Annotated in this window: 106 protein-coding genes, 1 tRNA gene and 1 riboswitch (2 of these 108 only partly in view); of the genes, 66 read left to right on the top strand and 41 right to left on the bottom strand. The window is 46.3% G+C overall.

The features are described from left to right. From L21SP3_RS05940 to L21SP3_RS05910, 7 genes are all read left to right on the top strand, one after another. Window positions 1-88 carry the 3' portion of a type II secretion system protein GspK gene (locus tag L21SP3_RS05940; protein WP_077539977.1) on the top strand. Its footprint begins 1,283 nt before the window's first position, so the window shows 88 of its 1,371 coding nt (coding positions 1,284-1,371); the start codon falls outside the window, past its left edge; the stop codon is at window positions 86-88. Between the two features lie 30 nt (window positions 89-118). After that, the gene (locus tag L21SP3_RS05935; RefSeq protein ID WP_077539976.1) at window positions 119-1,519 is read left to right on the top strand and encodes a hypothetical protein; all 1,401 of its coding nucleotides are present in this window, start codon (window positions 119-121) and stop codon (window positions 1,517-1,519) included. Window positions 1,520-1,528: 9 nt separating this feature from the next. Beyond that, a complete protein-coding gene (locus tag L21SP3_RS05930; RefSeq protein WP_077539975.1) occupies window positions 1,529-2,029 on the top strand; it encodes a hypothetical protein in 501 nt (166 codons plus the stop codon). A 26-nt stretch (window positions 2,030-2,055) separates the two neighbouring features. Then, window positions 2,056-4,041, top strand: a complete 1,986-nt coding sequence (gene uvrB / locus L21SP3_RS05925) for an excinuclease ABC subunit UvrB (RefSeq protein WP_077539974.1) — start codon at window positions 2,056-2,058, stop codon at window positions 4,039-4,041. Window positions 4,042-4,152: 111 nt separating this feature from the next. Beyond that, the gene (locus L21SP3_RS05920) at window positions 4,153-4,956 is read left to right on the top strand and encodes a hypothetical protein (protein ID WP_077539973.1); all 804 of its coding nucleotides are present in this window, start codon (window positions 4,153-4,155) and stop codon (window positions 4,954-4,956) included. Window positions 4,957-4,961: 5 nt separating this feature from the next. Continuing rightward, window positions 4,962-5,837, top strand: a complete 876-nt coding sequence (locus tag L21SP3_RS05915; RefSeq protein ID WP_077539972.1) for a decaprenyl-phosphate phosphoribosyltransferase — start codon at window positions 4,962-4,964, stop codon at window positions 5,835-5,837. A gap of 60 nt (window positions 5,838-5,897) precedes the next feature. Beyond that, entirely contained in the window at window positions 5,898-7,313 is a 1,416-nt protein-coding gene (locus L21SP3_RS05910) for a sulfatase-like hydrolase/transferase (protein WP_077539971.1), read from the top strand. Between the two features lie 219 nt (window positions 7,314-7,532). On the opposite strand, the gene L21SP3_RS05905 is transcribed toward L21SP3_RS05910, so the two are convergent. Then, window positions 7,533-9,293 carry an IS1634 family transposase gene (locus L21SP3_RS05905; protein WP_077539587.1) on the bottom strand — a complete coding sequence of 587 codons (1,761 nt, stop codon included), beginning with the start codon at window positions 9,291-9,293 and terminating at the stop codon, window positions 7,533-7,535. A 242-nt stretch (window positions 9,294-9,535) separates the two neighbouring features. Between L21SP3_RS05905 and L21SP3_RS05900 the strand changes: the two genes are divergently transcribed. Then, window positions 9,536-9,772 (top strand): hypothetical protein, encoded by a 237-nt coding sequence (locus L21SP3_RS05900; RefSeq protein ID WP_077539970.1) that lies wholly within the window; start codon window positions 9,536-9,538, stop codon window positions 9,770-9,772. 96 nt (window positions 9,773-9,868) lie between these two features. Here L21SP3_RS05900 and L21SP3_RS05895 read toward each other — a convergent pair whose 3' ends face one another. Both L21SP3_RS05895 and iorA read right to left on the bottom strand, forming a co-directional pair. After that, a complete protein-coding gene (locus L21SP3_RS05895) occupies window positions 9,869-10,447 on the bottom strand; it encodes an indolepyruvate oxidoreductase subunit beta (RefSeq protein ID WP_077539969.1) in 579 nt (192 codons plus the stop codon). Next, window positions 10,440-12,191: an indolepyruvate ferredoxin oxidoreductase subunit alpha gene (gene iorA, locus L21SP3_RS05890; protein ID WP_077539968.1), complete on the bottom strand. Its 1,752-nt coding sequence runs from the start codon at window positions 12,189-12,191 to the stop codon at window positions 10,440-10,442. Before iorA ends, L21SP3_RS05895 begins: the two co-directional genes overlap by 8 nt. Window positions 12,192-12,364: 173 nt before the next feature. Here iorA and aroA point away from each other — a divergent pair, with 173 nt between their 5' ends. After that, window positions 12,365-13,660 (top strand): 3-phosphoshikimate 1-carboxyvinyltransferase, encoded by a 1,296-nt coding sequence (gene aroA, locus L21SP3_RS05885; RefSeq protein ID WP_077539967.1) that lies wholly within the window; start codon window positions 12,365-12,367, stop codon window positions 13,658-13,660. On the opposite strand, the gene L21SP3_RS05880 is transcribed toward aroA, so the two are convergent. Next, window positions 13,657-13,998, bottom strand: coding sequence for a hypothetical protein (locus L21SP3_RS05880; RefSeq protein ID WP_123785148.1), 342 nt, complete (start codon window positions 13,996-13,998; stop codon window positions 13,657-13,659). The genes aroA and L21SP3_RS05880 overlap by 4 nt on opposite strands. A gap of 22 nt (window positions 13,999-14,020) precedes the next feature. On the opposite strand from L21SP3_RS05880, the gene L21SP3_RS05875 reads away from it, so the two are divergent. The 5 genes from L21SP3_RS05875 (at window position 14,021) to L21SP3_RS05855 (ending at window position 24,751) form a co-directional block, all read left to right on the top strand. After that, complete coding sequence (locus L21SP3_RS05875; protein WP_123785147.1) at window positions 14,021-14,233, top strand: hypothetical protein; 213 nt, start codon at window positions 14,021-14,023, stop codon at window positions 14,231-14,233. A 291-nt stretch (window positions 14,234-14,524) separates the two neighbouring features. Then, a complete protein-coding gene (locus L21SP3_RS05870) occupies window positions 14,525-15,157 on the top strand; it encodes an InlB B-repeat-containing protein (RefSeq protein ID WP_118084523.1) in 633 nt (210 codons plus the stop codon). A 37-nt stretch (window positions 15,158-15,194) separates the two neighbouring features. Continuing rightward, entirely contained in the window at window positions 15,195-22,652 is a 7,458-nt protein-coding gene (locus tag L21SP3_RS05865) for an InlB B-repeat-containing protein (RefSeq protein WP_161488118.1), read from the top strand. Between the two features lie 115 nt (window positions 22,653-22,767). Further along, window positions 22,768-23,673: a hypothetical protein gene (locus L21SP3_RS05860; protein WP_077539962.1), complete on the top strand. Its 906-nt coding sequence runs from the start codon at window positions 22,768-22,770 to the stop codon at window positions 23,671-23,673. A gap of 133 nt (window positions 23,674-23,806) precedes the next feature. Continuing rightward, window positions 23,807-24,751, top strand: coding sequence for an aldo/keto reductase (locus tag L21SP3_RS05855; protein WP_077539961.1), 945 nt, complete (start codon window positions 23,807-23,809; stop codon window positions 24,749-24,751). On the opposite strand, the gene L21SP3_RS05850 is transcribed toward L21SP3_RS05855, so the two are convergent. Next, complete coding sequence (locus L21SP3_RS05850; protein WP_077539960.1) at window positions 24,738-25,538, bottom strand: histidinol-phosphatase; 801 nt, start codon at window positions 25,536-25,538, stop codon at window positions 24,738-24,740. The two genes, L21SP3_RS05855 and L21SP3_RS05850, sit on opposite strands and share 14 nt — an antisense overlap. Before the next feature lie 187 nt (window positions 25,539-25,725). On the opposite strand from L21SP3_RS05850, the gene L21SP3_RS05845 reads away from it, so the two are divergent. After that, window positions 25,726-26,733 carry an aspartate-semialdehyde dehydrogenase gene (locus tag L21SP3_RS05845; RefSeq protein WP_077539959.1) on the top strand — a complete coding sequence of 336 codons (1,008 nt, stop codon included), beginning with the start codon at window positions 25,726-25,728 and terminating at the stop codon, window positions 26,731-26,733. A 63-nt stretch (window positions 26,734-26,796) separates the two neighbouring features. Then, window positions 26,797-27,663, top strand: a complete 867-nt coding sequence (locus tag L21SP3_RS05840; RefSeq protein WP_077539958.1) for a phosphatidate cytidylyltransferase — start codon at window positions 26,797-26,799, stop codon at window positions 27,661-27,663. Window positions 27,664-27,703: 40 nt separating this feature from the next. On the opposite strand, the gene L21SP3_RS05835 is transcribed toward L21SP3_RS05840, so the two are convergent. Then, complete coding sequence (locus L21SP3_RS05835) at window positions 27,704-28,936, bottom strand: multidrug effflux MFS transporter (protein ID WP_077539957.1); 1,233 nt, start codon at window positions 28,934-28,936, stop codon at window positions 27,704-27,706. A 229-nt stretch (window positions 28,937-29,165) separates the two neighbouring features. Between L21SP3_RS05835 and rpmI the strand changes: the two genes are divergently transcribed. The 5 genes from rpmI to rny all read left to right on the top strand — a co-directional run bounded on the left by rpmI (window position 29,166) and on the right by rny (window position 33,146). Then, the gene (gene rpmI / locus L21SP3_RS05830) at window positions 29,166-29,372 is read left to right on the top strand and encodes a 50S ribosomal protein L35 (RefSeq protein ID WP_077539956.1); all 207 of its coding nucleotides are present in this window, start codon (window positions 29,166-29,168) and stop codon (window positions 29,370-29,372) included. Between the two features lie 93 nt (window positions 29,373-29,465). Continuing rightward, entirely contained in the window at window positions 29,466-29,819 is a 354-nt protein-coding gene (rplT, locus tag L21SP3_RS05825) for a 50S ribosomal protein L20 (RefSeq protein ID WP_077541867.1), read from the top strand. A gap of 20 nt (window positions 29,820-29,839) precedes the next feature. Continuing rightward, on the top strand, window positions 29,840-30,835 hold the full coding sequence (pheS, locus tag L21SP3_RS05820; protein ID WP_077539955.1) for a phenylalanine--tRNA ligase subunit alpha: 996 nt from the start codon (window positions 29,840-29,842) through the stop codon (window positions 30,833-30,835). Window positions 30,836-30,975: 140 nt separating this feature from the next. Further along, a complete protein-coding gene (gene csrA, locus L21SP3_RS05815; RefSeq protein WP_077539954.1) occupies window positions 30,976-31,155 on the top strand; it encodes a carbon storage regulator CsrA in 180 nt (59 codons plus the stop codon). Between the two features lie 416 nt (window positions 31,156-31,571). Next, complete coding sequence (rny, locus tag L21SP3_RS05810; protein ID WP_077539953.1) at window positions 31,572-33,146, top strand: ribonuclease Y; 1,575 nt, start codon at window positions 31,572-31,574, stop codon at window positions 33,144-33,146. A gap of 135 nt (window positions 33,147-33,281) precedes the next feature. On the opposite strand, the gene L21SP3_RS05805 is transcribed toward rny, so the two are convergent. The 6 genes from L21SP3_RS05805 to coaD form a co-directional block, all read right to left on the bottom strand. Next, complete coding sequence (locus tag L21SP3_RS05805) at window positions 33,282-34,208, bottom strand: MauE/DoxX family redox-associated membrane protein (RefSeq protein ID WP_077539952.1); 927 nt, start codon at window positions 34,206-34,208, stop codon at window positions 33,282-33,284. Next, window positions 34,205-35,398, bottom strand: coding sequence for a nickel pincer cofactor biosynthesis protein LarC (gene larC, locus L21SP3_RS05800; protein WP_077539951.1), 1,194 nt, complete (start codon window positions 35,396-35,398; stop codon window positions 34,205-34,207). Before larC ends, L21SP3_RS05805 begins: the two co-directional genes overlap by 4 nt. A gap of 14 nt (window positions 35,399-35,412) precedes the next feature. Next, the gene (locus L21SP3_RS05795) at window positions 35,413-36,450 is read right to left on the bottom strand and encodes a hypothetical protein (protein WP_077539950.1); all 1,038 of its coding nucleotides are present in this window, start codon (window positions 36,448-36,450) and stop codon (window positions 35,413-35,415) included. Continuing rightward, the gene (locus L21SP3_RS05790) at window positions 36,450-36,914 is read right to left on the bottom strand and encodes a UvrB/UvrC motif-containing protein (RefSeq protein ID WP_161488117.1); all 465 of its coding nucleotides are present in this window, start codon (window positions 36,912-36,914) and stop codon (window positions 36,450-36,452) included. The genes L21SP3_RS05795 and L21SP3_RS05790 overlap by 1 nt, the downstream gene beginning before the upstream one ends. Window positions 36,915-36,978: 64 nt before the next feature. Beyond that, a complete protein-coding gene (locus tag L21SP3_RS05785; RefSeq protein WP_161488116.1) occupies window positions 36,979-37,338 on the bottom strand; it encodes a 6-pyruvoyl trahydropterin synthase family protein in 360 nt (119 codons plus the stop codon). Between the two features lies 1 nt (window position 37,339). Then, a complete protein-coding gene (gene coaD / locus L21SP3_RS05780) occupies window positions 37,340-37,834 on the bottom strand; it encodes a pantetheine-phosphate adenylyltransferase (RefSeq protein ID WP_227806824.1) in 495 nt (164 codons plus the stop codon). A 181-nt stretch (window positions 37,835-38,015) separates the two neighbouring features. On the opposite strand from coaD, the gene L21SP3_RS05775 reads away from it, so the two are divergent. Then, window positions 38,016-38,291, top strand: a complete 276-nt coding sequence (locus L21SP3_RS05775; protein WP_123785146.1) for a hypothetical protein — start codon at window positions 38,016-38,018, stop codon at window positions 38,289-38,291. Here the strand turns inward: L21SP3_RS05775 and L21SP3_RS05770 are convergent. After that, a complete protein-coding gene (locus tag L21SP3_RS05770) occupies window positions 38,286-38,906 on the bottom strand; it encodes a DUF3226 domain-containing protein (protein WP_077539946.1) in 621 nt (206 codons plus the stop codon). The genes L21SP3_RS05775 and L21SP3_RS05770 overlap by 6 nt on opposite strands. Window positions 38,907-38,912: 6 nt before the next feature. Continuing rightward, window positions 38,913-39,998, bottom strand: a complete 1,086-nt coding sequence (locus L21SP3_RS05765; protein WP_077539945.1) for an AAA family ATPase — start codon at window positions 39,996-39,998, stop codon at window positions 38,913-38,915. A 94-nt stretch (window positions 39,999-40,092) separates the two neighbouring features. Between L21SP3_RS05765 and L21SP3_RS05760 the strand changes: the two genes are divergently transcribed. The 10 genes from L21SP3_RS05760 (at window position 40,093) to L21SP3_RS05715 (ending at window position 50,209) form a co-directional block, all read left to right on the top strand. Next, a complete protein-coding gene (locus tag L21SP3_RS05760) occupies window positions 40,093-40,377 on the top strand; it encodes a hypothetical protein (RefSeq protein ID WP_123785145.1) in 285 nt (94 codons plus the stop codon). 26 nt (window positions 40,378-40,403) lie between these two features. Next, window positions 40,404-41,249 carry a Fe-S cluster assembly protein NifU gene (gene nifU / locus L21SP3_RS05755; RefSeq protein ID WP_077539943.1) on the top strand — a complete coding sequence of 282 codons (846 nt, stop codon included), beginning with the start codon at window positions 40,404-40,406 and terminating at the stop codon, window positions 41,247-41,249. 56 nt (window positions 41,250-41,305) lie between these two features. After that, window positions 41,306-42,469 carry a cysteine desulfurase NifS gene (gene nifS, locus L21SP3_RS05750; protein ID WP_077539942.1) on the top strand — a complete coding sequence of 388 codons (1,164 nt, stop codon included), beginning with the start codon at window positions 41,306-41,308 and terminating at the stop codon, window positions 42,467-42,469. Window positions 42,470-42,629: 160 nt separating this feature from the next. Continuing rightward, a complete protein-coding gene (gene pflB / locus L21SP3_RS05745) occupies window positions 42,630-44,861 on the top strand; it encodes a formate C-acetyltransferase (protein WP_077539941.1) in 2,232 nt (743 codons plus the stop codon). Window positions 44,862-45,001: 140 nt separating this feature from the next. Further along, window positions 45,002-45,241, top strand: a complete 240-nt coding sequence (locus L21SP3_RS05740; protein ID WP_077539939.1) for a FeoA family protein — start codon at window positions 45,002-45,004, stop codon at window positions 45,239-45,241. 15 nt (window positions 45,242-45,256) lie between these two features. After that, the gene (amrA, locus tag L21SP3_RS05735; protein WP_077539937.1) at window positions 45,257-45,811 is read left to right on the top strand and encodes an AmmeMemoRadiSam system protein A; all 555 of its coding nucleotides are present in this window, start codon (window positions 45,257-45,259) and stop codon (window positions 45,809-45,811) included. A 163-nt stretch (window positions 45,812-45,974) separates the two neighbouring features. Beyond that, the gene (locus tag L21SP3_RS05730) at window positions 45,975-47,279 is read left to right on the top strand and encodes a hypothetical protein (protein WP_077539935.1); all 1,305 of its coding nucleotides are present in this window, start codon (window positions 45,975-45,977) and stop codon (window positions 47,277-47,279) included. An 89-nt stretch (window positions 47,280-47,368) separates the two neighbouring features. Further along, a complete protein-coding gene (locus tag L21SP3_RS05725) occupies window positions 47,369-48,235 on the top strand; it encodes an MBL fold metallo-hydrolase (RefSeq protein WP_077539933.1) in 867 nt (288 codons plus the stop codon). A gap of 14 nt (window positions 48,236-48,249) precedes the next feature. Then, window positions 48,250-49,299, top strand: a complete 1,050-nt coding sequence (locus L21SP3_RS05720; RefSeq protein WP_077539931.1) for an aldose epimerase family protein — start codon at window positions 48,250-48,252, stop codon at window positions 49,297-49,299. A 43-nt stretch (window positions 49,300-49,342) separates the two neighbouring features. After that, a complete protein-coding gene (locus tag L21SP3_RS05715; RefSeq protein ID WP_161488115.1) occupies window positions 49,343-50,209 on the top strand; it encodes a DMT family transporter in 867 nt (288 codons plus the stop codon). A gap of 7 nt (window positions 50,210-50,216) precedes the next feature. Here the strand turns inward: L21SP3_RS05715 and L21SP3_RS05710 are convergent, their stop codons facing one another. The 4 genes from L21SP3_RS05710 to L21SP3_RS05695 form a co-directional block, all read right to left on the bottom strand. Further along, window positions 50,217-51,644: a 2-oxoacid:acceptor oxidoreductase family protein gene (locus L21SP3_RS05710; protein WP_077541863.1), complete on the bottom strand. Its 1,428-nt coding sequence runs from the start codon at window positions 51,642-51,644 to the stop codon at window positions 50,217-50,219. 10 nt (window positions 51,645-51,654) lie between these two features. Beyond that, window positions 51,655-52,704, bottom strand: coding sequence for a 3-methyl-2-oxobutanoate dehydrogenase subunit VorB (locus L21SP3_RS05705; protein WP_077539927.1), 1,050 nt, complete (start codon window positions 52,702-52,704; stop codon window positions 51,655-51,657). A gap of 19 nt (window positions 52,705-52,723) precedes the next feature. After that, a complete protein-coding gene (locus L21SP3_RS05700) occupies window positions 52,724-52,990 on the bottom strand; it encodes a 4Fe-4S dicluster domain-containing protein (protein ID WP_077539925.1) in 267 nt (88 codons plus the stop codon). A gap of 193 nt (window positions 52,991-53,183) precedes the next feature. Further along, on the bottom strand, window positions 53,184-54,563 hold the full coding sequence (locus tag L21SP3_RS05695; RefSeq protein WP_077539923.1) for a hypothetical protein: 1,380 nt from the start codon (window positions 54,561-54,563) through the stop codon (window positions 53,184-53,186). 463 nt (window positions 54,564-55,026) lie between these two features. Between L21SP3_RS05695 and L21SP3_RS05690 the strand changes: the two genes are divergently transcribed. Beyond that, entirely contained in the window at window positions 55,027-56,082 is a 1,056-nt protein-coding gene (locus tag L21SP3_RS05690; RefSeq protein WP_077539921.1) for a glycosyltransferase family 9 protein, read from the top strand. 9 nt (window positions 56,083-56,091) lie between these two features. On the opposite strand, the gene L21SP3_RS05685 is transcribed toward L21SP3_RS05690, so the two are convergent. From L21SP3_RS05685 to L21SP3_RS05625, 13 genes are all read right to left on the bottom strand, one after another. Continuing rightward, window positions 56,092-56,439 carry a translation initiation factor Sui1 gene (locus tag L21SP3_RS05685; RefSeq protein WP_077539920.1) on the bottom strand — a complete coding sequence of 116 codons (348 nt, stop codon included), beginning with the start codon at window positions 56,437-56,439 and terminating at the stop codon, window positions 56,092-56,094. Between the two features lie 19 nt (window positions 56,440-56,458). Beyond that, window positions 56,459-57,337, bottom strand: a complete 879-nt coding sequence (locus tag L21SP3_RS05680) for a DNA adenine methylase (protein ID WP_161488114.1) — start codon at window positions 57,335-57,337, stop codon at window positions 56,459-56,461. A gap of 157 nt (window positions 57,338-57,494) precedes the next feature. Next, window positions 57,495-57,908: a VanZ family protein gene (locus L21SP3_RS05675; RefSeq protein ID WP_077539916.1), complete on the bottom strand. Its 414-nt coding sequence runs from the start codon at window positions 57,906-57,908 to the stop codon at window positions 57,495-57,497. A 50-nt stretch (window positions 57,909-57,958) separates the two neighbouring features. Beyond that, window positions 57,959-58,261 carry a hypothetical protein gene (locus tag L21SP3_RS05670; RefSeq protein ID WP_077539914.1) on the bottom strand — a complete coding sequence of 101 codons (303 nt, stop codon included), beginning with the start codon at window positions 58,259-58,261 and terminating at the stop codon, window positions 57,959-57,961. Between the two features lie 141 nt (window positions 58,262-58,402). After that, window positions 58,403-58,666, bottom strand: a complete 264-nt coding sequence (locus L21SP3_RS05665; RefSeq protein ID WP_077539912.1) for a MazG nucleotide pyrophosphohydrolase domain-containing protein — start codon at window positions 58,664-58,666, stop codon at window positions 58,403-58,405. Between the two features lie 12 nt (window positions 58,667-58,678). Continuing rightward, window positions 58,679-59,080: an RrF2 family transcriptional regulator gene (locus L21SP3_RS05660; protein WP_077539910.1), complete on the bottom strand. Its 402-nt coding sequence runs from the start codon at window positions 59,078-59,080 to the stop codon at window positions 58,679-58,681. A 176-nt stretch (window positions 59,081-59,256) separates the two neighbouring features. Continuing rightward, window positions 59,257-60,393, bottom strand: a complete 1,137-nt coding sequence (gene thiH, locus L21SP3_RS05655; RefSeq protein ID WP_077539908.1) for a 2-iminoacetate synthase ThiH — start codon at window positions 60,391-60,393, stop codon at window positions 59,257-59,259. Between the two features lie 12 nt (window positions 60,394-60,405). Beyond that, window positions 60,406-61,179 carry a thiazole synthase gene (locus tag L21SP3_RS05650; protein WP_077539906.1) on the bottom strand — a complete coding sequence of 258 codons (774 nt, stop codon included), beginning with the start codon at window positions 61,177-61,179 and terminating at the stop codon, window positions 60,406-60,408. Next, window positions 61,179-61,388: a sulfur carrier protein ThiS gene (thiS, locus tag L21SP3_RS05645; protein ID WP_227806823.1), complete on the bottom strand. Its 210-nt coding sequence runs from the start codon at window positions 61,386-61,388 to the stop codon at window positions 61,179-61,181. The genes L21SP3_RS05650 and thiS overlap by 1 nt, the downstream gene beginning before the upstream one ends. Then, window positions 61,379-62,002 carry a sulfur carrier protein ThiS adenylyltransferase ThiF gene (gene thiF, locus L21SP3_RS05640; protein ID WP_161488113.1) on the bottom strand — a complete coding sequence of 208 codons (624 nt, stop codon included), beginning with the start codon at window positions 62,000-62,002 and terminating at the stop codon, window positions 61,379-61,381. The genes thiS and thiF overlap by 10 nt, the downstream gene beginning before the upstream one ends. A gap of 38 nt (window positions 62,003-62,040) precedes the next feature. Next, window positions 62,041-62,145, bottom strand: a riboswitch (TPP riboswitch). A 236-nt stretch (window positions 62,146-62,381) separates the two neighbouring features. After that, window positions 62,382-63,605: an IS4 family transposase gene (locus L21SP3_RS05635; RefSeq protein WP_077539794.1), complete on the bottom strand. Its 1,224-nt coding sequence runs from the start codon at window positions 63,603-63,605 to the stop codon at window positions 62,382-62,384. A gap of 325 nt (window positions 63,606-63,930) precedes the next feature. Then, window positions 63,931-65,634 carry an NPCBM/NEW2 domain-containing protein gene (locus L21SP3_RS05630; protein ID WP_077539903.1) on the bottom strand — a complete coding sequence of 568 codons (1,704 nt, stop codon included), beginning with the start codon at window positions 65,632-65,634 and terminating at the stop codon, window positions 63,931-63,933. Continuing rightward, complete coding sequence (locus L21SP3_RS05625) at window positions 65,624-66,163, bottom strand: sigma-70 family RNA polymerase sigma factor (RefSeq protein ID WP_077539901.1); 540 nt, start codon at window positions 66,161-66,163, stop codon at window positions 65,624-65,626. The genes L21SP3_RS05630 and L21SP3_RS05625 overlap by 11 nt, the downstream gene beginning before the upstream one ends. A 193-nt stretch (window positions 66,164-66,356) precedes the next feature. Between L21SP3_RS05625 and L21SP3_RS05620 the strand changes: the two genes are divergently transcribed. The 4 genes from L21SP3_RS05620 to L21SP3_RS05605 all read left to right on the top strand — a co-directional run bounded on the left by L21SP3_RS05620 (window position 66,357) and on the right by L21SP3_RS05605 (window position 69,447). Further along, complete coding sequence (locus tag L21SP3_RS05620; RefSeq protein ID WP_077539899.1) at window positions 66,357-67,661, top strand: phenylacetate--CoA ligase family protein; 1,305 nt, start codon at window positions 66,357-66,359, stop codon at window positions 67,659-67,661. 23 nt (window positions 67,662-67,684) lie between these two features. Further along, window positions 67,685-68,110, top strand: coding sequence for an ACT domain-containing protein (locus tag L21SP3_RS05615; RefSeq protein ID WP_077539897.1), 426 nt, complete (start codon window positions 67,685-67,687; stop codon window positions 68,108-68,110). 106 nt (window positions 68,111-68,216) lie between these two features. Further along, on the top strand, window positions 68,217-68,978 hold the full coding sequence (locus L21SP3_RS05610; protein ID WP_077539895.1) for a LolA family protein: 762 nt from the start codon (window positions 68,217-68,219) through the stop codon (window positions 68,976-68,978). Continuing rightward, window positions 68,971-69,447 carry a flavodoxin family protein gene (locus L21SP3_RS05605; RefSeq protein WP_077539893.1) on the top strand — a complete coding sequence of 159 codons (477 nt, stop codon included), beginning with the start codon at window positions 68,971-68,973 and terminating at the stop codon, window positions 69,445-69,447. The genes L21SP3_RS05610 and L21SP3_RS05605 overlap by 8 nt, the downstream gene beginning before the upstream one ends. Window positions 69,448-69,616: 169 nt before the next feature. Here L21SP3_RS05605 and L21SP3_RS05600 read toward each other — a convergent pair whose 3' ends face one another. After that, window positions 69,617-70,669, bottom strand: coding sequence for a class I fructose-bisphosphate aldolase (locus L21SP3_RS05600; RefSeq protein ID WP_077539892.1), 1,053 nt, complete (start codon window positions 70,667-70,669; stop codon window positions 69,617-69,619). Window positions 70,670-71,021: 352 nt separating this feature from the next. Between L21SP3_RS05600 and ilvB the strand changes: the two genes are divergently transcribed. The 16 genes from ilvB to L21SP3_RS05520 all read left to right on the top strand — a co-directional run bounded on the left by ilvB (window position 71,022) and on the right by L21SP3_RS05520 (window position 86,907). Then, a complete protein-coding gene (gene ilvB, locus L21SP3_RS05595) occupies window positions 71,022-72,728 on the top strand; it encodes a biosynthetic-type acetolactate synthase large subunit (protein ID WP_077539890.1) in 1,707 nt (568 codons plus the stop codon). Window positions 72,729-72,744: 16 nt separating this feature from the next. Continuing rightward, window positions 72,745-73,236: an acetolactate synthase small subunit gene (ilvN, locus tag L21SP3_RS05590; protein ID WP_077541858.1), complete on the top strand. Its 492-nt coding sequence runs from the start codon at window positions 72,745-72,747 to the stop codon at window positions 73,234-73,236. Window positions 73,237-73,267: 31 nt separating this feature from the next. Further along, complete coding sequence (gene ilvC / locus L21SP3_RS05585; protein ID WP_193791088.1) at window positions 73,268-74,272, top strand: ketol-acid reductoisomerase; 1,005 nt, start codon at window positions 73,268-73,270, stop codon at window positions 74,270-74,272. Window positions 74,273-74,350: 78 nt separating this feature from the next. Continuing rightward, on the top strand, window positions 74,351-75,478 hold the full coding sequence (locus tag L21SP3_RS05580; RefSeq protein WP_123785144.1) for a hypothetical protein: 1,128 nt from the start codon (window positions 74,351-74,353) through the stop codon (window positions 75,476-75,478). Between the two features lie 122 nt (window positions 75,479-75,600). After that, window positions 75,601-76,068, top strand: coding sequence for an SsrA-binding protein SmpB (gene smpB / locus L21SP3_RS05575; protein WP_077539884.1), 468 nt, complete (start codon window positions 75,601-75,603; stop codon window positions 76,066-76,068). Between the two features lie 23 nt (window positions 76,069-76,091). Next, window positions 76,092-76,286, top strand: coding sequence for a DUF6485 family protein (locus tag L21SP3_RS05570; RefSeq protein WP_077539882.1), 195 nt, complete (start codon window positions 76,092-76,094; stop codon window positions 76,284-76,286). Between the two features lie 30 nt (window positions 76,287-76,316). Beyond that, window positions 76,317-77,093 carry a S49 family peptidase gene (locus tag L21SP3_RS05565; RefSeq protein WP_077539880.1) on the top strand — a complete coding sequence of 259 codons (777 nt, stop codon included), beginning with the start codon at window positions 76,317-76,319 and terminating at the stop codon, window positions 77,091-77,093. Between the two features lie 130 nt (window positions 77,094-77,223). After that, window positions 77,224-78,567 carry an IS5 family transposase gene (locus L21SP3_RS05560; protein ID WP_227806803.1) on the top strand — a complete coding sequence of 448 codons (1,344 nt, stop codon included), beginning with the start codon at window positions 77,224-77,226 and terminating at the stop codon, window positions 78,565-78,567. A gap of 51 nt (window positions 78,568-78,618) precedes the next feature. After that, window positions 78,619-79,107 carry a S49 family peptidase gene (locus tag L21SP3_RS05555; RefSeq protein WP_077539878.1) on the top strand — a complete coding sequence of 163 codons (489 nt, stop codon included), beginning with the start codon at window positions 78,619-78,621 and terminating at the stop codon, window positions 79,105-79,107. Between the two features lie 119 nt (window positions 79,108-79,226). After that, on the top strand, window positions 79,227-80,909 hold the full coding sequence (locus L21SP3_RS05550; protein ID WP_077539873.1) for a bifunctional chorismate-binding protein/class IV aminotransferase: 1,683 nt from the start codon (window positions 79,227-79,229) through the stop codon (window positions 80,907-80,909). Window positions 80,910-81,191: 282 nt separating this feature from the next. Continuing rightward, entirely contained in the window at window positions 81,192-82,298 is a 1,107-nt protein-coding gene (locus tag L21SP3_RS05545) for a glycoside hydrolase family 53 protein (protein WP_077539872.1), read from the top strand. Window positions 82,299-82,481: 183 nt separating this feature from the next. Continuing rightward, complete coding sequence (locus L21SP3_RS05540) at window positions 82,482-83,537, top strand: right-handed parallel beta-helix repeat-containing protein (protein WP_077539871.1); 1,056 nt, start codon at window positions 82,482-82,484, stop codon at window positions 83,535-83,537. Window positions 83,538-83,570: 33 nt separating this feature from the next. Continuing rightward, on the top strand, window positions 83,571-84,164 hold the full coding sequence (locus tag L21SP3_RS05535) for a hypothetical protein (protein ID WP_077539870.1): 594 nt from the start codon (window positions 83,571-83,573) through the stop codon (window positions 84,162-84,164). A gap of 267 nt (window positions 84,165-84,431) precedes the next feature. Then, window positions 84,432-85,295, top strand: a complete 864-nt coding sequence (locus L21SP3_RS05530; protein ID WP_077539869.1) for a DNA methyltransferase — start codon at window positions 84,432-84,434, stop codon at window positions 85,293-85,295. 74 nt (window positions 85,296-85,369) lie between these two features. Beyond that, the gene (locus L21SP3_RS05525; RefSeq protein WP_077539868.1) at window positions 85,370-86,179 is read left to right on the top strand and encodes an FkbM family methyltransferase; all 810 of its coding nucleotides are present in this window, start codon (window positions 85,370-85,372) and stop codon (window positions 86,177-86,179) included. Beyond that, window positions 86,176-86,907 carry a hypothetical protein gene (locus L21SP3_RS05520; protein ID WP_077539866.1) on the top strand — a complete coding sequence of 244 codons (732 nt, stop codon included), beginning with the start codon at window positions 86,176-86,178 and terminating at the stop codon, window positions 86,905-86,907. The genes L21SP3_RS05525 and L21SP3_RS05520 overlap by 4 nt, the downstream gene beginning before the upstream one ends. Here the strand turns inward: L21SP3_RS05520 and L21SP3_RS05515 are convergent. From L21SP3_RS05515 to L21SP3_RS05505, 3 genes are read right to left on the bottom strand one after another with little or no spacing between them, the layout of a single operon-like run. After that, a complete protein-coding gene (locus L21SP3_RS05515) occupies window positions 86,880-87,776 on the bottom strand; it encodes a GT-D fold domain-containing glycosyltransferase (protein ID WP_077539864.1) in 897 nt (298 codons plus the stop codon). The genes L21SP3_RS05520 and L21SP3_RS05515 overlap by 28 nt on opposite strands. Before the next feature lie 2 nt (window positions 87,777-87,778). Then, window positions 87,779-88,804 carry a glycosyltransferase family protein gene (locus tag L21SP3_RS05510; RefSeq protein ID WP_077539862.1) on the bottom strand — a complete coding sequence of 342 codons (1,026 nt, stop codon included), beginning with the start codon at window positions 88,802-88,804 and terminating at the stop codon, window positions 87,779-87,781. A gap of 3 nt (window positions 88,805-88,807) precedes the next feature. Then, on the bottom strand, window positions 88,808-89,851 hold the full coding sequence (locus tag L21SP3_RS05505) for a glycosyltransferase (RefSeq protein WP_077539861.1): 1,044 nt from the start codon (window positions 89,849-89,851) through the stop codon (window positions 88,808-88,810). Between the two features lie 306 nt (window positions 89,852-90,157). Here L21SP3_RS05505 and L21SP3_RS05500 point away from each other — a divergent pair, with 306 nt between their 5' ends. Both L21SP3_RS05500 and L21SP3_RS05495 read left to right on the top strand, forming a co-directional pair. After that, window positions 90,158-91,501, top strand: a complete 1,344-nt coding sequence (locus L21SP3_RS05500; protein ID WP_227806803.1) for an IS5 family transposase — start codon at window positions 90,158-90,160, stop codon at window positions 91,499-91,501. A gap of 51 nt (window positions 91,502-91,552) precedes the next feature. Next, window positions 91,553-92,590, top strand: coding sequence for a glycosyltransferase family 4 protein (locus L21SP3_RS05495; protein ID WP_077539859.1), 1,038 nt, complete (start codon window positions 91,553-91,555; stop codon window positions 92,588-92,590). On the opposite strand, the gene L21SP3_RS05490 is transcribed toward L21SP3_RS05495, so the two are convergent. The 3 genes from L21SP3_RS05490 to L21SP3_RS12125 are packed head-to-tail and all read right to left on the bottom strand — an operon-like array spanning window position 92,577 to window position 95,289. Continuing rightward, window positions 92,577-93,683, bottom strand: a complete 1,107-nt coding sequence (locus tag L21SP3_RS05490; RefSeq protein ID WP_077539857.1) for a glycosyltransferase family 4 protein — start codon at window positions 93,681-93,683, stop codon at window positions 92,577-92,579. The genes L21SP3_RS05495 and L21SP3_RS05490 overlap by 14 nt on opposite strands. 32 nt (window positions 93,684-93,715) lie before the next feature. Further along, window positions 93,716-94,327 carry a sugar transferase gene (locus L21SP3_RS05485; protein WP_227806822.1) on the bottom strand — a complete coding sequence of 204 codons (612 nt, stop codon included), beginning with the start codon at window positions 94,325-94,327 and terminating at the stop codon, window positions 93,716-93,718. Beyond that, window positions 94,324-95,289, bottom strand: a complete 966-nt coding sequence (locus tag L21SP3_RS12125; RefSeq protein ID WP_077539854.1) for a lysophospholipid acyltransferase family protein — start codon at window positions 95,287-95,289, stop codon at window positions 94,324-94,326. The genes L21SP3_RS05485 and L21SP3_RS12125 overlap by 4 nt, the downstream gene beginning before the upstream one ends. 572 nt (window positions 95,290-95,861) lie before the next feature. Between L21SP3_RS12125 and L21SP3_RS05475 the strand changes: the two genes are divergently transcribed. The 10 genes from L21SP3_RS05475 (at window position 95,862) to L21SP3_RS05430 (ending at window position 110,721) form a co-directional block, all read left to right on the top strand. Next, window positions 95,862-96,749: a type II secretion system protein gene (locus L21SP3_RS05475; protein ID WP_077539852.1), complete on the top strand. Its 888-nt coding sequence runs from the start codon at window positions 95,862-95,864 to the stop codon at window positions 96,747-96,749. A gap of 105 nt (window positions 96,750-96,854) precedes the next feature. Beyond that, window positions 96,855-97,769: a LamG-like jellyroll fold domain-containing protein gene (locus L21SP3_RS05470; RefSeq protein WP_161488112.1), complete on the top strand. Its 915-nt coding sequence runs from the start codon at window positions 96,855-96,857 to the stop codon at window positions 97,767-97,769. Window positions 97,770-97,854: 85 nt separating this feature from the next. Further along, entirely contained in the window at window positions 97,855-100,044 is a 2,190-nt protein-coding gene (locus L21SP3_RS05465; RefSeq protein WP_077539849.1) for a LamG-like jellyroll fold domain-containing protein, read from the top strand. Window positions 100,045-100,270: 226 nt separating this feature from the next. After that, window positions 100,271-101,488, top strand: coding sequence for a LamG-like jellyroll fold domain-containing protein (locus L21SP3_RS05460; protein ID WP_123785143.1), 1,218 nt, complete (start codon window positions 100,271-100,273; stop codon window positions 101,486-101,488). A 19-nt stretch (window positions 101,489-101,507) separates the two neighbouring features. Further along, a complete protein-coding gene (locus tag L21SP3_RS05455) occupies window positions 101,508-104,801 on the top strand; it encodes a LamG-like jellyroll fold domain-containing protein (RefSeq protein ID WP_077539845.1) in 3,294 nt (1,097 codons plus the stop codon). 570 nt (window positions 104,802-105,371) lie between these two features. Beyond that, a complete protein-coding gene (locus L21SP3_RS05450) occupies window positions 105,372-106,568 on the top strand; it encodes a quaternary amine ABC transporter ATP-binding protein (RefSeq protein WP_077539843.1) in 1,197 nt (398 codons plus the stop codon). Then, window positions 106,558-107,394, top strand: a complete 837-nt coding sequence (locus L21SP3_RS05445; RefSeq protein ID WP_118084521.1) for an ABC transporter permease — start codon at window positions 106,558-106,560, stop codon at window positions 107,392-107,394. The genes L21SP3_RS05450 and L21SP3_RS05445 overlap by 11 nt, the downstream gene beginning before the upstream one ends. A 27-nt stretch (window positions 107,395-107,421) precedes the next feature. Beyond that, window positions 107,422-108,348 (top strand): glycine betaine ABC transporter substrate-binding protein, encoded by a 927-nt coding sequence (locus L21SP3_RS05440; protein WP_077539841.1) that lies wholly within the window; start codon window positions 107,422-107,424, stop codon window positions 108,346-108,348. Window positions 108,349-108,394: 46 nt separating this feature from the next. After that, window positions 108,395-109,654, top strand: coding sequence for a porin (locus tag L21SP3_RS05435; protein WP_123785142.1), 1,260 nt, complete (start codon window positions 108,395-108,397; stop codon window positions 109,652-109,654). Between the two features lie 155 nt (window positions 109,655-109,809). Next, complete coding sequence (locus L21SP3_RS05430) at window positions 109,810-110,721, top strand: glycine betaine ABC transporter substrate-binding protein (protein WP_077539837.1); 912 nt, start codon at window positions 109,810-109,812, stop codon at window positions 110,719-110,721. A 166-nt stretch (window positions 110,722-110,887) separates the two neighbouring features. Here the strand turns inward: L21SP3_RS05430 and L21SP3_RS05425 are convergent, their stop codons facing one another. Continuing rightward, entirely contained in the window at window positions 110,888-111,517 is a 630-nt protein-coding gene (locus L21SP3_RS05425) for a dockerin type I domain-containing protein (RefSeq protein WP_077539835.1), read from the bottom strand. 378 nt (window positions 111,518-111,895) lie between these two features. Next, window positions 111,896-112,789, bottom strand: coding sequence for a hypothetical protein (locus L21SP3_RS05420; protein ID WP_077539833.1), 894 nt, complete (start codon window positions 112,787-112,789; stop codon window positions 111,896-111,898). A 905-nt stretch (window positions 112,790-113,694) separates the two neighbouring features. Here L21SP3_RS05420 and L21SP3_RS05410 point away from each other — a divergent pair. Continuing rightward, window positions 113,695-113,778 (top strand) — tRNA-Leu (locus L21SP3_RS05410). Window positions 113,779-114,016: 238 nt separating this feature from the next. On the opposite strand, the gene L21SP3_RS05405 is transcribed toward L21SP3_RS05410, so the two are convergent. Beyond that, a protein-coding gene (locus L21SP3_RS05405; protein WP_161488111.1) for a PAS domain-containing hybrid sensor histidine kinase/response regulator crosses the window boundary here: on the bottom strand, window positions 114,017-115,343 show its 3' end. 3,194 nt of this gene lie beyond the right edge of the window; the window shows 1,327 of its 4,521 coding nt (coding positions 3,195-4,521); the start codon falls outside the window, past its right edge; its stop codon occupies window positions 114,017-114,019.

Below are 115,343 nucleotides of genomic sequence, written 5' to 3'. Positions count from 1 at the left end.
CGTTTCGGGCAATGCCTCAGCCAGCTCTACAACAGCCTTTATGAGAGATAAAAAAAAATATGTTAAGATTGCCACAGTTTATGAATAATAAGCTGCTATATTAAATTGGAGCTGAAAATTGGAACACGGAAAACACTTAGGAATATTCATATCCGGCGACACCGCTTACGCCGGACTGTTCTCTGCCAAGGCTGGCCAGAAACAGCTCTTGCAGAGCTTCAGCGTTTCTTTGTCTGCCCAAGAGGAAGATTCCTCCAAAAGCCTCGGCAGGCTTCTTGCAGAAAAGATATCAGAGCTTCAAATAAGCTATGATTACGTTGGGCTTGCGATTGGAAGCGGCAAATTTGTTCAGCATTACGTTACAAGCGGTTTTACAGACCGCCGAAGGATTGCAAGAACAATCAAATTTGATGTAGAAGACGAGGTAGGCGTGGATGTTTCCACTCTCGCTGCTTCGTTTATAAATCACGGCGAATCACCGAGCGGGGGAACTAACTGCACAGTTTTCACCTCCGGCAAGGCCGAGCTGATATCCCTGCTGAAAGATTTTCAAAAAAATAAAATCGACCCGGAGGTTATTCAGCCCGATTCGGTTTGTTTTCTCAGGGCAGCAGCAGGCCAGATTGAAACTCCGAAGCAGGCCTCAGTTCTGCTGGCAGGGAGAAGCGAGAGTTACGGGTATATCGGTATTATAAGCCCTTCAAGAGGCATTGAATACATACGTTCTTTCAAAACGGGCTCATCACGCTCCGATTCGGATATCGCAAGAAGGATTATGGCCACAATCGCTGCCTGCAGCCCCGCAGAGCCTGTGGAGAAGATATACATAGCAGGCAGCAATATCAACCCTTATTCCATTCAGTCTATTTCGGGAGTAGAGGCCGAAAAGATTGAGGCTCCAGAGGAGCATCGAAGCGGTTTTGAGTATGTTCTCTTAGGTGCATCTATGATGTCTAAAGATGATGCCCAGAGCGATTTGAGAATCGATTTTATGACTTATCAGGGCAGGAAAAGGATTATCAGAACATCGCTCAGCGCATTGTATCTTGCAGCGGCGGTGATTGTTGCTGTTTTCGCTTGGAAAGCCACTCTTCACGCAAATCACCTGTCTCAATGGCAGGATCAGATTTATGAGAAGGTCGCTGAGGAGTATTCAGTTGCCATGAAAGGCAGGGATATGGACAATCTGGGCAAGGCCGAGCTGAGCATGGAAAGCGAGATAAACCGGCTCAAACGCATAAAGGCCGGCGAGACGGCAGATGTGGAGTCTGTGCCTACGAGGCTTCAGTTTGCCCTTGAGATTCTCAATTCAATGCCCAACAAGAAATCTGTGAAGCTCGATTCTGTAAGCATTACAAGCAGGGCTCTCCGCCTCGACGGAAGCACTTCATCAAGAAGAGATACGCAGAATTTCCTGAAAAAAATTGACAGTCATGAAAACCTTGAGCGTTCGCAGGAATCATTGAAGCAGGTTGGCTCTGAAGACAGCTTTACTGTCAGCCTGAATACAAGAAAGTGATGGGGCGGTATGGAAAATAAGAAAATTAAAATACATTTTATTTCTTTCGGTATCCTCGCAGCGGCTGCTGTGTGGTATGCTGCGGCGCAGTTTTTCTTAGTGCCCAAAAATGAAATGTCCCTTAACAGCAGCATTAAAACAGGGAAAAAGGTGCTGGCAAACTGTGAAAAGATATACGAGCTTGATCCTGCCCGGCTGAAATTTTCAGAGGCACGCAAAGAGGTCGGCAAATTCCGGTACACAACGGTTGTCGATAAGCTTGCAAGGGCTCATGGAATAGGCCCTTCAGATTACGATATTCGAACTGAGGCAGTTATAAAACGCAGCAGCCGGCAGACTCAGGGGGCAACTATGATAATAAAAACCGTTGATATGATGAGCCTAACTTCATTTCTCAATGAGTTTCTCGAAACATGGCCCGGACTCGAAATTGACACTCTCGACCTGCGTTCTAATGACGCAGAGGACGACTGGAAGGCTACCCTTCGCTTTACATACACTGTGAAATAGCTGATTCGTGAGCATGCAGAGATAATATGGACAACTTCAACTTAAAAAGTCAATACAACCCTTCAGGCGACCAGCCCGAGGCAATCCGAAAGCTTGTGGAAGGGATAAGCTCAGGCAGCCGCCATCAGGTTCTCCTCGGCGCTACGGGTACGGGCAAAACCTTCACAATGGCAAATGTGATTGAAACGGTGAGGAAGCCTGCGCTTATTATCTCGCACAACAAAACTCTTGCAGCACAGCTTTATGAGGAAATGAAGGAGCTGTTTCCGGAAAATGCGGTTGAGTATTTCGTCAGCTACTACGATTATTACCAGCCTGAGGCCTATATACCTCAGCGGGATATATACATAGAGAAGGATGCAAGCAGAAACGACGATCTCGACCGTCTCCGCCTTGCAGCAACAACAAGCCTTCTCACCCGAGACGATGTGATTGTGGTATCCAGCGTTTCATGCATCTACGGCTTAGGCTCGCCGGAGGAGTACAAAAAGAACGTTGTGCCTGTGGTGAAAGGCGATATTATCGAACGCGACGATCTTCTCGGACGCTTTGCAGATGTCCTCTATGAACGAAATGATATAGATTTCACTCGAGGGACATACAGGGTTCGGGGCGATGTGGTGGAGGTTTGGCCTTCTTACGAGTCTTACGCTGTCCGAGTGGAATTCTTCGGCGATGAGATTGAGAGCATAAAGTATATAAATCCCGTATCCGGCGAGGCTCTCGCAGAAGAGCAGCAGGTTTTCATCTACCCCGCTGCGCACTACATTATGGCTCAGGACAGGGTTCAAACTGCTCTTGAATCTATACAGCAGGAGCTCGACCAAAGGCTCGCAGAGTTTAGAGAGCAGGGAAAGCTCCTTGAAGCCCAGAGGCTCGAGGCTCGCACAAAATACGATATGGAGATGATAGCCGAGGTTGGTTTCTGCAGCGGAATCGAGAACTATGCAAGGCATCTTGCCGGCTTGCGCCCGGGGGCTAAGCCCTACACCCTGCTCGATTATTTCCCGAAGGATTTCATTATGTTTATTGATGAATCCCACGTTACCCTCCCGCAGGTTAGAGCGATGTATGCAGGAGATAGAAACAGAAAGCAGGTGCTCGTTGACCACGGCTTCCGTCTGCCAAGCGCAATGGACAACAGGCCCCTGCGTTTTGATGAATTCGAGCAGCGTCCGGGCAGAACGGTTTACGTTTCCGCAACCCCCGGCGATTATGAGCTCGGCCTTACCGGCGGGGAAATCGTTGAGCAGATTATCCGCCCGACAGGCCTTCTCGACCCGAAAGTTGAGGTGCGTCCTGCGAGCAGTCAGGTAAGCGATGTGAAATCTGAGATTTATGAAAGAGTTGAAGCTGGGCAGAGGGTTCTGGTTACAGTTCTTACAAAAAGACTCGCTGAAGACCTTACAGACTTCTTCCAGAAGGAGAAAATCAAATGCCGCTATCTGCACAGTGAAATCGATGCTATAGAACGTGTGGATATCCTCAGAGACCTGAGGAAAGGCGAGTTTGATGTGCTCATAGGGATCAACCTGCTTCGAGAAGGGCTCGACCTTCCGGAGGTGGCAATGGTGGCAATTATGGATGCGGACAAGGAGGGTTTCCTTAGAAGCGAAACTTCCCTTATCCAGACAATCGGCAGAGCAGCAAGAAACGTGGATTCAAGGGTTATCCTCTATGGTGATAAGGTTACACCATCTATGAAACGTGCTATGGATGAAACCGAGAGAAGACGCAAGATTCAGATGGAGTATAACAAAAAGCATAATATCACACCTGAAACGATCAGGAAATCCATCAGAACAGCCCTCTCGGACTCACTGAAAGCGAGAAAAACGGCAAGACAGGCTGTTTCTATGGACGAAAAAGAGTATGATAAGACCGAGATGGTCGCTATGCTTGAGAAGGAAATGATGAAAGCGGCAGAAGAGCTCAATTTCGAAAAGGCCGCCAAGCTGCGCGACAAGATAAAGGAATTTGAATCAATGCCGAAGATAGAAAAGAAGAAATAGAAGGCTGTTTCAGACCTTTATTTTATCCGAAACAAAATATTGACTTCACTGTCTAATATCATTGTAATATATAGAGAAAATTGAAACTGGTAATATAGCCGGGAAAAAATTATGTTAAGATTATTTCAAATATTTTCTTTTCTCGTTTTGATAGGCTCAGCGGTTATGGCGGTTATGCTTATCAAAAAGCCCGCTCCTGAGAGCGAGAAAGTGCAGGAATTTCTTGCAAATGCCTCTGTGGCTGAAGACTTCAAGGCAAAAGCCGATTCTTCCAATTCAGACCAAAACTCCGAGTCTGCTCTGGTTAAGGCGGCAAGGCAGTACACAAAAGAGCCTGAAAAGCCTGATCCAAAAAGAACTGCGAGCCGCTCAAATATACAGCCCAGAACAAAAAACACGAGTCCTGACCCTCAGCCAAAAAAACAGCAGGAGCCTAAGCCGCCCTCGCCGATTAAGGTGCGTTTTACGCTTGAGGGAACTTGTGTTAATCAAGACCGACCAGAGCTTTCAATGGCCTTTGTGGACCTCCCGGGTGAGGGGAAGAAATGGGTTTATCAGGGGCAGAAAGTTGGCCATTTGAGGATTCGCAAGATCAACGATGATTCGATATATCTTGATAATAACGGCTCAGTTTCAGAGCTCGAAATAAAGGAACACAAATCTTCAATCAAGAATATCCTTAAATCCGAGATCCCCGCTGAAAAACAGGCTTCTTCTTCGTCGAAGGCTCTGCCCGAAACTTCTCAGACAAAGCCACAGCAGAACACTCAGCAGTTTGTCCCGGAAGCTGAAGACCCTCTAACTGAGATGGGCAGTCTCCCGCCTGGAGCTAGTGATAAGCAGCTGGAAGATCTGCGGGAGAAAATCCGCAAAATGAATCAGGACGCTGCAGAAAAAGGTATTAGGGGTAAGTAAGTTTAATGAAGCTCCCTGCACTAATCCGTCTGCTAAGACCTGCTCACTGGGTGAAAAACGGTGCAGTTGTCCTGCCGATCATATTTGCAGGACGGATTTTCGATGCAGGAGCGATTTTATCTGCCGCAGAGGGATTCGTTATTTTCTGTTTGCTTTCTTCTGCTGTTTATGCGATAAACGACTGCTTCGATGCCGAAGAAGACCGCCATCACCCCAGAAAGCGTTTCAGGCCTATAGCAAGCGGTCAGATTTCCCAAAAAGCAGGCCTGCTTACCGGCGGGCTGCTCGCTGTTTTGGGGTTAGGTTTAAGCTTTCTGCTTGGAACTGCATTTCTGGTCTTCTCAGCATGTTATTTCTTTATGCAGCTTCTATACAGCGCAAAGCTCAAGAGCTTTGTTCTGCTGGATGTAATTATCATAGCGCTGGGTTTCGTACTTCGCGCAAGTGCAGGCGCAGAGGCTATCAGCGTGGCTATTAGTCCGTGGCTTTTTGTATGTATGTTCACCCTCTGTCTGTTTATGGGCTTCTGCAAACGCTACAGCGAGATGGTGGCCATTGAGGACAGCGAAAAGAGAAACAGCCACCGAAGCACGATGCAGCATTACACCCCAAACCTTCTCACCCATCTGATCACTCTCAGCGCCTCGCTCGCTCTTATGGCGTTTCTCGCTTGGTCCACCAGCCCTGAAACGATTGCGAGAATAGGCTCTGAAAGGCTGGTTTACACCTTTCCCTTAATTGTGTACGGAACATTCAGATTTGCCCTTGTATCAATGCGCGGCAAATACGAAGGGCCTGTTGATATTGTGCTCAAAGATATCCCGTTTACAGTTTCTGTAGCCATTTGGTGCTTACTGGCGATTTTTCTTTGCAATTTCTGAAAAATACTGCCATTTTAAAACATAAAACCTTAAAAGAATATTATGTTGAAAGGCTTATGTATGCTCTCAAGAAGACAGGCTCTTAAAATGATGGGGCTCGCTGCCTTTGCACCGGCAGGTTTCGCAGCGGCTTCTGAAAGAAAACCGAATGTAATTGTCGTTCTCTCCGACGATGCAGGATATGCAGATTTCGGCTTTACCGGCTGCGAGGATACCCCAACCCCCAATCTCGACGCCCTCTCCCGCCAAGGAACAACCTGCCGCCAAGGGTACGTTACCGCATCTGTATGCGGGCCTTCCCGCGCTGGGCTCATAACAGGAAGGTATCAGCAGAGATTCGGGCATGAATGCAACGGGCCGAATTCCCCTGTTGAAGGCTATTCGATGGATGATATGGGGCTCGACCCTTCAGAGAAAACAATCGGCGCTCGAATGCAGACCCAAGGCTACAAAACCTTCGCTGCAGGCAAATGGCACCTCGGCTATCAGGAGCAGTTTCACCCGTGCAAAAGAGGCTTTGACGAATTCTACGGCTTTCTTTCCGGCGCACGGCACTACTTTACTAACAAAGACGTGGACGAAACCCACGCCCTGAGAACCTGCGATGAAAAGATTGATGAGGATAAAATCCGCTATATGACTACAGACCTCACCGATGCTTCGATGAAATTCATAGAGAATAATAAAGACCGGCCGTTTTTCATTTACCTCTGTTACAATGCAGTTCACACGCCTATGGAGGCCCCGGACCACCTCATAGACAAGTACCGAAAAATAGACCCCAGACGCAGAAGAATCCACAACGCCATGACAGAATCTCTCGATACCAACGTCGGAAGGCTTCAGGATAAGCTCAATAAGCTCGGCCTTGACGATAACACCCTGCTGTTTTTCGTAAACGATAACGGCGGCGCAACCAACAACGGCTCCCGCAACGGAAAGCTGCGCGGAATGAAAGGCTCGAAGTGGGAGGGCGGTATAAGAGTGCCGTTTATAGTTAAATGGCCGGGCGAGATCCCTGCCGGCAAAGACTATAACTACCCGGTAAGCACGCTTGATATAATGCCTACTTCCCTCGCTGCTGCAGGCGCGGATAAGAAGCAGATGAATTCTGGCAAGCCTCTGGACGGCGTTAATCTGCTTCCGTATTTGCAGGGCAAAAACAAAAGCAGACCTCATAATATCCTTTTCTGGAGAAGGGCGGTTGCTGGTGCAGTTCGAAAAGGCGACTGGAAGCTCATAAAGGCAGGTGATAATCCCCTGCTGCTTTTCAATCTCGCTGAGGATGAATCTGAGACCGCTAATCTTGCCAAAAAACATCCTGATAAGGTGAAAGAACTCCTCCAAGAGTATGAAAATTGGGAAAAACAGCTTAAAGAGCCGAAGTGGCGAGAAGGCAAAAAATGGGAACGCAATCAAATTCTCAAACACCGAATGGAAGTTGATACGAGGGCAGAAGAGAGAAAATACCCATAGCCTTAAGCTGATACTTAAAGTAATAACAGCCGCAATTTTTGGTGTCATTTATTTTACACCATTAATTGCGGTTTTTTTATTTGTCATTTTATCTATGGCTTTTAGGCCTTTCCAGTTCATTGGCATTAAGAATAATTACTTAACCCCGATTTCTCACTTAGGGGGTAAAAAGTGCGTTTTTACCCCCGTCAGAGGGGTTGGTCTGTCGCCAAAGATGTGTTATTTTTTCAGTTTCCCGCTGTATATTTTCGGAGGTTTTTGCGGCGGCAGTTCTATCTTCAATTTCTGCAGCAGCAGCTTGTGTTCGTCTTCCGGTTCGGTATATCTCTGCATAAGCAGAGTTCTGCTGTCTTGCGTTTCAAATGAAACATCCAGCATCTGGATCCGAGACATTGCTGCTAATGCCGCCTGAGCAGTCATCCCGCAGGCGCTTGCCCTGAGCTTATGCCTCAGTGTTACTTGCAAACAATAGCTCATAAACGCTACAAACACGTGAGCCTCAACCCTGTCTTGCTTATGGTGATAGACAGGACGAATTCCCAGATCGCTCTTGAGCTCCCTGAATGCCTGCTCAACGTTGCACTGAAGCATATATTCCTTCCACAGGGCTGCACCATCCTTGCCAGACTGGTTTGTACGCAAAAAGTATGTGCCGTCGCGGTATATCATTTCTTTATATTTGCTCGCTTCAAACTTATAATCAAACTCGCCCTTCTCAATCCTTTCCTTATTTCGGGGAATCGTAAGAGTTACACACTTACGGCAGCTGCCCGCCTGATGTTTGAGTTTGCCGAGCCTTTGCATAAAAACATCTCGGCTGCGGCATTTCTTTAACTTCTCCAGTCCTTCTAAGTAATTACGGAGCTTTCTTTTACGCATAGCCCGTTCTTTAGCCATTCTCTCTTTGCTTCGAGCAAGAATATAGCATTCGTCATCTTTGGCTATATGCTTTATGCGAACGATTCCATTTACATCAAACCAGCTTTTCACAGAAAGCTCTTCTTGGAATTCATCCAGCAGCTTACGGGGCGTTCCGACAAGATAATCAATCCCGTTATCACGCATATACTCCAGCACAGCTTCTGTTGGAATACCTCTGTCCATCAGCCATAACCTGCCTGCCTTGCCGTATTTCGACTCTATCTTGTTTAACAAGGGTTTAAGCGTTGTTCTCTCTGAGGTGTTGCCGGCGAGTATCTCATAATTGATCGGAAATCCCTCAGGGGTAACTACCAAAGCGATAAGAATCTGCCTGCAATCGCCTCTGCGGTCTTTGCTGTGGCCGAATTTTGCCTTGGGATTGCTTTTGCATAATCCCTCAAAATAAGTACTGGTTATATCGTAAAGCAGAATGTCATATTCCAGATTGAACATCATCTGCCATGTGTCTTTCAAATAAGAACAAAGCTCTTCTTTATACGGCAATATCCTGTCCAGACAACGGTAAAGCCGGTTTTTTTCGGCAACATCAAATTCACAGCCCAGCAATACATCCATTGCGGTCTGAGTGAACCAGTGCCGGTGGACATAAAACTCCGCTCCGGGCTTGATAAGACGGTTTACTGTCAGCAATTTTACAACTTTGGAATAGTCAACCGGCGATTTGGCAGTGTCTATCCTCTCCGACCAGAAGGTGTCTAATCCCAGCATATCCCATATCTCGCAGCCGAGCCAGCAGTCCCCGAATGTTCTGGGGTTGTTAAGCTTCATCTTTGAGAGCTTTACCGGAATCGTATCTATGTCGTGATGTGTGTGATTGTCCTGATCAAAAGCGAATAATGACTTGCGGACAGGCTTGTTGTCCTCGTTGATTATCTCAATGGATCTCTGCCAAGACTTCTTCTGAGAATCAGAGATTTCACCAAGATACAGCACCATCTTCTCAACATAACGCCCGCGAGAAACCTTACGCTTCTCCGCTATGCTGTAATAGGAATTGATCTTACCATTCTTCTTTCGCTTGTGCTTCTTCAAGTACATAACAATATTATTGCTGATGAAAAATCACTTGCAATAGGGCAGGTCTGTACCAGAGACTAAAGAGACTTTTAAACGCCGATTACAACGCAGAATCAAAGAAAAAATTTTGATTTTTCACGATTTTGAACGCTAAGTGAGAAATCGGGGTTAACTCAGACGATCTTTCAGTTCTTCTTCAAGACTGGCTTTGGAGGCCTTGTTATGCACAATCTTCAAGTCTTGAAGATTTGGAAATGTTATCTATGAATATCTCTCTTGAAGAAGTTTCTGAAATAATGCGATTATCTGCAATTGAAACAGAATCTGCTCAAGACCGAGAGGCTCAAATTAAACAGCTTGAAAATACTTTACATTTACTGAAGAAGATAAGCAGTTCGCAGAAAGAAAGCAGGAATATAGATCAAGAGGCATGGAAGGAGATAATCAATTTTATCGAAGCTCAGTTGGATAAGAGCAGATATCTACAAAAGCAAGATTAGTGTTTTCAAGCTTACTGTTTTCCGGTAGAGGGAAAAATAAAAGCCCCGCAGGTGGTTCTGCCGGGGCTTTGGGTTTCGCTGATTTATCGCTTTCGGTTAAATTTCTCTTCCGGTTTTGAAGGCCTTGATGTTGAGATCTATAAATTTCGGCTTCACGCTGATCTTCACCGCCTCAAGCCAAGCCTCTTCGCTGAGCTTATCGAGCCCTTTTGAAAGAGCCCCCAGCAGCACAACGTTTGCTGCTTTCACGTTCCCGAGCTTTTTTGCCTCTTCTGAGGCGTCTATATAGATAAGGTTCTCGAATTTATCTCTGAGCATTTTTTCCGCATCTGCCGGATATTCGCCCATGCCCATCGATACAGTAACCGGAACCATCATCTGGCTGTTCACCGCTACGAGCCCGCCTTTGGAGAGGTAGTCTGCGTATCTAATCGCTGCGATTCTCTCCAGTCCCCCGAGCACCTTAGCCTCGCCCTTTGCCACAAGCGGGCTGTGTACCTTCGTGCCATAGCGAATCTGCGCTATCACAGACCCGCCTCGCTGAGCCATACCGTGCACTTCGTTTGTTTTTACATCGAAACCGGAAATCCTCGCTGCCTGAGCAGTGATTTCGCTTGCGAGCAGAATCCCCTGCCCGCCTACGCCTGCAAGCACTACGCTTGTTGTATCACTCATTTTCGCCTCCGCTGATTGCTCCGAATTTACATATCTGCCTGCACAGACCGCAGCCGGTGCAGAGAATTGAGCTGATTGAGGGTTTCTCGCCTTCTGAAGCCTCGATCGCCGGGCAGCCCAGCTTCAGACACATCCGGCAGTTCTTGCAAAGCTCGCTGTCTATCTCCAGCGCCGGCTTAACGCCGCTTCTGTCGTGAAGAATGCATGGGGCTTTCGAGATTACGAGGCTCGCCTCGTCGGCGTTTATCTCTTCATCCAGAGCCTTCTGTGTTGCCTGCTGATCATACGGATTCAGCGTTCTGATTCGTTTGATACCGCAGGCCCTGCCTATATCTTCGATTGACGCCTCTACAGTGGGCTCGCCCATAAGCGTTCGTCCTGTGCCCGGGTGGTCCTGGTGGCCTGTCATTGCGGTGGTGCGGTTGTCAACAACGATAATCGTGGATTTGCCCTTGTTGTACGCAATATCCAGAAGGCCTGTTATGCCGGAGTGGAAGAAGGTGGAATCTCCTACGATCCCCACAACCTTCTTTTTTTCGCCGGCCTTGTCGAGTCCGTGCGCCATAGAAACGCCTCCGCCCATGCAGAGTATAATGTCAAGCCGTTCGAGAGGCTTGAACGCACCGAGCGAATAGCAGCCGATATCCCCTGCCACTACCACATCGTGCTTTGTGAGCGCATAGAAAACCCCTCTGTGCGGGCAGCCTGCGCAAAGCACCGGCGGCCTGCCAGGCAGCTTGTCAGCGTTATTCTCGTACGCAGGTTTTTCAGCAGGGCGGCCTTCAAGCTTTGCCCTTGATTCACGTAGTGTGCTTACGCTGAGCTCCCCGATTCCGCTTACTGCATCACGCCCGTGGCATTCAATGCCCATCGCTTTGATATGCTCTTCGAGCAGAGGATCGAGCTCTTCAACGACAAGAAGCTTATCAACATCGCCGGCGAATTTGCCTATCAAATCATCCGGCCATGGCTGAGAGAAGCCAAGCTTGAGAACTGAGGCCTCCGGCCAAACTTCCTTAACATATTGATAAGTGATTCCGCACGCTATAATACCGAGGCTTTTATCGCCCATTTCTATTTTATTTGCAGGGCTGCTTTCTGCCTCAGCCTTTAGCTCTGCGGTGCGTTTTTCCACTTTCAGCCGCATCTGCCTTGAGAATGCAGGCACGGTAACAAACCTCTGAACGTCTTTCTGGAAGCCTTTGCTCTTATGCTCCTGTCTTTCGCCCAGCTCCACGAGGCTGCGTGAATGGCTCACCCTCGTTGTGCTTCTCAGCAGTACGGGGGTTTTGTGTTTCTCAGAAACCTCCATAGCCATAGCAACGAAGTCTTTAGCTTCCTGACTGCTTGTCGGTTCGAAGATAGGAAGCCTTGCAAATTTTGCGTAGTTTCGCGTGTCCTGTTCATTTTGGGAGGAGTGCATGCCCGGGTCGTCTGCCACGCAGATCACCAGTCCGCCTTCAACGCCTATATAAGCTAGCGTCATCAGTGGATCCGCCGCCACATTCAGCCCAACATGCTTCATCGTAACAATGCTTCTCGTACCGCCCATCGCAGCGGCCGCCCCTACCTCAAGAGCCACTTTCTCATTCGGAGCCCATTCGAGGTAAATGTCGTCTTTGTACTTTACAGCATTCTCCAGAATTTCGGTGGATGGAGTGCCCGGGTAGCCTGCCGCTAACACTGCTCCGGCCTCGTATGCACCTCTGGCAATCGCTGCATTACCTGATAAAAGTTCCGCCAAGGTTTGTCTCCTTTTCTAATTTAATTTTTCAGCCGGCGTAATATACTGATTTTTTGCTGATTTTGAAATAATCTTTTAAATATGAAATTTGAAGATGCTGGTTTCTATGGGTTGTTTTGCCAGCTGTATTATGTATTATTCTCTAAAAATGTTCGAAAATATAGGTGCTGATTATGATAATTAAAGCCTCAGGTTCACGTCTTTCCGGCAGTGTCAAGATTCCCGGGTCTAAATCTCATACGATACGAGCTGCCGCTATTGCAGGCTTTGCCAAGGGGGAAAGCCTGATTCGCAGCCCTCTTCTCAGCAGTGATACTCTAAGCGCACTGAAGGCCTTTGAGGCAATGGGCGTTAAGATAGAAAGGGGCAGTCATGATGTATGGAAGATCTCGGGGGTTGCTGGCAGCCCGTCCGTTCCAAACGGCGAGATTGATGTAGGCAATTCCGGAACCACTCTCCGCCTTGCGATAGGCCTTGCTGCATTAACTAAAGGCAGCAGGCCGGTCAGGTTCACAGGAGACCGTCAGATTTGCTCGCGTCCTGTCCAGCCTCTGCTGGATTCGCTCAGCGACCTCGGGGCAGAGGCGGTTTCGGTAAACAGCGACGGCTTCCCGCCTGTGGAGATTAAAGGAACGCTCAAAGGCGGACGAACGAGCATTGAATGCAGGACAAGCCAGTATCTTTCGAGTCTTTTTCTTTGCTGCCCGCTTGCAGAGCGACGCAGTGAGATAGAGGTTCCTCTTCTTTATGAGCCCGATTATGTGGGCATAACCCTCGATTGGCTCGATAAGCAGAATATTAAATATTCCTGCGAAGAGGATTTTTCAAACGTTCGTATTGAAGGAGGCCAGAGCTACAAAAATTTTGATGAAACTGTGCCGGCAGATTTTTCAAGCGCTTCGTTCTTTCTCTGCGCAGCGGCGCTCTGCGGGGAGGATGTGGTAATTGAAGGGCTTGACTATTCAGACAGCCAGCCCGATAAGGCTGTTGCAGACTATCTAAGGCAGATGGGGGCGGATATAGAGATTTTCGAAGACGGCACAACCGCTGTTAAGGCCTCTTCGCTGAAGGGGATCGACATAGATATGAACAGAACCCCCGATGCGCTTCCGATTATGGCTGTTACTGCTGCGCTCTCTGAGGGCACAACGAGGCTTTATAATGTGGCACAGGCAAGGAACAAGGAAACAGACCGAATCAAATGTATGGCAGAGGTGCTGGGTAAAATCGGAGCGGATATAGCCGAACTCCCCGACGGGCTTATTATAAAGGGAGGCAGTAAGCTTTTCTCAGGTGAGGTCAGCGGGTATTACGACCACCGTATAATAATGTCTATGGCCGTGGCAGCGATTGCAGGGGGGATAGAGCTTTCTATTTCTGCCGCAGAGGCTGTTGACGTTACTTTCCCCACTTTCCCCGAACTGATGAGCAGTATTGGCGGCAGGCTTGAAAGGATTGAAGATGATTAGTCTTCTTCCTCCTTCTTATCCTTTTTCTTCTCTCGGAGCGGGAATTCTCGCATTTGCATTAATACCCCTCCCAAAGCAGGCAAAACAAACATCAGTATATATACCCCGCTGCCGGAGATCTCGTTGAAAAGCTCCTCAGCGTTTATGCCCGTGTGCTCGGTGCTTTTCCTTAGCACTGCCCATATCCCTGCAAGCAGGAAGTACGACCCAGCAGAGCTGGTTATGATTATTATAGCTGCCCTGAAGAGGCAGTAGCCTAAGACTGCTCCGAGGATCAAGCCGGCAACAAATACCGCTATGATATACTTCTCAGGCATCCCCTGCTCTATCCAGAACATACAGCTCAATGCGGAAAATATAATGCAGCTCAGAAGCGAAACGGCAAATCTCAGTACTGGAAATGATAAAAATAAAAAAATTATTGAAAAAATTATCCCTGTTAATACGGGGCTACCAAGTAATTCCCCCAGCTTAAATCCGAGAAATAAACCAGTAATAGCAAAAGTTACCGCTGTTAAAACTTTAAAAAATTTCCAACCCCAGCATAAATACAAAACCCCTATTGTCATATAGACTATTGGGGGAATAATGGCTTCTGCGGCCGTTAATGCCCAGAATTCCTCGGGGTTCAGGCTGTTTGCTGCTGAATTGAAAAATGAGTATATTTTTTCTTGCATTTTAGTTTTTTTATAATATAGTACTAATTAAAGGCTAACGCAGATATTGAAAATCCTTTGATGAAGGAATTATAATAATTTTTAGTAAAATAAAAATCAGCTTTTTAAAATTTTTTGCTTGAATAGCAGTTTAAAAAGTTGTATAGTGAAAGCAAACGAAATTATACTAATCTGTAAGAGGTTGAAAATGAGTGCAAAAAGTTTATTTGGCCGTAGTGTCTTGGCTTTGATTGCGGTTCTGCTGGCAAGCGGAACTGTGATGGCAAAACGCTACATGCTCTACACCGACTCGACACTCGCACAGGCCGGCGTGGTAACCCCTTCAGTGAGTCAGGCTCACTACTATGAAGAAGGTGAGGTGGCTACTATCGCTGCTCAGCCCTATAAAGGCTATGAGTTTGTGTGCTGGATTGGCGATGTGGAAAACCCGGACAGCAGATCTACCAGAGTGGTTATGGATGGACCGAGGTATGTGGTAGCGTCATTTCAGGTTGCTGAATCAGACGAAGCTGTTGAGGTAGGAATTAAAAGTTTGGAAGAAGGCGGAAGGAGCCGAAGCATACCTGCTCCAAATATCGGATTTAACGATTCAATCAGCAGTACTGACTACAGCAGCAGTGTAGAAAGTTATCTCGCAGCGGCTGAAAGCCCGGGTACACTTTCAAAACCTGATGTTACTAACGTCAGCGCCCCTGATTACAGACGACCATCTGATGTGAATCCGAATCCGATCATTCCTGAGCCTGCTACCGTAACTCTGCTTGCGGCAGGAGCTGCAGGACTCGCGGCGAGAAGATTAAGAAAAAAGAATTCCAACTAATATGCTGTTTGTTATAAATAGATGCATGGAGATTAAAATGAAAAGATTCAAATTAGTTTCTCTCAGTATTATGGCTCTGGCCTCTATCGCACTTGCCTTCTCTGGCGGCGATGGTTCACAGGCTAATCCTTATCAGGTTGCCAATACGAACGATTTGCAGGAGATAGCGACGAACAATCCTAACTCCGGCGATTATTTCGTTCTTACAAGCAGCATCACAGGTGTTGACTTTGTTATTGGCGGTAGTTTTAATGGTAATTTTGATGGAGACGGAAATACTATAGACGTTTCCTATCAAGGCACCCTAACCGGCGACGATGCTCTTTTCGAAGAGATCGGCCAGCAGGGAGTTGTCAAAAACTTAAACGTAAACCTCGACTACGACCTCAGCGCTTACAGCGGAAACTGGGAATTTGTAGCTGGTATTGCCGGCTTTAACAACGGCGGTACTATCGAGAACTGCTCTGCGGCTGGTTCAATAGATGCCCAGGACAAAGGCCTTGCTGTTGGCGGTATCGTTGCTTCAAACGCAGGTACTCTGCAGAATTGCCAGTCTGAGGTGTCTATCGCAACAGACTACGGCTGCAACGCAGGCGGTATAGCAGGACAGTCCACCGGTTCGATTGACGAATGCTCATTCATGGGAAGTATGGATGTGGCAGATTCCGGCTTTGCGAGCATTGACGATTCAGAGAATCCTACCATTGCAGGCGGTATCGTGGGATACGCTTATAACGGCTCTGAATATACCAACCTGAGCGTTAATGCAGAAATCATCGCTGATGCAAGCGGTGTGGTAGCAGGCGGCGTTGTAGGCTATCTTGAGTCCAGCGCAGTAACCGGCGCGGAAATGGCAGGCGGAAGTGTTACTGTACCATCTGCACCGTTTAACGGCTCAATAGTCGGCGGTATTGTAGGCCAGTCTCTAAACAGCAGCGTTCAGCAGGCTGTTTTGGCTGAACAGGCCTCTGTTATCGGCGGACGCTACAGCGATACAGGCGGTATTGTGGGCTACAGCGGCATATCCACTGCCGGCGAGAGCGCAGAAATAAGCGAAGCTGCTTCACTGGGTTACGTTGAAACAGGATACCTCGGCTATGCAGGCGGAGTTGCCGGACGCAATTCAAGCGGTATGGTAATGAACTGCTATGCAGCAGGCAATGTTGTAGCAAATGAGACTAACGGGGATAACACAGTACTCGGCGGCGTTGTAGGCCTGAACGAAACAGACGACCAAAACGGCGGCGAAGCCCCTGTTCAGTACGTACACTATGCGGGTACTATAATGGACAAGCAGGGCGGCGAAGGATACCTCGGCGCAGTAATCGGCTGGAACAATGGCGGAAGCCTTGACAGCGCACATTACGACAGCGACTTGGCAGGCGTAAGCGAGTTTATCGGCTGGGGCGACCAGAACGAGACAAACTCAACAGCTCTTAATTCAACCCAGATGGCGCAGCAAAGCAATTTCCCGAATTTCAATTTCGCTCAAATTTGGTCTATGGGAGCAGCTTATCCGGTTCTCACTTTCCAGATTGGCGGAGCTTCTATGACATACAATCTGGATCAGGGATACAACTGGATTTCATTCCCTGTTCTGCCTGATGATGACAGTCTTGAAAACGTACTCGCTGACTACAGCAATATCGCTCAGGACTTTGATTCTATTGTATCCGCAGCAGGCGAAACTGCTCAATACTATCAGGGAACTTGGTATGGAACTCTCGATATTATTGAGCCGGGCAAGATGTACATACTTAACAGCGGGGCAGGCGGAAGCTTTGATGTAACTGGTTTCCCTGTTGACCCCGAAACTGAAATAACGCTTGTATCAGGCTGGAACTGGATCGGCTCTACGCTTCAGGATCCTATAAGTCTGGATGACGCATTCCAGAATGCCCAGCTCAGCGATTTCGATACAATCGTTGCTCCAAGCGGACAGACCGCTCAGTACTATCAGGGACAGTGGTATGGTACTTTGCAGTCGTTAGTGCCCGGTGTGGGGTATAAACTTAACGTAGCTACAGCACAGTCTTTTTTTTTTGATGGTGCCTTAGCTCCAGCGAGCCAGTCTGAGCCCGAGCTTTCAGAACAGCTTCCAGCTGGGGCGCCTGACTGGACATCACCAACAGGGCTTAAAAACAAAATGACAATCACGGCTTACGTGGTTGACGAAAATGAACAGCAGATTGCCGTCGCAGACGGCAGTCTGCTTTCTGCTTGGACCCCGGGAGGAGAAATTGCAGGGGTTTCAGATGTAACAGATGGACCAACGAAGAGAATCTTCCCTCTTGTAGTATTCAGTGATGAGTCCACCGTTAGCGGGATGACACTTAAAGTTTACGATGCCGCGGAAGATGAAATTTACGATATACAGGGAACTTTTGAATTTATTTCTGACGAGACAGTTGGAAACATATTTACACCTGTTGAAAAGCAGATAGCTGCTGAGGCTGCAACATACACTGTTACATTCGATGCGGGCGATCACGGAACAATAACAGCCGGCGATGAAGTTCAGGAAGTTGAAGAAGGCGATTCAGCGACAGCTCCAACAATAGAAGCAGATGAAGGCTGGGAGTTTGCCGGCTGGGACACAGCTTTCGATAATGTTACAAGCGACTTAACTGTAACTGCAACTTATACCGCAATACCGCAGTACACAGTAACATTTGACCCAGGAGCTAACGGAACTATAACCTCAGGCGACGCAGTGCAGACTGTTTACGAAGGCGAAGATGCAGATGCTCCTACAGTTACTGCAAATGCAGGCTGGGAGTTCACAGGCTGGGACACAGACTTTACAAACGTAACGTCTGATATTACCGTTACTGCAGAGTACACAGAAGAGATTTACACAGTAACCTTTATGCCGGGCGCCAACGGTACTATAACTTCAGGCGATACCGAGCAGACCGTTGCTTACGGCGGCGCAGCGACAGCTCCGACTGTAGAAGCAGACGAAGGCTGGGAGTTTGCCGGCTGGGATACAGCTTTCGATAATGTTACAAGCGATTTAACTGTAACTGCAACTTATACCGCAATACCGCAGTACACAGTAACATTTGACCCAGGAGCTAACGGAACTATAACCTCAGGCGATACCGAGCAGACCGTTGCTTACGGCGGCGCAGCGATAGCTCCAACGGTTGAAGCTGATGCCGGCTGGGAGTTTGCCGGCTGGGATACAGCCTTTGATAATGTTACAAGCGACTTAACTGTAACTGCAACTTATACCGAAATACCGCAGTACACAGTAACATTTGACTCAGGAGCTAACGGGAGCATAACCGCTGGGGACTCAGTTCAGACCGTTTATGAAGGCGAAGATGCAGCTGAGCCTACAATCGAAGCAAACGAAGGCTGGGAGTTCACCGGCTGGGATGTTGCTTTCGATAATGTTACAAGCGATTTAACTGTAACTGCAACTTATACCGAAATACCTCAGTACACAGTAACATTTGACTCAGGAGCTAACGGGAGCATAACCGCTGGGGACTCAGTTCAGACCGTTTATGAAGGCGAAGATGCAGCTGAGCCTACAATCGAAGCAAACGAAGGCTGGGAGTTCACCGGCTGGGATGTTGCTTTCGATAATGTTACAAGCGATTTAACTGTAACTGCAACTTATACCGAAATACCTCAGTACACAGTAACATTTGACTCAGGAGCTAACGGGAGCATAACCGCTGGGGACTCAGTTCAGACCGTTTATGAAGGCGAAGATGCAGCTGAGCCTACAATCGAAGCAAACGAAGGCTGGGAGTTCACCGGCTGGGATGTTGCTTTCGATAATGTTACAAGCGATTTAACAGTTACAGCTCAGTATGAGCAGATAACATATACTGTAACCTTCATGCCGGGCGCCAACGGTACTATTACCTCAGGCGACGCAGTGCAGACTGTTTACGAAGGCGAAGATGCAGCTGAGCCTACAATCGAAGCTAACGAAGGCTGGGAGTTTGCCGGCTGGGATGTTGCTTTCGATAATGTTACAAGCGACTTGACTGTAACTGCAATCTACAGCGAACTGCCTGATATTTATACTGTTAATTTCTATGCGGGCGATTACGGCGAGATACTCTCCGGCGCAAGCCAGCAGGTAGATGAAGGTGAGGCCGCAGAGCTTCCAACGCTCGTGCCGGACTTCCAGTACAGGTTTGAAGGCTGGTATAATAACGATACAAGGTATTCACTTGCCGCCCTCCAGAACGTTACTGAAAATATGGAGCTTACTGCTGCATATTCACTCCAGCCCGAGCCCGAACCTGCTGATGCAGATTTCAACGGCGATAAGTATGTAGGTACAGATGATCTTGCAATACTGATGGAATCCTATCTTACTGCAGAAGGCTCGCTGGCAAGCGATACAGCAGCAGCGCTGTTTGCAGGCGATCAGTACGGCGATATAGACAGCAACCAATGGGTTGACAACGGCGATTTCTATCTGTTCAGCAATAACTGGCTCAAGAGCTTCGAAGAGAGCTTTACATACAATCTCGTTCAGGGCTACAACTGGATTTCATTCCCAGTTCTCCCTGAAGACAAGAGCCTTGCAAATGTAATGGAAGGTTACGAACAGATCGTTGAAGACTTCGACAGCATTACAGCCTCTAACGGCAAGACCGCTCAGTATTTCAACGGAGAGTGGTACGGAACGATTCAGAATATTGTACCTACCAGAATGTATGTGCTTTACAGCGCAAACGGCGGTACATTTGAAGTCTCCGGAAATGAGGTAGGTCCTGAAGGAGTAATGAATCTTTATCAGGGCTGGAACTGGCTGCCGTTCTTCCAGAACCAGAGCATGCCTATAGCGGATGCCTTCCAGCATCTTGATGTTCAGGATTTGGATCAGATTATAGCACCGAATGGTGAGGTTGCTCAGTACTACGGAAATCAGTGGTACGGAACTCTCGATACGCTCGAGCCGGGTGTTGGATATAAATTCAACGTATCTAAAGCTCAGGGCTTCAGCTATACACATCAGGTTTCACCGCTTGAAGCGATGTCTATCGAGACTGCTGTGAACAATAAACCGAACTGGAGTGCTCCTCTGGGGCTTTCAAACCAGATGAAGGTTTATGCGAAAATCGTTGATGAAAACGGCGATCAGATTGCAGCATCAAACGGCAGCGAGCTCTCCGCTTGGACTCCGGATAACCCAAGCACTATTGCAGGTGCTACAGATAAAGTTATCCTCGGACCAGCAGGTAATCACTTCCAGCTCGTTATATTCAGCGATAAAAACTCTGTTGAGGATATGAGTCTGAAGGTTTACGATGCAGATTCTGATAAAATTTACAATATTGTTCATACGGTTGATTTCCAGAAGGATACCGAGCTGGGCAATGTTGTTACATTTCAGGTTTACAGCACAGATGCCGGTATGCCGGTTAACGTGCCGGACTGGCAGAATCCTACGGGGCTGATGAACAGCATGAAGGTTTACGCCAAGGTTGTTGACCAGAACGGAGACCAGATTGCAACAGCTAATAATAGTGAGCTCTCTGCTTGGACACCTGCCGGCCAGATAGCCGGTGTTACAGATGAAGTAGTAGCAGGGCCTACTGACGATCACTTCCAGCTGGTGGTATTCAGCGATGAAACCTCGGTTCCGGGTATGGGGCTGAAGGTTTACGATGCTGCTGCTGATCAGGTTTATGAGATCATACAGAGGCCGGACTTCGAGGCAGACACCGATCTTGGTAATGTTCTCACGCTTCAGGTGTACACTATCGGCGAGAACGCTCCGGACTGGCAGTCCCCGAGCGGCCTGCAGAACCAGATGCAGTTGTACGCTAAAGTTACACAGGGCGGCGTACCAATAGCTCAGCCGGACGGAAGCCTTCTCACTGCAATAACTCCATCAGGAAATATTGCAGGTGTGGCAGAAGTGGCAGCGAATCCATCAGGAACGAAATACTTCCCGCTTACTATTTTCAGCGACGAAGATTCATTTACAGGCCTGATATTCAAGGTTTATGACGCAGCAACTGATACTGTGTATGATATTAATGAAACGCTCGACTTCCAGGCCGATGCTCAAATAGGAAACGTAACCTCTCTTGAAGAGCTTACGGTTTCAGGCGAGCAGGCAGATTCCTACACAGTGAACTTCTGGGGCGGAGCCAACGGAACGCTTCAGGGCGACGTAGACCAAACGGTAGATTTAGGCGAGGATGCTTCTGAGCCGCTCGTTATAGCAAACCAGGGCTGGGAATTCACCGGCTGGGACGGAAGCTTCGAGAACGTTATCTCAGACCGCAATATCACAGCTCAGTACACCGATGTAACTTATACAGTAGTATTCAATCCTGGAGCTAACGGTCAAATTACTTCAGGCGATGAGCTTCAGACAGTCCCGTCAGGCGGCGATGCTGTAGAGCCTGCTGTATCAGCTGATGCAGGCTACACATTCACCGGCTGGGACACAGACTTTACCAACGTATCTTCTGACCTGACAGTAACAGCTCAGTATGAAGTTACCGGTTACACCGTTGACTTCCTTCCGGGAGCTCACGGAAGCATTACAGCAGGCGATGATTCGCAGATCGTCCAGCACGGACAGGCTGCAGCTGAGCCCACTGTAACTCCTGATGCCGGCTGGGAATTCACCGGCTGGGATACAGCTTTCGATAACGTTACAAGCGATTTAACAGTTACTGCTCAGTATCAGACTGCTGAGTTTACTGTAACATTTATGCCGGGCAATAAAGGATTGATAACTGCCGGGCAGGCAGTGCAAACCGTAGAATACGGCGACGCTGCAGCGGCCCCAACAGTTACTCCTATAGTGGGCTGGCAGTTTGACGGCTGGGACACAGCTTTCGATAATGTTACAAGCGACTTGACAGTAACCGCGCAGTATGAAGAAGGTCCCGCTGAGGAAGATGAAGACGGCACTGAAAAAGACCCTTGGATAATTGATGATCCTACTGACTGGCAGAAGATTATCGACAATCCTTCAGATCACTTCATAGTAAACGGCGATGTTGATTTTGGAACTAATCCTTTAACCAACCCGCTTACTGTACCGTTTTCCGGTCATCTGTACTCTGAAACCAACGCAACACTCTCTTATCAGATTAATGCTGCGGGACTGGATTACGTAGGTCTGTTTGCTGTAGTATCAGACGGGGCTCTCATAGAGTACTTGAATTTCAATGTTGATGTAACAGGCCGGAACGTAGTTGGCGGTATTGCAGGCTACTTTGCAGACAGCACTATCAAAGACTGTTCAGTAAGCGGCATTGTTGATGGCGATAAATTCGTTGGTTCGTTTGTTGGCGAAAACAGAGGCCTGATTACCGGCTGCAGCTCTGATGCTGGTCTGGGTATTGGCGAAGTTGTCGGCTGGGCTATTGGAACCAACAGAGGCACTGTTGACAACTGCGTATTCAGCGGAACCTATGAAGGCGGAAGTATCGGAATTGTCGGTTCTGATCCTTCAGGCACTGTTACTGATTCTCAATCAACTGACGATGAATTCTAGTGGGAATAATAGGAAACTTGAAACTTGTTTAGCTCGCAAATGTGGAGCATGCTAAATAATAGCTTTTACAAGTGCGTATAAACTGTTGTTAGTAACTTTAGACAGGGAATAAATTATGAAAATTACAAAACTAGTATCTATTCTTGCGGTAGTTGTCCTCGCATCGCTGGCCGGTGCTGCGGAGGATTTCGAGTTTAATGTCAGCTCTACCTTTATGAGCAAGTACTTATGGCATGGCTTTGACATGTACGATGACAGGCCTGCGGTTAAGACTACATTGAATGTTGCTCATCAAGAAAGCGGAGCTTATGCAGAAGTGAGTTATGTTATGCCCACAGGATCAGCTTCTGCTTACGAAGACCAATTCCAGGGACTCGCCAACACCAACACGGGCTATCCGGTTGGCCAGAGCGATCAGTGGGATTATAGCTTCGGCATGAAGCATTCTATGATGCAGGGCGATGCAATGCAGATGGATGCTGACTTGTCTTACACCTATTACAACTTTGGTGATGTGAGCAGGTACGAAACATTAAACACAATGGCAGGCCCGATCAATCAGCGCACACTCGACTGGTCTGGCGAAGACAGAGATATGCAGGAGCTTGCTCTCGGGATTGAATTTCCGAATATGATCTCTGAATACGTTGTACCGCATTACAGGCTTTCATATATCTTTGAAGCCGGCGGATACGGCGGCGGCCCGAATTCAGACCTCGACCAAGAAGTTCCATTTGGCCAGGGCGTGAACTATCTTGAGCACACTATTGGCATAAAAACAACTATGGATATTGATATGATGCCTCTGCACGGCTGTGTTGATGCAATCTACGAAGACGGCAGAAACGACGCCGCAGACGAGGGTTTCAAGAGAATCCTTACTGGTCTCGGTACACAGATGGTAGTCGGCCCAGGTATGGTTAAGCCGGCAGTTTACTATCAGTTCGCACTCGATGATGAGATGGGCAATATGGTCGATGACGACTGGTTCGCTGCTATCACATACTCAATAGATTTCTAAATCGAAATCAAGAACGATTTTCAAGCCCGTTTGCTTTCAGCAGGCGGGCTTTTTTTCGGCTCATTTTTGAAATTTTCTTTTACGAGATTAAAATGTATTGCTGAATTGCAAGCATCATAAATTTAGGGAAATAATGAAGCAAAATGTTTTAGGAAATACGGGCATAGAAGTAACAGAGCTCTGCTTTGGTGCTCTTCCGATGGGGCCTCTCCAGAAGAACCAGCCGGCAGATTTCAACGCCCGCCTCACAGCGGAAGCCATAAACAGCGGCATAAATTTTATCGATACCGCCCAAATGTATCAGACATACACGCCTGTACGCGAGGCAATGAAGCTCACCGGCAAGCGTCCTGTAATCGCTTCCAAATCAACCGCCGCCGATTTTGATGCTATGCAGGAAGCGATAGACGAGGCCCTCGAGAAGCTCGAAATAGACTATATCGACATCTTCCATATGCACGCCGCTCGGGCAGCGCCTGATATATTCCAGCAGAGAAGCGAAGCCCTCAAATGCCTCAAAGAGAACAAGCTAGCCGGGAAAGTTCGTGCGATCGGCATCAGCTGCCACAGCCCGAAAGTGGTTTCCGCTGCAGCAGAGCGGGAAGATATCGACGTGGTATTTGCGCTTATCAGCCTCGGCGGGATCGGCATCATCAACGGCACAAGAGAAGATATGGAGCGGGCAATCGAGCAATGCAGCGATGCCGGCAAGGGCGTATATTTGATGAAGGTTCTCGGAGGCGGGAATTACGTGGATAACTACGCCGACTGCCTTGAATATGCCCGCAGCCTGAAAGGCTATCACTCAATCTCGATCGGGATGGTGAGCATGGAGGAGATAGACTGCAACGTAAGGTATTTCTCCGGCCAGCGAGAAAACCTGCCCAAGCTCCAAGGCTTCAGCAAGCGTTTTCAGGTTGTACGCATCGTCTGCACTGCCTGCGGTAAATGCATTGAAACCTGCCCGAACGAAGCAATCTCAATGCGGGACGGCAAGGCCGATATCAGCAGCGATAAATGCCTGCAATGCGGCTACTGCGTATCTGCTTGCCCGCAGTTTGCCATCAGGAAGGTTTAGCAGCCCTGCGTACAGGGTCAGCCAGCGAAATACCAAGCCTTTCAGCCAGTTCGAGGCATCTCTGGAAGCCTATATCTATATGCTCCGGGCAGTGGGCATCGGAATTGATTACGCCTTTCGCCCCGCAGCTTGCTGCAATGCGCCAGAAATTATCGCTCGGATAGCCCGAAAAGTCATCTCGGCAGAAGCCGTAGCCGTTTATCTCTAAGGCCGTCCCTGAATCAGTGGCAGCATTGCAGATTCTCTCGCTGCACTTCTCTGCATAGCTGTCCCAGCTCGGGTATCTAGCGAGAAACAAATCCGGATGAGCAGCAAATTCGAACATCCCCGTCTTGATCCCCTCCACAAACAAATCTGTATAGCTTTTCAATGCATCTTTATCCATCGGATAGGCGTGTGTGCTTATTTCCTCGCCGCCGAGCGGATAGAAGTGCAGAGCTATTGCGAGATACTCAATTCCGAATTCCTCCCTGAGCGTGTCGTTGTAGAATTTCTCGTATCTCGGGAAATACTCGCATTCCATCCCCGCATACACCTCCAGCCTGCCGGCAAATTCATTTCGCGCATCCTCGATTTTTTCGCAGTAGTCTGGAAGCTCGTCTATATCCATTCGCACAGAACCCCATTTCCCGTCCGGCAGAGGGGTATGATCGCTTATACCGATCGCCTCGAGTCCGGCTTTTTCTGCTGCTGAGCAGTAGTCTGCCGCATCGCCAGCAGCGTGTTTGCAGCGGTAAGTATGTATATGGTAGTTTGTTTTGTTTATGTTCATAGTCTCTTTCTTCATAAATTCCAGCCGGCTGTATTTTACACAATATCTCGGTTCCAGCTAACACAATTGCTTTGGCTTGCATAATTCTAATCATTATACTTCTTTGTTTGCGAATTGTTTTGCTTTATCGAGCTTATTCTGCTATAATCCCGCACCCGCAGGAACTCATCAATTTGTAATTTTAAGAAAACGGAGAAATATTATGAGCCGCAATATTGCTATAGCTGGTGTTACAGGCGTTGTAGGCCAGGAATTTTTGAGACTCATAGAAGAGCGAAACTTCAAATTCGATTCGCTCAAAATGCTTGCAAGTTCGCGTTCAGCAGGTAAGAAAATTGCTTTTATGGGCGAGGAATATACGATAGAAGAGCTCACAGAAAACAGCTTCAAAGGCGTTGATGTTGCGCTGTTCAGCGCAGGCGGCTCGCAGAGCAAGAAGTTTGCCGATGCGGTTGTTCAGAGCGGAGCTGTAATGATAGACAACTCCTCAGCATTCCGCATGGACCCAGCTGCGCCGCTCGTGGTGCCTGAGGTTAATCCAGAGGCAATCAAGGCCAACAAGGGAATAATTGCAAACCCAAACTGCTCTACGATCATTGCCCTCGTGCCGGTATGGCCGCTGCATAAGCAGAACAGCGTTAAGCGTATGGTTATAAGCACCTATCAGGCCGCCAGCGGGGCGGGAATAGCTGCGATGAATGAGCTCAAAAAGCAAAGCGCAGATATACTCGAAGGCAGGGAGCCGGTATGCGAGGCGCTTCCGTATCAGGCTGCCTTTAATGTTTTCTGCCATGATTCCAAGATCGGCGAAAACGGCTACAACGAAGAAGAGATGAAGATGGTAAACGAAACCAGAAAAATCTTCGATGATTCGCAGATCGCAATTACCTGCACATGCGTTCGCGTGCCGGTAATGCGGGCGCATAGCGAGAGCATCAATCTCGAATTCGAAAAGCCGGCAGATCCCGCTTGGGTTCGTGAGGTGCTTGAGGATTCCCCGGGCGTTATCGTAATCGACGACCGCGATAAAAACCGCTTCCCTATGCCTGCCATAGACGCAGACGGCAAAGACGACATCTACGTGGGCAGAATCCGCCAAGATGAATCCATCCCGGACGGAAGAGGAATCAATCTCTGGGTCTGCGGCGATCAGATTCGCAAAGGAGCAGCCTTGAACGCCGTGCAGATAGCAGAGGCTATGGATTTCTAAGAAGCTTAAGATGAACTATTATACAGCCCTGCCTTTTAGGCGGGAGATTCTAAGAAGGCGAGTATGGTAAAGCAGCGCATCTTTTTCGGTATAATAATGGCCGCCTCAGCCACACTCCTCTGCTGGCTGGACAGCGTGCTGATTTGGCGTACCGGCAGCGGGGAGCAGGTGCAGGGGTTTATATGGGCATTTATCGCAGAGGCAATGATGCTGTCTGCTGTTAATGAATTCTCAAAATTGGTAAAAGGCAAGGGGGCGAGGGTATTCCCCCTTGCATCATATATCGGGGCTTCACTTTTCTGCCTCAGCTATTTTCTCAAGCAGTTCGGATTTGCTTTCGAAATCTCACAGGCTTATCTGCATCTTATAATTATGTTTGCCGCAGTACTTTCTGCAGTCCTGCTCTCATTTATCGCCCAAGGCAGAGCAAAAACGAACGAAGGTACAATCCTGAATTGCGGAGCCACCGTATTCACAGTGATGTACTGGGGATTTTTCAGCTCATTCTTCCTTGCAATACGAGTGGAACACAGCATTTCCGCACTGATTCTGTTTGTTGCTGTGGTGAAAATGTGTGATGTAGGGGCGTACACCTTCGGCAAAATCTTCGGCCATACAAAATTTGCCCCTCTTGTAAGCCCCAAAAAAACATGGGAAGGTATGGTGGGAGGCTGCATTTTCTCAGCCGTTACAGGTGTGCTATTTTCCGTTATATTCTCTGTTATGCTGTGGTGGCAGGGGGCCATTTTCGGGATTATATTCGCTTTTGCAGGCCAGCTTGGAGACCTCGCCGAATCTATGCTCAAAAGGGATGCCGGCATAAAAGACTCCGGCGACAAACTCCCGGGCTTTGGAGGCGTGCTTGATATCGTCGATTCGCTCGTTTTCACGGCTCCGTTTGCGTATCTGTTTTTCAATATCGTTGGATAAAAGGCCGCACTGCAACCTTTAAGGCTCAATTTTCCTGCCCTTATCCTCCGCTTGCTTCCTCGATAGATGCCTCTTTTGCCGTGGTGTCTGCTGAGGCGGTGCTCTGATTTTGTCGGATTCGTTTGAGCAGTACTGGCCATATCAGCAGTACAGCAAGCGGGCATATTGCTGCCATTATGCCGAATGCAAGAAATGGCTTGAGCCAAGGCTGTTCAGCGATATACATCCCAATCGCACCTGCTATAAATTGATAGCACACGATGCCTGAGCTCGCTGCGCCTATGTCTTGGCTGACCTGCTCAACGATAAGGTGATTTATCAGCGGACGGCTTAAGCCGAGGAAAAACGAATATATCCCCATACCAATAAAGAACACGTACCATTTTGGCACGCCCATCAAAAGAAGTGTCAATCCCCCAATAAGGCAGCCGGTAAAACAGATTGTGAGCAGGCGATATTCGCTGTATCTCTTTATCAATTGAGTGCACAGGGCTGAACCGAGTATAGCACACATCGCATTGGCTCCGAACAAAGCTGCGAATCTCTGTTCGCTCATTCCAAAGTGTAAGATGTATGCAGTAGCAGAAAAAGCAATAAAACCAAAAAAGGGCGGATTTATCAATCCAATCGCACCATTACTAAGCATATAATCAGCATTTTTGCTCAGTCGTACATATCGCTTCAGCATTGCTGTAAAGCCGCCTTTATCTAGTGATACTGCCGTTTCTGTGTAGATATTGAGCGTGACTGCAAGCGATATCACGCTGAGAAGGGCTTGAGCAATAAAGATCATCCGCCAGCTGCTGTATTTGAGGATCAGCGCACCGAAAGACGGGGCGATCATTGGAGCTGTTCCAAGAATTATGCCTATCCATGCCAGCAGCTTCTGACGCTCTTTGCCCTCAAAGCGGTCTCGGGCTATTGCAAGAACCATTGAGGATGCCCCTGCCGCACCGATTCCCTGAAGAAGACGCGCCGCGATCAGCTGATTAGCATTCTGAGAGAGTGAGCAGAGTATTGTAGATACGATAAACGTTATAAGACCGCTGAGCAAGATAGGTCTTCTGCCGAATCGGTCGGATAAACCGCCCCAGATTAGAAGCGCAATACCGTATGCCGCAAACCAAAGAACAAGCGAGAGGTTGATGACAGATTTTTCAACACTCCACTCATCTGCTATCCGAGGTATCGCTGCAAGATACATATCAGTTGCAAGAGGCGGAACAGCCGCAAGCAGACCGAGGAATAATGTGTAAATCTTCCTGTTTTTCAATGAGAGAGTTCCCTGAGAATATAAAACATAAAATTATATCCGCTTGCTGAATATCAACAACAGATAATTATAACAGCTAAATATACAATACTTTAACCACACCGCAGCCTCGCCCCAAAAATATCACTTGACCTTGAGTCTTTTTTTCAGATAATCACGTTTTCAATTTGCTCGGGCGGCGGTCGTTCGGGCGGAGTAAAATAATTTATCGAAAACGGGTAAACTTATTATGCCTAAGATGAAGCCCCACAAAGGATTGTCCAAGCGGGTAAAGATAACTGCCAAGGGCAAATTCAAATATAAGCGTGCCGGCAGCAACCACCTTATGAGTGCGATGAGCCCTAAGAGGCGCCGCAATCTCGGCAAAGACGGTTATATCAGTGATGAGTATGCGGGTAAATGCCGTGATATGCTTGGTTTGAAGAAATCGAAATAGTTATCTGCCGGCGTTTTGCCGGCGGGGAAATGCTGCTTCTCGGCTCCTGCAGCTTGCCGCCAGCAGCGAAAATTTAACGAAAGGAAAGCTGAAATGCCACGTACAAGAATAGGCGCTGCGAAAAAGCGCAAAAACAAAAGAATTCTAAAGAGTGTTAAAGGATACAGAGGCCCTTCAGGACGCCAGCTGCGTCTTGCCAAGGAGGCCTCGGTTCGTGCCGGAGCAAGGGCAACTGCCGACAGGAAACTCAGGAAACGAGATTTCCGCAGGCTCTGGATAACCCGCCTAAGCGCTGCATGCAAAAGCAGCGACATCTCATACAGTCATTTCATTAACGGACTGAAAAAGGCAAACATAAATCTCAATAGAAAGATGCTCAGCGAGATTGCTATAGATGATCCTGCTGCTTTCAAGAAGATCGTAGAAGAAGCGAAAGCTGCTCTTTAATTAAAGCTCAGAGCTATTTTATGCTTAAAGATTTTGAAAACACCGGCAAAGAGGCCATGCAGGAGCTTGAGCAGGTTCAAAGCAGTGAAGCCCTTGAGCAGTACCGGATTAAGTATCTCGGCAGGAAAGGGCTGATTACCAAGCTTCTCAGCAAGATTGGCGAGGTTGCCCCGGAAGATAGAGCAGAGGCCGGCAAACTTGCCAACAAGATTAAAAATGAAGTAAATCAGGCCTTCAAGCAGAAGCAGAAGAGCCTTTCCGGCGGCGAATCCGGCAAGGCCGAGAAACTGATTGAAGACGTTACCCTTCCTGGGCTCAAGCCGGCAGTAGGCAAGCAGCATGTAATATCAAACACTGTAAATGAGCTGCTGGATATTTTCGGCAGGATGGGCTTCGGCATCGCATACGGGCCGGAAGTGGAAGATGAGTGGCATAATTTCATCGCTCTGAATATCCCTGATGAACACCCCGCAAGAGACCCTGCGGATAATTTCTATATTGATGAGAACACCCTTCTTAGAAGCCAGACATCCACAATCCAGATCAGGGTTATGGAGTCTCAGAAGCCCCCTATAAGGGTTGTAGCTCCCGGAAGGGTTTACCGCCCGGATACGGTTGATGCAACTCATATGTTTATGTTCCATCAGATTGAGGCGCTTGTTGTTGATGAGGGAGTTTCCATGATAGACCTCAAAACAACCGTCGATCAGTTTGTCCGAACTTTCTTCGGCGAGGATACCAAATGGCGTTTCAGACCGAGTTTTTTCCCGTTTACTGAGCCAAGCGCTGAGATCGACCTTCTTTTCCATAATAAAGACGGCTCAGAGCAGTGGATTGAGATTGGCGGCTGCGGCATGGTAGATCCGAACGTCTTTGATTCTGTCGGTATAGACAGCGAAAAATATACGGGCTGGGCTTTCGGGCTTGGCATCGAAAGACTCGCAATGCGGAAGTTCGGCATATACGATATAAGACTGCTCTACGAAAACGACTTGCGTTTTCTCGATCAGTTCTAATCTCGGCAGGCAGGAGGCAGCCTGATTAAATCGGATTGAAAGAAAGTTATTTAGTTTAAATAATTTCTTTGTTTTCATTGACCGATAGTTTATAATGCTCTTCGCTTAAAGTATAATAATACGGTGAACGGAGTCCCCGAATGCTGGTTTTGAGCAGACAAAAAGACGAATCTATAGTCATCGGCGACAATGTGGTAATAAAAGTTGTTGATGTTAAGGGCGGCAAGGTGAAGCTTGGGGTTCAGGCTCCAAGGGATGTTACTGTGCACAGACAGGAAGTTTACGACAGCATACACGAGAAAGATTCTGAGAAGCAGTAATTGCTGTTTCTACGGATAAAAACCAGATTTTCATTACATGCTTAGCTTTTCTCTAAGAAATTCAAAACATTTTACTTGATTTTTGCATTCCTCAAATTTATTATCTAACTGTTTCCCTTTGTTGGGAAATAGTTTTAAATAAATTTTATAAGTGTAATAGCATTCAGACCTTGTGGTGGTCTGTAATAATAGTTGAAATCAAAAATAGGCAGAAAATTTGTATCTACAGGAACTGAATATTGAATAAATGTTCAAATATACGTTTTTCAACCTTCTATTTGAAGCCTTTCCGCAGGCCTTAGAGCCGTTGTGCGCGGAAATTTAATCTCAATAGGCCCTGCGGGTCTATTATACGTCTCACCACGCCGGATTTCTATTGCACTTTTGAGCGACTTACAATTGAAAGGTAATCTGGTATGTTAATAAATATATTAGCAATTTCGCCAATTTTAGTTGGCGGCGGCGCTGCAGTTGTTTCGGCAATTGCAACTTTTGCCGTAATCCATTCGATTGCTGTGGCAAAGCAGCAGACACTAAAGCACAAATTAGACAAACAAACCGAAGAAGCAAAAAAAGAAGCTGAAGAAATCCTTAAAACCGCAAGAATCGATGCATCCTCTGAATTTATGAAAAGGCGTGAGGAATTCGAAAAGGAGTGCAATCAGGTTCGAAAAGAACTGCGAGATCAGGAGAAACGGCTAAGCAAAAGAGAAGATGCGAACCAAAGGCAGACTGAACTCTTCGCAGAGAAGGAAAAAGAGATTGCTGTTTCACAGAACGAGATTCAGGAAAGGCAGAAACGCCTTTCTGCAAGGGAAACCGCTCTTACAGATATTATTGCCGAGCAGAAGAAGGTGCTTCTTCAGATTACGGGGATGAATGTTCAGGAGGCCAAAGAGCTGCTTCTCCAAAGGCTCGAGGATGAATGCGAGCACGATATGAATGTCGTTATCCGCAAGAAGGTTGAGGAAGCGAACGAGACCGCAGAAAGAAAGAGCAGGGAGATTATCAGCTCTGCTATCCAGAGGTTCTCAGCCGAGCAGTGCTGCGAATCCACCGTATCAATCGTTGACATCCCGAATGATGATATGAAAGGCCGTATTATCGGACGGGAAGGGCGGAATATCAGGGCTTTCGAAAAGGCCACCGGCGTGGATGTGATCGTTGATGACACCCCTGGCGTGATTGTCGTAAGCGGCTTTGATCCGGTAAGAAGGGAAGTGGCAAGGCTCACGATGGAGCGGCTTATCCAAGACGGCAGAATCCATCCTACTCATATCGAAGGTCTTGTTGAACAGACCAGAAAAGACGTTGATCAGCGTATGCTCCAGATTGGCAAGGAAACTGCTACAGAGATGGATGTCCGCGGGCTTTCGAATAAAGTTCTCGGTAAGATTGGCGTTTTGAGGTACCGCTCAAGCTACGGCCAGAACGCCCTTCAGCACAGTATTGAAGTGGCGTATCTCTCGCAGGTGATGGCTGATGAGCTTGGGCTCGACGGAAGCATGGCAAGGCGCGCAGGCTTCCTGCACGATATCGGAAAGGCCATAGACCACGAACACGAAGGCGGCCATCCAGCCATTGGTGCTGAATTCCTCCGAAAGTTTAATGAAAGCCCTGTCGTTCTAAATGCAGTAGCAGGGCACCACGGAGACATTGCTCCGGACAACCCGTACACCCCTCTTGTGGCAGCCGCAGACGCTATCAGCGCATCACGCCCGGGAGCAAGAAGAGAAACCCTCGAACGCTACATCAAGCGACTGCGTTCCCTCGAGGAGATTGGAAACAGCTTCAAGGGCGTTTCCATAACCTATGCTATTCAGGCGGGTAGAGAGATTAGGGTAATTGTTAATGCCGACGAGATTGATGATAATTCTGCCGAGAAGATTGCACGTGATATCGCCACTAAGATTGAAAATGAAATGACATATCCGGGCGAGATTAAGGTTACTCTCCTGCGTGAGGTCAAATGCGTGGAATTCGCCAAATAATACCAAGATAATAAATAAAGCGGGCTGCAGGTTGGGTTCAATCACAATCTGCAGCCTTTTTTTTTCGCTGCAGCGAAATCTATGCTCGCCTGAATCTATACCCTAAATATCACAAAAACGTTTCTAAACCCGAGGCTAACCGAAAACGGCGCTTAGAAGCTTGTCGAGATCCATAGGCACCTCGTTTTCCCAAACCTCCAGCACTGTTCCGTCTTCTGTAACTATAACAAGCGGCGTAGCCGTGAGCCACTGCCTCTGATTGACAATCTCGCCTGTCAGGCAGGTAGTATCCTGCGGCACAGGATCCGGAGCAGAGCTGCCTTGCGAGGGCAGGTGAATGAATGCTACCTTCACGTCCTGCCCGGAGGCCTGCATAACCTGATTAAACTCTTCGTAAACTGGAATCGCCTCGCGGCAGTTCGGGCAGTCGTTATGGTAGAAGAGCATTATGGACAGCCCTTCAGCGAGCTGATCTGCAATGCTGATGTCGTAAAGGTATTCGAAGTATTCACCTTCCCACTTCTCTTCTTCCACATAAAGATAATCCTCAGTTTCTGCCGGTGGTTCAAAATGCACCATCGTCCAGCTGACAGAGGCAATAAGCAGGGCTGTAGGCAGGGCGGTTGAAACCAGATGTCTTGCGTTCGGCCAAGGCGGCGGCAGGAGCTTCTCGCCTTGAGGCCTGAACAATGTAAGAAGGATTAAGACGGGCAGATTAATAGCAAAAACAGTAATCCACGGATTAACCGTTACCCCCCCGAAGCACCCGCAGGAGGCTGCCCCGCTAAGCCCCTTGTATAGGCTGTCGAGAGTAAAGACGATGAAAGCGATAACAGCGAGAAGCCAGCCGGCCTTTCTGAATATTCCGCAAACCAGCCAAATCGCAAGCCCGGTTATCAGCACCGTTTGTACGATAACAAATTCCCTTGCCTCGAATATGTTTGCGGGAACGATCGGTTCGCTGAGAACCATCTTGAACTTGGTCGCTGCCGAGAAAATCAGAACAGCGCTGGTGAGCCATAGGGTTATTTCGCTGAGAAGATTCCTGTTTCTTTCGTTCATTTAAGCGGTCCGGTGATAGTGTTTAGTGCCGTTGCAGGGGATACATCTTTCATTTCAGCAAGCTTTCGGCAGTCGCTGAATTCCGGCTTGCAAAAAACCTGCTTTCCGTTATAAAATCCTTTTTTAAGATTTACTTCACAACCCTCAATCTCTACGGTCTCAAACTCTCTCTGGAGGGTTATTCTGTCTAATTTATGGTATCTTATGCCGAGGGTTATCCCGCTTTGAAAGATTATTTCAGCTATTCGGTCAAGGTCGTCCTCTTTGCAGAGAACGCAGAATTTTACCCCCGGGCGGCCTTTTTTCATATATATAGGCTCTGTCCAAACATCCAGACAGCTTTCCTTTCCAGCTAGTTCGCCCGTGAGCGAGCCAACAAGTTCGCCTGTGCTGTCATCCACGTTTGTTTCCATCATAACGGCCTTCTCCATCATCTGCTCATCGCCTGAACTGCCTTCAGTAAGGCGGATAATATTAGCCATTTTCGGAAACTCTTTGCTTCCGGCTCCATAACCGCTGCGTATGTTTGTATAGGCGGGGGGTTCGCCGGGTAGGCAGAAATATTTCAGAATTGAAGCGCCGGTGGGTGTGAGCAGCTCAGTATCTGCCTCGCCCCTGAAAACATTGAGCCCTCTAATGAGAATCTCTGTTGCAGGCGCAGGAACTGGCATAACACCGTGCGCACATTCCACTGTCCCGCTTCCAACGGCAACCTTCGGACAGTAAATCTTCTCAAATTCAAGAAGATATATACCAAGGCAGCAGCCTACTATATCCGCAATTGAATCAGCCGCACCAACTTCATGGAAATGAACCTTCTCAGGCGTAGTGCCGTGAACTTGCGCCTCGGCTTTGGCTAACATCGAAAATACCGCTTTGGAATCCTGCTGTACTTTCTCTGGCAGATCAGCAGCATCGATCATTCGTTCAATATCAGGGAGATGACGGTGCTGATGGTGATGGCCTTCGTTTGGGCTGCTTTGATGATGATGGTGGATTACAGGGGCGAATTTCACCGCTCTAACCCCGCTGCGGATCACCTCTGTTATACTAAACCCTTCGAGCTCTTCAATCCCAAGAGACATCAAAGCAGATTTAATCTTTTCAGAGTCTGCCCCGCAGTCTATAAGAGACCCGAGAATCATATCTCCAGCAGCTCCTGATGGGCAGTCGAATATGCCGATTTTCATTGCCTTGCCGTTCCTTACATTTCTTCAAATTTAATATTCTCAGGAAGCTGTTTTTGAATTTGCTCAGCCCTGAATTTATCTTCTTCGATAGGGTCTGTGGAGAAAATGCAGTTATGGATGTAGGCAGGAGTAGATCTGCTGAACATTGAATCAGCCTTTTTCAGCGAAAGGCCTTTAATCAGCCCGGCTTCGATACCAAGACGAAGAAAGCTCAAATGCCTTTCAGTTTCATGGAAGGTGATAAGTTTTGCATTTCTCAGCACTGCGCAGGCCCTTTTTATACCGTCTTCTACAACAATGCTTTTCTTCTGAATCACTTTCTCCCGAAGGAATCTTTCACGCTCGGATATCTGAACTGCCGCTGTTTCCATACGGACGATTATTTCATCTTCGCTTAAGCCGATCTTCTGTTCGTTTTCGATCTTAGAGTAGTCGGAAATCCCGGAAGAATCTATGATAGAGTTTTCAATGGAAATATTGTACTGCTCGCAGAAGTAGTCGAGGTCTTCATCCTCTGCCTCAGCGGTAAGCATTGGTATATGAAGGAAGTATGTAACGGTAAATCCAGTACCTGAGTTTGATATTTTGCTGCAGTGGTAGCCGTATTTCGGGCCGAAAGAAAATCCGAGCTTTTTTTCAAGTTCATCATCTATATTCGACAGCGTTTCCCAGCTGTCGAATATATCATCATCCTGGCAGTTTATAAAAAGGCTTATATGGTCTTCCCCGTTGATAACGAGCGTTATCTTGCGGTTCCTGCTTACAAGAATAACCCCCAAGCTGCTTTCCTTAAACTCCTCGTCTATAAATCCCTTCTCGAGGAACATATCTATAGCGTCAAAATCGCAGTTTTCCATACTGAAAACTGTTCCGTTCTTAAAAAAATCAAGCTCCAGGGCGGAACTTAATATCTCTTCTTTAATATCTTTCAGTTCAGAACTGCATGCAGACTTCCTGAAGCGATGATTAATCAGATTCCGACGGAGATTGAGCTGAGTGCCCATCACTACATCAGGCATTTGATACAGTTTGTACATATTTTCCTCAAGCATCAAAGGCTCCTGAGCCTGTCTCGGATTTGTGCAGCACTTTCGTAGTCTTCATTTTCAAGGGCTTTTTCGATACGAATATTCAGTGTCTGCCTTATGTTTTCGTTTACGGTATCTTCAAGACTTTTAGACGGCAATTTCCCTGAATGAACGGGATTTTCGATTTCAGTATTGCTGAGAACATCGCTTATCTTATTGCTGAAAACGAAATAATCCTCAGGGCAGCCAAGGAGTGTGTCTCTCGTGAAGCCTGAATAGGTTTCCCCGCACACAGGGCATTCATAATTTTTTTGCTCAGCAGGGCTTTTTGTTTTTTCCTCTCCGCCGGCTTCTGGGCTTACTGAACCTATCAGTTTACCCATCATTTCACTTAATGAACCCCCGTTAAGAGCTTCTGAGAGCGTTTCCTGAACGCACTTCTCGCAGAAGTGCACCTCTCTTTGCTTACCGTTTATATATTCGGCCATATGTACTGAGGCAGGCCGTTTATTACATCTCTGGCATAACATATTTCACCGCCTTTGCAAAAATTCAATCTCTGCTGTATCGAACGAGGCAGCCCTTTTCCTCTTCAATTTCCACATAATCAAGCTCAACAGAGCTGAGCTCCTGCTGCATTTTATCATAGAAATGCTTGCATACAAGCTCTGTGGTTGGGTGCTGTCCGTTCAATTCAAGCTCGTTTAGATTCTGCCCTATATTGCTTATAACAATATTCAGAGCTTTTCTGAAATCCTTAAATTCGAATGCAAATCCGTATTCGTCAAGTTCCCGCGCTGCCGCACATACTCGTACACGCCAATCGTGACCGTGGCTCGGCTCTATCTCACCGCCGGGCATCTTCACCGCATGCTCAGCATAAAACGTGTCTTCTACGGTTACCTTATACATCCTACGAACTTTCTTTATTTCTAGTTTGCAGCCTTTTAAATACATTCTGCGGGATAAGGTTCGATACATCACCGCCTAAACTGGCCATTTCTCTTATTAGTGTAGAGCTTACAAACCCAAATTGTTCACTCGTCATCACAAAAACCGTTTCGATACCGGCAACAGAGCGGTTGGTCATGGCCAGCTGAAATTCATATTGAACGTCGGTAAGGTTTCTCAGGCCCCTGAGCATTACATCGGCCTTGATGCTCTTTACATATTCAACCGTAAGACCCTCGTATTTTTCCACAACTACCTCTGGCCGGCCTGTAAAGAGCTCCTGTATCATCTCAACTCGCTCATCGCCCGTGAAAATCGGAGTTTTTACGGAATTTTCACCTACCGCAACCACAACCCGCGAGAACATCTTTAGTCCTCTTTCGATTACGTCTATATGGCCGTTGGTTATCGGGTCGAATGAGCCCGGAAATACCGCAGTGATGTCTTTTCTATACACGTTTATTCTTCCTTTTAGATATAATCCTCTTCAATGATCCATTGTATAATCTTAAATTCAAATATCAATCAATTCAATTGCAGCATGTTTCCCAATAAAATATAAATATTCAGCGTGATTTATTTAATTGTTATGTTATAATATTTCCATCTTTGTAATAATATTTTTAAAGATGAGGTGAATGATGTCAGAAAAAACTTACACCCCTTTGTCAAGATGCAAAAATTGCTCAACAATTTTTTGTTCAAGAATGATTGGCGGTATTGGAAATCCAAGAAAATTTCAGTCTGTGGGTAATATGGAAAATTGCCCTAAATGTAATAATATGGCTTATGCCGCTGAGGCTGCTTATGAACCAATTTCAAATGAATTAATAATTATTAACAATATCTCTGACAAAGATATTAAGCCTCTCTATGAAAATGAAATAACGCAGGGAAGAGTTTGGGGTCTATAGAAATGCCTGCTTTAGAAGGGTTTGGAGTTTGCTGAATTTGTTCGATTTTAGGATAAAGTATTTCCTTTGAACACCTGCTCCAATTCCGCTGGTAAATTTTTCTCTGCTGGCAAGATAGATTTGAGCAGAGCCTTTGGAAGTTTTTCTCTCCTTGCCTATGCAGTTCCAAAAAGAATCAATGCAGTTTAAGGCTTGAGTATCTTCTATTGAAGAAAGCAGAAGATCTTCGAGCTCGCCCTCGCCGCAACAGTTCGGCATAATATATGCGGCTGCTGAAAGCTTTCTTTCACTGTCTGAAGTGAATTCGCCGAGTTTTTCCGGCTTAGGGAAGCCTGTATGCGAAAGAGCGTTTTTAATACTTTTAAATGTGTTTTCACAACTATTGTCTGCATCAATGATGACGGCTAATCTCCGCACTTTCCTAAAACCAGGGATTTTTGAAACATCCTTCAAAGTTTGTTTGAGATTTTTTTTGCCTTTAAGCTGAACTATTTGAAAACTGTCATCTTCGGTTATTCTTTTTTTAATAAAAGAATTCAGAAATATCTCATCGTCCTTTCCTTCCACAATGAAAACAATCTCCGATTCAGTTTTTTCCAGTTCAATTGAAGGCATTTAACTTTACCTCATTTCATACTCTTTCTCAATTGCAGACTGAATTTCATCAACATTGTAGTCTATTATGAAGTTTTTGTCGTCTTCTTTTTCAAGTCGGTACATTTTTGTTTTTTCGCTGGATTTTTTTCCTGCCTTGGCAAAGCTTGATATGCAGTCTATGGAGTGAGTTACAGCCATAATTTGCACATTATTGTTTTCTGCAAGCTTCAGGATAGCCTCCCATAAGAAGAACTGTGCAGAATAGTGCAGCCCTGTGTCGATTTCATCAATAAGGATCACTTTCCTCCCAGAGCTGATTATGGCCAGAGAGATAGCCAGAAACCTCACAAAACCATCCCCCATCACTCCGATAGGATAAAGTTTGGATTCCCCAATATCAACGTAGATTGAATCGCTGCCTATCTCAAGATTGTTTACTGACGGTGAAAAGTTTTTCAGAATCTCAATGACTGCATCTAACTGCTTATTTATCTTGAGGTTAGTAATAAAGTGAGGCATTTTGCTGATAAGATTTGCTTTGCCTGTAATAAACAAACTTGAGGTAAATCTCAGGAAATCAGGTTCTCTTCCGTGAATACCAAATTTAACCAAATCATTGCCTTCTTTATGGTCGAATTTGATAGTTTGAGAGCTTTTGCGTCCATCCCTATTTTTATCTCTATCAAACTCGCTTATATTCAGAGTAAGCCCTGAGATGCTGCTGCTGAAATAATCACTGTTAAAGCTCTCTTCGGGGTCGGTTTCTATATGCCTATAGTCTGGCAGGAAAGGCTCGATCTGTGTTGTAACAGTTTTCTCTGTGAATTCTGATTTTATCTGAGGTTCATTTTTAGTGTTAAAGCTGGTGAAGAATGTGTCCCATGGATATTTATCGAGCTGACTGATACCTCGGAAATTGTTAATATCTATAACAGCTCTAACAGGATTGCTGCTGGAAGCGAGGTATAATGCTTCTAAAAGGGTAGATTTGCCGGAACTGTTATTGCCTACAAACAGATTAACTCTGCCTATGTCTGAAACAGATATGTTTTTTAATGCTTTGAAATTATTTATTTGTGCATTTAATATCATTTCGTTTCTCAGCAGCATATAGTTAAAAATCCTGTAAAACAGCAGTCAATTTTGTTATCATCTACTTTTAATCGTGAAAAGCAATGATGTTTTTTCTCCTCAGGGGAATGAAATGAATAAGATTACTATTGAACAATTAAATACTATCAAGGGTATATTCCAGAAGAATCTTCCAGGCAGTGAGATCAGGTTCTTTGCGGAAGGCGAAAGCCTCCCCGAGCTCTCCCCGGGTCTTGATCTGGTTTTGATGGGAGACAGCGAGCCGGACAAAAAGATATTGAAGCAGATAAAAAAAGAGCTTGCTGATCAGATGCCTTTCAGTGTTGATATATGCATCTGGGCAAAGCTGCCCGACGAGCTCAGGCAGGCTATGATAAAGAAAATAAAAAAAATATGATAAAACACCTGCACAGGAGATAAAATATGTGGGACTATGCAGAAAAAGTAAAAGAACATTTCCTCAATCCACGGAATGTGGGCGAGGTTGAGAATCCTGACGGCGTGGGCGAGGTAGGCTCTCTTGCATGCGGAGATGCCCTTAAGCTCACATTCAAACTCGATGACGAGGGCAAAATTGAAGACGTTAAATTTCAGACATTCGGCTGCGCTTCTGCGATTGCCTCTTCTTCAGCTCTCACAGAGCTTATAAAGGGCAAAACGCTCGAGGAAGCAGAGAGCATAACAAACAGGGACATCGCTGATTTTCTCGGCGGGCTTCCGGATGAGAAGATGCACTGCTCTGTAATGGGCAAAGAGGCCCTTGAGGCGGCAATCGAGAACTACCGAACAGGGGAAACCGTTACCCACGAGATGGAGGGTGATGTGGTTTGCACCTGTTTCGGGATCACCGATCATGAGATAGAGGAGGTTGTTCGGGATAACAATCTTGAAACGGTTGAGCAGGTAACCAACTACTGCAAGGCCGGCGGGGGCTGCGGCGGCTGCACAGGCGAGATCGAAAAGATTATTCAGCGTGTGCGCGGGGAGAAAAAAGAATCCGGTGAACAGAAGCCCAAACGCCCCAAAAACCTCACCAACATCCAGAAGATTCAGCTCATTCAGGAGATTATCAACGAGCAGGTTCGCCCGTCGCTCAAGGCAGACGGCGGAGACCTTGATCTGATAGATGTTGTGGGCGACGATGTGATTGTGGCTTTTCGAGGAATGTGCGCAAACTGCAAAATGGCAGAGCTTACCCTCACAGATGTCGTTCAGGCAAAGCTCAGGGAGTATGTAAGCGAAGACATTAACGTTTACGAGAAAAAATAAGCCGGATTTTTGAGTTTTGAAAGCCTCTCCCGAAGGCAGGCAATAGGAGAAACATTATGGATACTATATACTTAGACAATAACGCCACAACCCAAGTGGCCGAAGAGGTGTTTGCAGATATGAAGCCGTACTTCACAGAATACTACGGCAATCCGTCCAGTATGCACACCTTCGGCGGTCAGGTGGGCAGAAAATTAACAGAGGCAAGAAACCGCTGCGCATCGCTTATAGGCTGCGACCCTTCGGAAATAACCTTTACCTCCGGCGGTACAGAAAGCGATAACTGGGCTATACGAGGGATTCTCGCCGCTACACCGAACAGAAGAAAGATTATTACAAGCAGAGTTGAACACCCCGCAGTGCTTACGATGTCCCGGTCTATGGCTCCGCACGGATACAATGTTGTGGAGATTGATGTTGATGAAAACGGAAGGCTCGATATCGACCAGCTCGAGAAAGAGGTTGACGAAGATACTGCCCTCGTTACGATTATGTGGGCTAATAACGAAACCGGAACGATATTCCCTGTGGAGAAAATAGCTGAGACAGCCCATAATTCGGGTGCTGTTTTCCATACAGACGCCGTTCAGGCCGTGGGTAAGATTCCGGTTGATATGGCAGAAAGCAAAATAGACCTCCTGAGCGTTTCCGGCCATAAGCTCCACGGGCCTAAAGGCATTGGCTTTTTATATGTCCGCAAGGGCGTGATGCTCAGGCCTTTTATTAAGGGCGGACATCAGGAAAGCGGCCGTCGAGCCGGAACTGAAAACACAGCAGGGATAATCGGGCTTGGAAAGGCCTGTCAGCTTGCTGAACAGAATATAGAAAAAGAAAATACTGAGGTAAAAAGGCTTCGGGATAAGCTCGAAGCAGGACTGCTCGAAAAATGCCCGCATGCCTTTGTCAACGGAGACAGCGAAAACAGACTTCCGAACACAACCAGCATCAGTTTCGAATACATTGAAGGCGAGGCGATTCTGCTTATGCTGGATAAGTACGGAATCTGTGCGAGCAGCGGAAGCGCATGCACGAGCGGGTCTCTGGAACCCAGCCACGTGCTAAGGGCTATGGGTGTGCCCTTTACAGCCGCCCACGGATCAATAAGATTCAGCCTCAGCATATACAACAACGAAAACGAAATCGATAAAGTTATTGAAGTTATGCCGCCTGTTATTAAAAGGCTCAGAGAGCTTTCGCCTTTCGGCAGGCGGCAGAAATAGGAAATTAAAAATTATTATTCCCCGGTAAAAGCCGGGGAATGTTTTGACAGAGTTTAATCAGGCTCAATCCCTTAAGCGTATGCTTCAAAGAGCAAAGGCTTGGACTATGCGCTGAAGTGACAGTCGTTCATTAATATTGTTTAACCGAAGGAGTATAATTATGAGAGAAGCCTGGGAAGGTTTTAAGGGAGAAAGATGGAAATCGCAGATAGATGTGCGGGATTTTATCCAGTGCAACTACACTCCCTACAAAGACGGCAGCAGTTTCCTCGCAGAGCCAACGCCGCGAACTAAAGACCTGCTTAATCAGGTCGAAGAGCTTCAGAGGCTCGAGCAGGAAAGAGGCGGTGTTTTGGATATCGACACTGAAAGGGCATCGAGCATTGCGGCGTACCCGCCGGGGTATATCGATAAAAATAAAGAGCTTATATACGGCCTCCAAACTGATGCGCCCCTGAAAAGGGGGGTAAACCCGTTTGGCGGGATTCGTATGGCACAGCAGGCTTGCGAGGCCTACGGCTACGAGCTCAGTGATAAGCTTGAGGATATCTTCAACAACTACCGCACTACCCACAACGACGGGGTATTTCGTGTTTACACAAAACAGATGCGTACAGTTCGCAGAAGCGGGCTGATTACTGGGCTTCCCGATGCATACGGAAGAGGCAGAATCATAGGTGATTACAGAAGAATTGCCCTATACGGCCTTGAATTCCTTATGAACGAGAAGCTCAAAGACAAAGATCAAATCGGCGAAGGACCGATGACTGAGCAGAGAATCCGCCTGCTCGAGGAGCTTTTCAAGCAGGTTGATTTCCTCCAAAAGCTTGGCCAGATGGCAAAATCTTACGGATTTGATATCAATAGACCCGCAAGAAACGCAAGAGAGGCAATTCAGTGGACGTATTTCGCTTACCTCGGGGCTATCAAGGAGCAGAACGGTGCTGCTATGAGCCTCGGTCGCACGAGTACATTCTTCGATATATACATCGAACGGGATATAGCAAAAGGCCTGCTTGATGAAAGCGGGGCTCAGGAGCTGATTGATGATTTCGTCCTCAAGCTCAGGCTTGCACGACAGCTCAGAACGCCTGAATACAACGAGCTCTTCGCCGGCGATCCAACTTGGGTTACCGAGGCGGTAGGCGGTATGGGAGAAGACGGCAGAACGCTGGTTACAAAGAGCAGCTTCCGCATACTCAACACGCTCAACAATCTGAATCCATCGCCCGAGCCGAACCTTACTGTGCTCTGGTCTGACAAGCTCCCCGAAGAGTTCAGGAAGTTCTGCGCAAGGATATCTGTGGACACAGATTCCATCCAGTACGAAAACGACGACCTTATGAGAAGGGAGTTCGGTGATGACTACGGCATAGCCTGCTGCGTTTCTGCGATGAAAATCGGCAAGCAGATGCAGTTTTTCGGTGCAAGGGCGAATCTTCCAAAGGTTCTGCTCTGCGCTATAAACGGTGGACGCAATGAGATTACAGGCGATTATGTTGCACCGGAGAGCGAGGCGATTGAAGGCGATATCCTAAATTATGATGAGGTTATGCAGAAATTCCTCAGCTATATGGACTGGCTCTGCGAGCTGTATGTAAATACAATGAACGTGATTCATTATATGCACGATAAATACGCATACGAAAAGCTCCAGTTAGCGCTGCATGATACTTATGCAGAGCGGTTTATGGCGTTCGGGATAGCCGGTATGAGCGTTATTGCTGATTCGCTCAGCGCAATCAAACACGCTGAGGTTAGAGCGGTTCAAGATGAGAAAGGGCTCATTAGGGACTTCGAAATCAAAGGCGATTTCCCCAAATTCGGCAATGATGACGACCGCGTGGATGCTATCGCAGAGCAGATAGTCGAAGGATTTTACAACCGCCTCTGCAAGCATGAAACCTACCGTGATGCAAAGCCAACGCTCTCAATACTCACAATCACTTCGAATGTGGTTTACGGTAAGAAAACCGGCTCCACGCCGGACGGCAGGAAAGAAGGCGAGCCGTTCGCCCCGGGGGCAAACCCAATGCACAACAGAGACAGCCAGGGGGCTCTTGCATCGCTGAATTCTGTTGCCAAGCTGCCCTATGAGGCCTGCCTCGACGGCATCTCCTGCACATTCAGCGTTACCCCGCAGGGGCTCGGAGCTGAGGAGGATGAGAGAATCTCGAATCTCGTCAACATTATCGGCGGATACTTCAAGCAGTACGGCCATCATATGAACGTAAACGTGCTCAACAGAGAGCGGCTTGAAGACGCCATGGAAAATCCCGGCAAATATCCGAACCTTACCATAAGAGTTTCCGGATATGCTGTGAACTTCAACCGCCTTTCACGGGCTCAGCAGGAAGAGGTTCTGGCAAGGACTTTCCACGATAAGATTTAAGAATCCTTTTATAGGCGGCTCTGGAAACGGAGCCGCTTATTTTGTTTTGCCATTTTTGAGGCTTCAAGCGGCTATTTTTAGCTTGTATTTGTTTTGCAGGCGCTTATATTTCTCGCCCGTTGATTAACAGGAATTCGGAAATGAACAATAAGAAAACTCTTCTGAATATAAAAGCCGGCAAAACGGTCATAGTAAGCTCTATCAGCTCCGGCCACAGACTCCAGAGACGGCTCTCGGAGATGGGCGTTGTTCCGGGTACGGCAATAAAGGTGCTGCAGAACAGCTCGGCAGGGCCGCTGCTTTTAGAAATCAAAGGAACAAAAACTGCTCTTGGAAGAGGCGCATCAGATGCTATAATTGTAAGGGAGATTGGTGTTTAATATTAGGTGGCGAAAATGGAAGAAAAGAGTAGACAAAAGATTATTGAGCTTGCAGAAAATGCAGCAGCATCGGAGATTGCAGGAAGACCCTTTACCCCCGAAAAGCCCGAAGAATCAGAGCTGTCAGCTCGCAGAGGCTGTTTTGTTACGCTGAAAACCAGCGGAGAACTCAGGGGCTGCATAGGCTGTTTCACCTCTCAAGAGCCCCTCTACAAGACAGTGTGCAGTATGGCTAGATCGAGCGTAAGCTCTGACCCGAGATTTGCAGGCAGAAGGCTCAAATCCTCAGACCTGCCCGAGCTTGAGATTGAAGTGAGCGTGCTCTCAGAGCTGAAAGAAACTCAAGACCCCCTCTCACTAAGGCCAGGGATAGACGGAATCTACATTCAAAAAGGCTTCGCCTCAGGATGTTTTCTCCCGCAGGTAATAAACGAAACCGGATGGAACAAAGAGCAGTTCCTCTCATACTGCTGCTCCCATAAGGCCGGCCTGCCTGCTGATGCTTGGAAAGACAAAGATACGAAGGTGTATCTGTTTACAAGCGAGATTATCAGCAGCCGCTCGGAATAAGCTTTCCCTCACGGCCTGAGAGCTTCGTTTGAGAGAAAAAGATTTGACAACTGTAAGCTTCGTGTTACCCTTAAGTCCTGTCTGTATTGTGATTTGCAGTTTCTGTGTCCAGCAGACGGGCGTGGATAGTTTATAGAACTTATATATAACTGGAGACGAAAAAATGAGGCAATTAAGTTTTCTCGCTGCACTTATTTTCGTTTCTGCGGCCGTTATGGCCACAGGTCACGATTTTCCTTATAAGGCAAAAGTTGCCGGCGAAAATGTATTTGTGCGTTCCGGTGCGGGGATGAACTACTACCGATGCGCGAGGGTGTCATCGCCGGAGGAAGTAACAGTAACAGCAGAGCGGTTCGGTTGGTCCCGAATTCAGCCGCTGGATACCTGCTATTCCCTCATCGCAAAGCAGTATGTCAAAAAGAGCGATTCGGGAAGCGGTGTTGTAGAAGCGAGCAATGTGAACGTATGGGCAGGCTCGCCTTACGCTTCACCCGTGCATTCAACAACCCGCCAGCTTAAGCTCAGCAGCGGGGCGGAAGTTCAAATCATTGGAATAGACGGCGACTACTACAAAATCAGGCCGCCCAGAGGCGCATCATACTGGATTAACAGCGCATACCTCGAACCTGCAGAATCAGCAGAAAAGCAGGAGAGCTCTGAAGAAAAGAGTGAAGAGCAAAGCCGGCAGGCGGATGAATCATCAGAAAACCAGCAGAGAAGCTCCGCTGAATACGACAGTGAACAAGGCGCATCCGAGGTGAAAGAGGATGAAGCTCAGGCTGGCAGTAAAGAAAATTCAGAAGCTCAGCAGGCAAAGACGGACTCAGAGCCTGATAAGCCCGAGATTACACCGGAGCAGGCGGAAAAACGCAAGCAGGCATACCAAAATTATCTTCGCTGCGCAGAACTTGTGTCTAAGGAAAAAGACAAGCCGCTTGAGGTGCAGGATTATAAGCCGATTAAGAAAAAGCTCGCTGAGATTATTGAGGCTCCAGAAGCCGGAAGGGCGGCAGTTTACGCAGAGGCTCTGCTTAGCGAAGTGAACCGCTATGAAGCAGCAAAGCTTGCTGATGAGCTGCTTAGAGATCAGGATTCAGAGCTTGCAAGAAGACGCAGCGAAATAAGGAAAAAATACAGCCGGAAGGAAAACCAAATCACCCGCGAAGAGGGCTACGCCTATACAGGCGTGCTTGCAGAAAGCTATGTTTATACGGGCGAAGAAAGGGATTTCCGATTCGCTGTGAAGGATCGCAGCGGCTCTATCAAGGCATACGCAGAGCCTGCAAACAGCACAGTTAAAGCCAGAGCTATGGATATGCTTGGAGAAATGGTTGGCTTCAAGGGCGAGATAATTGCAGACCCTGCTACGTCAAAAGTGGTTGTGCATTTCTCTCAGGTATTCGAAATATGGGAGCCCAAAACCGGCAGTGATTCAGAGCAAGGCTCATCCGACAGGGAGAAAGACTGAACTCAAACAGCGGATAAATTTAATTCTTCAACCCCGTTTCTAAGGCGGGCAGAGGGGCTCTTTTTGAAAATTTATTTACGGATACCATTATGCCAAGCCATAAGCTCAGTACAGTAAAGACCGATAAATACAATATTTTCGGCTATTCGGTGGCTGGGGAAGAATCGGTTGTTGCAGTACCTGAGCTGGGTGTTTGTTTTGATGCGGGAAAAGCTCCCGAACACATTATCCCTATAGACAACCTCCTGCTTACACACGGTCATATAGACCATTCAGCAGGCATTGCCTACTACCTCTCACACAGGCAGTTTTCAGACCAAACCCCGGGCACTGTGTTCGCCGAGAGCTCTGTTATAGACAAGCTCAAGCAGCTTGCTCAGATTTGGTCTGAGCTGGACGGAAGCCGCATAGAGGCAAATTTCATCAAAGTTCAGGCAGGGCAGTACTACCCCATCAAACCGAGGCTTTATGTTGTGCCGTTCAAAACGCGCCACAATCGGGATTCATACGGCTATACCGTCGTTGAGGTTAGACAAAAACTCAAAGAAGAATATCTCGGGCTCAGCTCTCCGGAGATTGTGGAGCTCAAGAAAAAGGGCACAGAGATTACCTACCAGCTTGAGATACCGCTTGTGAGCTATACCGGCGATACCGCCTATTCAGACTATTCCTCGATTGAGCTGGTGCGAAAAAGTGAGGTTTTCATAACTGAATGCACCTTCTTCGAGCACGACCATCTGGAAAGGGCAAAGGCAGGAAAGCATATACACATCTCTGAGCTTGAAGATATGCTCGCTCCGCTCGAGTGCAAAACCATAATCCTAACCCACTTCTCCCAGAGGACAAACATTGGCGAGGCAAAAAGCATACTCAAAAAAACGCTTCCGGATGAGATCTACCGGAAGATAATCATACTTATGGACGGTTACAGGAATAACGGTTATCAGAAAGTTTAATAGAGGAATGGAAAATGCCGCAGGTAAGCAGTAAAGAATTCGGCAAAGTTCAAGGAAAGCCCGTTGAGCTCTACACGCTCACTAACGACAGCGGAGCTAAAGCTGAAATAATCACTCTCGGCGGAACGCTTGTTTCGCTTTATATGCCCGATAAGAACGGCAAGCTTGATGATATTGTTCTCGGTTTTGGTAATCTTGAGCAGTATCTCACAGACTCTCCGTATTTCGGGGCGAATATCGGCCGCGCAGCAAACAGAATTGCCGGAGGAAAGTTTACCCTTGAGGGCAGTGAGTATCAGCTTGCGGTTAATAATGGCCCGAACGCCCTTCACGGGGGAGAAGAGGGCTTTAATATGAAGATATGGGACGCTGAGGGCTATACCAGCGGCGATTCCGCCTGCCTCAAGCTTACTTACACCAGCCCCGACGGGGAGGAGAACTACCCGGGCGAGATGAATGTGGAGGCGGTTTACTCTCTCACAGGCTCAAATGAGCTGAAGATTGATTTCAATGCCTCTTGCGATAAAACAACAATCGTAAACCTTACCCACCACAGCTATTTCAATCTTGCAGGACATAATTCCGGAAAGATTTACGACCATAACCTCAAAATCGAAGCAGACCAATATACCCCGGTGGATGAAAATATGATTCCCACAGGGCAGCTCAAGCCGGTTGAAGGCACGTTTTTAGATTTCCGCAGTCCCAAGCGAATAGGCGAAGATGCAGAAGAAGCTGCCAAGGAATACACCAGCGGCTTCGACCACAATTTCGCTTTGAACAAGCCCGAAAATGAATACGGACTTGCTGCGAGTGTTTATGACCCGAAATCCGGGAGGAAGATGGATGTTTACACAGACCAGCCCGGTCTGCAGTTTTATGCAGCCAATTTCGTTGAAAATCTAAAGGGCAAGCAGGGCGCGCTTTACAACCCGCACTGCGGGTTGTGTCTTGAGCCTCAGAAATTTCCTAACGCGATAAACATCCCGAGCTTTGCTTCACCCGTTCTGAAGAAGGGCGAGATTTATAAGCACAGCATTTCGTATTCATTCAGCACTGAATAGTCTTTAACGGCCGGCAATGCCGGCCTTTTTTAACTCTTTATTTATGATTTATCTGATTGCAGTATCTTTAATCTGGTCTTTTTCATTCGGCCTTATCAAAACGAATATGTCCAGTCTGGATCCGGCCTTAGTGGCCTTTCTGCGCCTCGTTCTTTCGGCTGCTGTTTTTCTCCCGTTCCTGAGGCTCAAGAAGACAGCCCCGCAGGTGAGCCTGAAGGTTTTTCTTATTGGGGCTTTGCAGTTTGGACTTATGTATATTGCATACATATATTCGTTTCAGTATCTCAAGGCATATCAGATTGCCGCTATGACTATTTTCACCCCGCTGTATGTGGAGATTATAAACGATTTTATTAATCGCCGATTTGCCCCTCGTCCGTATCTGTTTGTGATAATGGCGGTATTTGCCTCAGCTCTGGTAACTTGGGAAAGCCTGAGCGTGTTTGAGGCTCAAAAGGGCTTTTTTCTTGTGCAGCTCTCGAACATCTGCTTTGCCGGCGGGCAGGTGCTCTACAGAAAGCTTCTGAAATCGACTGAAGTTAAAGACAGGGAGATTTTTGCCGCCGCTTACGGGGGAGCAGCAGCCATAACGTTTACAGCGGTTCTTCTGCGGGGCAGTCTTCCTCAGGTAGCTCAGATAAGCGTAAGTCAGTGGGCGGCGCTTCTGTATCTCGGAGTAATCGCATCCGGCCTTTGCTTCTTTCTCTGGAATAAGGGCGTTCGGATTGCAAATATCACAAACGCAGCGATCTCCAACAACCTCAAGATGCCTTTGGCAGTGGCGGTTTCTCTATTCTTCTTTGGCGAGTATAAAACCGAAAGTGCGGAAAGTATTGTTCGTCTCGGCCTCGGCACAGCCCTTCTCGCTGCGAGCCTTATCCTCAATTCAAGGCAAAAGCCGGCAGACTGATTTCAGCTTAGAGCGAATTTTCTCTCGCCCATTCTCTGGCACGGTTGAAAATTTTTATGTTCAAATCTATCAGCTTCTCTTTGCCTGAAAAGCTGTCTTTTACGGCCTGTTCGTATTTTTCAGGAGCGATTCCCGTGTCGCATATCTCTATCATAACACCGAGCATAAAGGAATTGGCTGCTTTTGCGCTGCCCATCTGTTCGGCTGTTTTAATTGCGGGCACAGCAACTGCCTTTGCATTTTCCGGAAGCTTTGAGCCTTCGGCAGTAGAATCGTATAAGATGTATGCCCCATCACGCACATCTGCTGCAAATCTCTCTAGCGATGGCTTATTCATCGCTACGAGTATATCGGGATGATAAACCACAGGCGAACCGACAGCCCTTCCCGCTGCTACAACTGAGCAGTTGGCTGTTCCGCCTCTCTGCTCGGGGCCGTATGAAGGGAACCAAGATACGTGCCTTCCATCTGCGCAGGCAGCCCTTGCCGCCATCACTCCCATGCTGAGTACGCCCTGTCCTCCGAAGCCTGCTATCTTCAGTCCGAAGCCTTTGAAGCTGCTGTCGTCTGAGGGGTTAGGGGCGTTTTCCGTTTGGAGGTTGAAAAGGCCGTCTATAGCGGATTTATCGAAGCAGCTTTGCTCACGCCCCAGACGCTCAGTCTGCTCGATTTTATCCCTGAAGCAGCCGAGCGGGAATACCTTCTCCATCTGCTCATCCACAAATTTCATACTCGACTGAGCATCCTGCCGAAGATTGGTAGGGCAGTTTGAAAGTATCTCAACAAAGGCATAGCCCTTTCCGTCCCGCTGGATTCCAATAGCTTTTCTTATAGCCTTTCTTGCCTTTCGGATTTTTTTGATATTCGAAACTGATACCCGCTCAATGAACACAGGGGCATTCAAATTGCTGATTATCTCGCTCATCTTTAGCGGATAACCTGCGTCTCTTGAATCTCTTCCTTCAGGGCAGGTTACAGTCTGCTCGCCGACAAGCGTGGTTGGTGCCATCTGTCCGCCGGTCATTCCGTAAACCGTGTTGTTCACGAAGAACACAGCGAGCTTTTCTCCGCGGTTCGCTGCCTGCATAGTCTCGTTCAGCCCGATGGAGGCCAAGTCCCCGTCGCCCTGATACGATATCACAACCGCATCATCCTGCGCCCGTGATACGCCTGTACCAACCGCAGGCGCACGTCCGTGAGCCACTTGCAGATTGCCCGTATCAAAGTAGTAATATGCGAAAACTGAACAGCCGACAGGGCTGATCATTACCGTCCGTTCCTGAACGCCGAAATCGGAGATCGCCTCAGCGATCAGTTTGTGTATGATTCCGTGTCCGCAGCCCGAGCAGTAATGCGTTGCTGTGGGCGCTGCTCCGCCTTTACGCTCAAATACATCGTACATTGAGGCCGGTTTTTTTATTACTTTTTCTGCCATTTCAACACCTTCAAGCGGAGAGCTCCGCAATTTTATCCATTACTTTTTCCTGAGTTATCAGATTCCCGCCGAGCCGGTTTACAATATGAACATCGCGTTTGTACTCAACTGATGCCTTAATGTCCTCGGCCATCTGTCCGTTGCTCATCTCTACCGAGATAAATTTTACATCCCTCTCAGCTATTCGTTTGAGCTCATTTTTCGGGAAGGGATAAAGGCTTATAGGCCTTAGAAGTCCTGCTTTTATGCCCTTGCCCCTGGCCTGTTCAACAGCGCTTTTTGCGATTCGGCTGCTGATACCGTATGAAACAAGCACAACATCTGCATCTTCTGTATTGATAAGTTCGCAGCTCTGTTCGCTGTGCTCAATCCTTTTGTATTTTTCCTGAAGCTTAAAGTTAAACTCTTCAAGCTCTGTAAAATCGAGGAAGATCGAGGTTATAAGGTTTTTCATAGTTTCCTTATTCCCCGAAACCGCCCAAGAATTGTCTATTTCCGGCTTAACGGCCTGCTCGGGAAATCTAACAGGCTCTATCATCTGCCCCAGCACCCCGTCGGCAAGGACATAAGCAGGGTTTCTGTATTTGAAGGAAAGCTCGAAGGCCTTCATAGTAAAATCGCACATCTCCTGAACGCTGTTTGGGGCAAGAACGATTGTTCGGTAGTTCCCGTGTCCCCCGCCTTTGACTACCTGATTGTAATCTCCCTGCTCCGGCCCGATATTCCCGAGCCCGGGGCCAGCCCGCATTATATCCACTATCACTGCGGGAAGCTCTGCTCCGGCGATGTATGATATGCCTTCCTGCTTCAGGCTTATGCCCGGGCCGGAAGAAGCTGTCATAACTCTTTTTCCCGTGGAAGCTGCACCGAAAACCATATTTATTGCAGCTTCCTCGCTTTCTGCCTGTACGAAATTTCTTCCCAGCTTAGGGAAATATTTTGAGGCCTCATGGAGGATTTCGCTTGCTGGCGTTATTGGGTATCCGAAGTAGCAGTCGCAGCCGGCATAAAGCGCCCCGATGATTACTGCGGTGTTGCCCTTTGCAAGTTGTGTTGCCATTATCTATATCTCCATTATTCTAAGACTCCTTGCCGGAGCCCTTATTGTCATCATCTTTGTCCGGGATGTGAACTTCGATTGCATTTGGTTCGGGGCAGGTATAAAAGCAGTTGCAGCAGCCGATGCACCCGTCGCCTTTGTATTTTACGAAGTGGTAGCCCCTGTCGTTGAGCTCTTTGCTCATTTCAAGCACGTTTACAGGGCAGTCGAGTATGCATCTCCCGCAGGCCTTGCATTCAATTGCCCGAATAATAGGATACGGCTTTTTGCCTTTATCTTTAGTCATTTGGATTTTCCTTAGTCTTAAAAACAATAATCAGGCATTTTGAGCCTGATTTTAGATGCACCCTCTCCCCCGAATGCATATTTTTGTAATTATAAATTTTCCTCAGTTATTTTCAAGATATGCCGGCAAAGAAAAACGCAGAGGGGAATTAGTTGATAGAAAGAAAGATTACTGAAATCGGAAAAAATAAAGTCTATTCTTCAATCTTTCTGCACTCTTTTGTCCAGTCTGAGCTAAGTGCCTTGAGGTCGCATAGGTCTATCTTTGCCTTTTCCTCCTCATAGTCGGGAATCCCGTTTGCCCCTGAAATGTTTGCAGTTAAGTTTTTGTAGCCGGCGGGTATCTGGTGATTCATCCAGTTTCTTGCAAGTATGCTGAAGTCTTCCATATCAGCCTTGCTGCTTTCGTTGAAATCTGCCAGGATGCGGTTCCCTATATATAGAACTCCGCTTCCGTATGGCTCTGAATGTCTGTATTCTCCGGGGGGCAGGTCTTTTAGAGGTATAACCCCCTCATTGCCTTCTATAGCAGCTCTGACGTCATATAACGGATAGAATTCATTCAGCCCGTTGGGGTCTTCAGGCGTGCCTCGGCTGCTTGTCTGCTGGAATAAGATAGAGCTGCCGCCGAATGCGGGGGCCTCTCCCTGGAATGTGAATATAAGGTTGTTGGAAGTTTGCTCTCTGAAATTTCCGTAGCTGCTGAGTTTCAGGTAGTAGGGCGCTGTGCTGTCTTCTGAACGCACATCAAGCGATAAGCTGTTGGGGTCGTTGGGGTCGTTGTAATATGTAACATCCGAGTAAATAACGGCTTCCTCAGTTGTGTCGGATAAACATTTGTCCGAGAGATCGTATCCGTCCTTTGCGTTGGGATATCTGTCGTCTTTTCTGCTTATATCTATCTTTCTGGAGACTATCTGAGAGCCGGAAATTTCTAAATAGTTTTTGATTCGCAGCCTTTGCGGCAGGCCTGCATAAAAGTTATCAAGCATTAGATAGCTCTTGTATATACGGTCGTTTCGGTCGTAAACGCCGCAGGTGAGGTAGTATTCGCCCGCTGTTTGCTCAGTGAACTCATATTCGAACGTGCTCCAGTTTTCCATTGAACGGAAATCACCAACGGTTTCCACATCCATCTCGGTTTTGCCGTTTTCGAATTCAATCTCGATAGTAGAGAGGTCTGTTTCCCTCTCTCTGCTTGCGGGATTTAGTGTTATTTTGGCATAATCATTCCAGCCGTAGTAGTCGGCTGTTGCAAAATAATAAACGCCGCCAATCACTTCTCCGGGCTGAAAAGTGATCTTTTGACGTATCTCTGCCATAATAGAATCCCCGTCGTCTGAGCCCGTATCACCGGTAGAAAGAACTGCGAAGTAATCCCCGTGAACAGCTTGTGCAGGATCTAAATCCCACTCTACTTGAGAGGCCTGACTGTACTCAAAAGATACATCTGCAGTCCCAAATGAAGAGACGCATCGAACTGAATTCGTTGTTTCCCAGCTTTGCTCAAAGAGGTTTGGGTCGTTTTCGTCGAAAATCTCAAAACTTCCGTTTAAAATATCTGCTCCGGACAAAGGTTCGCAGCAGAACGCAATAAGGGAAAACAGCAAAATGTTTATTGTATTTTTCTTGGAAAAACTCAATTTTTTTATTAAATAATAACACTGTTAGCAATGATAACTTATAAAAAATCATACGCCTATCCAGGCTCTATGGTTCACTAAAAAGCCGATTATATTTCTTGTTTGAAATTCAACAACCATATTATGCATTTTATGGCTAAAAAATACTAAAGCTGATCGGATAATCCTGCCCAAATTATCATCTCAAAGCCCTTATAACACAATATTTACGGGAGGCTCTAAATCAAGCTGCAAAAGATGACTAAAACCGAGAAAACCTGCTGAAAACACCCCCGAGTGAGCTGCAAATATGGAAAGGTATATTGTTTTTGAAGTATTTATGCTTATTATTGTGGGCGAGAATAATTTATGCAGCAAAATTAAAACTGTTTAATCAGTTAATGGTATTAGATATATGTTTTACTATTATGATGATATGGTAACCAGAGGCAGGGGGCTCATTCTCCACCCGGGAGCTCTGGGCGACTGCATCTTAACGCTTAAACTTGCAGACTACCTCAAATCCCGCCTCGGCCTTGCCAGCATCGATTTTTTCGGCCAGATAAGGAACATATCCTTCTTCCCGGGAAGAACGAGCATAGACAGAATAAGCGATATAAGCTCAGCCAGCATATCAAGGCTTTTTCTGCCGAGCAAAGACTTCGATCCTTCAGCGGAGAAAGACCTTGCAGAGAAATTCAGCTTTTACGACTGGATAATCAGCTTTATGGGCGAGGAGGGGAGTGATTTTGAAGCTAATCTTGCTGTAACTGCATGCCTTAGCTCCGCGCCTGAGATTTCGATTATTCCTGCCTGCCCGCCGGAGGATTACCAAGGCCATATAAGCCGGTTTTATCTGGAAAGTTTCTTCAACAGAAAGCTTGTTTCATTAGAGGCTTTCGGCATTGACAATCCGCATAAATACCTCCACCAGCAGCACGAATCGCTTATTTTGGCAAACTTAAACGATGTTCACGCTGGGCGGGAGATGCTGCAAAGCCGCAGTGTTGGGCTGAAGGGCTCAGAGAGGCTTGTAGTGATATGCCCTGGCAGCGGAGGGGGATTTAAGTGCTGGCATATTGAGAATTTTATCAAAGCATCTCAAATCCTTTCATCAGAAGGCTTTAGGCCAATCTTCCTGCTTGGTTATGTTGAACAGGAGCGTTTCACCTGCGATGATGTGCGGCGTCTTGAAAACGCTGGGGCTGTGCTTTCAGGGCTCAGCATTGAACAGGCAGTGAGCCTGCTTACCCATACGGATATCTTTCTTGGTAATGATTCGGGCGTAACTCATCTGGCAGGGCTTATGGGGCTGCCGGTGCTTGCTGTTTTCGGGAAAACCGATCCTAACAGATTTTCCCCGCTGGGGGGCAGGGCAAACATAACTGTTCAGCCGGAAAAAAGCTTCTCTGAATTCAGCGAAGCAAGCGTTGAGGATGTATGTTCGAGGCTCAGAGAAATGCTCGATTAGGGGCTCTGCTTATCCGCCAGCCTGCTTTACTTTGTATCCTTTGTCTTTGAGAATTTTCTCAAGCTGATCACGCTTTTCGCCTTGAATTTCGATTCTGCCTTCCTTCATGCTTCCCCCGCAGCCGCACTTTTTCTTCAGCTCGCTCGTGAGCTCTTTTAGATCGGAATCAGTAAGCCCGAGCCCTGTAATCACGCTCATCCCTTTGCCTTTGCGGCCTTTGGTTTCCCGCTTTATGCGAACGATTCCATCTGTGGGGCGGGGCTTTTCAATCTCAGAGCAGATGCATTCATCCAAAGGCCTGTCGCATTCAGGGCACATCCTGCCTGAATCAGTGGAAAAAACTATTCTGTCGTTCATTTTCTGCCTCCTGCATAGATTAAAAATTCATCCAAAGCACTTCCGTTCTGGTTTGCCCTGAATTTTTCATATAAGATTTCGTTTCAAGCTCTTCTCTGCGCCAGTCTTTGAGCTTTTCTGAGTAGAGATTTGATTCGTACCCGCTGAGAATCACTTTCCCTCTGCATTCTCTGAGTTTTTCGAGCAGTGTTGTATGCTCCTCTACGCTCATTTCGCATCCGTAGGTGTTTGTGTTGCTGTTTCTGGTTTCAGGCAGGTAGGGCGGGTCGCAGTATGTCAGGCTGTCTTTTCGGTCGTACTTGCTGATCAGCTTTACAGCATCAAGGTTTTCAATCACCACGCTCCTGAATCTCTCCGCAATCGGCTCAAGCCCTTCGATGGATGACAGATATTTCGATACAGGTTCGGCCATCTTGCGTCTTGCTCTCAGGCTCATCACCCAGCTTGCAGGCCTGAGCCTGCTCATACCTGTGCCTCCCATGCTTTGGCGGCATTTGATGAAGAAGTTATATGCCCTGTGCACCGGCTCTTCCGGCTCGGGTTCTGCGATAACCTTCTCAAAAACCTCCCTTGAATACGGGGTTAGAGCGAGCCTTCGCTCAAGCTCTTCGAAAAGCTCTTTTTCCCTGAGAACGTAGTAGAAATTTGAGATTCGGCTGTCCAAATCATTGAAGATTTCCACCTCGCTTTCAATTTTGTTGATCAGTATGTTTCCTGCGCCGCCGAAAGGCTCAATAAATATGCGGTGCTCGGGAAAATATTCTATTATCCACTGCGAATAATAGTATTTTCCTCCGTACCAGGCAAAAGGTGCCCGCCGGCTGCCCGCATAGTAACTCGTGCTTTTTCTTTGCTGATTGCCAAAAAGATCCTCAGAGCTGTCTTTTGTTTTAGACATATTCATATTTCCTGAAAAAATGTATATGTGAATAATCTAAGGGTGCTGAATATTAATTCAAGAAATTTGTTTTTTCAACGAGAAAAATTAACTGCGCAGATTCTCATCAGTACTTTTCTGAAAAGCAGAAAAAACTCTTAAAGGTGCTTATAAGGGGTTATTCCATGAAAAAACGCCGGACAGTCTTTTTTGCAATAATATAGAAAAGTTTGCTCAAGAACAAACCGATAACAATCCCCGCCAGATTAAAGAGCAAATCCAGCCAGTCCGCATTCCTCCCTACAAGTGCCTGCGTCCCTTCATCCACTGCCGAAAATACAAGCAGTGCTCCAAGCAGGCGGTGCAGTGCCTTCCGGGAAAATTCCGCAAATCTTGCTGCTAAAAAGTACAGAAATGCAACCCCGCCGTATGCTAGCAAATGAAGAGCCTTATCTCCCAATGTGTGGATAAATCCGCCGTAATCTTCTTTGAGCTGCTCCATCGGAGCATGCGTAAGATAGATTAGCAGTATCGTTGCCAATACCGCAAGCGAAAATACTAATCTGGAGATAAACAGGGTGCTGAGCTTCATGGATTAAAAAAAAAGCGGAGCAAATTAAGCCCCGCTTTTATGACTTTTGATTATAGGTCCTGAGGCTTAACAGTGCTTCTGTTATTAGAATCTGTTCTGCCCATAGCATCATCAAGCATAGCGTAAATCTTTTCGTTGATAGCATCAAGAGTTTCTGATGCTGTCATCTTTCCGCCCTCTTTGATGTAGGCCTTAACCTTGCTCGCTACAATGAGCGGCTCCTTTGGTGCTGACTTCTTTGCTGGTTTTTTCTTGGTCGTCTTCTTCTTGGTCGTCTTCTTTGCAGCACTTTTCTTGGTTGATGTTTTCTTCGCTGTCTTTTTGGCAGTTTTCTTAGCAGTTTTCTTTGCCATAGAGTAAACCCCCGGTTTTAAATAAAGTTAATAAACACTTAACAACCCTAAACACATGTTTAGCAGTTTTTTTAACGTATGTTCCAAAGAACGTGTGTACAGACAGAGCAAGCCCATTATTAATCTTCGACAATGCCTGAACTACTTGAATCCCTCAACCTGGTTGTCCAGATACTTAGATATAACGCTCTCCAAGTCAACGCCGTTGATGTTTGCCAGTGTACAAAGCCAAGCAAACACATCGGCGAACTCCTCCTGCTTGTTTTCAAAGTCGTCGCCGGAAAGCGCGGTAGCAAGCTCTCCAACCTCTTCAATAAACCAGAGAAAGGTGGCGTTAGTGCCGCGCTTCCGATCAACTTCGCCATACTTCTCTTCAATAAATTTTTGGAATTCTGATATTTCCATTGAAGAGAGGTATTAGCCTTTGATAACTGCAGAAAGCTTGACATTTACTAAGACATTCTTTGTCTTGTCAACTGCCTCTTTGCAAGCATCTGTGATGTGCTTCATATAAGGAAGCTCTTCACATCTTTCCGGCAGCTGAATCTCGCTGTTAGCAGGGCCGTCAACTGCTTCGATAATTTCGAGCAGGTTGATATCGCCCGGCTGCTTTGCAAGATAAAAACCGCCTCTTGGCCCTCTCTTACTTCTGAGGACATTTGCCCTTACAAGATTCTGAAGAATCTTAAGCAAATACTCGAGAGGAATGTCGAATTCTTTGGCAATGCTTGATGCAAGAATCGCAGTCTTCGGATCACCATTCTTAGCAATGTAAGCTGCCGCAATTAAACCGTAACCTGTAGATCTGCTGAATTTCATTTAGTAACCCTCCGCAAAATCTAAAAACAATTAACAATAACGGGAACCGACCGGCTAATCGGCTCGCCTGGTTTCTCAAACTTTAATTGATAATACACTTCCTACGTAATATTTCAAGTTTAATTTGTGTTTTAGTAAAAAAAAATAAATATTTTCTGTAACGATATAAATATTGCTTAATCAGAAAATCCCTCGTCCCAGTCTTTCCATACCGGTTCAAAACCCATTTGGCTTATCACCTTTGCTACATCTTCAGGCGTTCTGTCGTCGTCGATCTCGAACTGCGAAACAGTTTCATTTTCGCTGCCTGCATACCCGCCCGGATTCGTCTTAGAACCGGCGCTAATCCTTGTTACACAGATACTTAGCGTATTTTCTCTGAATTCGGAGGTCTCTCTTGTGGAGATGGTTATCCCGATATCGGGGAAGCAAAGCCTAAGAGCGAGCATCATCTGAACAGTCTCTCTGTCAGATACGAAGCTCACAAAATCCTGCGGGTCGACCTGCTCGGCCGGTCTTATTCTCGGGAATGAAATTGATACTTGGGATTTCCAGAAATTTTTTATAAAAAAATTGCCGTGTTCGGCCATTGCGAGGGTTTCTTTTCTCCAATCGCTTATCCCGAGCAGTGAACCGAGACCGATTCTCCTAAAACCTGACTCTGCTGCACGCTGTGGTGTATGCAGGCGCCAGTTGTAATCTTTCTTAGGCCCTTTGGTATGCAGTTTGGAATAAATGCTGCGGTCGTAAGTTTCCTGATATATCGTTATTCCGTCTATGCCGGCGTTGTAGAGCCTTTCGTAATTCTCTTCACTGCATGGGTAAATTTCGATATCTATAGCTGCAAAGAGCTTTCTTATCCTGCCTGCAAGCTCTTCAAAGTATTCCACAGATGCGTAATCGGGGTCTTCCCCGGAGAGCAGAAGGATATGGCGAAAGCCCATCGAGCGGATCGCCTCTGCCTCTTTTACGGCCTGATCTATGCTGAGTCGGGTTCGCTTAAACTTGTGCGTAAAGTTGAATCCGCAGTATGCGCAGTTGTTTTGGCAGTAGTTGGAAACGTACAGAGGGGCATAGAGCTGCCTTGCCCTGCCGAATCTGCGCAGGGTCATATCCTTGGCCTGCCTTGCCATATCCTCCAGGTTCGCTGAGGCAGCAGGCGAAAGCAGGCGTGCGAGCCTCTCGATTGAATATTCAGCAGGTTTTTCAAGCTCAGAAAAAGCCTGCCTCTGGGTTGTCTCTTCAAGAATTCTTGAGATTCTGCTCTCAGGGTCGAAAATTTCTTCCGGAACGCTGAATTGCTTATTCTGCATTTTTACCTCCTTTCAGTCTCGTAAAAAGCCTGTAAGCGGGCTTGAGGCGTTTGCTGTTTCGCTAACGCATCCAGGGCCTGCAAGATATCCCTGTCTGCCAGCCTCCACAGACTTTGCGAATGCCTGAGCCATCTCAGAAGGCTTATCGCATACAGCGATTGCCGTATTCACGAGTACTGCATCTGCTCCCATCTCCATAGCGTCCGCTGCATGTGAGGGAAGCCCAAGACCGGCATCCACAACAACAGGCACTGAGGCCTGTGAGATAATTATCTTTATTGAATCGCGGGTTTTGATGCCTTTATTTGAGCCTATCGGAGCTGCCAGCGGCATCACAGTTGCGCAGCCTGCATCCTCAAGCTTCTTGGCCAGAACAGGGTCTGCATTAATATAAGGCAGCACGATAAATCCCTCATCTACAAGCTCTTTGGCTGCTTCCAGCGTTTCTACTGGATCGGGCAGAAGGTAGTACGGGTCCGGAGTTACTTCCAGCTTAACCCATTCAATCCCGCTCGCAGCTCGGGCAATCTTGGCAAGCCTTACGGCCTCTTTTGCATCCCTCGCTCCGGATGTATTCGGAAGAAGCTGGACGTTCTCACGCATAATCGCAGAGAGCATATCATCGCTGCTGTCTTCTATATTCACCCTGCGAAGGGCAACAGTTACCATCTCAGAACCGCTTGCCTCTATAGCATCGCTCATAATTCTGTTTGATGCAAATTTGCCTGTGCCTATAAAAAGCCGGGAGCTGAATTCTCTTCCTGCTATTATCATTTTATCATTCATTATCCGCCTCCGACGAATCTGATAAGTTCAATTTTTTGCGAATCTTTAATTTTTGTATTCTCGAAATTGCGTTTCTCCACAATCTCACCGTCCACCTCTGCAACTACTGCCGCGCTGTCTATACCTAAATGGTCTATGAGCTCCTTCACGGTGGCAGGGGCGCTGTTATCGGAGAAATTCATATCCTTGCCGTTTACTCTTATTTGCATAGCTTTTCCTCTAAAAGTTCTAAAACGCAGTTTGCCTGATGCGCTGCTGCTATCGTAACTCGCGGCGCCCAGAGGCTGCCCAGCTCTTCCACGCTGCTTTTCATATCGCCGGCGATATACAGCCTCTCGCTGATTTTCGTTGTCTTTATCTCGTTGCTCCGGCCAAGGCCGGCCGCTCCGCTTCCTGCAACTACGATAAATCTGCCTGCTTTCAGCAGAGTTTCGATAAGCTCCTGTTTGCTTTCTGCTTTATCCAAGCACTCGCATACTATATCGCATCCTCTGAAAACCTCGCAGGCATTTTCGCTGCTCAGCCGAACGGTATGCTTATCTATACGGCAGCTCGGGGAAATATTCGATGCAATCTCTGCTATGGCATCTGTTTTCAGCTTGCCGATATCAGAAAGCCTGTAGCATTGCCGAGCGAGGTTGGATGAGTCCACTCTGTCGAAATCGGCCGTCGTTAGCCTGCCGGAGCCAGAGCGAATCAGCATTTCACCAACATGACTGCCCAGCCCGCCTAATCCTGCAATCCCTATTCGGGCATTCTTCAGAACTGCCTTCAGCTTTGCGCTGCTCTCTGACTGTTTGCGGAAATTATCTTGTATATTCATTTTACCCATAAAAAAAGCACGCCCGCAAAGGACGTGCAAATTTTTCTTTTTTGCCTTCCTTCGCTGGTCTTAACCAATCAGGTTCGAAGGGTCGCCGCACGTGCGGCCTCTCAGCTCTGAAAAGAGCTCCCCCGGCTGTATGTCTATTTTAACATCTATGCTGCTGATTTCAAATACAATTAAATCAAAAAACAGTTCACAGCCATCCCATAAGTCCATAAATTTATCGTTGAGGGCTTGTTTATTGTATTAAAACGCCCTTTTCTTGAAGGATTTGAATTACCCCAGTTTGCATTTTTTTTTTGCTTTTGTTCAATTGGCAGTTTTTTGCTCAATACTGCCCGCTCTCTTTTCACCTCTTTATTTTCGTAAAATCTTGCTACATATTAAAACCCGGCAAATAAGCCTGCTGAGGGCTGCCAACCATACGCGGTGAACCACGTGCTGTCCCACAGGGAGCCATAACGCTAAAAACATCCAGCCGGCTGAATAATACACCCCTCAGTAAAGTAAACAATCGGCTGAATGCTCCTTTCCACTGACCGAGGAAACCTATATACCTTATTAAAATATAAGCCAGCATAGCCGTCCATACTTGCCATAGAATTGCTTTTTGGCTATGCCCTAGGAAATCGCTTAGCTGCAAAGTCTGTTTTATCTGCTTGAAAAACACCTCTATACCCCAGCGGCACTTATATAGGTCGCAAATACTGCTCGGCGCCCACTGCATATTGTTCGTGATAAATTTCATAAGCTTTTTCTCGCCGTTAATTTCCACATAAGCCTTAACTAAACGGAGCTTCTTCGGGTATGCCTCGCGGCTTTTCGGCATTTCAAGTTCAATTAAAGCATCGTATTGGATATTACCTTTTGGTTCTGTATTCTGTTTAACAAAACGATATTTCATATTATCTTTGGCTCTGGTAACCCAGAATAATTCTCGCCTGTCAAGATCTGCTAGATGCTTAAAATCCACGTAAGCCTTGTCAAAAACCGCTATTTCGCCGCTTTTAAGGTCCTGACAGAGCTGATAAGCTTCTGTCGAATCATGGGTTGAGGCTTCTTTTACAATAGCAAATTGAGGCAGGAACGTCTGGAGATTCAGCTGCATATGGCACTTTGCAGCCGCTTTTCGTCTGCGATGTTTAGCCCAGTCAATACAGTTGGCTACAAGCTGGATCGTGGTTGAGTCAACCGCATATATTGCTCTCTTAAAACGCCTCGGAAGGCCGGAATACTTATGGCCTCTCCCAAAATCAAGATGTTTGTTCTGGATATGGGACAGCACCTCCCAGAAGAGAGTCTCTGCCATAAGAGGATCTCGAACCCTGTTTGCATGAGAAAGCCCATTCCTGCTTGGAGGGGTTGCACGGCGGATAGGAGTCAAAGCTCCAGAATGATTACGCAATGTGTCGGAAACGTCGTTGAGCGAGAGACTGTGAGCAATCTGGACATGAAGCATAGATACAATGTGCGACCAGCAAGAAAATGTTCGTGATTGCTTGTCAATACCGAAAGACCGAGACAATTTTGAAACAAGATGTGCAGGAATATGTTGGCATATTTGCTTAAGAATGCTATATTGATGTTTGGCGGGTGTCATGGGTTACTCCTAATTTGTTTAATTAGACTGAAAGAATTAGTGTAACTCATACCCCGCTGATTTTAAAGAAACATCTTGTATTTTGCTCTTCTATGGGATGACTGTGAAAACAGTTCATTCCTTAAATCCCGAAAATTAAAAAATTTCAAGCACGGCTGTTTATCTTTTACTTACAATCATTTACGTTCTGTAATTGCATAGTTGAGGCCTTTATGAGATGTGTATTTAATACCTCACAGACCAGCAGGACAGCAGATACTAACTGTCTCAATCTGAATGTGCAGGATAAGGATATTAAACAATAACAGAAGGCAATGTTAGCAGGTTATTTTGATGTTTTAAGTGTGATTCTCGGTTCGCCCATAAGGCACCAGTCGTATGCCTGTTCTCCGTCGGCATCTGTAATCATAAATGTTATGAATCTTGCATCGCCAACAGGCAGAGATACATCAGCCGGCGCGTCTAATGCAGTTGTGTTTACCCGAGAATACTTTACCTCACCATCAAACAGCAGATACCAGCTCAGGTTTACATCTGTCCTTTCGAGAGTATTCTCTGGTACTCCGATTCGAGCCTCGAATTTATCGAGAGGTGCGAAATCCACATGCTCCCGCATCTGTTCCAAATCAAAGGTGATGCCTGAATTTGTGTGCATATAGACAGCGGGGTGTGCTTCTGTGCCGTACTTCACATCTCCGAGTTTAAGCGGATAACACGCCAAATGAGGACCGTATGGCTTTACCTTATACTTCCCGCGGTATTTAGGGCGTTGGCTGATGCTCGGGCCGTTGGCTATTATGCTGAAGAAGATAGAGTTGGTCTCACTTTCCCAGCTGAATTTATGACCTTCAGAGCTGATCACTGCAGATTTACCTGTCGGCACAAAAACCCCGTCTATAAACGGATTATCGCCCACTTTGCTGTAGCCCTTTCTGCCTTTTCGAAGTTTTGAAACGCCTTCGTAGCTGGTTTCATATTTGCCTGTATCAGGCAGGTAGCCGGAGCCTGTTTTTCCGGTGCCGAAGCCGGCGCCCCCGCCTGTTATATCTGCGAGGTCTATAAATCCTTCTCCGCGCCACATTATACCGTTCTTTTCAGATATATACCGTATAAAGGCAGAAGGTTTAATGTCTATAAGCGATACTTTCCCGTCTGAATCGGAAACATTTATCGCAGTGTTTTCTGTAACATCCATACTCACGCGGTCAAAGCCTCTAAGTGCTGCTACTGTTGTCCTGCCTTCTAAGACGTGAAGCTCTGTATCTCCATTGAGCATTGATTGCACGCCGAATTCTGTCCCGAGGTCAACTATGTTCGTATTGCCTGATTTAACTGCGAATCCTATAGCACTCTGCGGGACCGTAGCGTAAAGCATACCGTAATCCAGATCGATGCGGTCTTCTGAAACAATCTGGTATTTTGCCGGAGCCTCTATCGTGATAATTGCCCCGTTAGCAAACATCATTTCGAGGCAGCCATCTTCAAGTATTGTAGATTCTCTGGATATAAGCACGCTTTCTCCTGAGCTGATCAGCTTGCCTGCATTAGTACGTGCGTCCAACGCATCGCTTACTCTGCCTACCGGAGCCAGTTCAAATTTGCTCTGCCAAAAGAAAGGAACTGCAATTATCGCAATAAGAGCTGCCACGCAGCCGGCCAAAAGGTAAAGCTTATACTTTGGAAACCTCTTTACGTTTTGATTTTCTGTATGATTCCCGCAGCTTTTTGATGGTGGGTGTTTATGTCTGTCTTTTTTGCCCAGTGACGGGGCGTTTCGTTCCTCTTCAAGAAGCTCTTCGAACATCTGTTCGGGAATATTCAAAATCCCATTCTCCCCATCTATAAGCTCAGATACACCCCTTGCGCGGAATCTGCTGTAGAGGTTTACAAAATCAACATATACGACCCTGGCATGTCCGTCAGATTCCAGAATATCAGCAAGCTCCTGCTGCATATTCTCAGAAGCCGACCCGTCCAGGTTGGCCAGTATCAGTGCGTATAAATTTATATTATTATGTTTAGAGGTCATTTCTTGCTTTCTTCCTGTTCACGCAATTCATCAGAAGCTTGTGTATCCTTGCAAGGGCGTAATGGGCTGCCCTTGCAGATTTGGAAATCTTAGCCCCAATGCTCTTTAGGGTGAGGTTATCTTCATATCTCAGACGGATTATGTCCCTGTCTTGGGTCTTCAATTCTTTTATACATAATTCAAGCAGTTCGCTTTGTTCATCAACAGGCTCTCTGCTGCAGTAGTCCTGTTCGATTAGATCCAGCAGATCGCTGCTGAACCTAACTTTCCTGTTTTTGTTTTTCTTGTAAAAGCTGAGCACCTGATACTTTGCGATCGTCATCGCCCAGCTTCTGAAGTTCATAGTCTCTTTGTAATTCGGGAATTTCTTCCACATTACAGTGGTAACTTCCTGCATGATATCGTCTGCATCGTTCGAATTCGATACCAAAGAGAGTATAAACGCGTAAACGCGTTTCTCATGCTTGATAAGAAGTCTTAAAAAGCGGTTTGTATCTTCGTCTCGTCTGTCTTCATTAAACTTTTCCATTTCTCTAATAGTGTCTTATCCGAAGTGAGCGTTATTTTACGAAAATTTTTTCTAATTTAACAATTTTTCTTCTTTTTCTTAAGTTTATCACCGAATAGCAATACCCTTTTCTTGATAATTACGTTTCAGTTTATTATAATCCTCTTTGTTGGAGCATTGAAATTGAAAATGATATTATAGTCTCGGTGCGGAAATGATTTGGAACAAAGAAATCGAGCAGATGCCTCTGGATAAACTCAGAGAGATTCAGTCTGCCAGGCTTTCAAGGCTGGTAAAATACGTTTACCAGAACTCGGATTTTTACAGAGCCAAGCTGGACAGAGAAGGCTTGAACCCCTCAGAGATCAACGGACTTGAAGACATCGAAAAGCTTCCCTTTACAAACAAGACAGACCTTCGAGACAGCTACCCCTTCGGGCTTTTCTCCACAGATGTAAAAAGGCTCTCGGAGGTGCACGTTTCCAGCGGCACTACAGGTAACCCTACAGTTGTGGGATATACCAAGGAAGACCTCCAGCTATGGGCTACGGTAGTGGCAAGGTGTCTATGCCTTGCTGGGGCAGAGCAGGGCGATATGCTTCAGGTTGCCTATGGGTACGGGCTTTTCACAGGCGGTCTCGGCCTTCATTACGGCGGAATCGAGATGGGGCTGACAGTGATCCCCGCCTCCAGCGGGAACACCCAGCGTCAGCTGAAGATGATGCAGGACTTCAAGCCCCGCATAATCGCCTGCACGCCGAGCTACGCTTTGTATATGGCAGACGAAGCGAGAAAGGCAGGCCTTGATCCGGCAAAGAGCAGCTGGGAGATTGGTATTTTCGGCGCAGAGCCGTGGAGCGATTCGATGAGAGATGAAATCGAAGAGTCTCTCGGCCTGATTGCAACGGACATCTACGGACTAAGCGAGATAATCGGGCCGGGCGTATGTCAGGAATGTACATACAAAGCCGGCCTGCACATATTCAGCGATGTATTCTACCCTGAGATAATAGACCCGGCCACAGGCAGGCAGCTCCCGCCCGGAGAAGACGGCGAGCTGGTTATAACAACGCTTACGAAAGTGGGAATCCCGCTTATCAGATACCGCACGAGGGATATTGTGAGTATGGATGTTTCTCCCTGCCGCTGCGGACGCACGAGCCCGAGACTCAGCAAAATTAAGGGCAGAACTGATGATATGATGATTATACGAGGGATAAACGTATTCCCGTCTCAGATTGAAGATGTCCTTCTCAGCATAAGAGGCACTCAGCCTCACTATCAGATCATCGTTGACCGTGCTGAAAGCGGGATGGATACGATAGAGATTCAGGTTGAGGTTGAGCAGCAGATGTTCTCTGATGAGATCAAGCAGCTCGAGGCCCTTGAGAGGCAGATTAAAGAAAAGATGGATTCGGTGCTTTCTCTGGGCGTTAAAGTAAGGCTTGTCGAGCCCGGGACGGTTGCAAGGAGCGAAGGGAAGGCTAAGCGAGTTATTGACAAAAGAGGGCAGAAATAATCCCGCAATTTGTGAGGTGAGAAATGAAGATTACTCAGATATCAGTTTTTCTTGAGAACAGAGCAGGAAGGCTCTCTGAGGTGTGCCGGCTTTTCGGCAAGAACGATATAGACATAAGGGCGCTGAATATCGCAGAAACAGAATCCTTCGGCGTTATGAGGGTGATTGTGAACAAGCCCGAAAAGGCGATCGAAGTTTTGCGGAATAATAATGTAACTGCAAACATAACTGACGTAGTGGCTGTGGAGATACAGGACCGCCCGGGCGGGCTGTCTGAAGTATTAGATACTGTTACCGATAACGGGCTGAACGTTGAGTATATGTACGGCTTTATGGAAAGACAGCAGGGCAAGGCGATTATGGTCTTCCGATTTGAGAATCCCGAAAAGGCAGCAAATGTTCTCAGCGAAAAAGGCCTGAACGTCTTAAGCAGCGATGTTATACTATAATTCAGCAAGGTCTGAGTGAAGGCTGAAGCTGTATTGCTCCACAGGCGAACAATATTACTTCTGAACTATTACTAATAATTGATTTTGATTAGTTAAAGGAATATAAATGCGCAGATTTTTCATAACACTTGTAATAATCTCTTCAGCTTTGCTTGCAGGAGGGGAAAAGATTGAAAAGATAATAACAAAGCTTGAGAAGCGTGCAGACTCCATATCCTCGCTCAGAAGCGAGATTAAATACACAATAGAAGAAGATAACGGGATTTTCGAAACTAAAACTGAATATTCTGGCAGATTTTCCTTTTTCAGACAAAAAGCGGATGGCAGAAAAAGAGAAAAGGCGGCGGTTGTTTTCCTTACAAAGAAAAAAGATGACGGGGAGCCGATAAAGGAAAAGAAGAGATACGTTTTCAACGGCGTATGGCTGGTAAAATTCGACTATCCTTTGAAGCAGGTTTCAAGGGTGCAGCTTGCGCCTGAGGATAAACCTATCGGCACCTTAGACCTTCTTGCCGAGGATTTCCCTATTGTAGGCTTTGGCAGCAGAAAGAAGCTTAAGCAAGACTATAAGATTACACTGCTTGAGGAAAATGAGAAAAACATTTCCCTCGGCCTTAAGCCCGGCGAGAAAAGCGATAAAAACAAAGAGCTCGTCATAGATATTGATAAAGAACTGTTTGTTCCGAAGAAGATAACCGCAAAGCTCAAAGGCCAGAGCGAAACAATGCAGATCAGCTTCAGCGGCATAAAGATAGACGAAAAAATCAAAAGAAAAGATTTTTCCGTTGAAACTCCTGAAGGCTTTTCAGAGAATATAAAGAGATTAGAAAAAACCGGAAGTAAATCAAAGGGAGAAAAAAATGGCTAAAGCACTTGTTATATACTACTCACGCAGCGGAAATACCAAACGTATGGCCGAGCTGATCTCTGATTCGATCAGTGAGAGCAGTCTCGAATCTGAATGCAAGGCTGTAGCAGATGTAACTGTGGAAGAGCTGGCAGAAGCTGATGCTGTGATTCTCGGGTCGCCAACATACTACGGACAGATGGCAGGCGAAATGAAGAAGCTCCTCGATGAGACTGTAAAAAGGCATGGCCGGTTCGACGGAAAAGTCGGAGGTGCGTTTACAAGTGCTGTGAATGTGGGCGGGGGAAATGAAACCACGCTTATGGGCATACTCAGCTGCCTTCTTGTGCACGGGTTTGTAATTCAGGGCGACCCTCAGGGCGACCATTACGGCCCCGTATCGCTTTCAAAGCCGAATGAAAGAGTAGAGAAGCAGTGCAAAAGATTTGGAAAGCGTATCGCAGAGCTTACGCTCAAAATTGCGGAATAAATCTTTCAGCGAGAACCTGCTTAACAATCATACACCAAAAAACATTATTGAAATGAAGGGGCGTTCCATTTCGGACGCCCCATTTTTTGCTTCTTGATAATGCTTTCAACTTCAGGGTAATTCCATAAAGGCTTTTTATCAGATTAAGATTTGATCAATAATCTGAGCTCTAAGCGATAGTAACGTTATCATCCAGATAAACATCCTGGATTGCGTGGAATATCTTAACTCCTTCATCCATCGGCTTCTGGAAGGTTTTCCTTCCGCTGATAAGCCCCATTCCGCCGGCACGTTTATTTATAACTGCGCTTTTAACCACCTGCTGGAGGTCGTTTTCGCCTGAAGGCCCGCCGGAGTTTATTAGGCCTCCTCTTCCCATATAGCAGTTGGCAACCTGATATCTCGTTAGGTCTATCGGGTTATCGCTTGTGAGTTTGTTGTAAACCAGATCGCTGGTTTTGGAGAATCCGATATCCTTAAACCCGCCGTTGAGCGTGGGCTGTTTCTGCTTGATCAGATCGGCCTCGATTGTAACACCGAGGTGGTTTGCTTGGCTGGTCATATCAGCGGAGGTATGGTAGTCTTTCCCGCCGGTCTTGAAGTCGTTGTTCCGCAAATAACACCAAAGCACAGTAAACATTCCAAGGCTGTGGGCGATTTCAAATGCGTTTGCTATCTCCTCAATCTGCCTGTTTGATTCCTCTGAACCGAAGTATATTGTAGCTCCTATGCCCGCAGCTCCGAGATTGTAAGACTGTTCTACGCTTGCAAAGAGCCTCTGGTCGAACGTGTTTGGATAGGTGAGCAGTTCATTGTGGTTTATCTTTACGATAAACGGAATCTTGTGGGCGTATTTCCTCGAAACCGCTCCAAGCACGCCGAATGTGGACGCTACTGCATTGCAGCCTGCCTCAATCGCAAGCTTAACGATATTCTCAGGGTCGAAGTAAATCGGATTCGGAGCGAAAGATGCCCCCGCAGTATGCTCGATTCCTTGGTCAACGGGGAGTATCGAAAGGTATCCCGTCCCGCCGAGGCGTCCGTGCTCGAAAACGTTTTGCAGATTCCTCAGCACACGAGGCCCGCGGTCGGTCTGCGAGACAACCCTGTCAACAAAATCAGGGCCGGGCAGATGGAGCATTTGGTTATCAATAGTTTTGCATTGGTGTTCCAGAAGCCCCTTGGCCTCACTTCCGAGAATTGATTCCAGATTATTACTCATAAGATTCTCCTTTAGATAAATCATATTCTGTTTCAGAAAACATCTTCTTTAGAGATATTAACATATAAATTGCCGATTCAAAAATTTAAAAAATAAAAAACTTCAATTTTCATACTTATTTTTCTTTGACAAGTTCAAAGTTGCGTTATAATTGCTTATGTTTCGGTCTGTAAAAGCAGTCTGAAGCGCCTGATTCACGAAACAGGATGTGATAAAAGGCTCAGCGGATTTGGCCTTGCGGGCTTGCGATGCTCTGTATGCTTTTTTAGAAAAGCTCTCAGGGGCGCAGGCTGACGGCCGCGCGTACTGCTGTGCTGTATATAGCTAAAATAAAGTTAGTCAGGAGAATACAATGAAAAATTCTTCTAATGCACCTCAGATGCAGGGTGCTCAGATTATTGTTGAAATCCTCAAGGAGCAGGGCGTAGATACTATGTTCGGCTATCTTGGCGGTGTCGTCCTTCCTATATTTGATAAGCTTTACGATACTGATATAAGGTTTATCACGCCGCGCCACGAACAGGGCGGGGCTCATATGGCAGATGCCTATGCCCGCTGCACGGGAAAAACAGGAGTCTGCATTGCAACATCCGGCCCTGGAGCTACAAACCTAACCACTGGAATAGCGAATGCTATGATGGATTCTGTCCCGATGGTTGCCCTTACCGGACAGGTTCGTACCGAGCTGATCGGCGGGGATGCGTTTCAGGAAGTGGACACCACAGGCATAACACGTCCCATCACAAAGCACAATATAATTGTAAAGGATGTAAACAATCTGGCTGAAGAGCTCAGGCAGGCCTTCTATATCGCCTCAACAGGAAGGCCAGGGCCGGTGCTGGTTGATATTCCGGTAGATGTATCAGTGGGTACTGGAAGGCTCAATCCTCCCTCTGAGATTGATATGCCCGGCTACAAGCCGCGGGTTGAAGGACACAAAAAGCAAATCGAAGCAGCAGCTGATGCAATAAACAAGAGCGAAAGGCCGGTGCTTTATGTTGGGGGCGGTGTAATCATCTCTAATTCCTCCCGAGAGATTACGGCTCTGGCCGAGAAGGCCAATATCCCCGTTACAACCACATTGATGGGCATGGGAGCTTTCGACCAGAACAGCCCGCTTTCGATAGATATGCTCGGTATGCACGGAGCGGCTTACGCAAATATGGCAGTTCAGAATTCGGATCTGCTCATCGCTGTAGGCTCTCGCTTCGACGACAGAGTTACCGGTCAGCTAAAGCGGTTCTGCCCGAACGCAAAGATCCTTCATGTAGATATAGATCCTGCAAGCATATCCAAAAACGTTCAGGTTCACGTACCTGTGGTAGGCGATGCGAAGCTGGTTCTCCCTGAGATAACAGAGCTGCTTGAACACAAGCCTCGTGAGTCGTGGTTCGCCCAGATAAGCGAATGGAAGAAGGCGCATCCTTTCACCTACGACAAAAACGCCTCAAACATAAAGCCTCAGTATGTTATCGAAGAGCTGTGGAATCAGACCAAGGGAGAGGCCACAATCACAACAGGCGTAGGCCAGCATCAGATGTGGGCAGCTCAGTTTTACAAATACAAGTACCCCCGTCAGTTCATCACCAGCGGCGGGCTCGGAACTATGGGCTTCGGACTGCCTTCGGCAATCGGCGCTCAGGTTGCAAGGCCGGAAAGCACAGTGATAGATATCGACGGCGACAGCAGCTTCAATATGACATTGACCGAGCTTTCAACCGCTGTAATGTACAATCTGCCCGTCAAAGCAGTTGTCCTAAACAACGGATATATGGGGATGGTCAGGCAGTGGCAGGAGCTTTTCTATCAGAGAAGATATTCACACAGCCACCTCTTGAATCCTAACTTTGCGGAAGTGGCAAAGGCGCTCGGAGCAGGCGGAATAAGCATCGAGAGAAAAGATGAAGTTCCCGGAGCTGTAGAAAAGATGCTTTCCTACGACGGCCCGTGCGTGCTGGACTGCCGCATAGAGGCAGAGGAAAATGTGTGGCCTATGGTTTCACCGGGCAAAGCGCTCGATGAAATGGCCGGCCTGGAAATCTTTGAAAAAATGCCTTAATTCTGGGAGATTGAAATTGAAGCATGTAATAAGCGCTCTGGTTCAGAATAAGCCTGGTGTACTGGCACACGTTGCCGGTATGTTCGCTGCAAGGGCCTTCAACATTGATTCCCTCGCAGTTGGAAGAACAGACGACCCGAACCTCAGCAGAATGACTATAGTTGTAGTAGGCGGAAGCGAAGTTCTCGAGCAGGTTAGAAAGCAGCTCGGAAAGATTGTTTCTGTCGTGAAAATTCAGGATTTTGCCGGAAGAGATGTCGTGGCAAGAGACCTTATGCTAATTAATATTCACTGCCGAGCGGAGAAAAGGGCAGAAATTCAGGCTCTTGTTTCTATGTTTGAGGGCAAAGTGGTTGATATCGGGCCGAAAAACGTTATGGTTGAAATTTCAGGCCCTGAGAGTAAAATGGAAGCTTTTATAGATGCCTGCCGGCATTACGGCATAAAAGCTACTGCCAGAACGGGTACTATCGCTATGCCCAGATACCGCAAAGGTGATAAAAGTTAGCAATTAAGAAATAATTTGATTACAGGAGATAATAATGGCAAAAGTATTGTATGAACAAGATGCACCTATTGATGCCCTCAAATCGGGCAAGGTGGCAGTTATTGGCTACGGCAGCCAGGGACACGCACACTCGCAAAACCTTCGGGACAGCGGAGTTGAGGTGGCAGTGGCAGAGGTTCAAGGCTCTGATAATTATAAGCTTGCCCAGCAGCACGGTTTCGAGCCCAAAGACATCGCGGGAGCCATGAAAGGCGCAGACCTTATCATTATGACTCTTCCCGATGAGATTACAGCGAAGATATTCACCGAAAACATCAAGCCTAATCTCGAGCCCGGCCAGACAATCGGCGTATGCCACGGATTCAACATCAACTTCGGGCTTATCGATGTGCCTGAAGAGAACAATGTGGTTATGATAGCCCCTAAGGGCCCTGGTCATCTTGTAAGGAGCGAATTCGTTAAAGGCGGCGGCGTACCGTGTCTTGTAGCTGTAGAGCAGGATAAAACCGGCAAGGGAAGAGAAGTAGCTCTTGCATGGGGCAACGGTATAGGCGGCGCCCGCGCCGGCATACTGGAGACCACCATCAAAGAGGAAACAGAAACAGATCTCTTCGGCGAGCAGGTAGTACTTTGCGGCGGACTAACATCGCTGATAAAAGCAGGCTTTGAAACTCTCGTTGAAGCAGGATATCAGCCTGAAATCGCATACTTCGAATGTATGCACGAGGTCAAGCTCATTGTCGATCTTATGTATGAGGGCGGAATCAACTATATGAGATACAGCATATCCAACACTGCTCAGTGGGGCGATATGATCTCCGGCCCGAGAATCATCACAGACGAGACCAAGAAAGAAATGAAGAAAATTCTTGGAGAAATTCAGTCTGGAGAGTTTGCAAAAGAATGGATAAATGAGTACAATAACGGTCTGAAGAGATTCAAGGCTCTATATCAAGCCGATCATGACTGCCAGCTGGAAGAAGTAGGCAGAAAACTGCGTAAGATGATGAGCTGGATCGATTCTAAAGAAGTTTGAGTATAACTTTGCAGGAGCTGAAAAATGCTCCTGCATCTATTTACAGCAAGTTTTCCTTATGAGAAGAAAGGGATTGCTTTGAGATTATCGCTTAGCGTATTAGCCGTTTCGGTTATGGTTTTATTTGCAGGAGGCTGCAGCAGCTTAAACAGCGTTTCTGCACCCGAAGACGAGCTCATTTTCGACCGCTTCCATGAAATGCAGATTAGCTTCGACACCTCCACAGACATCCTTCCTGAGATAAAGAAGGACGAGATGGGTGAGTATGTATCCGAAAATCAGAATTCTGTTGCTTCATGGGGGCAGAAGGATGACGGAGCTGCAATATGGATGAATGCCGCAGTATTCGGGCAGGACAACAACCGCCTCGCCCGGAAATATGCATTTGTCTTCGAAGAGAAACAGTCTAACTTTGGCCTCTACGGAGGCACGGCAGGCAGAGGAAGAATCGAGCTTGAGTATTCACTTCCCGGCGACTTCGACGATATAACCTACGCAAATCAGGCAGAGCGAAGGAAAGAAATCATCATTACAGGAATCAATATGTTCATTGGGGATATTGACCCGATCAGGCTGGACAGCGACTATGTCTATTCCGGCGCAATGCTTGTGAAAAAGGCATTCTCTTTGATGATGTATGAAATTGAGCAGAATCCTTCAAAGATTGCCCTGCTTAAAGAACGCAGAGGGCTTGATTTTGATTTCCCGACCTTTGGTCTGGCAAGGGCGAGAATGCTTGTTAATGATGAATACAGGGTTCGGGTGAAGATAAAGATCGGCAAATATGCTGAAGACTTTGAGAATCATCCAGATGTGATAGAGATGGATAAATTCGTTAAGCCCAACGAAATGCTGTCTCCTCAGCCTCAGGTTCAGCCTGCTGAAGAAGCCGAAACGGGCGGCTCGAATTTCATAACCGATTTCTTCAGTAATCTCTTCGGCGGCGGAGGCGAACAGCAGCCCGCAGAAGAACAGCCTGAAATTGAGCCTCAAACCGGCGAAACTCCAGACGTTTCAACGGATGTAGGCGAGGTTGAAAACGACCAGCAGGAGCAACAGCAGGACGCTGAGCCAGCTCAGGAGCAGACTGAAGCTGAAACTGCGGCGAACGATGACCAGCAGCAGACTGATGCGAATGAGGGTGAAAACTTCCAGGAAGAAACTGCCCCGCAGGAAAATCAGGAGAATGCTTCCGAGCAGGAATAATTCCAAAATTGACTTACAAAAAAGGTCGTATTGGGTGCATTTTTTCCAAGCGGCCTTTTTTTATGGTGTTTATTCCAAATTAGTTCTTTGCAAACAGCCGGTTAGAAAGTAAATTAGGATAGATGGCAAAAGAAGAAAAGAAATCCAGCTGGCCAAGGATAAAAAACAAAAAAGCGTTTCACGATTACGAGATTCTTGATAAAATCGAGGCGGGCCTGGAATTAAAGGGCAGTGAGGTGAAATCGCTCAGAACGGGAAGCGCTGATTTAAACGCTGCTTATGGAAGAATTTACAATAATGAATGCTTTCTCATAGGCTGCAAGATTGAGCCATATAAAGAAGCCACGTATAACAATCACGACCCCGAGAGAAAGCGAAAGCTTCTTCTGCACAAGGCTCAGATTAAGCGTTTGCATACAAAGCTTGAACAAAAGGGCTATTCGCTGATTCCGCTTGCGATTTATTTCAACAAGCGGGGAACAGCAAAGCTTGAGCTCGCCCTTGCAAGGGGCAAGAAAAAGCACGATAAACGCGCTGCTATCAAAGAAAAAGATCTCAAACGGGATATGCAGCGTTATTCGAAATACTGAGATTGAATTTTTCAGGAGAATTTATGGAATGCAAAAAACAAGATAATATGAAAAACTGCAACTGCACCTACGAACCGTGCCCGAGAAAAGGTGTATGCTGCGATTGTATTCAGTACCACCTGCGTATGAAACAGCTTCCAGCCTGCTGTTTTCCTGATGATGTGGAGAAAACATACGACAGAAGCTTCAAGGCCTTCGCAAAGGCTTGGAACCTCTAATATTAATGCCTTTATTAAGGAGCTAAGATAATGGATGAAGACTATAAAAATCAAAATAGCGATGAGAACGCACCTTTTGAAAAAGAGGATGACCAGGAGCAGAATCAGGATTATCAAAACAATGAAAGATTAGAGCTCTCCGGTGAGCCTGAAGGATATAATACTGAAGAGCCTGCGCGTGAAGTGAAGCAGGAACAGCCCGCTAAAGAGGCTGCGCAGCAGAGCAAGAAGGGCGATAAAAAGGCCGGCAAGAAACCAGAGAAAGAGCCGAAAAAGAAAAAGGGGTTCTGGTGCAGGCTGTGGTCTGCGATGAAATTTATCTATATGGTGATTACAGTACCGTATTTTATTATGGTAGTGCTGTTTATTGTGGCATTCCTTGCTGCTGTGTTCAGCCACGATGAATTTATAGATATTGAAGAGGGCTCGAGATTAGCAAGAGGCGGCTTCAATGAAACCGTAATTATGGAAGGCAGCAGAGATAACAGAATCGCACTTATAGACGTGCAGAATCTAATAACTTTTGAGACCAGCCAAAAATTCAGGAGCCAAATCAAAAAAGCTCAGAAGGATGACTCCGTTGCAGCTTTGATTGTTCGTGTAACATCTCCGGGCGGTTCTGTATCTGCGAGCGACCAGATCCACCATTACATTGAAAGCTTCCAAAAAGACACCGGCATTCCCGTATATTCTTTTATGTCCGGTGTTGCGGCCTCAGGCGGATATTATGTTTCCGCTGCCTGTGATGAGATTTATGCCGAGCCCACCACAATCACCGGGTCTATAGGTGTAATTAGTCGCCCCTGAAAAAGTTTTAAATTTCCTTAAATTCTTTTCTGATAATGGTTTATATGATTGAAAAGCTTTCGAGATATGGTATAATATTGCAAGTGTTTATCTTCCATCTATCAAAACATTGCAATATTGGGACAAAATAATGAAGGCAAAAAACAATAAAGCAGGCTTACTCTTTCAGCAGCCATTAAAACCTCTTGTAAATCCTGATCACTCTTTAGTCCAACTCTCAGAGGTTGTCAACTGGTCTCGCTTTGAAGAGAAGTTTGGCAGTTTATACAGTCCTGATTCAGGCAGGCCGGCCAAGCCGATTCGCCTGATGGTCGGCCTTCAGTATCTCAAGTACACTTTCAATCTCAGCGATGAAGCAATCGTTGCCGGCTGGGTTGAGAATCCTTACTGGCAGTATTTCTGCGGCGAAAGATACTTCCAGTACGAGCCTCCTATTGATCCAACCAGTATGACTAAGTGGCGTAATAAGGTAAAATCTGATGGTCTTGAAGAGCTGCTCGAAGAAACTATCAAAGCCGGCTTGAAGCTTAAGGTTATCAAAAAGAACGATTTCAACAAGCTCGTTGCAGATACAACCGTTCAGCAGAAGAACATCACTTATCCGACCGACGCAAAACTCTGCCACAAACTGCGCATTAAGCTTGTAGATCTTGCAAAAGCCTCAAAACTCCAACTTCGCCAAAGCTACGAAAGGGTTGGAAAAAGGGCGTATGTAATGCAGGGCAGGTATCGACGTGCAAAACAGTTCAAAAGAGCTAAAAAAGAAGTGAAGAAATTAAGGAACTACCTGCGGCGAATTACGAAAGAGGTCGAGCGGAATATAGCAGGCAATGAGCAGTTAAGAATAATTTTTGATACATTGCTTCAAGCCGCTAAGAAGCTTTTAGCCCAGACAAAGAAAAGCAAAAATAAGCTCTACAGTATTCACGAACCTCACGTCTGCTGCATTGGGAAAGGCAAAAGCCACAAGAAATATGAGTTTGGAAATAAGGTTGGAATTGTAACTACTGCCAAGAATAATTTTATCGTAGGAGCGTTGGGCTTTGAAGGAAACCCTTATGATGGCCATACTCTTCGGGCTAATCTGAAGCAGACAATGAATTTAATCGGGAGAGAAAAGCTTGGAGATGTTTATGTTGATGGAGGATACAAGAAACATGGCTGCGAAGATATTGGAAATGTTGAAATTGTAGAAAAGGGCTGGCGAAAAAAGAAACGAAGTATCAAGAGGTGGATTAAGAGAAGATCGAGCATAGAACCAACGATAGGCCACCTCAAAGAAGACAACAGGTTGGGAAGAAACTTCTTGAAAGGTGTAGAAGGGGACAAAATGAACGCCCTCGGCAGCGCTTTTGGGTACAATATGCGTAAACTTCTAAAGAAGTTTACTTTTGCCTATATTTTTATGCTTAAAATTATTGAATTTTACAGAAATTTGGCAATGAAAAGCAAATTAAAGACTCGATTAGCCTGATATATTTTTTTAGTTTCCCCAAAATCATTGATTTTTCAGGAACGACTAATTATGCAGTCTTTCAATCTCGAAACCCTTATGAATGAGAAACTGGGGATAAACAATATCACAGTAAAATCAGGCGAAAAGAAAGACTGGCCTAAGATGTTCGACGAGGTAACCCAGCAGCAGCTTGATTATATAAAAAGCAAGATGATAACCCCCGCCTATGAGCGTTTTGTTACTCTTGTGGATGAAGGGCGCGAGAAGCTCTCCAGAGAACAGGTGCTCAAGCTTGCAGACGGCAGCATATATTACAGCGACGAGGCGGTAAATAACGGCTTGATTGACGGGGTAAGCTATCTTGAAAGCCTGAGAGATAAGATTGCAGAAGATGAAGGACTTGAAGACCCCGAAATTTTCGGGTTTAAGCAAACCTTCAGTTTGGAATATCTCTTTCGCAATGCCGCAGCGGATACGGGATTTTTCCCAAATGCTGAGCAGACTCTCCAGAAAATCAACACCCCTGAACTTATGTATCTTTGGAAGCTTGATAATTAAGGCCGATTAAAGATAATGGCTTACGCAAAAATTTGAGATTTAATTTATTCTCCTTAAATTAAATAATACACCGAAACAGGCCGGAGGAATTTCCTGCCTGTTTCTTTTTTGGTTCTGCCATGGATGATTTTACTGTAATTACAAAACTCCCGGGAAGGCTGGTTAAATTCAGCTCGCCTGAAGAAGTGATAAATTTGAGCTCTGCCAATTTCTCAGATGCGCTTCGCTTTGCGCAGGAATATGCGGAAAATGGCGGGTATGTCGTTTCGATTTTGAATTACCAGCTCGGCGAATATCTGGTCAATCAGGCAGATGGCTCAAACCTCGGCACCCTGCTTTTCTACAAAACCTGCTCCAAGCCTGCGATAAGGCCCTGCAGTGATTTTGCAGTTACGGGGATTAGGCTTTCTCAATCACGAAGTGATTACTGCAATGCCCTTGCCGAGATTAAAGCCGAGCTCGAGGCAGGCAGAACTTATCAGGTGAATTACACTACGAGCGTGGATTTCAATTTTTTCGGCTGCCCTCTGGCATTCTTCATCCATTCTCTGAAAACCCAGCCCACTGCCTACAACACAATTATAAAACTTCAAGACAGGTATATCATCTCAGCAACTCCTGAGCTTTTCTTCTGCGCCGAGGGACGCAGTATATACTCAAGGCCGATGAAAGGCACTTGCCGCTTAGAGCAGGGCGAGGATTTTCTCAGGAATGATGAAAAAAATGTTGCTGAGAACGTGATGATCGTTGATCTGCTCCGCAACGACCTCAACAGGATATGCGATAATGTGCATGTGCCTGAGCTGCTTGAGGTGGAAGAGTATAAATCGCTGTATCAGATGACTTCCAAAATCTGCGGGACTCTGCGAGAGAAATCTTTCCTGAAAATAATCGAGGCGCTTTTCCCGTGCGGGTCTATTACCGGAGCCCCCAAGAAAAGCACGATGGATATTATCCGACGGGTTGAAAGCTCCTCAAGAGGTCTCTATACCGGCTCAATCGGCCTGAACAGCAAAGACCGTATGCTCCATGCAATCGCAATCCGAACCGTTGAGATAGAAAACGGAAAAGCACGCATGGGAGCGGGCAGCGGGATTACAGTGTGCTCCGAGCCGGCGGAGGAATATGAGGAAACGCTCCTGAAAACCAAATTCATCGAGGCTGGAAGCGAATTCAGAGTGTTTGAATCAATCCTATGGGACAGCAAAAAGAGGGAATTTGCACGCCTGAACGAGCATCTGGAAAGGATTATGAAATCTCTCGGCTTTTTTAAAATTCCCTGCAGCAGAGAAGCTCTCAGAGAAAGGCTGCTCTCAGCATTGGGCTTCTCGTCCGATAAACGCGTGCGGCTTTCAGTTAATTCGAGGGGGAAGATTGCCGTTGAGTCTTTCCCGTTAATCCCTTGGAAGCAGGGGTGGATTGGGCTTAGGCAAGTTCCAAGCAGGCCCAAGGCTTTCACTATGCACAAAACCTCCAGAAGGCTCAATCTCGATTTGAAAAACTTCACCGAGCACATACTCCACACCAGTTCCGGCGAACTGCTCGAGGGCTCTATTTCCAATCTCTTCCTGCGATTTGCAGACCGCTGCATTACCCCTCCCGCAGAGTCCGGGCTTCTTCCGGGCGTTGAAAGGGCTGCCTTCATCAGAGAGAATAATGTTCTTGTAAGAAGGCTTTACCTGCAAGACCTGCTCAAGGCCGATGCGATTGTGTTTACTAATTCAGTTCGCGGATGCATTGAGCTTAAGCTTCCCGAATGCATTGAAAAACGCTCTTGCGTTCTTCAAACTCCCAGCCAATAGCCAGAGAGAGCATCGGGACTAACTTCTGCTTCAGACTGGGGTATGATATCCTCTCTCTCAGCTGGGAAAGTATGATTTATCATGGGCTGCTTTTCAAATTACTCAAGCTGGTCTGAATCTTTTACGTGGTCTTTGGTTATAACAATTCCAAACTTATTGCTTCCAAAATTCTTGGGAGAACGGAATTATCCGGGTTTCTTGATTTTTTCTGGCAAAATTTTACGCCTTTCAAACATCTAATAGTGAAGAAAATATATTTGCATTCTAATTTTAGGGAAGCTTATGATGACAAACAAATCAGCATTTCTTTTGTCGGCTGTGTTTTTTGCAGCTCTCTGCCTTGCAGACGAGGCAGCTAAAGACGTTTTTTACTACGGCGCCGATATTTCCGCACTAAGCAAGGTGGAATCGCTTGGAGGTGAATTCAAAGACAGCGCGGGCAGCCCTGCTGATGCTATGGAGCTGTTCGCCGAAAACGGCTGGAACTGCGCAAGGCTGAGGCTCTTTGTAAATCCAAACGGCAAAGGAGCAGTTGTAAACGACCTTGAATACACTCTGAAACTCGCTGAAAGGGCAAAGAAAGCGGGGATGGATCTGCTGATAGACCTGCATTATTCTGACACATGGGCAGATCCCGGCCACCAGAATAAGCCCGAAGCTTGGGAATCTCTGGATTTTTACCGCCTCAGAGAGAAGGTTGAAAGCTATACAGCAGAGGTTATCAAAAGCTTCTGTGATAAAGGAATCTGCCCGGAGATGGTGCAAATCGGAAACGAGATTAACCCGGGCTTCCTTTGGCCGGAGGGCAGGATAAAGTGGAAGGAGGAAAAAAGCTGGCTTCGCTTTGCACATCTGATAAAGGCGGGAATACGAGGCGTCCGTAAGGCCTCGCCAGAGGGCAAAAGGATCAAAACCGTTATCCATACAGCCCTTGGCGGGAATACCGCCGCCACAAAAACCTTCTTTGATTATATGGAAAAATACAGAGTTGATTATGATGTTATCGCCCAAAGCTGCTACCCTTGGTGGCACGGGACGCTTGAAGAGATAGGGGAAAACCTGAAGTTTATGGCGGGCAGATACGATAAGCAAATCATAATCGCTGAAACCGCCTATCCCCGCAAAGAAAACTTCTCGAAGGGCAAGGGCAGCTGGACAGAAGAACGTATGGCTTGGCCAATGACAGAAGAAGGGCAGGCTCAATTCCTTGCCCAGCTTGTAAAAACCGCAAAATCCACCCCAGACGGCAAATGCATCGGCATATTCTACTGGTACCCCGAATCAATTAATGTAAAAGGTATGCATACATGGATGAACGCAGCGATGGCTATGTTCGATAAAAACGGCAAAGCCCTCGAAGCCCTCAAAACCCCGCTAAAACATAAATAACCAGTTTAAGCTGGATTTCAAGCAGCTGGTATTTATTACAGTTTTTCCGTTAATCGAACCGTTTCAGTGTGGTTTTACTTGAAACGGTTTTTATTTGTGCTAAGCTGTGATAGTACTTTGAATATTCAGCGGTTATTGTAATGCCGCAAATTTCAAGAGTTGTTTTTATGAAAGGAATTCAAAATGAAATTCACAAAAGTGTTAGCGTGCATTCCTATTGCCTTTGTTCTTATGGTGCTTTATCCGGCAGTTTTGTCCGCAGGCGAGCTGGAGCCGTCTTCCCCTCCCTCTTCAGGCACAATGAAAACCCTTGATGAGGTTGAGCCGAGAATCCCCATCTCGGGCTCTGATGAGCCTGTAAGCACATTTCAGATTGATGGTTCGGGCTCATACTACCTCACCGGCAATAGAGTATGTTCAGGCACAGGCATTTACCTCGGTTCAGGTGTGGGAAACGTTACGATAGACCTATGCGGATACACCCTCTCAGCGGAAGACGGCTCTACGGGTACTGGAATACTCATGCAGAGCTGCAGCAATGTTGCTGTCTTGAACGGAACGATTACAGGCTTCTCTCTACGCGGAATAGCAGAATTCAACAGGACCGGGACTGGGAAAGGGCATAAAATTTCCGGCGTAACTATTTCAGGAACGGGACCCGGCTATCCCACTTTTGATGCATTAAGCCTCACAGGCAGTGAGCATTTGGTCGAAAACTGCATAATCAGAGACAACAGCAACGATGGTATTCTGATTATGGGAGGCGGAACTGTACGAAATAATACAGTTGTTAACAACGCTGATAAAGGGATAGTTGCTTACAATAGGAATATTGTTACAGGCAACAGGTGCTGCTTAAACGGCGATTCAGGAATAGTGAGCTATGGGGCAAGCATAATCAAGGATAATGTTTCCTGCAGCAATGATGAATATGGAATTCATACAAATGCCGACGGATGCAGGATTGAGGGAAATGTTGTTTCATCAAACCAAGTTTACGGCATTTATGCTTCAGATAACTGCTGCATCAAGGGCAATACCGCTAATGAAAACGGAACCGGCGGAATCCACGGGGCTCAAAACTGCCTGTTTGTAGATAATGTTGCCTGCAGCAACACAAGCTACGGAATCCATTGTTCCGGCAATGGTTATATCGACAGCAACGCAGCCGTAGATAATGGCATTTCGAACATTTATACCGACAGCAGCAGTACAGTGGGAACGAATCATGCTCCGTAATCGCCAAGGGCTGTTCAAAAGAAAGGAACTGTAATGAATACTTATATATTAAAGCTTTCTGCCCTTGCCTTTCTGATTCTTGCAGCCGGGTTTTTCTGTTTCGCTGAAAATATAGACCCATACCAAGACGGCAGTCAGTATGCCTGGAGCGTAAATGCCGGCTGGCTCAATTTTCAGCCCGCTCAGGGCAGCGGCGTGCAAGTCTCTTCTGATTCAGTACAGGGGTTTGTGTGGGCAGAGAACATCGGCTGGATAAACCTCTCGCCTTCGAATTACGGAGGCGTTATAAACGACGGCAGCGGAAATCTCTCAGGCTTCGCTTGGGCTGAAAACGCAGGCTGGATCAATTTCGCCCCTAACGGCGGAGGGGTAACCATCGATTCGGACGGCGAGTTTTCAGGCTGGGCATGGGGCGAGAATATCGGCTGGGTAAACTTTGCTGTTTCGGATGCCGTCCAGGCGTGCAGGGTGTCCTTGGAAGACCTCTACAGCTTTGCAGATGACTGGCTCAAGCAAATGAAATGTCCCGGAGACCTGAATCAGGATTTCAATGTAGATATGCTGGATTCTGCCGTCTTAGCGAATTACTGGATGGATTACTGCCCGGATGCTTGGCCGCTCAAGTAATTTTTTTCAGCTAAGCTTTCTTTAGCAATCCTAAAATGCTTGGCCTTTCATTAAAAATATATACCCCTTAGCGTGTTCTGCGGCGATGTGAATTGTATGATTCGGACAGGACAGCGAAGATTGTTTGCAAGTTGTCTATTATCAATGTTTTAAATACATTAAAAAATCGTGTAGTCAGTGCAGCCTGCGGATTTTTATGTCTCTCTCGGCGACTAATCAGGCACAGAAAAGATTGCAATTTTGCGGGGATTGCTAAAATAATCCTTTATGCCAGAAAAGCCGAAAAGTAAAAGCAAAAAGCAGCGGTTCGAAAAGCCTTCTCTGCAAAAGGAAGTTACCACGCTATGGGACTATCCATCGCAGAATTACGGAGGCTCAGAGCAGGGCGATACCAGCTATATCGGAGCCACGCCGAGCTACGTGATATGGAATCTGCTCCAGCGTTATACCAAGAAGAACGATCTGGCAGTTGACCCGATGTGCGGCAGCGGCACAACGCTGGATGTGGCCAGAGACCTGGGGCGAAGAGCTCTCGGGTATGATGTAAACCCGACGAGGCCGGATATATTCAATGTGGATGCACGAAAGCTCCCGCTGGAGGACGAGAAGGCGGATTTCGTTTTCATAGACCCACCATACTCCACCCACATCAACTACAGCGATGACCCCCGCTGCATCGGCAAGCTCCACGCAGGCGAAAAAGAATACTACGATTCAATGAGGCAGGTGTTAGCCGAGATTCACCGCATACTCAAGCCGGGAAAGTTTTTCGGACTCTACGTTTGCGATTCATTCGAGCTCAAGAAGGGCTTTTTTCCGATAGGCTTTGAGCTCTTCGCTATTATGCGGGAAAAATTCACGCCGAAAGATATAGTTTCCGTTGTGCGGCATAATAAAACGCTCGAAATGGGGAACTACAGAAAAGCAGCAGACGAACAGAACTTCTTCCTGAGAGGCTTCAACTACCTGTTCATTATGCAGAAACCGCAAAACAAAAAGCCGGCAAACCCCCGGAAAATGACAAAACGTAAAAGACCGGCTAAAAACAGCACCAGACCCGCAAGCAGAAACAAGAACCGCATTAAACAGACTAAAGGTTCGCCAAATCGCTCAAAGCGAAGAAAAGAATAGATTTGCCGTTTGCAGAAATTTACTTTACAGTCTTATTTGAAATTGAAATAGTTATTAGGGAAGCAAGGTAATTGATGGATTTACAATCTGATTGGGGCAAGTATAGACCAACAACAAAAGGGGACTTTATATCCCGCCTTATTTCGATGGGGTTAAGCAGAGGTTCTGTTAGAAAAAAACTATACTCTTACTGGGTTAAGTCTTTCGGGCCTATAATCGACTGCGAAATAAGAGGAATTAAATACAGGCTGAAAGTAGATGACAATTTAACAGATAAAAAGCTTTTCTTTTCCAGAGCAGAAAAAGACAATGAAGAAATTGATTTCCTCAGCGAGGCTTGCTCAGGCAAAACTTTCGTAGATATAGGAGCAAATATAGGATATTACTCCCTCACATTAGCCAAGCAGGGTGCATCCAGAGTTGCAGCAGTGGAGCCTAATCCTGAAGCGATAGGCAGGCTGAATTACAATATAAAGATCAATGGATTTGATTCAAAGGTTTCTGTTGCTCCCTTTGGAGCGGCAGACGGCGAAAGCTTTGAGCTGGATGTAAGCGGGAATCTCGGTATTGCAAGTATATGCAATGAGAATAAGGGCGAGAAAACGATAAAAATCCAGACAAAGCCGCTCATAGAAATACTTGCAGAGCTGAAAGTTGAATCAATCGGCGGATTGAAGATCGATATTGAAGGTGCGGAAGATAAAGCACTTGCCCCATTTCTCAAAGCTGCTGAGAATAAACTGCTTCCTGAAGCAATCGTATTAGAGCTTGCCCACAAAAACTGCTGGCAGGAAGACCTGCAGGACATGCTTGTAAAATCGGGCTACAACCTTGTTAGAAAAACAAACGGCAACGGGCTCTATAAAAAGAATAAAACTCAATGAAATTTCTCAAATCATCCGAAACATACAAGCTGGACCCCAAAGACCTCGCTTCTCTGCCTGTTCACCCCGATGCGGACAGGCTGGAGGGCAGATTCAGCGAGGATTTCGCAGTGCTTATAGGAAACGCTCAAAAAGGCGAGGCAGATTTCTTGGTAAAGGGAAAAGCAAAGGCTTTCAAGGCAGCTGAAAACGGGATAGAATATGTGCCGGCAAGAATTGCTTTCAAAAATAATATGCCGCGTTTCCTGAGTATTCTCAGTATGTTTAAGTTTGCAAGAAAGAAATTCAAATACAGCTCTGCAGGCATCTATCATATAAGCGCAAAAGAAATCCGAATGATGGGGATAGAGCGGGGGATAAGAACAAAAGAAAATGCATACGGAATCCGAAACCCCAAATGGCGAATCCCGGAAAGCAAGAGGGCGGGCAAATACGAAGAGCTTTCAAAGCAGATCAGGGAACAGGGCTACAAAGATGAGCATCCAATCAGCATTATGGTTTGCCGCAGCTTCGGCGTGCTGGACACCTTAGACCAAGGCCACCACAGAATCTCAATCTGCCTCGAACAGGGCGTTGACAGAATCGCTGTGGAGTTCAGGGCAGTCTCAAAGCCGCCTCTGGTTTTCGCACTGCTGCTTTGGCTGCCGGCAAAGGCGAAAAGGATTATTACGAAAATCCAAAATGATAAGCAAATCAATTTTCATTCAAACAAATCTTCGATGATATGATCCTCGCTGCCGAAAAGTTTTTTCTTAGTCCTTCTGAATGTCCCGGGCATTTGGCCAAAATCTATTGCCTGATAACCTAATTTGGCCAGATCATAAGCCATAACTGCAGCCGTTGGGCCTAAAACCAGCAGAACAAGATACTCCTTTGGATTATAGGCTTTGATTTTATTAAGTATAATATCGTATTTGGCGAAGGCATTTTTCGCGGGCGCATAAACAATATCAGCACTTCGGGCATTATTGAAAAGCTCCTTTTCGAACGTGAACCGTCCCGCCTTGCCGACAACAATAAGAATCTTTCTATTTTGCCAGATCTGCTTTATAAGCTGCACTCTTTCGATAAACTTGGATTTACCATCAGTTGGAAGATTTCTGAAGCACAGGGCTGAATAGTATTTTCGCTCGGGCTCTAAAAGCTTGAGAACTTTATCACCAATCCTTACAGCAAATTTCTGCCAGACTTTCCCAAGAGAATCAAAATCGCTGACCGGAAATATTGCAACAATAATATCAGGCTTATTGCTCTTTAGCACCTCAAGCATTCTGCGATTCAGCTCACTGTTTACATCCTGAAAAGATTTGTGCCTTTCTCCAACTATCAGCTTGAATTCGCCGTCGCCAAATCTGCATACGCTTTTTTTCGAATGCAATATCTCTCTTAGAGTTTCCTCATCGCAGTAAGCTGCTGGATAAAGAGAGATGAATTTATCTATGTCTTTCCTGAAATGCTCAATTAAACGCGAATCTGCATTTTCACGAAACTTTTTCCTTTTGTCTGAGTTTAGTATAAATGAGGATAGAAAGAGGTTTACGTGGCGCAGTGAAAAGTATCTTAGTTTCTTCCAAAAGTTATCCAACTCTCCAATCATCTTTATTTATACACCTCACCCTGCCAGATGTAATCTTCTGAGTATGGTTTGCCGAAGGTTGTTTCGGCGATATATTTGATAATCTGCTGACCGGAAAAATTATCGTGGTAGTATTTTCTTCCTGCACCGGCGATATCTTTTCTCATTTGGTTATCGTTATGAAATTCAATAATCTTTTTCTTCAGCTCATCTTCATCTTTGAAGTATGCGGCGCAGTTTTCCGGGATAATATCCTTCATCTGCCCTGCGTCCCATATAAATGCAAGGATTCCGTTGCCCATTAGCTGTGAGATTCTAGCAGATGAATAATATTTCCAGCCTTCATAGCGATTCAGATTGAGGCTCATCTTCGTTTTTGAAAGCACGCTGTCGTACTCCTGCCCCCATACAGCGGGGTTTCCGTAGATTCCGAATGTCTCAAATTTCAGCTTGTCTTTGAGGTCATTATGCAGATTAACTATCAGAGGATAGCGGTCGTCTGTTTCACTGCCTTTGCCGCAAAACGTCAGATCATATTCGAGCTCGTCCTTCTTTGAATTGTCCATATCTTCGATGCATGGGTCGGCTGCGTTGGGAATGAAGCTGACGATATTTCTTCCCGTGCAGAACTGCCTGAGAAAATCGCCTCCGGAAGTGATAAACATCGCATCAACGTGATTCTTTCGCCAGTGCAGCTTTTTAACGTTCCGCTCTCTCCAAGGAGGGTCAACGTTTATATATGCTATCGGTACATTCGGCATAATTGCCTTCACCCTGTCCAGCGTATTGTTTGTGATAAGGTCGCTGTGGCCGATGATAATCAGATCAGGATTCCAGTTCCTGCAAACTTCTATAAACTTCTTGTTCGCTGCGGGCACCCCAAGCGGTTTTATATGCAGAGGAGCCTCGAATTTTGCAATATCCCTCTCGCTGTATTCGATCACCTTCCAGTTGTTCCTGATCATGCCGTTAAAAAGCTTCCTTCCGGTTGATACCTTGGTAAGCCCGTATCGGCGGATCATTATATTATCCGAGTGTACTATTCTCATATCTTAAAGCCTGACTATTCTTTCACAAATATCACTGAGTCTTTTCTTCTGCATCTCGAACGAGTATTCATCCCGTACAGTCTGCCGAGCCTTCTGGCCAAGGCCGGCTGCAAAATCTTCATTTATTATTATTTTCTCAAGGGCGTCTGCAAGTTTTTCAGGATTTTCTTTTTCAATTATTATCCCGCCGCCATTTTTATTTATCGCCTCGGAAGGGCCGGGCAGGTTTGTTGTAATGCAGGGTTTACCGAAAGACATTGCCTCAAGCAGGGCCACGGGAAGCCCTTCCTTTCTTGAGGGCATACAAAAGATATCTATTTCGCTGAAAAATTTCTCTTTGTTTTTTACCCATCCCGGCAGGCTTACTGAATCTTCAATGCCAAGCTCGCTGCAGAGATCTTCCAATGATTGTCTCTGCTCGCCTTCTCCCCCGACAACCAGACTAAACTCAATTCCCCTCTGCTTCAGTATCCCGCAGGCTTTAAGCAGCACATCGCAGCCTTTTTCGTGATGCAGTCTTCTCATTGTTCCTATAACAGGTGGGCTGTGGAAATGAAATTCCTTTGGCGGCTCCAGGCGGACTGCATTCGGGAAGTAGAAAATCCGTTCTGAAGGTATGGCTCTGCATTTGAGCTTTTCTTCTAAATCCCTGCTTATAACGAGGGAGGCATCAAGCCCTGTGAAAAGTTTGTTGCGGTAGTTGTGGGTGGTTGCGCAGATTTTCGTATTTTCAGGGAGTTTCTTTTTTACAAACCTGCTCAGGCACATTGAAATAGCCCTGTTTCCATGCAGAAAAACTATATCCGGCTGAATCTGCATAACTGCTCGGGCAAACTTCCACCCGAAAAAAGGATTAAGCTTTCTGGTGTTGGAAATTAAAATCGGCTCTCTGCCTGCTGCCTCAGCCACATTCTCTTTATAGCTTCCTTTGCAGTTGCATATTGGGAAAATTTCAAAGCCCGCAGCTTTGAGGGTCTTGGTGTGGTCAACGAATACCTGTTCGAGCCCGCCTTTGCCCTTTGCAAACATACACTGAACTATTTTCATAACTATTCCCCTGAAACTTTGCGTATTTTTATGCTATTATCCTTTATCCGTTTTATTGTCAAGAGAATAAGAACTCCGACAGCCTTAACTTGATTAACAAACAATACTTTTATATAATTATGATTGATGTTAAAAATTGCAGTTCATTAATTCGAGAAATATATAGTCGCCCCTGAAAAAGTTTAAAATTTCCTTAAATTCTTTTCTGATAATGGTTTATATGATTGAAAAGCTTTCGAGATATGGTATAATATTGCAAGTGTTTATCTTACATCTATCAAAACATTGCAATATTGGGACAAAATAATGAAGGCAAAAAACAATAAAGCAGGCTTACTCTTTCAGCAGCCATTAAAACCTCTTGTAAATCCTGATCACTCTTTAGTCCAACTCTCAGAGGTTGTCAACTGGTCTCGCTTTGAAGAGAAGTTTGGCAGTTTATACAGTCCTGATTCAGGCAGGCCGGCCAAGCCGATTCGCCTGATGGTCGGCCTTCAGTATCTCAAGTACACTTTCAATCTCAGCGATGAAGCAATCGTTGCCGGCTGGGTTGAGAATCCTTACTGGCAGTATTTCTGCGGCGAAAGATACTTCCAGTACGAGCCTCCTATTGATCCAACCAGTATGACTAAGTGGCGTAATAAGGTAAAATCTGATGGTCTTGAAGAGCTGCTCGAAGAAACTATCAAAGCCGGCTTGAAGCTTAAGGTTATCAAAAAGAACGATTTCAACAAGCTCGTTGCAGATACAACCGTTCAGCAGAAGAACATCACTTATCCGACCGACGCAAAACTCTGCCACAAACTGCGCATTAAGCTTGTAGATCTTGCAAAAGCCTCAAAACTCCAACTTCGCCAAAGCTACGAAAGGGTTGGAAAAAGGGCGTATGTAATGCAGGGCAGGTATCGACGTGCAAAACAGTTCAAAAGAGCTAAAAAAGAAGTGAAGAAATTAAGGAACTACCTGCGGCGAATTACGAAAGAGGTCGAGCGGAATATAGCAGGCAATGAGCAGTTAAGAATAATTTTTGATACATTGCTTCAAGCCGCTAAGAAGCTTTTAGCCCAGACAAAGAAAAGCAAAAATAAGCTCTACAGTATTCACGAACCTCACGTCTGCTGCATTGGGAAAGGCAAAAGCCACAAGAAATATGAGTTTGGAAATAAGGTTGGAATTGTAACTACTGCCAAGAATAATTTTATCGTAGGAGCGTTGGGCTTTGAAGGAAACCCTTATGATGGCCATACTCTTCGGGCTAATCTGAAGCAGACAATGAATTTAATCGGGAGAGAAAAGCTTGGAGATGTTTATGTTGATGGAGGATACAAGAAACATGGCTGCGAAGATATTGGAAATGTTGAAATTGTAGAAAAGGGCTGGCGAAAAAAGAAACGAAGTATCAAGAGGTGGATTAAGAGAAGATCGAGCATAGAACCAACGATAGGCCACCTCAAAGAAGACAACAGGTTGGGAAGAAACTTCTTGAAAGGTGTAGAAGGGGACAAAATGAACGCCCTCGGCAGCGCTTTTGGGTACAATATGCGTAAACTTCTAAAGAAGTTTACTTTTGCCTATATTTTTATGCTTAAAATTATTGAATTTTACAGAAATTTGGCAATGAAAAGCAAATTAAAGACTCGATTAGCCTGATATATTTTTTTAGTTTCCCCAAAATCATTGATTTTTCAGGAACGACTATATATGCGTATAGCACAGGTTATGCTCGCTCGGAATTTTGGCGGTGCTGAGCGGTCATTTGTTGACACATCAAGGGCTCTTGCAGAACGTTCGCACGAGGTTTTGGCTATTTGCCATAAAGATTTTGTAAAGAAAGAAAGCCTTGAAGGCATTCCAAATTTAACTCTCAAAACTGTTAATTCCCATGGGGAATGGGATGTTTCCACGCCTCACAGGCTTCATAAACTCATACTGGATTTTGATGCTGATGTTGTTCACACCCAGCTCAAGCGGGCAGCCTGGCATACAGGCAGGGCCCTGCGCAGGGAAAAAATTCCCGTAATAGCAAAGCTCCACAATTATGTAGCACTTAATAAATACAGGCATATAGATATGCTTATCGCCACCACTGAAGACCAGAAACGTCATGCCCTTAATTTGGGCTGGCCTGAACAGAGGGTTAGAGTTTTGCCGAATTTTTCTCGTATTGAGCCTGCCGAGTCGGCAAAGCAAATTCAGGATGGTAAAATAAGAATCCTTTCCTATGGCAGATACGTTCAGAAAAAAGGTTTTGACCTGCTCCTTAATGCGTTTGCTGATATTCTCGCTGACGGGATAGACGCAGAGCTTGTAATAGGCGGAAGCGGACCTGAACTTGATAATCTCAAAGCCCTGAGCAGAAAACTGGGCATCAAAGATAGAGTGAATCTTGGCGTTTGGCTGGATGATGTGTCCCAGGCTCTTGATCACGCGGATTTATTTGTGCTCCCTTCGCTTGATGAGCCTTTCGGAATAGTTGTTCTTGAGGCTATGGCAAGAGGCATCCCGATGGTTTGTACAAAAACCCAGGGACCGTCTCAAATTTTAAGCAGTGAAAACGCCTATCTAACAGAGAAAGGCTCCTCTCAGGCCTTGGCTGAGGCAATAAAACAATCTCTGAGCAGCAGAGATGAAGCAAGTAATAAAGCACAAAAAGCCCTTGAGCTGTATCGTAGTAAATATTATCAGCAGGCGATAATCCCAAGGCTCGAAAAGATCTACAGATTGCTTATTTCACGGTGAGTTTTGTCAGCTCCCTGTACACCTCAAGCTCTTTATCGACCATAATCCTGAGGCTGAAGTTTTCATCGATATAATCTCTCAGTCCGGAGAAGTTCATATTTGCAGCTTCTTGAATTTTCTCGGCGAGCTGATCTGCATCTTTTGGGTTGAACAGCAGGCCGGTTTGGCCGTCTTTGATGATATCGAGCGTACCGCCGTGGCTGCTTCCCACAACGGGCGTATTCATGGCCATCGCCTCGGCTGCTATCCTGCCGAAAGATTCGGGCTTGCTTGATGCAGCTGATACTGTAAGGTCGCTAACGGCGTAAATCTCCCGCACATTCGCCTGAGGCCCTGCAAATTTGAAGGCCTCCTTCCCGCCGAGTCTTTCGGTCATACTGTGAAGCTTTTCGAAATAATCGCCCTTATTCCCTGCCTTTCGGCCAACGATAAGCCCCACAGCCTCGGGGTGCTTTTTTCGGTATCTGGCAACTGCGTGGATGAAGTCTTCATGGCCTTTCCATTCGGTAACCCTTCCGATAATCGATATTACGTATCTATCCTCAAGTGCATACTGCTTTTTGAATGCTTCGATAAATTCTTCATCTGTCTTGGCTGGGTCGAAGTAGTCCATATCCACGCCTCGGGGGACATACCGGAGCCTGTCATAGTCGAATTTGTAATTTTTAACCACGTAATCCCTGATAGCGCTGCTCCCGTAGATCACCCTCTCCCCGGCGGTCATAATCTTGCTGTATGCGCTTACGCTGTTAAATCCGTGCACCGTGGTTACCAGCGGAATCTTCATTCCCTTCAGGGCAAACCAGCACATCCACGCCGGCACGCGGCTTCTTGCATGCACTATATCGGGCTTGAGCCCCTTGATGAATCCCCGCAGTCCCCAAGCCCTCAGCGGGGCGGTGATTGGGTTTTTCGAGCATACGTCCATTGTGATATGTTTTCCGCCTTCCGCAGCGAGCTTGCCTGCCAGCTTCCCGCCTGCGCTGATAACGAAGCTCTCGTGTCCGCGTGAGGCCAGCTCACGGCTGAGCTCCACTGCGCCTCTCTCTACGCCGCCCTGATGGAGCTCGGGAACTACCTGAACAATTTTCATATTATCTCACCAGCCTTTGGGTTTCTGCGTTTTCATTGTTTTCCGCTCCGAGTATGCTGATTCTCTGAATACTTCTTCTCGTATATGTCAGACTTCGCAAAAACTCCTGTGAACGTTCGGAGCAGGATCTTCAAATCGTTAATAAGGTTTCTCGTTTCCACATACTCCACATCCAGCTCGAGCTTTTCCTCTATCGTAAGCGAGCCTCTGCCTGAGATCTGGGCGAGGCCTGTAATCCCGGGTTTGGCCTCGAGTCTGCGTTTCTGCCTTTCGTTCCATTCGGCAATCTGCGAAACGTACAGCGGCCTCGGCCCCACCAGAGACATCTGCCCCTTCAGCACGTTCACAAGCTGGGGCAGTTCATCAAGGCTCGTTTCGCGAAGAAGTCTTCCGGTTTTCGTAATTCTCGGGTCATCGCTTGTTTTGGGCGAATTGCCGAACGGATCAGCATCTGCCCTCATCGTGCGGAATTTGATCATCGTAAAGGGTTTTGCGTTTCTGCCTGCCCTTTCCTGCAGGAAAAACGGATTCCCTCGGCTCTCCAGGCGAACAGCAGCTGCGATAAGCAGTATCACCGGCCACAGCACGAGCAGGGCGGCAAGCGATACTGTCAAATCTATAAGCCTTTTTACACAATCGCTCAATTTTTCCCCGCTTTGGCTTTGCGTTTCCGTTTTACATCTTCCGGACGCGTTTTCCACCTCCGATGTATCCACCAGTACTGCTCGGGGGCCTTTCTGATAAGCTTTTCGAGCTCGCCGGAATATTCCTGCGTGAGCCATTTGAGCGGGTTTTCTTTATCCTGCCATTCGGCCGGGGTTATAATGCGTCCGCATTCAATCTCGAAGAAAAATTCACCCATCCTCTGCCGGCATACGCCTACAACTACGGGAAGGTTTTCGGTTATAGCGAGCAGGCCTATGCTTTTGTAAGTGCTTGCGGGCTTGCCGAAGAAATCGACGAATATCCCCTTCCTCCCGGCGTTCTGGTCTGCGATGAAGCCCAGCGTTGCACCTTTCTTAACCAGCTCCGGCATAACCTTCGCAGCTCCCTTTTTGTTGATTATGTGCTGGCCGTGCCTCTCACGCACGGAATAGAGCCATTTGTTTACGAAGGGGTTGTCTATCGGGCGGGCAATGCTGTAAACATCGAAGCCGAAAAGCCCCATCAGATAGCCCATAATCTCGAAGTTTCCGTAATGGCCTGTGAGCATTATAAGCCCCTTCTTCTCGGCCATGAGCCATTTTGCCCGTTCGGCGTTGATAAATTCTGCATAATCTCGCCAGTTATCCCGACGGACGAGCTTTGTTGTGAAGAAAACGTCAACAGCAAGCATAACCAGATGCTGAAAGCTCTTGATGCAGGTTTGTTTGATCCATTCTTCATCCTTTTCAGGGAAGCTGCTGCGCAGATTCTCCACGGCCTTCTTTCTGCCTTTCGGGTAATGGTCCCACATAATCTCGCCAATCTTCATTGCGAGCCTTAGCGAACGGCGAACCCCGAGGGTATGCAGCACTCCCGCTGCAAGCCGAACGCCGAGATATTCGATATAATGTTCGGCAGTGCTGCGCTTTCGTTTGTTTTTTCTTTTGCTTTTTCCGGCCATAGATGGGTATTTTAATAATTCCCGCAGAATTGCCAAATGAATTCAAACCCCCAGAGCGATTTAGGTGTCTTTCGCAGGCTTATATATTTTGGTTTGACCAATCAGTAAAAGCATCCGGTTTATCAATTTTCAGCAAGCGGGCAGGCGGTTAATGATAAATTTGGCTTTTGATTATTTTTTTGTAAAACGCATACAGGTGCTGATATTTTTATATATACTCGGATTTTAGTTTTGAAAAGCAATTCTAAGCTTTAGTTTTGACTATAAAATTAGTAAGTAAAACAAAAGATAGTATAATGCAAGGCTATGTCAATTCAGTCTTCCAAATCATTGTTTTATGTTGTGTTGAGTTGAATTGTGATTTTATTAGAAGGGTTTGTTTTGCAGCTGGGCTCTTGATGCGTCTTAATTTTCAAAGAGATAGGCTTGTTGCAAAGTCATTTAATTTTTGAGTAAATGAAAAAAACTCTAAAAATTCTAAAAAAACGCTTGACTTGCAAGGCTTCAAAAGATAAGCTGTTTTTTACAATTTATTTTTAGTAAGCTTAGTATTTGTCATTTGGGATTTACTTATGACCCATTATAAAAAAGGATTTACATTAATTGAACTGCTCGTTGTCATTTCAATCATAGCGCTGCTGATGGCAGTTCTTATGCCCGCTCTGGGCAGGGCGCGTGAGAGCGCAAGGATAATTGTATGCAAGTCTAATCTCAGGCAGTATGGCTTGGCAATTCAAATGTATACAAGCAGTAATGACGGTTATTTCCCCTATATATATAACTGGCTCTATTCTCAGGATAATTTGAGCAAAATAAGCAAAGGCCAGTATCTCCAGCCTGACGGTTCTTACGAATCCGGCCCGGCCTGTCCTCCTCAATGCGTTTGGCACAACAGTTTGGCAGCTCCGGACGGGGGGCTTTGGCCTTACCTTGAAAATGAGGGTGCGCATTTATGTCCTTCCTTCCCTTCTTTTGCAGAAACTTACGGTTCAGATCACCACCCAGGCCATCAGCAGGCAATCCCTATCGAACCGCAATACAGCTACAGTATGAACTATTGGCTCGGTGTAGAATCGAATAAATGGAATCCTTGGGTTACATCTGTACCGCCTCCCGCTTCTCATCCGGACAGCTTAGAAGCCAGCGGCAGATCTATTAAGATGCTGAGAGTTGACAAGCCGGCTGATATTGTGGGATTTGCAGATGAGAACGCATGGACTATCCCAGGCGTCAGCGATTACGGCTTAGATGATAATTCGCTGTATATACTCCGCTCAAGGCCTGTTAATTATTTCGGAACTTTCCATAACGTTTTCGGAGAGGAAAAAAACAGGGGCGAGGGGAATGTGGTCTTTCTGGATGGCCATACTGAAACAATGAGCTTTGGCGAAAAAATATCGAGGAACGGTTCGCCCTCTGAAGTTAGAGAAGAGGCGTTCAGGCTTGTTTGGCCAAGATAAAAAAATGAATAATAATGGGCAATGGGCTCAGAAAAAATGTAGTTTAATTTGGAGAGCAAGAAAATGAGAATTCGAAAAATGAACAATTGCTTGCTGATGTTATTAATGGCTGTTTTCATTATTTCTGCTGCAAGCCCTGCTTCTGCTGTTTACCATCACTGGAAAATGGATGCGTGGCAGGAAGGCCTTTACGTGGACGGGAATGCTAATACCCACGGCATAGCTGACAGCGCAGACAGTAGTGGACAGGGAAGCATTGCAGGAAATTCAGGAGACCCAAATCCTGCACATGACCCTTTATATGTGTGGGGAGAGATGGAGGATCCTGATTTGGGAGGCGGAGAGAATGCCTTCAGCAGTGATGCTGCTCCCTCCGGTATGCTGAACGGTATTTCATCTGCTCAGTCATTTAATTTTAATGCAGTTCGAGAATTGGGCGGAAATATGTTCTATGCTGCCGATCAATACGGAAATGAGTATAGCTCCGGAAGCTTTACTGCCGAGCTGTTTTTCAAGCAGATAGGAGATACCTCTGGAGCTCAGACTCTGCTCTGGGCAAAGGAAGGACACGCTGCGAGCCATCTCCAGCTAAATACCGGAAATTCCGGTGCGGGAGGCCTTGAGTTTTGGGGGTATGACGGCTCTGGTTTTGTTAACATTGTTATGACAACAGAAGACAGGGCAGCAGGTTTTCAGGACGGGATGTGGCATTATGCTGCTGCAAGATACAATAACGCATCTAATGAAATGAGCCTTATGGTTTACAGCGAAGACGGCAGCGCCTATTTCAAGAACCAGACTCTCACTAATGATATGATTATCAACGGAGGCAATAACAATATTCTTATAGGCCGCAGAGAAGGTGAAACACCAGTTGAACGCTTTGCCGGTTTGATTGATGAAGTAAGGCTTTCCGGCAGCGCCATGAGCAATCCTGAGCTTATTGGTGTACCGGAGCCTGTTACTGCACTTCTTTTAGGAATCGGGAGCTTGGCTTTTACCAGAAAACGTAAAACTTAATATTGTAAAGATTGATAAGCAGGCGAACACAGATGTCTGCACCGTCTGTGTTCGTTTTTTTTATGTGCAGGTTCGAGGTTTTTATATGATAATTAAAAAAACAGTTTCATTGCTATTTTTATTGGCGGCAAGCATTTTAGTTTCCGCTGCAACTCCAATCAGTCATTGGAGTATGGATTATACAGGGACAGTTAATCCTGTGGTAAATGATTCTGCTGTCGGAGCAGGGCAGGGGGTTCTCTCTGGCGGTTTGGCGGTTGATGCTTCCGAAGACCACCTTTATTTTTTTCCTGAAAACGGATATGTTTCAGGCTATGATACCCCGCCGGCAAGTATGTTCAATGAAGGATTTTCAGGCGGTGAAGAATCGTTCTACGCTGGTTATATGCAGGGTCAGGACGGCGTTTTGTTCTTCCCTCAAGACGGCTACGGAAATGAATTCGATTTCGCTGATTCTTTCACAATTGAAGGATTTTTCAAAACTGACGGCGACCAGTCTCAAAACGGATTTCAGCAGATTCTGATACAGGATGAAGTAGGATTCAGCTATAATATTACACTCAACGAAGGCGGTGAAGGAGCTTTAATGTTTGCTGTAAACACGATAGCCTCTGGAACCGGCCAGATCACCACAGTATATGCAGGCGGCCCGGGTACTGCAAATTTTGCAGACGGGAGCTGGCACTACTTTGCAGCCCGTTTTGACGACCGCAGCGACCGTTTTTCTTTGACAGTAATGAAAGAGGACGGCTCGGTATATTCAGCCACGCAGGCACTTCCGGGCGGCTCTGAGCTCCTTCATGAAGGCGCAGGGAATATGCTTATCGGCAGGGAAAACTTTACAGGCGGCAGGAATTTTAACGGTTTTATAGATGAGCTGCGTTTCAGCTCCGGAATTGTATCTGATACTCAGCTTATGGGTGCTGTTCCGGTTAGCGTAAGCGTTATTCATCCTCAGGATGGTCAGCAGAATGTTGTCGCACAAGATGCCTATCTTGAATGGTGGGGTGATGATGAGGTGATTGCTTCCTATGATGTTTATCTTGGAGAAACGCAGGCAAGTATGACAAAGCTTGGCAATGTTTCCGAGAGTTTTTATGATGCGCTCACATCTCTTGAGGCAAACAAGACCTACTACTGGAAGGTTGATGGGTTAGATGCCTCAGGCAATGTTGAGGTAAATGGCCCGGTCTGGAGTTTTAACACGCGTCCTGCCCCGCAAAAGGTGCTCGAATGGAAAATGGATGAAACCTCAGGCCAGACTGTTCAGGACACTTCCGGAAACGGAAATGACGGCAGCTTTGACGGCTGGTCGAATCCAACCTGGACTACAGGCTTTGAAGGAAACTGCCTTGAGTTTAACGGTGGAGGTTCTGTAGTGAATCAGAGCCCTGATAATCTGCCTTTGGCAGGCGAGGATTCCTGGACGATGAATATCTTTGTTTATATCGATCAGCCTTTAGAGGAAGAAACTATAATTGCCGGAATGGGCGATCAGATGTTCACCAGCAGCGAAAATACAGAAGACCCTTCTGCTGACCCAAATATGTTCGGTTCGCTGCGTTATATCGCCTCTTTCCCTTGGAGCGGGATTACGATGTACGGCAATCGTACAGATGTTGAATCAGGCGAAAATTTCACTCCCGGTGCTTGGCAGATGATTACAGCAACCTATGACGGGTGGACTAATCAGTGCGTCCTCTATAGAAACGGCTCAGAATTAGCGGCAGGGCAGTTTGATTTGAATGATGCAAGCTCTGAGGTAAAGGCCTCAACGTACCAGAATATCTGGTCTAATACCTTGAATTTTGTCGGCAAGCTCGATGAATTCAGCATCTACGACCAGAAACTCTCGCCGGCAGAAGTTGGCGGGATGTCTCCGTGGGCATACAACCCCTATCCGGCAAACGGAGCTGAGGGTGTTGATATAGATGCAGAGCTGAGCTGGAATGCCGGAAGAGATGCGGTAAGCCATGATGTGTATTGGGGCACTGACCCTAATAACCTCACATTCCAGGGCAATCAGAGCTCAACAAATTATGACCCGGGCGAGCTGGAATTCTCCAAAACATACTACTGGAGAGTTGATCAGGTTGACAGTATGTCTAACACCCTTGAGGGGAAAGTTTGGAGCTTCAGCACTGTGATTCCTCAATGCGACCCGCCATTGCCGGGCGATGCTGATGGAAACTGCTATATCGACTTAAACGACCTTGCAATAATGTCTTCAAATTGGCTCAAATGCAATCTCGTGCCATCTGAAGCGTGTCCATAGAAATATCATTCAAACAGCGGGGGGGGGCTTTCCCCCTGCTGTTTTTTCAGCAGATTCAACCGCATCTAAAAAATCGGGAAGCTTATTTTTAAAAGCTCTTCACTTGCGTAATGGTAAGATTGATTTACAGATACGGTGCTGCTGCGGTCGCAGAGAATTATATATCCGTATAAGCTAATACGGATTGTAAGATAAAACTGAATTGCAATTCGAAGGGAGATATTTCTTGAAACCCTTGTTAGAGAAAACAGTTTTCAATGCCGTAATAATTTTAGCGGCTTCAGCCTGTTTTGCCCAGACAACCGTGCGCTGGTCTATGGACTGGACTCATCTTGCAAACCCTGCGGTTTACGACAGCGCTTTCGGGCTTGGGCAGGGAACAATAGGCGGTCCTAGCGAAGGGGTGGTGGAATTCGATCATCTCTGGTATTTCGGAAATGCCGGCTTTACTTTCAGCTCTGTTAAGCCGCCCCAAACACTCTTCTCCGATGGTTTTTCACCTCACGGGAATTCATTTGATGCCGGCGAACAGTTTGATGAAGGCGTTCTGTTTTTTCCGCAGGATCAGTATGGAAACGAATTTGACTACCACGGCTCTTTTACAGTAGAAGGGTTTTTCAAGACTCACGCAGACCAGTCCGCCGGCGGAGTGCAGCAAATACTCCTCCAGGCAGAGAACGACTACAGCTACAGTATATCAATAAATGAAGGCGGGGCTGGATGGCTCAGGTTTGCTGCAAATACCACAATCGACGGAATAAAATCAGTGGATGCAAATGCGAGGAACTATGCCGACGGCAGCTGGTATTATTTCGCAGCCAGATTCAGCGAACCGTCCGATGAAATGTCTTTGACAGTTTTGACTGCTGACGGTCAAACAGAGCAGAAAGAAGTGCAGCTCTCAGAAGGTTCTCAGCTTCAAAGAGGCGGCAGCGCTAATATGCTTATCGGGCGTGAGAACTATGGAGGAAGCAGGCAGTTTAACGGCCTGATTGATGAACTCAGAATCAGCGATGGGATTGTCCCGAATTCCGAACTTATGGGCAGAATAGAAGCAGAGAGAAACCCTTACCCAGCACCCAGAGAGCAGGGGGTTGGTCTTGATATAGAGCTTCAGTGGGACTCGGGAAGCGGCGTTTATGCTTACAACGTATATTTCGGACGTACAGAGCCTCCCAAATTCAAAACCCAGCAGAAGCAGACCGGATATTCTCCGAATACATTAAAACCGGGTACAACGTATCTCTGGCGTGTTGATGAAATATTGATGGACGGAACTGCTGTTCAGGGTGAGGTTTGGTCGTTTACCACCCAGCAGCCCGCATGCGATGAGTTTTCTGTTCATGATTACAATGACGACTGCATTGTTGACATCAATGATTTGTCCCATTTTGTTGCAGCTTGGCTGGATTGCGGAATTGTACCTGAAAATGCTTGTTTTTGAGAATTGCTGAGGAAACATTATGCTAAGATTGAAGAGCTTAATTTTTTTGATGATTTGTGTTGAATTTTTCTGCGGCATAGGCTGCGCTGATACAATCGGTCTGTGGTCTATGGATCCTCTCTCCGGAAATCCCGTGGTTAATGATTCCAGCGGAAACGGCAGCCACCTCTGGTATATGGGGACAGAGGGCTATACCACTTCCGACCAGACTCCTCCATCCGATATGTTTAACGAAGGCTTTTCCGGCGGCGGCTATTCATACGATTCTTCCGCGCAGTCAGGATACGGAATCCTTTTCTTCCCGCCCTCACAGTACGGAAATGTTTTGGACTTCTCCGGTTCCTTCACTGTTGAGGGATTTTTCAGGACAAATGGTGAACAGTCTCTGGCAGGGCCGATGCAGGTGTTTCTGCAGGCCGACAGCGATTTCAGCTACAGCTTAGTTCTTAATGAAAACGGCAATGGAGCTCTTAATTTCAATATCAATATGATTCCGGGCGGGATTCAGTCTGTCCCGCTGAACAGCAGAAACTATGCTGACGGAAACTGGCATTATTTTGTGATAAGATACATCAAAGATTCAGGCCGGCTGATTTTTGGCGTGCTCAATCCTGATGGAAGCTATGATACGAATATGAAGCAGTTTTACACCGGAAGCCGCTTGAACTTAGGCAGTGATGAGTCTATGTTTATTGGACGAGAAACTTCCGGCGGCTCACGAACTTTCAGAGGATTGATAGATGAGCTTCGCTTTAGCGAGGTCGCGCTTACAGATGAGCAGCTCTTAGGTGATTTGCCAAATAAGAACACAGCTTCCAGACCATCACCAGCAGATTATAAGAAAGAAGTTTGGATAAATCCCTCACTGCAATGGGCGCCTGCACCCGGCGCTGAAGAGCACAGAGTTTATTTAGGCTCCGAGTTTCCTTTAACCTTCCGTTCCGAGCAGGAGGGTGTTTCATATCTGCCCGGCGGACTTGAGGCAGGAAGAACGTATTACTGGAGAATTGATGAGGTATTCGGGGAGGAAGTGGTGTCCGGAAAAACTTGGCGGTTTTCAACTGTAAATCCAACCTGCAAGTTTCCTTCCGTTCACGATGAAAACGCAGACTGCTATGTTGATTTTGCAGACTTTACCGGCTTCACGGAGTTTTGGCTTCAAGGGGTTGACATCACACCTTACAAGCAGGCTGCCGAGTATAATGATGCCCAGGTTGTATTAGACTTCGAAGAGGGTCAGGGCTATCAGACCAACGACATGGAATCAGGGGCGATGCTGGGCATAAACAGCCCGTTTTATGACCCCGAATGGGAAGACGGCGCATACGGAAAGGCGCTTCGTTTTGATGGAGGAACAAATTGGATAACAAAATCTATACCGCAGGATAAGCTTCCTTCAGAAGAGCTTACTGTAGAATGCTGGGCTGCGCTGGAGTCTTACCCTGTAGATGATGCTGCCTTTGTGAATCATTATACAGCACCCTCAGCAGGCTATTTCTTTGGGATTACAAAATTCGGCAGGTGGAATCTTTCAGTTTCCGTTGATGGAAACTGGCATACTTGCTGGGCAACGATGGAGCTGCCGAAATACAAATGGAATCATATCGCGGCAACCTTCCATAAAGACCAGGGCATAAAGCTTTATCTTAACGGCCGCCTTGTGGGCACTGCTGCTTCTCCAGCTGGAAGACCACTAACTCCCGATACCGAAACCGACCTGATGATAGGCAGGGATATTCATACTCAATGGTCTGGACCTTATGCCCACGGCGCTGTAAACGGGATTATGGATGAGCTTCGGGTGTATAACAAAGCCCTCTCTCGCAAACAAATAAGGGCAGAATATGCTAAGGCTTTGCCCTTGGATAATAAACCGGATCTTATACCATCTAAAGAAAGGTTCATAACTGATTCTAATGCCCGACCGGGATATCATGCAGGCACATCAGCGAACTGGACAAATGAACCTACAGGCTTAGTTTACGACCCCGACCGCCAGGAGTGGCATGTATTCCATCAGAAAAACCCCTCGGGGAGCTTCTGGGATCATATACATTGGGGGCATCTTAAGAGTTCCGATTTGGCTGACTGGGATCATATGCCGAATGCCATAGCACCGGAGCCCGGGATTGATTCGGGAGGGTGCTGGTCCGGCAATGCGGTTTATGACAACGGCATCCCAACCCTCGTTTATACCGCAATTGAAGGCAAGGCGCATGTGGCCTTGGCAACGAGTGTTGACGGCTGGAAAACATGGCAGAAACAGGGGCATGTGCTGAGTGATGTCCCGCCCGGATATATGGATTATCGCGATCCTTATGTTTGGAGGGGAAACGATTTATGGTATATGGTTATAGGTTCAGGCGTAGATGGTGCAGGCGGTGCAGCGCTTCTCTACAAATCTGCAAATCTGAGGGATTGGCAGTTTCTTCATCCGCTGCATACCGGGAATATAAGCTCCTCAGGCCACTATTGGGAGATGCCCGTTTTTCTGCCCATTGGAAACGGAAAGCATATACTCCTGATTACTACAATGGAGTCCGACGGACCTGCCAGAGAGCTTTATTGGATCGGTAAATGGGAAAATGAACATTTTACGCCTGACCACCCCGAGCCAAGACAGCTGGATATATTCAATTGGATGCTTGCTCCCGCTGCATATACAGCACCTGACGGCTTGCCCAGAATAATGGGGATTGTGCCCGAGCAGAGATGCGCCGCACTTATTGAAAATGCAGGCTGGCGGCACACATTCTCCCTGCCGCGAAAGATATATGCAGCTTCTGACGGTACATTGCGTCAGAAGCCGGCACCTGAGATTGCAAACCTCAGGGAGTATCATTTTGAGCTGGAAGACAAAGAATTGGCTACGGGCATTGGAGAAGAAAACCTTCGACCAGTTTACGGGAAAATGGTGGAAATAAAGGCAGAAATCGAGCCTCAGGATGCGGCTATTGTCGGCGTGAAAGTTCTCAGAAGCCCTGACGGGGCAGAAGAAACTTTAATCTATTACGACCGGCTTGCAGGTACTGTTAATATAGACAAAAGAAATTCAACGCTGGATAAAACCGGCTCTGAGACTAATCTGTTAAGTGCCGGGTTCGATATTGCCGGGGAGCCTGTGAAATTCCATATATTTGTAGACCACAGCATTTTGGATGTATTTATTAACGACAGGGCAGTCTTCAGCACGCGTGTTTATCCAACTCGTGCAGACAGTACAGGCGTTCAGCTGTATTCAATAAGCGGCACCGCTCACATTAATTATCTGGACGCTTACAAGCTCCGTTCGGTATGGGAGGATGAGGATTGAATGCGGAGCAAAAGGGCGGATTTGTTTTAACCAAAGACTGTTTTTACAGGGACTGTTTAAAATCTTTTTGTCTTGAATTTGCGTCTTTGCGATGCAGACAGCGGGAATTTTTTCGATTTGGAATATAAATCTTCGTCTGTACTGCTGTTCAGTAATAAACTCTTTTGCTGCAGTTTCGTTTGTTAGGATATTTATTTGTAAAAATACTTGTTATTATTGTTAAGGAAATTTTTTCTTATTAGCTTTAATCATTCGCATTGCGAATAAAAAAACAGCTGTTTGAACTTTCAAAACGGCTTTTTTATCGGTTTTTAAGGCTTAAAAAGGTTTTTGGAAGCAGATAATGTTTTCAGAGTTTTAATAAAAAACTTTACAACTGAAATCTTTCGTGTTATAAATATTGTTTAATCTGCCCATTATCAGCGGTAGTTAGTGTCCTGGCAGGCTCGATTAGCAGTCGTGCCAGTTATTTTTCTGAGGATATCGTGCGGCTTTGCCGCTGAATTGAGGGCGGGTATTAGCTTTGCACGTTTACTTTGAAATTGGAAAATTAAATTAAGAGAGACAGGTATGTCAGTAATTCAAGTTAAAAACCTTTTCAAGGTTTTCGGAAGGAATACTTCAAGAGTTTTCCCTCTGATTGAAAAGGGAATGAACAAAGAAGAGATTCTGGCCAAGACCGGCTGCACAATAGGCGTAAATGATGCCTCTTTTGAGGTGCAGAAGGGAGAGACGTTCGTTATTATGGGGCTTTCCGGAAGCGGTAAATCCACTCTGGTTCGCTGCCTGAATCGTCTTATCGGTCCGACTAAAGGTTCGGTAGTAGTTGACGGCAAAGATATAATGGAGCTTGACCAGAAAAACCTCAATAAGCTCAGAAGCCGGAAGATGTCTATGGTTTTCCAGCATTTCGGCCTTCTGCCTCACAAGAACGTGTTGAATAATGTTGCTTTCGGCCTTGAAATTAGGGGCGTTGAGAAGAATAAGAGATATGAGCTTGCTGAAAATGCAGTTAAGCTGGTTGGTCTTGGGGGTTATGAAGACAGCATGATCGCCGAGCTCAGCGGCGGTATGCAGCAGAGAGTGGGGCTTGCAAGGGCTCTTGCCGCTGATACAGATATCATTCTTATGGATGAGGCCTTCAGCGCACTGGACCCGCTTATAAGAACCAATATGCAGGATGAACTGCTCGAGCTTCAGGCGAAAATGCACAAGACAATTGTATTTATCACACACGACCTCGACGAAGCACTCAAACTCGGCGACAGGATTGCAATTATGAAAGACGGCTTCATTGAGCAGATCGGCACGCCTGAAGATATCCTTATCGCTCCCGCGTCTCAGTATATTCGTGATTTCGTTGAAAATGTTGACAGGTCCAAGGTTATCACAGCAAAAACTGTTATGAGAAAGCCGGAAGTTATTGCCTCTCATAAGGACGGGCCTGCCCAGGCCCTAAGGCAGATGGAGCGTTCAGGGCTCTCAACTCTGTTTGTTGTAAACGAGAACAGAGAGTTCATAGGGCACGTGAAAATTGATGATGCAATCAGGCTTTCTAAAGAGAATAAAAAGAAGCTCGATGAAATTATCGTTAAAGACGCCTACACAAGCACACCTGACACAGCTATTGCCGAAATGATACCGGCAGCCTCTGAGACGGCGCTGCCTATTCCGGTAATTAGCGAGAACGGACACTTTGAGGGGATTGTTACCCGTGCAAGTATTCTTGCAGCAATGTCATCGGAAGGAGATAATAATGAATCTTAAGATAGGCGATACATTTGAAAAGGGAATAAACTGGCTTACCGACAATTTTGAAGGTTTCTTCGACGGAATCAATCAGGGCGTTGGTACGCTTATTGATAGTCTTGAAACCACTTTCACGGGTGCAAATCCGTGGGTTCTGATAGGTATTCTGGTCGTGCTGGCGTGGTATCTTAAGGGCTGGAAAAACTTCCACTATCCTATAATGACTCTTATCGGCTTTGCCGTTATTGTGGGTATGGGGCTGTGGGAGGCAACAGTTCAAACGCTTGCTCTTGTGCTTGTCGCTACATTTATTGCCCTTCTGATAGGTATTCCTGTTGGGATATTTGCAGGAAGGAGCGAGAAAGCAGAGACAGTGGTAAGGCCTATTCTGGACTTTATGCAGACAATGCCGGCTTTCGTTTATCTGATTCCGGCCGTGCTTTTCTTTGAGCTTGGCAAGGTTCCGGGCGCTATGGCTACAGTGATTTTTGCTATGCCGCCGGCAGTAAGGCTTACCAGCCTTGGGTTAAGGCATGTGCCTAAAGAGGTAATGGAAGCGGCAGTTTCATTTGGTTCGACAACAACTCAGCAGCTTGTTAAGGTACAGCTGCCCTCCGCTCTTCCGAGTATTCTTGCAGGTATTAACCAGACGATTATGCTTTCATTATCTATGGTTGTTATCGCTGCAATGATTGGCGCCGGCGGACTTGGAAAACAGGTTCTTTTTGGAATTACCCAGTTAAAAATTGGATTAGGGTTTGAAGCCGGCCTTTCAGTTGTTATACTTGCAATTTATCTGGACAGAGTAACCCAGGCAATGGGTGAAAAGTGGGGAAATCGTTAGAATTTTATTTAAAAGGAGAAATCCGAAATGAGAAACAAATTACTCAAACTCACATTACTATCGTTTGCAGCAGTATCGCTGATCGCATTCAGCGGCTGCAAGAAACAGACAACCGGCGGCGGCGAAGAATCGCAGGGCGCTTCTTCAAGCAGCTCTGAGTCTGCTGAAGCTCAGTCCGCCAGCGACTCAAAGGTTGTTAAAATCAGCTACGTAAACTGGGCTGAAGGCGTGGCTGTTTCGCAGCTGGTCGAAGAGATGCTCACAAATATGGGCTATGAAGTTAAGCTTACAATGGCTGATGTAGGCCCGATTTATGCATCTGTGGCCAAAGGCGATCAGGACGTTATGCTTGAGACATGGATGCCTGTAACGCACAAGAGTTACTGGGACCAGTACAGCGAAAATTTCGAGCAGCTCGGCGTCTGGTTTACTGATGCAAGAATTGGGCTCGTTGTTCCTGAGTACATGGAAATCAGCAGCATTACAGAGCTAAACTCTATTAAAGATAAGCTCAAAGGCCAGATTACCGGTATTGATGCAGGTGCTGGAATCACCAAGACAACTGAAACAGCTATAAAAGAGTACGACCTTGACTATACACTGCTTACCTCAAGCGGACCTGCTATGACAGCATCTCTGAAATCAGCTATCGATAAGAATAATCCTATCGTGGTTACAGGCTGGGCTCCGCACTGGAAGTTTGCAAGATACGACCTAAAATTCCTCGACGACCCGAAGGGAATCTACGGAAGCGCTGAAGAGATTCGCATGGTTTGCCGCAAGGGATTCAAGGAAGATATGCCGAAAGTTGCTGCGTTCCTCTCAAGCATCAAATTCAACACTGCTCAGATTGGAACACTTATGGACACTATGGCTAATGCCGATGGCGACAAAAAGGCAGCTCTCAAGGCTTGGATGGCAGAAAATCAGCAGCTGATAAACAGCTGGAAGTAGTTAATTTAAAAGTGAAATATTGTTACAAATTGGAAAGGATTCATTGATGAAGACCCTAAAGACTCCTTTAGCGGCCGCACTGATGGTTGCGTTTCTGGCTGCGGGCGTATTTGCTGCAAGCGAGCAGGATATTGATTCTGCTTTCAGCGGCATCAAATTCGGGGAGACAGACGATGCCAACGCCTCGTTTGATAAGCAGGTGCTCCCTATCACTGCAGGCCCTCTCAAGATTGGCGGATTCGTAAGAGCGAATTACGCTTACAAGAGCTGGGCAAAGGATTACGAGCACGGCGGAGAGCTCGCACTGGACACAATCGGCGTTAATGTAAACTTGCAGGGAACTGACCCGATTATCGGTTCATTCCAGTACAGGTATTACAGAACACATCACGCTGACCCAGGACACTTCTATCACTTCCTCCATCACGGATGGCTGGGGTATAAGTTTGATGACACCAAACAGATCCAGGTGGGTGTACATCAGGTACCCTTCGGTATCCTGCCTTACGCATCTCACAACTGGTTCTTCCAGCTTCCATACTACGTAGGTCTGGAAGACGACTACGACCTCGGTGTTAAGTGGGTTCAGGATATGGGCAATACCAATCTGCAGCTTGCCTACTACTACGGCGACGAAGGAAGCTACTACGGCGACAGCCGCGACTCATCAAGGTATTCTTATGATGTAGTTGAAAACGATACGCCTCAGGGCGCTAATACTGAACGCAATCAGGTTAATATGAGACTTGCTCAGACACTTGACCACGGCGATGGCGACAAGACCGAGCTCGGACTCTCTCTTCAGTATTCTCAGCTGCATAACAATGAAACCGGCGGCGACGGCGACCACTACGCAATCGGTACTCACCTCGACGGCTACTACGGCAAGTGGAACGCCAAGCTTGAAGCTATAAGGTACGGCTACGATGCAGAAAACCCTGCAGGCGTAAGCGATGATTACGTAGTAATGGGTGCATACGACTTCCCGTATCAGGTAGCAGCAGACGGCACAATGCTTGTAGCTGGTATCAGCAGAGATCTCGACGTTAATTTCGGCCCGATCAAAACTGTTACCGTTTACAACGACTACTCAGTACTGCTCAAAGACAAATCAGACTACAACGATTCACACCAGAACGTTCTCGGTATGTCTTTCAGCGTTGGAAGGTTCTTCACTATGGTTGACCTTGCAATGGGTAAGAATCAGCCATGGCTCGACAGCAGCTGGACAGACGGTCTTTCTGCTGCCGCAGACGACAAGGGCTGGCACACAAGGTTCAATGTAAACATTGGGTACTACTTCTAAAACTAAACCTTGCATCTTAATCATCCGATAAAAAGATTTCGGGCAGTCTTGTGAGGGCTGCCCATTTTACTGCGCTGAATATAGTCAGTATTTCAGATGTTCATAATCCTCTCCTTGGGTGCGGGTTAATTTGAAATTGTTTAGAAAGGAAAGTTATGATGAAAAAAATAATTAGTGTTATGGCGTTTTCGTTTTTGGCGGCTGCTGTAATAGGTATTACAGGCTGCAAAAAACAGGCTCCCGAGCAGAATGACGGCGACCGGCAGGCGCAGCAGCAGGAAGAATCTCAGGGCACAAAGGAGATTAAGCTCAGCTACGGCAACTGGGCTGAAGGCGTTGCTTTTGCACATCTTATGGAGGTAATGCTTACGGATATGGGATATGATGTCCAGATGACCCTTGCAGACCTCGGGCCGCTTTTTGCGTCTGTGGCAGAAGGGAATCAGGATATTATGGTTGAAAGCTGGATGCCCGCCACTCACGGCCATTACTGGGAGCAGTACAGCAAGGATTTCGATGAGCTGGTAACGTGGTTCGACACTGCGAAAATCGGGCTCGTTGTTCCGGATTACGTGAAAATTGACAGCGTTGCAGATTTGAACCAGATCAAAGACGGCTTGGACGGCCAGATAACCGGCATCGATGCAGGCGCCGGGATTATGAAAAAAACAAAGCAGGCGATTGAGGATTACAGCCTCGATCTCGAACTGCTCACTTCAAGCGGCCCTGCAATGACCGCATCATTAAAATCAGCTATCGACAAGAAAGAGCCAATCGTTGTTACTGGCTGGGCTCCGCACTGGAAATTCTCAAGGTACGATCTCAAATTCCTCGAAGACCCGAAAGGCGTTTACGGGAGTACTGAGAGAGTTGTGGCGATATGCAGAAAGGGATTCAAGAGCGATTTCCCGGAAGTGGCTGAGTTTTTCTCGAAAATTAAGTTCAACACCGCTCAGATCGGCTCGCTTATGGATGTTATGGCAAACGCAGACGATAAGGAAAAGGCCGCAAAGGATTGGATGAAAGATAATCCAGCACTTATTGCCACTTGGACAACGGTTCAGTAAGCTAAGCTTTGAATTGCGGATTTAATATTCGATCCTTGAGATTACCGCTTCTAACTTTATAAATATGAATTAGAAATTTGGGATTAAAGCTTGGTTTTCGGATTTAAAATTAAAAACCCGTCTTAAATAGACGGGTTTTTTGATTATTGACGCAGAATTAAATTGTTTAATTTTCAAATTCTTTATAGAAAAGCTGAAAATCTTTAATATCAACCTTGCCGTCAGAATTCAAGTCGCTTTCAAGGCTGGTATCAGAAAGCCATTCAGACTGCAATAAAGCAAGATCCAGCAAATCTACAAAACCGTCTTCATTGAAATCGCAGGGGAGATAGTTTGCTTTCGCAACAACCACAACAGGGTTTACTACGTCCCCGAGAGTGGAGCCGGTCTCAAAATCGAAAATGTATTCCGTTTCAAACACCTCATCAAGCTCCCTGTCATAAACCTTCAGTGAAAAATCCTCTGCGATTGAAAGGTCATAAAAAGCCTGAAAAGCGAAAATAGTTCCCGCGGGCGAATCCACAGGCTCGGCAGAGCAGCCTGAAATTGTGCCCTCGGATGTCCATGCGGAAATTGCCGAATCAGGTGCAAAGGCAATTTGATTGCCCTGCTGATCGAAAACCTGTGCGTAGATGCACATTGAGTAATCATATCCCTGCGGATTTTCCCATTCCGGAGATGCGGCTTGTGTTGCACAGGGCAGCATTATACAGAGAAGGGAAAATGCTGTAACATTCATAAATAACGCCTTAGTTTTCATCTTGTGCCCCTTTTTATTGAGTTCCTTGTTTTCCATAGCATTATTCTAAGTGTTATTACTTTAAAATGCAAGAAGAAATGCAAGAAAAAATTCAAATTTTTTAGTTTTTGATTAATTTATTTTTCGCGGTTTATAAAACTTATTCACATTTCTCCATTAATATAAGATATAATGATTAGAAAAAAATACAAGGTTAAAAGGAAGGAATAGTAGAAAAAATGTAAGATTTTTTGTGTATTTGCAGTTTTAGATGTAAATAATTAACCTTAAACAGCAATGCACGCCAAAACTGCGGAAAAATTATTGTAAGTTATTTCCTTTCACAGCTTTACACTCTCACTTGCCGGCTTCGCAAGCTGCCTGCTGGATAAATCTGCTTAATCAGCGATAAAAATTATGCGCCGAGCAAATAAATCAGACTGCTGTCTTACGTCTTAAAAGCATCCCGCCCAAAGAGAAAAGCATTATACTGCACGGCTCGGGGACAGTAATCATACCATCTGAGACAAAGTAGTCAGTATTTTCCTGTAATGAGCTGTAACTTACATAAGCACCATCGTTCCATAGCTTCAGTTCAAATGAAGCATTAGAATCTTTACTGATAGCTTCAATAAAAGAATCGATGCTGTCGCCTCCGCCGGCAAGATAAATACTGCCTTCAAGTCCGATGTTGACATTCGTTACAGATGAACCAGCGGCATATATATTCTCAAAGGAAGCCGAGCCATCCTCTATAGTAAGGTTTGCGGTGTTATTAACTGTGTACAAGTATGTGTTTGAAGTCAAAGAACCACCGTTAGTAATTGTAATGCTGCTGTTATCTGAGTTATCTTTGTAATTAAAAATTAAGTGGTTAGTGCAATTTACGGTTCCATTATTAATAGTCATTTCGCCTAAATCCCCATCTCCAATTACAAGGTTATGATTTGTGTTAAGAGCTGCTCCAGAAAGAACTTCTATCAGCCCAGAAGCTCCCATTCCAACCGACAGATTTTCCGAGCCATTAACATTCAATGTTGTACCTTCTCCGGAGAGAGAGAGTTCGCCGTAATGATTGTGACCAACGTAAATTCGATTTAAACTTTCAACACTGCCTCCATCGCCCTCAAGAGAGCCTTGGTCAGTATAGCCAACAGCGATCTTATCGTCACTAGACACTTGGCTCCAGCTACTGACTGATTGATAGTTTGAGCCTGACCATATTCCATTGCTGCCGGAAAATGAAAATGATGCGAAGGCTTGGGGCAATAAAAACATAACCATTGCTGATGCTGCCAAGAACTTGAATGAACAACTTTTTTCTTTCATTTAAACTACCTTTCAACACAAATCTCCCAAATTTTTCAGGGTGTTATACCAACTATACTAATTCTATTATTATATATACCAATATTTAATCATATATTCAAGAAGAATTTGGTATTATCTAAGAAAAAATTGTGTTTTTTTTACCACGAAGCCCTAGAAACACACGAAGGGGATATTTTTTTTGGTGAAATTATTATGCACAGATGACACGGATAGCACAGGTTGTTTTTAAGAATGTAAAGCCCTTCTATAAAATATCTTACAAATATCCTTCGTGGTTTTAAAATGAATTATTCACCACGAAGAAACCATATTAGCGGAAATTAGTGAAAATTAGCGGTTAAAAAATCTCCCCTCCTATACCTCTCCGCCTGCGGCGGATTCATTCGTGGCTCGGCTTAAATATTTCGTGTCGTGGAATTGCTGCCTAATACTAAGGGCAATCAGAGCCGCACGTGGAGTCCGCCAAAGGCAGAAAGCCTGTCCGCCGAAGGCGGGAAACAAGCGGATAGATGCGGCTTTAAAAAGCTTTGCCGGGAAATATTGTCGCACAATATTTGCTTTCGCTGAGAAATTTTTGTGAATAATTAGCCGCACAAACGGCTTCTTGCCCTCTTTTAATCTCTTTCTACGCAGAATGGTTATTTAATTTCGTATAATGGTTTTGAAATGACCAGCGGCGTTTATACAATTATTCTCAGTATCGCAGTTAAATATGGCTGGGATTAAAGGGTTAAAGCGGTTCCGTGTTTTTTGCGGAACCCTTTTTTTATTTTGCATTTCTGGTTTTCTGCCGAACCATACTAACATTAGACAACTGCCCCCTTATAAAATCAGCTTCAAAATCGCTTATCTTGCATCTTGAAAACAATGCCCTTATTAGTATAATCTCTCTTTCTTATTATGGCCGAGTGGCGGAATAGGCAGACGCTGGGGATTTAAAATCCCCTGACCGAAAGGTCGTGTGGGTTCGAGTCCCACCTTGGCTAAATCGCCCCTTTTTATCTGGTTTTGCAAAGAGGGGTTTTTTTTATGCAAACTACTGCAATCAAAAGGGTTCTTGACTTCGGAGGTAAATTCTCATAAGTCGTTGTCAATATGAAACTCGATATTTTTCGCAGGCATTACAAACCCTTTTCGGAAGGTTTTTTGGCGGGTGAAATTACATTTTCACAATCATACTGCCGAATTCACAGCAGAGCTTATAGCAGAAAGAATAATCTCGCTCTAAACCTCTTCCTCTTCAGCGGAGCAAATCTGTTCAAGCTTGTTTATGAGCTTTTCAATTTGAACAACATCAAAAGTTTCCACTGCCATTTTCAGTTTTCTGCCTATCTCTGTAAGGCCTTCTTCATCTTTTTCCTCGCCGAAGGAAATTATCTTATCAGCTGCAAGCGAGACCTCGTTTATCACAAGTCCTGAGTTTATCATTTTTTTCAGGGGTTCTATTGTACTTTCCCAGATAACAGTTGAATATTCCGGCGAAACCTTTTTATACTCATCCTCATAAGCCTTTATCTTTGAGCTTTCAAAATCAAAATATCTGCTCAAAACATCGCATAGCTCGCTGAAGTTTACCGGCTTAAGCAGGGTTTCATCGAAACTTGTCAAGTCGTAGGAGATGCTGCTTTCCATAGCCGCAGTGAGGGCGATTATCGGTATATCGCCAAAGGTTTCATCCTGCCTGATCTTCTGGGCAAAGCTGCTGCCGTCTATTACAGGCATTCGCAAGTCTGATATGATTATATCCGGTTTGAAGCTGTAAAGCTCGCTGAGCCCTGCTTCTGCACCTTCAACTGAGAGTGTATCGAAGCCAATCTTCTGTAGGTACTCCTCGAGCATATAGCGGTTGTCCTGAATGTCGTCCACCACCATTGCCCTTATACCTTTTGCCCTAAGGAATACGTCCTTTTGATTATTGTCGTTTATTACATCGGGCTTATCTACTGCCTTCTGGTCAGGAAGAACTATTGTAAAACAGCTGCCTGCACCGAGCGCACTTTCAAGGAATATTTCCCCGCCCATCTGTTTTATGAGTTTCTGAGATATGCTCAGTCCGAGCCCTGTACCTTCGTAGCTCCTTGAATCGGAAAGCTCAACCTGCTCGAATTCCTCAAAAATTATTCTCTGATTCTCCTCTGAGATTCCTATTCCGCTGTCTTTAACCCATATTGTTAGGGTGCCTCGGCTGTTATCACCATAGTTATACTGAAAATCTGCGCCCATCTCAATACTGCCCTCGTCGGTGAATTTCACAGCATTGCCCGCAAGGTTTATCAGTACCTGATTTAGGCGTTTGTTATCCAGCATAAGGGTTGGTATGCTGCCTGCATCCAAAGAAAAGCTCAGATTCTTCTGCATTACCTTGTACTTAAATATCATACTGATCTCTTCAAGCATTTTGAGAACATCTGTCTCTTTAGATGTCATACTAATCTTATCTGCTTCGATTTTGGAGATATCGAGTATGTCGTTTACAAGAGAAAGCAGTGCCTGTCCGGCGGTATTAATTGATTCCACATAGCTCTTATGGCTGTCTTTTTCTATCTCGAGA

The organism is Sedimentisphaera cyanobacteriorum (assembly GCF_001997385.1).
GTDB lineage: Bacteria > Planctomycetota > Phycisphaerae > Sedimentisphaerales > Sedimentisphaeraceae > Sedimentisphaera > Sedimentisphaera cyanobacteriorum.
The sequence above is the reverse complement of the archived record's forward strand: the minus strand, read 5'-3'. Positions and strand labels throughout refer to the sequence as shown.

What these genes read in the sequence shown, in the direction of transcription:
- L21SP3_RS05930 (WP_077539975.1), top strand. Translation starts at nt 1,529, where the DNA reads ATGGAAAATAAGAAAATTAAAATACATTTTATTTCTTTCGGTATCCTC.
- uvrB (WP_077539974.1), top strand. Translation starts at nt 2,056, where the DNA reads ATGGACAACTTCAACTTAAAAAGTCAATACAACCCTTCAGGCGACCAG.
- L21SP3_RS05920 (WP_077539973.1), top strand. Translation starts at nt 4,153, where the DNA reads ATGTTAAGATTATTTCAAATATTTTCTTTTCTCGTTTTGATAGGCTCA.
- L21SP3_RS05915 (WP_077539972.1), top strand. Translation starts at nt 4,962, where the DNA reads ATGAAGCTCCCTGCACTAATCCGTCTGCTAAGACCTGCTCACTGGGTG.
- L21SP3_RS05910 (WP_077539971.1), top strand. Translation starts at nt 5,898, where the DNA reads ATGCTCTCAAGAAGACAGGCTCTTAAAATGATGGGGCTCGCTGCCTTT.
- L21SP3_RS05905 (WP_077539587.1), bottom strand. Translation starts at nt 9,293, where the DNA reads ATGTACTTGAAGAAGCACAAGCGAAAGAAGAATGGTAAGATCAATTCC.
- L21SP3_RS05900 (WP_077539970.1), top strand. Translation starts at nt 9,536, where the DNA reads ATGAATATCTCTCTTGAAGAAGTTTCTGAAATAATGCGATTATCTGCA.
- L21SP3_RS05895 (WP_077539969.1), bottom strand. Translation starts at nt 10,447, where the DNA reads ATGAGTGATACAACAAGCGTAGTGCTTGCAGGCGTAGGCGGGCAGGGG.
- aroA (WP_077539967.1), top strand. Translation starts at nt 12,365, where the DNA reads ATGATAATTAAAGCCTCAGGTTCACGTCTTTCCGGCAGTGTCAAGATT.
- L21SP3_RS05880 (WP_123785148.1), bottom strand. Translation starts at nt 13,998, where the DNA reads ATGTTCTGGATAGAGCAGGGGATGCCTGAGAAGTATATCATAGCGGTA.
- L21SP3_RS05875 (WP_123785147.1), top strand. Translation starts at nt 14,021, where the DNA reads ATGCAGCTCAGAAGCGAAACGGCAAATCTCAGTACTGGAAATGATAAA.
- L21SP3_RS05870 (WP_118084523.1), top strand. Translation starts at nt 14,525, where the DNA reads ATGAGTGCAAAAAGTTTATTTGGCCGTAGTGTCTTGGCTTTGATTGCG.
- L21SP3_RS05865 (WP_161488118.1), top strand. Translation starts at nt 15,195, where the DNA reads ATGAAAAGATTCAAATTAGTTTCTCTCAGTATTATGGCTCTGGCCTCT.
- L21SP3_RS05860 (WP_077539962.1), top strand. Translation starts at nt 22,768, where the DNA reads ATGAAAATTACAAAACTAGTATCTATTCTTGCGGTAGTTGTCCTCGCA.
- L21SP3_RS05855 (WP_077539961.1), top strand. Translation starts at nt 23,807, where the DNA reads ATGAAGCAAAATGTTTTAGGAAATACGGGCATAGAAGTAACAGAGCTC.
- L21SP3_RS05850 (WP_077539960.1), bottom strand. Translation starts at nt 25,538, where the DNA reads ATGAAGAAAGAGACTATGAACATAAACAAAACAAACTACCATATACAT.
- L21SP3_RS05845 (WP_077539959.1), top strand. Translation starts at nt 25,726, where the DNA reads ATGAGCCGCAATATTGCTATAGCTGGTGTTACAGGCGTTGTAGGCCAG.
- L21SP3_RS05840 (WP_077539958.1), top strand. Translation starts at nt 26,797, where the DNA reads ATGGTAAAGCAGCGCATCTTTTTCGGTATAATAATGGCCGCCTCAGCC.
- rpmI (WP_077539956.1), top strand. Translation starts at nt 29,166, where the DNA reads ATGCCTAAGATGAAGCCCCACAAAGGATTGTCCAAGCGGGTAAAGATA.
- rplT (WP_077541867.1), top strand. Translation starts at nt 29,466, where the DNA reads ATGCCACGTACAAGAATAGGCGCTGCGAAAAAGCGCAAAAACAAAAGA.
- pheS (WP_077539955.1), top strand. Translation starts at nt 29,840, where the DNA reads ATGCTTAAAGATTTTGAAAACACCGGCAAAGAGGCCATGCAGGAGCTT.
- csrA (WP_077539954.1), top strand. Translation starts at nt 30,976, where the DNA reads ATGCTGGTTTTGAGCAGACAAAAAGACGAATCTATAGTCATCGGCGAC.
- rny (WP_077539953.1), top strand. Translation starts at nt 31,572, where the DNA reads ATGTTAATAAATATATTAGCAATTTCGCCAATTTTAGTTGGCGGCGGC.
- L21SP3_RS05805 (WP_077539952.1), bottom strand. Translation starts at nt 34,208, where the DNA reads ATGAACGAAAGAAACAGGAATCTTCTCAGCGAAATAACCCTATGGCTC.
- larC (WP_077539951.1), bottom strand. Translation starts at nt 35,398, where the DNA reads ATGAAAATCGGCATATTCGACTGCCCATCAGGAGCTGCTGGAGATATG.
- L21SP3_RS05795 (WP_077539950.1), bottom strand. Translation starts at nt 36,450, where the DNA reads ATGCTTGAGGAAAATATGTACAAACTGTATCAAATGCCTGATGTAGTG.
- L21SP3_RS05790 (WP_161488117.1), bottom strand. Translation starts at nt 36,914, where the DNA reads ATGGCCGAATATATAAACGGTAAGCAAAGAGAGGTGCACTTCTGCGAG.
- L21SP3_RS05785 (WP_161488116.1), bottom strand. Translation starts at nt 37,338, where the DNA reads ATGTATAAGGTAACCGTAGAAGACACGTTTTATGCTGAGCATGCGGTG.
- L21SP3_RS05775 (WP_123785146.1), top strand. Translation starts at nt 38,016, where the DNA reads ATGATGTCAGAAAAAACTTACACCCCTTTGTCAAGATGCAAAAATTGC.
- L21SP3_RS05770 (WP_077539946.1), bottom strand. Translation starts at nt 38,906, where the DNA reads ATGCCTTCAATTGAACTGGAAAAAACTGAATCGGAGATTGTTTTCATT.
- L21SP3_RS05765 (WP_077539945.1), bottom strand. Translation starts at nt 39,998, where the DNA reads ATGCTGCTGAGAAACGAAATGATATTAAATGCACAAATAAATAATTTC.
- L21SP3_RS05760 (WP_123785145.1), top strand. Translation starts at nt 40,093, where the DNA reads ATGAATAAGATTACTATTGAACAATTAAATACTATCAAGGGTATATTC.
- nifU (WP_077539943.1), top strand. Translation starts at nt 40,404, where the DNA reads ATGTGGGACTATGCAGAAAAAGTAAAAGAACATTTCCTCAATCCACGG.
- nifS (WP_077539942.1), top strand. Translation starts at nt 41,306, where the DNA reads ATGGATACTATATACTTAGACAATAACGCCACAACCCAAGTGGCCGAA.
- pflB (WP_077539941.1), top strand. Translation starts at nt 42,630, where the DNA reads ATGAGAGAAGCCTGGGAAGGTTTTAAGGGAGAAAGATGGAAATCGCAG.
- L21SP3_RS05740 (WP_077539939.1), top strand. Translation starts at nt 45,002, where the DNA reads ATGAACAATAAGAAAACTCTTCTGAATATAAAAGCCGGCAAAACGGTC.
- amrA (WP_077539937.1), top strand. Translation starts at nt 45,257, where the DNA reads ATGGAAGAAAAGAGTAGACAAAAGATTATTGAGCTTGCAGAAAATGCA.
- L21SP3_RS05730 (WP_077539935.1), top strand. Translation starts at nt 45,975, where the DNA reads ATGAGGCAATTAAGTTTTCTCGCTGCACTTATTTTCGTTTCTGCGGCC.
- L21SP3_RS05725 (WP_077539933.1), top strand. Translation starts at nt 47,369, where the DNA reads ATGCCAAGCCATAAGCTCAGTACAGTAAAGACCGATAAATACAATATT.
- L21SP3_RS05720 (WP_077539931.1), top strand. Translation starts at nt 48,250, where the DNA reads ATGCCGCAGGTAAGCAGTAAAGAATTCGGCAAAGTTCAAGGAAAGCCC.
- L21SP3_RS05715 (WP_161488115.1), top strand. Translation starts at nt 49,343, where the DNA reads ATGATTTATCTGATTGCAGTATCTTTAATCTGGTCTTTTTCATTCGGC.
- L21SP3_RS05710 (WP_077541863.1), bottom strand. Translation starts at nt 51,644, where the DNA reads ATGGCAGAAAAAGTAATAAAAAAACCGGCCTCAATGTACGATGTATTT.
- L21SP3_RS05705 (WP_077539927.1), bottom strand. Translation starts at nt 52,704, where the DNA reads ATGGCAACACAACTTGCAAAGGGCAACACCGCAGTAATCATCGGGGCG.
- L21SP3_RS05700 (WP_077539925.1), bottom strand. Translation starts at nt 52,990, where the DNA reads ATGACTAAAGATAAAGGCAAAAAGCCGTATCCTATTATTCGGGCAATT.
- L21SP3_RS05690 (WP_077539921.1), top strand. Translation starts at nt 55,027, where the DNA reads ATGTTTTACTATTATGATGATATGGTAACCAGAGGCAGGGGGCTCATT.
- L21SP3_RS05685 (WP_077539920.1), bottom strand. Translation starts at nt 56,439, where the DNA reads ATGAACGACAGAATAGTTTTTTCCACTGATTCAGGCAGGATGTGCCCT.
- L21SP3_RS05680 (WP_161488114.1), bottom strand. Translation starts at nt 57,337, where the DNA reads ATGTCTAAAACAAAAGACAGCTCTGAGGATCTTTTTGGCAATCAGCAA.
- L21SP3_RS05675 (WP_077539916.1), bottom strand. Translation starts at nt 57,908, where the DNA reads ATGAAGCTCAGCACCCTGTTTATCTCCAGATTAGTATTTTCGCTTGCG.
- L21SP3_RS05670 (WP_077539914.1), bottom strand. Translation starts at nt 58,261, where the DNA reads ATGGCAAAGAAAACTGCTAAGAAAACTGCCAAAAAGACAGCGAAGAAA.
- L21SP3_RS05665 (WP_077539912.1), bottom strand. Translation starts at nt 58,666, where the DNA reads ATGGAAATATCAGAATTCCAAAAATTTATTGAAGAGAAGTATGGCGAA.
- L21SP3_RS05660 (WP_077539910.1), bottom strand. Translation starts at nt 59,080, where the DNA reads ATGAAATTCAGCAGATCTACAGGTTACGGTTTAATTGCGGCAGCTTAC.
- thiH (WP_077539908.1), bottom strand. Translation starts at nt 60,393, where the DNA reads ATGCAGAATAAGCAATTCAGCGTTCCGGAAGAAATTTTCGACCCTGAG.
- L21SP3_RS05650 (WP_077539906.1), bottom strand. Translation starts at nt 61,179, where the DNA reads ATGAATGATAAAATGATAATAGCAGGAAGAGAATTCAGCTCCCGGCTT.
- thiS (WP_227806823.1), bottom strand. Translation starts at nt 61,388, where the DNA reads ATGCAAATAAGAGTAAACGGCAAGGATATGAATTTCTCCGATAACAGC.
- thiF (WP_161488113.1), bottom strand. Translation starts at nt 62,002, where the DNA reads ATGAATATACAAGATAATTTCCGCAAACAGTCAGAGAGCAGCGCAAAG.
- L21SP3_RS05635 (WP_077539794.1), bottom strand. Translation starts at nt 63,605, where the DNA reads ATGACACCCGCCAAACATCAATATAGCATTCTTAAGCAAATATGCCAA.
- L21SP3_RS05630 (WP_077539903.1), bottom strand. Translation starts at nt 65,634, where the DNA reads ATGACCTCTAAACATAATAATATAAATTTATACGCACTGATACTGGCC.
- L21SP3_RS05625 (WP_077539901.1), bottom strand. Translation starts at nt 66,163, where the DNA reads ATGGAAAAGTTTAATGAAGACAGACGAGACGAAGATACAAACCGCTTT.
- L21SP3_RS05620 (WP_077539899.1), top strand. Translation starts at nt 66,357, where the DNA reads ATGATTTGGAACAAAGAAATCGAGCAGATGCCTCTGGATAAACTCAGA.
- L21SP3_RS05615 (WP_077539897.1), top strand. Translation starts at nt 67,685, where the DNA reads ATGAAGATTACTCAGATATCAGTTTTTCTTGAGAACAGAGCAGGAAGG.
- L21SP3_RS05610 (WP_077539895.1), top strand. Translation starts at nt 68,217, where the DNA reads ATGCGCAGATTTTTCATAACACTTGTAATAATCTCTTCAGCTTTGCTT.
- L21SP3_RS05605 (WP_077539893.1), top strand. Translation starts at nt 68,971, where the DNA reads ATGGCTAAAGCACTTGTTATATACTACTCACGCAGCGGAAATACCAAA.
- L21SP3_RS05600 (WP_077539892.1), bottom strand. Translation starts at nt 70,669, where the DNA reads ATGAGTAATAATCTGGAATCAATTCTCGGAAGTGAGGCCAAGGGGCTT.
- ilvB (WP_077539890.1), top strand. Translation starts at nt 71,022, where the DNA reads ATGAAAAATTCTTCTAATGCACCTCAGATGCAGGGTGCTCAGATTATT.
- smpB (WP_077539884.1), top strand. Translation starts at nt 75,601, where the DNA reads ATGGCAAAAGAAGAAAAGAAATCCAGCTGGCCAAGGATAAAAAACAAA.
- L21SP3_RS05570 (WP_077539882.1), top strand. Translation starts at nt 76,092, where the DNA reads ATGGAATGCAAAAAACAAGATAATATGAAAAACTGCAACTGCACCTAC.
- L21SP3_RS05565 (WP_077539880.1), top strand. Translation starts at nt 76,317, where the DNA reads ATGGATGAAGACTATAAAAATCAAAATAGCGATGAGAACGCACCTTTT.
- L21SP3_RS05560 (WP_227806803.1), top strand. Translation starts at nt 77,224, where the DNA reads ATGAAGGCAAAAAACAATAAAGCAGGCTTACTCTTTCAGCAGCCATTA.
- L21SP3_RS05555 (WP_077539878.1), top strand. Translation starts at nt 78,619, where the DNA reads ATGCAGTCTTTCAATCTCGAAACCCTTATGAATGAGAAACTGGGGATA.
- L21SP3_RS05550 (WP_077539873.1), top strand. Translation starts at nt 79,227, where the DNA reads ATGGATGATTTTACTGTAATTACAAAACTCCCGGGAAGGCTGGTTAAA.
- L21SP3_RS05545 (WP_077539872.1), top strand. Translation starts at nt 81,192, where the DNA reads ATGATGACAAACAAATCAGCATTTCTTTTGTCGGCTGTGTTTTTTGCA.
- L21SP3_RS05540 (WP_077539871.1), top strand. Translation starts at nt 82,482, where the DNA reads ATGAAATTCACAAAAGTGTTAGCGTGCATTCCTATTGCCTTTGTTCTT.
- L21SP3_RS05535 (WP_077539870.1), top strand. Translation starts at nt 83,571, where the DNA reads ATGAATACTTATATATTAAAGCTTTCTGCCCTTGCCTTTCTGATTCTT.
- L21SP3_RS05530 (WP_077539869.1), top strand. Translation starts at nt 84,432, where the DNA reads ATGCCAGAAAAGCCGAAAAGTAAAAGCAAAAAGCAGCGGTTCGAAAAG.
- L21SP3_RS05525 (WP_077539868.1), top strand. Translation starts at nt 85,370, where the DNA reads ATGGATTTACAATCTGATTGGGGCAAGTATAGACCAACAACAAAAGGG.
- L21SP3_RS05520 (WP_077539866.1), top strand. Translation starts at nt 86,176, where the DNA reads ATGAAATTTCTCAAATCATCCGAAACATACAAGCTGGACCCCAAAGAC.
- L21SP3_RS05515 (WP_077539864.1), bottom strand. Translation starts at nt 87,776, where the DNA reads ATGATTGGAGAGTTGGATAACTTTTGGAAGAAACTAAGATACTTTTCA.
- L21SP3_RS05510 (WP_077539862.1), bottom strand. Translation starts at nt 88,804, where the DNA reads ATGAGAATAGTACACTCGGATAATATAATGATCCGCCGATACGGGCTT.
- L21SP3_RS05505 (WP_077539861.1), bottom strand. Translation starts at nt 89,851, where the DNA reads ATGAAAATAGTTCAGTGTATGTTTGCAAAGGGCAAAGGCGGGCTCGAA.
- L21SP3_RS05500 (WP_227806803.1), top strand. Translation starts at nt 90,158, where the DNA reads ATGAAGGCAAAAAACAATAAAGCAGGCTTACTCTTTCAGCAGCCATTA.
- L21SP3_RS05495 (WP_077539859.1), top strand. Translation starts at nt 91,553, where the DNA reads ATGCGTATAGCACAGGTTATGCTCGCTCGGAATTTTGGCGGTGCTGAG.
- L21SP3_RS05490 (WP_077539857.1), bottom strand. Translation starts at nt 93,683, where the DNA reads ATGAAAATTGTTCAGGTAGTTCCCGAGCTCCATCAGGGCGGCGTAGAG.
- L21SP3_RS12125 (WP_077539854.1), bottom strand. Translation starts at nt 95,289, where the DNA reads ATGGCCGGAAAAAGCAAAAGAAAAAACAAACGAAAGCGCAGCACTGCC.
- L21SP3_RS05475 (WP_077539852.1), top strand. Translation starts at nt 95,862, where the DNA reads ATGACCCATTATAAAAAAGGATTTACATTAATTGAACTGCTCGTTGTC.
- L21SP3_RS05470 (WP_161488112.1), top strand. Translation starts at nt 96,855, where the DNA reads ATGGCTGTTTTCATTATTTCTGCTGCAAGCCCTGCTTCTGCTGTTTAC.
- L21SP3_RS05465 (WP_077539849.1), top strand. Translation starts at nt 97,855, where the DNA reads ATGATAATTAAAAAAACAGTTTCATTGCTATTTTTATTGGCGGCAAGC.
- L21SP3_RS05455 (WP_077539845.1), top strand. Translation starts at nt 101,508, where the DNA reads ATGCTAAGATTGAAGAGCTTAATTTTTTTGATGATTTGTGTTGAATTT.
- L21SP3_RS05450 (WP_077539843.1), top strand. Translation starts at nt 105,372, where the DNA reads ATGTCAGTAATTCAAGTTAAAAACCTTTTCAAGGTTTTCGGAAGGAAT.
- L21SP3_RS05445 (WP_118084521.1), top strand. Translation starts at nt 106,558, where the DNA reads ATGAATCTTAAGATAGGCGATACATTTGAAAAGGGAATAAACTGGCTT.
- L21SP3_RS05440 (WP_077539841.1), top strand. Translation starts at nt 107,422, where the DNA reads ATGAGAAACAAATTACTCAAACTCACATTACTATCGTTTGCAGCAGTA.
- L21SP3_RS05435 (WP_123785142.1), top strand. Translation starts at nt 108,395, where the DNA reads ATGAAGACCCTAAAGACTCCTTTAGCGGCCGCACTGATGGTTGCGTTT.
- L21SP3_RS05430 (WP_077539837.1), top strand. Translation starts at nt 109,810, where the DNA reads ATGATGAAAAAAATAATTAGTGTTATGGCGTTTTCGTTTTTGGCGGCT.
- L21SP3_RS05425 (WP_077539835.1), bottom strand. Translation starts at nt 111,517, where the DNA reads ATGGAAAACAAGGAACTCAATAAAAAGGGGCACAAGATGAAAACTAAG.
- L21SP3_RS05420 (WP_077539833.1), bottom strand. Translation starts at nt 112,789, where the DNA reads ATGAAAGAAAAAAGTTGTTCATTCAAGTTCTTGGCAGCATCAGCAATG.